Here is a 112,471-nt window from a genome sequence, read left to right as displayed (position 1 = left end):
CGACGGTCGCACGGTCTGCCGTTCAACGGTGGTCATGGTTGCTCCCTCCCAGGTCCGGCGCAGGTTCGCCGCCCGGCGCACACAATCGGGCGTCAGCCTACGACGTGCCGCACCGCCCTACGATGATTAGGTCGGTATGGGCGGCGGCAATATAGTCATGCGCGAGCATTCCACTTCAGAGAAGAAGGTGACATGACTTCGGCGGCCGCGATCCCCACGGTGACTCTCAACGACGGCCACATGCTGCCGTTACTCGGCCTCGGAGTCGGTGAGTTGTCCGAAGCCGACGCCGAGCGTTCGGTCGCGTCTGCACTCGAAGCCGGCTACCGGCTGATCGACACCGCAGCCGCCTACGGCAACGAGGCGGCGGTCGGACGCGCCATCAAAGCGTCGGGCGTCCCGCGCGAGGAAGTTTTCGTCACCACCAAGCTCGCTCCTGAGGATCTGGGTTTCAAGTCGTCCCGCGACGCTCTGTCCGCCTCCCTCGAGCGGCTGGGTCTGGAGTACGTCGATCTCTACCTGATCCACTGGCCCGCCGGTGAGCAGGGCAAGTACGTCGACAGCTGGGGCGGGATGATGCGGGCCAAGGAGGACGGCGACACGCGTTCGATCGGGGTGTCGAACTTCCACGCCCATCATCTCGACGACATCATCAGCCTGTCGTTCTTCACCCCCGCGGTCAACCAGATCGAGCTGCACCCGCTGCTCAACCAGGCGGAGCTGCGCGCGGTCAACGCCGAGCACGGCATCGTCACCCAGGCCTACGGCCCGCTCGGCGTGGGTCGCCTGCTGGACCACCCCGCGGTCACCAGCGTCGCCGAAGCCCACGGAAAGACCCCCGCGCAGGTGCTGCTGCGGTGGAACCTGCAACTGGGCAACGCGGTCGTCACCCGCTCCTCGTCGGCGGAGCGCATCAAATCGAACCTCGAGGTCTTCGCCTTCGAACTCACCGACGAGCAGATGACCGCACTCAACGGTCTCGACGAGGGCACCCGGTTCCGTCCCGACCCGGACACCTACACCGGCAACTGATTCCGCTGTCGGGTACCCGCCGTCGCGCTGCTGCAGCGCTCCTCGGCGCCTGAGGTCGCTTGCCGATCTCCTCCACGGATCTGCTGTCCAGGGCTGTGCCGGCTGCGCCGCACCGCAGCCCGCGCGCCGACCGTTTTCTTGCCTTCCGAATCCGTTGCGCCGCACACGGTTCCCGTCGGCGGACGGGTAGGCGCGGTGCGGACGCGAGAAGCCAGGTGGTTACGGTGATCTTTCCGACCGGTCGATCGAACGGAGAGAGCGCGATGGACGAACGCACCTACGAGACGGGTCGCGCCATCCGCCGCGCGGTCCTGGGCGCCGAGTATGTCGACAAGGCCGCTGCGCAGGCCGACGACTTCTCGGCCCCGCTGCAGGATCTGGTCACCGAATACTGCTGGGGCGCGGTGTGGGGACGCGAAGGCCTGACACGGCAGACCCGCAGCATGCTCAACCTGGCCATGTTGGCGGTGCTCAACCGACCGCACGAGTTGCGCACCCATCTGCGCGGAGCGCTGACCAACGGGGTCACCCGCGAGGAGATCCGCGAGGTCCTCCTCCAGGTCGGCGTCTACGCCGGGATCCCGGCCGCCGTCGACAGTTTCCGTGTGGCACGCGAGGTCTTCGCAGAGCTGGACGAACAATGAGCACGGGGCCGCTCGGTTTCATCGGGTTGGGCAACATGGGCTTCCCGATGATGCGGCGCCTGCTTGCCGCAGGTCACCGGGTCGTCGTCCACGACATCAACCGCGACACGATGGATCGTGCCGTCGCGGCCGGCGCCGTGGCTGCGGACTCGGCGCGCGAGGTGGGCGAGCAGGCCGAGACAGTGCTGGCCAGCCTGCCCACTCCGCAGGTGTCGTCGCGGGTGGTCGCCGAAGTGGCTCCGGCACAACGAATTCGGCGTTTTGTGGACTTGTCGACGGTGGGTGGGCAAGCGGCGCAACGCAATCACGACGCGCTGACCGCGCAGGGCGTGTCAGCCCTGGACAGTCCGGTCAGCGGCGGGGTGCACGGCGCCGAGGCCGGCACGCTGGCCGTGATGGTCTCGGGGCCGCGTGCCGAGTTCGACGCACTGACCGACGTGTACGCGACGCTGGGCCGGGCGATCTTCGTCTCGGAGCAACCGGGCGCCGCGCAGACCATGAAGCTGATCAACAACATGATGGCGGCGACCACGCTGGCCGCGACCGCCGAGGCGATGGTGATGGGCGCCAAGGCCGGGCTGGACCCGCAGGTGATGGTCGACGTGCTCAACGCCGGGTCCGGCGGCACCCACGCCAGCCGCGACAAGTTCCCCCGCGCGGTACTGCCGCGGACGTTCGACTACGGGTTCGCGACGGGTCTGATGCACAAGGACGTCGCGCTCTACCTCGCCGAGGCCAGGGCGCTCGGCACGCCGGTGCAGGTCGCCGAGTTGATGGCCCGGATCTGGGAGACGACGGAACATCTGCACGGTCCGGACTCCGACTTCACGTGCGTGGTCAAGCCCATGGAGAAGGCCGCCGGTGTGGTCGTCGGTGACGCGGTCACCGAGACGGACACGTCTGCGCCGCGTCGGTGAGCACCGGCACCGAGGGCGCATCCACAGGTAATCCATACCCTCGCAACACCGCAACGAACTGCATCGCGTACTGACAGTGGAACGCCTCGTTGGGCGGCATCCACAGCGCGGGTTCCTTGTCGCCCTTGTCCTGATTGGCCGAACCGTCGACGGCCAGCAGGTTGGCCGGGTCGTTGGCGAAGCGGGCGCGCATCTCCTCCGTCCAGGCGCGTGCACCCATGTCCCACGCATACGCCAGCGGAACCAGGTGGTCGATCTGCACCGCCGCACCGGTCTGCGCGCCGCGCACGAACGGCACCGTCGCGCTGGTGTACGGGTCCAGCAGGGTGCCGGTGGCCACCGCGGTCGGACAGCGCGAGATCGCCGTGTACGTCTTGTCGATCAGGTCGCGCTCCAGGATGTCGTTACGCGTGTCGCAACCGTTGCGCCCGCCGGGCGCGCTGGTGTCGTCGGTCCAGGACTCGCCGAACGCGTCGCGGCGGTAATCGTGACTGCGCACCCGCGCGTCGATCTGCGCGACACCGGCCAGGACGTCGACACCGGGTGCGACCGTGGGAAGTTCGGCGTGCGCGATGTGCTCCGCCGGCCGTTGCGCGGCGGTCACCTGGTAGGCGACGACCACGGCGAGCACCGTGGCCACCGCGAGCCACAGCGCGTGCTTGCGGGTCACGACATGTCCAGGAACTGCACGCGGTCGGTATCGGTGAAGGGCGCCGACAGCGCGGCCATGCCCGCATGATCGGGATCGGACTCGTAGACGGACTCGCACAACTCGCGGGCGGCCAGGATGATCTCGAGATGGTGGGCCAGCGACAGGAACCGCAACGACATGGCTCTTCCGGACTGGTGATACCCGAGTACGTCGCCTTCGCTGCGCTCCTGCAGATCCAGGTCGGCCAGGGCGAAGCCGTCGAGCGTGCCGGCCACCGCGCGCAAGCGTTGCCCCGCTTTGGATGTCTCCGGCAGGTTGGTGGCCAGCAGGCACAGGCTGGGGTGCTGACCACGCCCGATGCGTCCGCGCAGCTGGTGCAACTGGCTGATGCCGAATCGGTCGGCATCCATCACCACCATCACGGTGGCGTTGGGAACGTCCACCCCGACCTCGATGACCGTGGTGCACACCAGCACGTCGATCTCCCCGCCCCGGAACGCGGCCATCACCGCGTCCTTCTCGTCGCTGGGCAGCCGGCCGTGCATGAGCCCGAGACGCAACCCTGCCAGGGGACCGCGCTGCAGCCGCGCGAACAACTCCACGACGGTCACCGGCGGTGGCCCTCCCGATTGTTCTTGCGCTTCAGCCTTTTTCGTGTTCTTCGCCTTGGGCTTGTCGGCTTCTTTGGTCGTGTCGGCCGCGCCGGGTTGATCGGCTTCGTCGATACGTGACGCGACGACGTACGCCTGACGACCGGCGCGTACCTCTTCGTTGATGCGGGCCCACGCGCGGTCCAGCCAGCTCGGCTTCTCCCGGACGAAAATGGTGTTGGTGGCGATGGGCTGCCGACCGCGAGGCAGTTCCCGCAGCGTCGAGGTCTCCAGGTCACCGTAGACGGTCAGTGCCACCGTGCGCGGGATCGGCGTGGCCGTCATCACCAACAGATGCGGGGTGACGCCCTCAGGGGCCTTGGCGCGCAGGCGATCTCGTTGCGCCACCCCGAAGCGGTGCTGTTCGTCGACGACGACCATGCCCAGTCGGTGGAACTCCACCGCATCCTGCAGCAGCGCGTGGGTGCCGATCACGATGCCGGCCTGTCCGGACGCGACCACCGCACGCACCTCGCGCTTCTGGGGCGCCGACATCGACCCCGTCAGCAGCGCGATCTGTGTCGCGTCGTCGGCGCCGCCGAGTTCGCCGGCCATGCCGAGCGGCCCGAGCATGGCGCGGATGGACTGGGCGTGTTGGGCGGCAAGCACTTCGGTGGGCGCCAGCAGCGCGCACTGGTAGCCGGCGTCGACCATCTGCAGCATGGCCAGCAGCGACACGATGGTCTTGCCGGACCCCACTTCTCCTTGCAGCATGCGGTTCATCGGTCGCGTGGCGGCCATCTCCCGCGACAGCACGTCGAGCACCTCGCGCTGCCCCGCGGTCAATTCGAACGGCAGTTGCGCGCCCATCGCGGCCGCCAGGCCGTCGTCGCGACGCGCAGCGACCGGGCCGGTGCCGTGCAGATCCCGATGGCGGCGCACGACCAGCCCCCACTGCAGGCCCACGGCTTCGTCGTAGGTCAACCGGTCGATCGCCCGGGCCCGATCGTGCTGGTTCTCGGCGAGATGGACGGCCCGCAGCGCGTCGTTCTCCGACATCAGATCGTGTTCGCGCACAAACCAGTCCGGCAACGGCTCGGCGACCGGGTCCAACACCGCGAGCAGTTGCCGCAGGCATGCGTAGATCTCCCAGGTCTGCACCTTCGCGCTGGCCGGGTAGATCGGGAAGAACTCACGCTCGAACTCGGCGAGCAGATCCTCACCGCTGGCACCGGCCGCCGAGGCGATGGCCGCCAGCGACTTGGTTCCCCCGGTGCGCCCCTCGGGCGAATCGAGGACCAGAAACGCCGGGTGGGTCAGCTGCAACACACCGCGGTAATAGCCGACCACCCCGGAGAGCATCACCTTCGCGCCCTCGACGAGTTGGCGTTTGAGGAACTTGGCGTTGAAGAACGTGGCGGTCACCTTCGGCCGCCGATGGCCCAACGTGACCACCAGGAACTCGCGTCTGGGGGTGCGGGTGGTGAATTTCGGCTCGGCCTTGGTGATGACATCGATGAACGTGACGTGCTCACCCTCTTCGAGGTCGAGTTCCTCTCCTTCGCCACGCACCGTCATCGCGTCGCTGTACTTGCGCGGAAAATAACGCAGCAGGTCTTCGACGGTGCGCAGGCCGAGGTGCTCCTCGAGCTGATCGGCGGCCTTGCGACCGATCACGAAGTCCAGGCGGTCACCCAGGGTCGCCATGTCACTCGACTCCGATCAGCAGCGCGTCGCCGCGGTGCCCGGTGTGGAACACCGACAGTTCGGTGCCCGGGTGCTGCCGGTGTACGTGTGCGGCGAGCGCGTCGCCGACGGTCCCGTCCACGCCGGCCCCGAGGAGCACGGTGACCAGTTCCCCGCCGGCGGCCAACAACAGATCCATCAGCCCGGCGGCGGCGGCGACAACGCCGTCTCCGACGATCACCACCTCGTCACCGGCGATGGCCAGCCCGTCGCCGGGCCGGCAGCTGCCCGCCCATGTCAACGCCTCCTCGGTGGCCACGCGCACAGAGCCGCAGCGGGCCGCACCTGCGGCGCGGGCCATCGTGTACCCGTCGTCGACCAGTGGACGGCCGGGGTCGTGCACCGCCAACGCGGCCAGTCCCTGCACCATCGATCCCGTCGGCACCGGGGCCATCACGATCCCCCAGTCCGAGGCGACCGTCCAGCCGGCCAGCAGTTCCTCGGCGGCCACGTAGCCGTTGGGCAGGACGACCACCTGCGCAGCGCCGGTGTTGACCAGCGCGTGCAACAGCTGATGCGCGCTGATCGGGACTTCCGGGTCGAGGTGAAGCACCTGCGCGCCCTCGGCACCGAACAATCGCTCGGCGCCGTCGCCGTCGACGATCGCGAGCACCGCACGCTCCCGAGTCCAGGCGCCGGCGCCCTGGCGGCCGCCGTGCAAGGAGGTGATCTGGATGTTGCTGGGTGTCCCGAACCGCAGCGCGGCCTCCACGGCGGCGCCGGCGTCGTCGGCGTGGACGTGCACCGAGTACCGGCCGGGACTGCCGTCACCGGAGCCCGACGCCGCGATCGCGACGGACTCCCCGAGCTCGTCGAGACGGGCGCGCAGCGCGTCCACGCCGCCGTCATCGCAGCCGGTCAGCTGGTACATGACCTCGAACGCAAGTGTCCCCTCCGGCGGAGACGCAGACCCCGTGCCGCGGGTGGCGGGCTCGTAGGTGCGCCGCCGCGCCACCTGCCCGGTCAGCGTCGCGGTCAGCGCATCGAGCAGGACGAGCAGACCGCGACCGCCCGCGTCGACCACGCCGGCCTCGGCCAGCACGTCGAGTTGGGCGGGTGTGCGGTCGAGCGCGTCGGCGGCGGCCTGACCGACCGCGGCCACCACCTCACCCAGCACGGCACGCTCGCCGACGGCCTGCTCGGCGGCGGTCGCGGCGGCCTGCAGCACCGACACGATGGTCCCGTCGACCGCTTCCCCCATCGAGGTCACCACCAGGTCCACGGCGTGCCGCAGCGCCGCGGCCAGCAGTGCGCCGTCGACCTCGACCAGCACGCCGCCGCGGGCGGCGGCCGCAGCGGCCGCCACGTCGGCCAGGGCTCGCAGGATCTGCGACAGGATGACCCCGGAATTGCCGCGCGCGCCGCGCAGTGCACCGTCGGCCATCGCAGCGATCAGCGCGGCCACGTCGTCGGTGCTCTCGACGCTGTCGGCCTGGGCCCACGCGGCGCGCATGGTGAACAGCATGTTGGTGCCGGTATCGGCGTCGGCGACCGGAAACACGTTGAGCCGGTTGATCTCGTCGGTGTGGGTGATCAGGTCGGCGACCGCGGAATGCGCCCACCGGCGCAGCGCGGGGGCGTCGAGCCGCCGAGCCGACATCGCACCTCCCACAACATCCGCGGACCGCTGCCGCCGTGGGCGTCAGCCTAGTCAGTGGCGGCGACACCGCCGAAGACCCGACCTCAGCGCTGTGGACGCAGGACGCGGACGATTTTGGTCATTCTCGGTCAGCCGGTATTCTGATCGGGTTGTCGGGTCGCGCCGCCTCGCTGCGGCGCCGAAGACCCGGACCCCAAGTACTGATTCGAGGAGTTTCACATATGGCTGCCGTGTGCGAGATCTGCGGGAAGGGCCCCGGCTTCGGCAAGTCGGTGTCGCACTCCCATCGCCGGACCAGCCGTCGGTGGGACCCGAACATCCAGTCCGTGCGCGCCGTGACGCGCCCGGGCGGCAACAAGCAGCGTGTCAACGTCTGCACCTCCTGCCTCAAGGCCGGCAAGGTCTCGCGCGGCTGAGCGCCCCACACCGTCTGCTCAGGGCAGCCGCCAGTCCACCGGTGCGGCGCCCATCTCCTCGAGCAGGCGATTGGTCCGGCTGAACGGCCGGGACCCGAAGAATCCGCGTGACGCCGACAGCGGCGACGGATGCACCGACTCGATCGTGCGGGTGTCGCCCAGCATCGGCTTCAACGTCGCGGCGTCACGTCCCCACAGGACCGCCACCAATGGCCGCCGGCGCGCCACCAACGCGCGGATCGCACATTCGGTGACCGCTTCCCATCCTCTCCCGCGGTGCGACGCCGGCGTTCCCGGCCGCACCGTGAGCACCCGGTTGAGCAGCATCACACCCTGCTGCGCCCACGGGGTCAGATCGCCGTTGCCGGGCTTGGGCAGGCCGAGGTCCTCGCAGTACTCCTTGAAGATGTTGTCCAGGCTGCGCGGCAGCGGGCGGACATCCGGCGCCACTGAGAAGCTCAGTCCGACCGCATGTCCGGGGGTGGGATACGGATCCTGCCCGACGATCAGCACCCGCACGTCGTCGAACGGAAACGTGAACGCGCGCAGCACATTCGCCCCGACCGGCAGATAGCGGTGCCCGGCGGCCAGTTCGGCGCGCAGAAACTCCCCCATCTTGGCGACCTGCGCTTCGACAGGAGCGAGCTCACGGGCCCAGGCGGGATCGATCAGTTCGGTGAGAGGTCGAGCAGTCACGAGGAGCCAACTTAGCGGTCAGTACGACTGCCAGCCCGCAGCCCCGTCCCAGTCGGTGTCGTCAACGCTCACCCGCGCCGGCCCGTCGGCGGTCAGCACCCTTCCCACGACGCGCCACCCGGGGGGAGGCGAGTCCGGGAACGTCGCCACCAGAGCGTGATCCTCCCCGCCACCGAGCACCCAGTGCCGGGGATCGGTGCCCAGCGCAGCGGCAGCCCCGGCCACCGCGTCGATGTCCGCGTCGAACGCATCGACGGCCAGATCGATGTGCACCCCGGAGGCGGCTGCGACGTGGGCGAGGTCGGCGACCAGACCGTCGGACACGTCGATCATCGCGGTGGCGCCGTGTTGCGCGGCGATCCGGCCCTGGCCGTAGGGCGGTTCTGGTACGAGGTGGCGACGGCGCAACTCGGGGAAACTGTCGATCTCGTTGGCCCACAACGCATAACCAGCTGCGGACCGGCCCAGTTCGCCGCAGACCGCCACGGTGTCGCCGGGTCGGGCGCCGTTGCGCTGCACGGCGGCTCGCCCCTCGAGATCCCCCATCGCCGCCACCGAGATCACCCACAGCGGGGCCCGCACCATGTCACCGCCCACCACACCGGCGTCGGTCAGGTCGGCCTCGTGCCACATGCCGTCGGCCACTTCGACGGCATGGGCCGTGCTGGTCTCGGCCGGGGCGGCGAAGCCCACCACGAACGCGGTGGCACGCGCCCCCATCGCTTCGACGTCAGCGGCGTTCTGCGCGATGGCTTTTCGACCGACGTCGTACGGGGTGGACCAGTGCAGGCGGAAATGCCGGTCTTGGACCAGCATGTCGGTGCACAGCACGGCCCGCGCGTCCGGCGCGGCGACCACCGCGGCGTCGTCTCCCGGACCCACCACCACCGAAGGCGGCTGGCGGCGGCCACCGACGAGTCGCTCGATGACGGCGAACTCACCGGATTCGGCCAGCGTCGAGTCGGGCTCGTCGGCTGCCATGTCAGCTCCTCGGGTCGGCGTCCTGGCCTGAACGTCAGGCCGACCTGCGGTAGGTTTGGGCCCTGCGGCGTGGAGTCTATGCAGGCGGACGGAGGGGTGACGGCGTGGTCGAGGCTTTCGTTCTGATCCAGACCGAAGTCGGCCGCGCCGAGGTCGTCGCCAAAGCACTCGCCGGTCTGACGGGGGTGCTCTCGGCGGAGTACGTGACCGGTCCGTATGACGTCGTCGTGCGCGTCGGTGCGAATACCCTCGAGGACCTGAAATCGACCGTGGTGCCCGCCGTCGCCCAGGTGTCCGGTATCACGCGGACATTGACCTGCCCGATCGCCACCGGAGCGCAGCTCTGAGGTTGGCACGTGGATAGCCGGTCCGGGGACGGACCCCCGCCCAAGGTACTGATTGCCGCGCTGGTCGTGGCGGTCGCCGCCGTCGTGGGCGTGCTCGTCGTCGCTGCCGTGATGCAGCGCCCGGCCGGGCCGGTGCCGGTGTCGGTCGCGGCACTACCGGCCCCGGAGTCGGACAGCGCATCCTGCCGGGACCTGCTCGACGCGCTACCCGACCGGCTCGGCGACTACGCGCGCGCCGAACTGGTGCAGCCGGCCCCGACCGGCGCCGCGGCGTGGCAACGCGATGACGGCAGCGAAGCGGTGATCCTGCGGTGCGGTCTGGACCGACCGGCCGAGTTCGTCGTCGGTGCACCACTTCAGGTGGTCGACGAGGTGTCCTGGCTGCGGATCGCCGAAGACGGCACCGCCGACGCGCGCACGACGTGGTTCGCGGTGGACCGTCCGGTCTACGTCGCGCTGACGCTGCCGGCCGGGTCGGGTCCCGCCCCGATCCAGGCGGTCTCCGATGCCCTCACCGAGGCGCTGCCCCAACGCCCGATCGACCCGGCGCCGGCGCGCTGAGGCGCGCTCAGCGCAGCCCGGTGCCTCGAGCGAGTGCGGTGTCGACCATGGTCGCCAGCAAGGTCGGATAGTCCACGCCGCTGGCCGCCCACATCCGCGGATACATCGAGATGGTGGTGAACCCCGGCATGGTGTTGATCTCGTTGATGACCGGTCCGTGGGGCGTCAGGAAGAAATCGACGCGCGCCAGGCCCTGGCAGTCGATGGCGGCGAAGGCCTGGACCGACAGCGCGCGGATCTCCTCGGCGACCCGGTCGTCGACCTTGGCCGGGACGTCGAGTTCGGCGGCATCGGCCAGATACTTCGTCTGGAAGTCGTAGAACCCGTCCTCCCGGCCGCGCACCCCCGCCACCCGGATCTCGCCGACCGTGCTGGCCTCCACGCGTCCGTCGGGAAACTCCAGTACCCCGCACTCGAGCTCGCGTCCGGGAATGGCAGCTTCGACGATCACCTTCGGGTCGTGACGACGGGCCAGCTCGACGGCAGGGCGCAGGTCATCCCAGGACGTGACGCGGCTGACCCCGATGGACGATCCACCGCGGGCAGGTTTGACGAATACGGGCAGGCCCAGCCGCTCCTGTTCCTCGAACGCCAGCTCGGTGCGACCGTGCCGCAGCACCACGTGGTCACCGACAGGCAGGCCCGCGGCCACCAACAGCTTCTTGGTGAACTCCTTGTCCATGCCCACCGCGCTGGCCAGCACACCCGCCCCGACGTATGGGACACCGGCCAGTTCCAGCAGCCCCTGTATCGTGCCGTCCTCGCCGTACGGACCGTGCAGCACCGGGAACACGACGTCGACGGATGCCAGCATCTGTCCGGCGCCCTCGCCCAGAGACACCAGCTGGCCCTGCCGCTGCGGGTCGGCGGCGAACGTCAGCTCGGTACCGGCGGACGGGTTGACCGCCGGCAGCCTGCCGTCGGTGATGGCCAGGGTCTCGGGCCGGGCGTCGGTCAGCACCCAGGCACCCTCGGTGGAAATGCCCACCGCGATCACCTCGAATCGCTGCGGATCGAGGTTGCGCAGGATGCTGCCTGCCGAAACACACGAGATCGCGTGTTCAGAACTACGTCCGCCGTAGACGACGGCGACGCGGGTGCGGGCACTCACAACCTAGAGAGGCTACCGTCCGTCCCGCAGGACGTTGCCGCGCCGCGACCGGACGGGTCAGCTGCGGGGCAGCGCCTCGTCGAGGTCGGCGAGGATGTCGTCGGTGTCCTCGATGCCCAATGAGATCCGGGCAAAACCGGCGGGCACGGCGTCGCCCCAGCGGGCGCGGCGGTCGACGGAACTGTGGATACCGCCGAAACTGGTCGACGCGACGAGCAGTGCACTGCGCTCGACCAGTGCGTGCACGGTCTGCGCATCGGCGAGTTCGACCGCCACGATGCCGCCGAAGCGGCGCATCTGCACCGTGGCCACCGCATGCGAGCGGTCCTCCGGCAACCCCGGGTAGCGCACCGCGCGCACCGCCGGGTGGGTGCGCAGCATCACCGCGACCGCGGCAGCGTTCTGGCACTGCCGGTCGAACCTCAACCCGAACGTTCCGAGACTGCGCAGCAGCAGCCACGCCTCGAACGCGCCGAGAACCGGGCCGGTGTAGAGCCGTTCGGCCCGCAGCAGGTCCATCAGCTCAGGGTGGTTGCCCGCGGCGTACCCGGCCAGCAGGTCGTGGTGACCTGCCAGGGCCTTGGTGGCACTGGCGACCACGAGGTCGGCGCCCAGCGCCAACGGCTGCTGACCCAGCGGTGTGGCGGTGGTGTTGTCGACGATCAGCGTCGCGCCGCGCGCCCGGCACGTCATCGCCACGCGGTGCAGGTCGACCACGTCCAGGTTCGGGTTCGACGGCGTTTCGGCCAGCACCACATCGGCGTATTCGGCGGCCTCGCCGATCTGGTCCCACCCCGCTTCGACGACCGTGATCCCGCGCGCCCCGAAGTATTCGTGGGCGTAGGCACGGATCTGGTAGTAGCCGTCGGCAGGGACCACCAGGGTGTGTCCTGGTTGCACCGCGACCCGCAGTGCCGCGCTGACCGCCGCCATACCGGAGCCGAAAGACACTGCGTCAGAAGCGCCTTCGAGTTGAGCCAGCGCTGCTTCGAGTTGCCGCCAGGTGGGATTGGAACGTCGCCCGTAGGTGTCCAGCGAGTCGTCCTCGGCGGCGTCGAGATGATAGGCGGCGGCCGGCACGGGATACGGAGCCACCGGCGCGCCCGGAAAGCGTTCGTTGTCGGTCGCTTTCACGCTTCGGGTGGAATCGCCGTAGTGCGCGGTCACCGTGCTACTCCGGTTTGGTGCTGCGCCCCAACAACAGCGCAACAGCCTCGTCGACCGACAGTCCCTTGTGGCACACGCGGTGCACCGCCTCGGTCAAGGGCATCTCGACGTCGTAACTCGAGGCCAGCGCGAGCACCGAGACACAGGACGTGACACCCTCGGCGACATGACCTCCGGTCGCGGCCAGTGCGGCTTCCATCGTGCCTCCGCTGCCCAACCGCTCCCCGAAGGAACGGTTGCGCGAGTGCGGCGACATGCAGGTGGCCACCAGATCACCGATACCCGCCAGGCCCGCCAAGGTCGCCGGCTTGGCCCCCAACGCGATTCCCAGACGCATGATCTCGGCCAGGCCGCGGGTGATGATCGCCGCTGCGGTGTTCTCTCCCAGACCCACGCCGGCGGCCATGCCGCACGCCAGCGCGATGATGTTCTTGCACGCGCCGCCGATCTCGGCTCCGGTGACGTCGGCGTTGGTGTACGGCCGCAGGTATCTGGTGGACAGCGCCCGCTGCAGTGCGACGGCGCGACCGGAATCGGTGCACGCCACCACCGTGGCGGCGGGCTGCTCATGGGCGATCTCGCTGGCCAGGTTCGGTCCACTGACCACCGCCACCCGTCCGGGGTCGGCGCCGGTCACCTGCACGATCACCTGGCTCATCCGCATCAGCGTGTCGAGCTCGATGCCTTTGGCGAGGCTGACCAGAGTCGCGTCGCCCTCGATGAAGCCGGTCCAGCAACCGAGGTTGTCGCGCAGCGTCTGCGACGGCACCGCCAGCAGCACGGTGCACGCTCCGGCGAGCGCATCGGCGGGGTCGCTGGTGGCGCGAATGGATTCGGGCAGAGCGACGTCGAGGTAGTCGTCGTTGCGGTGCGTGCGATTGATCTCGTCGGCCAGCTCGGGACTGCGCGCCCACAGCGTGACGTTGTTCCCGGCATCTGCCAACACCTTCGCCAGAGCGCTCCCCCACGCCCCGGCACCCATCACCGCCGCATCGACCACCGCTTCAGCGTAACGGGCTGGGCGGGGCTGGCAGGATGGCATTCGTGAGCGCGACCGACCCCACTGCGCCCGCCCGACCGCCGGCCCACCAGGCCGACGTCGGTGTGGTCATCGCGGTCAAGTGGCTCCCGGCGGCCAAGACGCGGCTGGCGCCGATGCTTTCGGCGACGGACCGCGAAGGCCTCGTGCTCGCCATGCTCGTCGACACCATCGCCGCCGCCATGGCCGTCCCGGAGGTGCGTTCGGTGCTGGTGGTCACTCCCGACCGCATCGCAGCTGAGGCCGCCGAGCAGGCCGGCGCCCGCGTACTGGCCGACCCCACGCCCGACGGGCACCCCGACCCCCTCAACAACGCGTTGGCTTCGGCGGCCGCACTCGTCAGTCGTGAGGTTCCCAATGTTGTTGCGTTGCAAGGAGATCTGCCTGCACTGCACCCCTACGAGCTCGCCGAGGCGATCACCGCGGCCCGCGCCTGCGGCCGCGGTTTCGTCGCAGACCGGCACGGAGACGGCACGTCGGCGCTCCTGGCGTTCGCCGTGCCGTTGGATCCGCGCTTCGGAGCCGATTCGGCGCACCGGCACCGCTGTTCAGGCGCCGTCGAACTCGACGGTCGGTGGCCCGGTCTGCGCTGTGACATCGACACCCCCGAAGACCTTGCCGCCGCGCACGCGGTCGGGGTGGGCCCAGCCACCGCCAAGGCCATCGCGGCGCAACGGTGAACGTCTGACGGACAACAGCGGCTGCGCTGGCCCGACCGTGTCCGGATAGGGAATCATCGATACCATGACCGAAGCGCAGACCCGGACACAGGACTCGGAGGCCCAGGCCGACCCGATGCCCCCCGCTCCGGCCACCGCGGATTCGACGCCGGTCGCCCCGCCCGCGGCGACCGCGCCGACCGTCGAGAACCCCCTGCCCGACGACCGGTACCTCAACCGCGAACTGAGCTGGCTGGACTTCAACTCCCGCGTCCTGGCGCTGGCGGCCGACCCGTCGCTGCCGCTGCTGGAGCGCGCGAAGTTCCTGGCCATCTTCGCGTCCAACCTCGACGAGTTCTACATGGTCCGAGTCGCAGGTCTGAAGCGTCGCGACGAGATGGGCCTGTCGGTCCGTTCGGCCGACGGCCTCTCCCCCCGCGAGCAGCTGCGGCGGATCAGCGAACGCACCCAGCAGATCGCCAGCCGGCACGCGCAGGTGTTCCTCGACGCGGTGCGTCCCGCACTGGCCGAACACGGCATCGTGATCGTCACGTGGTCCGAACTCGACGACACCGAGCGCGCCCAGCTGTCGACCTACTTCCACGAACAGGTCTTCCCGGTCTTGACGCCGTTGGCCGTCGACCCGGCGCACCCCTTCCCGTTCGTCAGCGGTCTGAGCCTGAACCTGGCCATCACGGTCAAGCATCCCGACGACGGCGGACAGCACTTCGCTCGGATCAAAGTGCCCGACAACGTCGATCGGTTCGTCGAACTGCCGGGTCGGCCGGGAGCCGGCAACGAGGTGCGCTTCCTGCCGATGGAGGAACTGATCGCAGCCTTCCTGCCCGTGTTGTTCCCCGGCCTGGAAGTGGTCGAGCACCATGCATTTCGGATCACCCGCAACGCGGACTTCGAGGTCGAGGAAGACCGCGACGAAGACCTGCTGCAGGCACTCGAGCGCGAGCTCGCGCGACGCCGATTCGGGTCGCCGGTGCGCCTGGAGGTCTCCGACGACATGACCGAGGGCATGCTCGAGCTGCTGCTGCGTGAACTGGACGTGGCGCCCGGCGACGTCGTCGAAGTGCCTGGACTGCTGGATCTCTCGTCCCTGTGGCAGATCTACAGCGTGGACCGGCCGGCGCTGAAGGACCCGCCGTTCGTGCCGGCTACCCCGCCGGCGTTCGGCGAACGCGAGACTCCGAAGAGCATTTTCGCTGCGCTGCGCGACGGCGACGTACTGGTGCACCATCCCTACGATTCGTTCTCCACGACGGTGCAACGGTTCATCGAGCAGGCCGCGGCCGACCCGAATGTGTTGGCGATCAAGCAGACGCTGTACCGCACGTCGGGTGATTCGCCCATCGTCAACGCGCTGATCGACGCCGCCGAGGCCGGCAAGCAGGTCGTCGCTCTGGTGGAGATCAAGGCCAGGTTCGACGAGCAGGCCAACATCAAGTGGGCGCGGACCCTGGAACAGGCAGGCGTGCATGTGGTTTACGGCCTGATCGGGTTGAAGACACATTGCAAGACTTGTCTGGTGGTTCGGCGCGAAGGCTCGATGATCCGCCGCTACTGCCATGTCGGTACCGGTAACTACAACCCCAAGACCGCACGGCTCTACGAGGACATCGGCTTGCTGACCGCCGCCCCGGACATCGGCGCCGACCTCACCGATCTGTTCAACTCCCTGACCGGATACTCGCGCAAGGACTCCTACCGCAATCTGCTCGTCGCCCCGTACGGGGTCCGCAAGGGCATCATCGAGCGCATCGAGCGAGAGATCGCCGCCACTCGGGACGGCGCCGACGGCCGGATCCGCCTGAAGGCCAACGCATTGGTCGACGAGCAGGTCATCGATGCGCTCTACCGGGCCTCCCAGGCAGGAGTGCGCGTGGAGGTCGTGGTACGCGGTATCTGCGCCCTGCGCCCCGGTGTCTCGGACTATTCGGACAACATCACGGTGCGCTCGATCCTGGGTCGGTTCCTCGAGCACTCCCGGATCATCCACTTCCGCGCCATCGACGAATACTGGATCGGCAGCGCCGACATGATGCATCGCAACCTGGACCGTCGCGTGGAAGTCATGGCCCAGGTGAAGGATCGGCGGCTCGGTGCCCAGCTCGACGACATCTTCGAATCCGCCCTGGATCCCAGCACCCGCTGCTGGGAACTGGGTCCCGACGGGCACTGGACCGCCTCGCCGCAGGAGGGCCATACCGTGCGAGACCACCAGGTGTCGATGATGAAGCGGCACCGGCAGCCGTGAGCGCTGCGTGCGGCGTGACGAGATGTGAGGGTTGAGGTGTCCAAGAATCCTGGCGCAGGCGCGAAAACCGTACTCGCCGCAGGAGCAGTGCTCTGGCGTCCAGCGCAAGGCAGTGCTCCGCAGGGCGACGGGGAACTCGAGGTCGCGGTAATCCACCGCCCTCGCTATGACGACTGGTCCCTTCCCAAGGGAAAGGTCGATCCGGGTGAGACCGAACCGGTGACCGCAGTGCGCGAGATCGCCGAGGAGACCGGGGTTCACGCACGCCTGGGCCGACGGCTGACTTCGGTGAGCTACCCGGTCGAAGAGGGGGTGAAGAAAGTTCGGTACTGGGCGGCGAAGGCGGTCGGCGGGAACTTCACCGTCAACGACGAGGTCGACGAGCTCAAGTGGCTGCCGGTCCGCCAGGCCATGGACCAGCTCGAGTATCCGCAGGACCGCAAGGTGCTGCGGCGTTTCGCGAAGGTACCCGCCGACACCAAGACGGTGCTCGTCGTGCGCCACGCCACCGCGGGCAGCAAGTCCAGGTGGCACGGCGACGACCAAAAGCGCCCATTGGACAAACACGGTCGCGCCCAGTCCGAGGGACTGGTGTCACTGCTGTCGGCGTTCGGAGCGCACGACCTGTTCGCGGCCAGCCGGGTCCGCTGCCATCAGACGCTGGCGCCACTGGCCGAAGAACTCGACGCGACGATCCACGACGAGCCGACCTTCACCGAGGAGGCGTACGCCGACAAGCCCAAGGCGGCCCGTCACCGTCTGCTCGAGATCGCCGGCTCCGCCGAGACACCGGTCATCTGCACGCAGGGCAAAGTGATCCCCGATCTCATCGCGTGGTGGTGCGAGCGCGACGGTGTCCGACCGGATAAGTCACGAAACCGTAAGGGCAGCACCTGGGTGCTGTCGCTCGTCGACGGTCACCTGGTGGCCGCCGACCACCTCGAGAGTCCGTTGGCGCGCAAGTCCTGAAGCGCCGCGCTTCGGCCCGAAAACACCAAACACGCCGCAGGTCGTATGACCGGCGGCGTGTTCGGTGGAACTGAATTTACTTGCGACCGCGCTTGGCAGGAGCCTTCTTGGCGGCGGTCTTCTTGGCCGGAGCCTTCTTGGCTGCGGTCTTGGTGGCTGCCTTCTTGGCCGGAGCCTTCTTGGCTGCGGTCTTGGTCGCGGCCTTCTTGGCCGGAGCCTTCTTGGCTGCGGTCTTGGTCGCGGCCTTCTTCGCCGGAGCCTTCTTGGCCGGTGCAGCCTTCTTGGCGGCAGTCTTCTTGGCCGGTGCGGCCTTCTTGGCTGCGGTCTTCTTGGCGGCGGCCTTCTTGGCCGGAGACTTCTTGGCCGCCTTGCGCGCAGTGCTGCCGGCGGTGACGCCGCGCTTGACCGCGGGGCCCTCGGCCGGAAGCTTCTGGGCGCCGGACACAACAGCCTTGAACTGAGCGCCGGGTCGGAACGCCGGAACGGATGTCGGCTTCACCTTCACCGTCTCGCCGGTGCGCGGGTTGCGCGCGACACGGGCGGCACGACGACGCTGCTCGAAAACACCGAAGCCGGTGATGGTCACGCTGTCGCCCTTGTGCACAGCGCGCACGATGGTGTCGACGACGTTCTCCACCGCGGCAGTCGCCTGCCGACGATCCGAGCCCAATTTCTCCGTGAGTACGTCGATGAGCTCTGCTTTATTCATGCAAAACCTCCGGATAACAGTGGTCCTCCCTGGACCGACTAGTGGACACGGTAAACCCAATGGCTGTTGATTTCCAAGAGCCACGCGCAATTTCAAGCCACGTCAGCGAATCTTTTTCAATCCGCTTGCCGCGCAAACTGTCCTACCGGAGCCTGCCATAACGGGATCGCCGCCGGGCGATTTCGGTTCGCCCTACCCGTCCGGAGCCCTTTTCAGGCCGGGAGAGTGTGCGGTTTCCACGCCGGACGACGGGTCTCGAACTCTTCGATTTCAGCGGCTTTCCGCAGCGTAAGGCCTATATCGTCGAGACCTTCGAGCAATCGCCAGGCGGTGTAGTCGTCAATGTTGAACCGCACCATGATGGTTCCGGCCACAATTGTTCGATCTTGAAGATTCACAGTGATTTCCGCACCGGGGTGCTGCTCGATGTGCTTCCACAGGATTTCCACATCGTCTTGGCTGACTTCGGCGGCCAGCAGCCCCGCCTTGCCGGCGTTCCCCCGGAAGATGTCGGCGAACCGCGACGAGATGACGACCCGGAATCCGAAGTCCATGAGTGCCCAGACCGCGTGCTCGCGCGACGACCCGGTGCCGAAGTCAGGACCGGCCACCAACACCGAACCCCTGTCGAACGGCGGCTGATTCAGCACGAACTCCGGATCGTTGCGCCAAGCTGCGAACAGCCCGTCCTCGAATCCCGTTCGGGTCACCCGCTTCAGGTACACCGCGGGAATGATCTGGTCGGTGTCGACGTTGGACCGGCGCAGTGGTACGCCGATGCCGGTGTGAGTTGTGAAGGCTTCCATCGAATTCTCCTTGTCTGAGCGCTCAGCGGGTGGTCGCGGGCGCGAGATCGGCCGGGGAGGACAGCGTCCCCCGCACCGCGGTGGCCGCGGCAACTGCCGGCGATACCAGGTGAGTTCGGCCGCCTTTACCTTGGCGTCCCTCGAAATTGCGGTTCGACGTCGACGCGCAGCGTTCGCCCGGCGCCAGTTGGTCCGGGTTCATGCCCAGGCACATCGAACATCCGGCCTGACGCCATTCGGCTCCGGCGGCGACGAAGATCTCATCGAGTCCCTCGTCCTGCGCCTGCGCACGCACCCGCATCGAACCGGGCACGATCAGCATGCGGACGCCGTCGGCCACCTTGCGTCCGCGCAACACGTCGGCCACCACGCGCAGATCCTCGATCCGGCCGTTGGTGCACGACCCCACGAACACCGCGTCGACGGAGACATCGCGCATCGGGGTACCCGCGCGAAGCCCCATGTATGCCAATGCCTTTTCCGCGGCCTGCCGGTCGGCGTCATCCATCATTTCGGGGTCGGGGACCGCGTCCGCCAACGGCACGCCCTGGCCCGGGTTGGTCCCCCAGGTCACGAACGGGCTCAGTGTCGCCGCGTCGATGTAGACCTCGGCGTCGAATTCGGCGCCCTCGTCGGTGCGCAGCTTTCGCCACGCGGCGACGGCGTCGTCCCAGTCGGCGCCCTGCGGCGCGTGTGGGCGACCGCGCAGGAACTCGAAGGTGGTGTCGTCGGGGGCCACCATGCCGGCGCGGGCGCCGGCCTCGATGCTCATGTTGCAGATCGTCATCCGGCCCTCCATCGACAGCGCTTCGATGGCGCTGCCGCGGTATTCGATGACGTAGCCCTGTCCGCCGCCGGTGCCGATCTTGGCAATGACGGCCAGGATGATGTCCTTGGCGCTGACGCCCGGCGGCAGTTGACCGTCGACGTTGACCGCCATGGTCTTGAACGGCCGCAACGGAAGTGTCTGCGTGGCAAGCACATGCTCGACCTCGGACGTGCCGATGCCCATTGCCAACGCGCCGAATGCGCCGTGCGTGGAGGTGTGGCTGTCACCGCACACCACCGTCATGCCCGGCTGCGTGAGACCCAGTTGGGGACCGATGATGTGCACGATCCCCTGCTCGGCATCACCCATCGGATGAAGTCGGATGCCGAATTCTTCACAGTTTCGGCGAAGTGTCTCCACCTGGGTGCGCGAGACCGGGTCGGCGATCGGCTTGTCGATGTCGACGGTCGGGACGTTGTGGTCCTCGGTGGCGATGGTCAGATCCGGTCGGCGCACGGGCCGGCCCGCGAGTCGCAGTCCGTCGAACGCCTGCGGACTGGTGACCTCGTGCACGAGATGGAGATCGATGTAGATCAGATCCGGTTGGCGTGCGGCGCCTTCGCCCGTGCCGGGAACGACGACGTGATCGCTCCACACCTTTTCGGCCAGGGTGCGGGGCGTGGCTGCAGTAGTCATCTTGACGATCTCACAATCTGGGACGCTAGTATCTCTCTATGAGACAGGATAGCGGCATCGGCGTTCTGGACAAAGCCGTCGGCGTACTGCATGCAGTGGCCGAGTCTCCCTGCGGGTTGGCCGATCTCTGCGAACGCACCGATCTCCCCCGTGCAACCGCCCACCGACTGGCGGTGGGACTGGAAGTGCACCGGTTGCTCGCCCGCGACGCCGACGGCCAGTGGCGCCTCGGCCCCGCGGTCACCGAGTTGGCCGCCCATGTCCGCGATCCCCTCCTGGCCGCCGGCGCCGTCGTCCTCCCGCGGCTGCGTGAATTGACCGGAGAGAGCGTGCAGCTGTATCGCCGGGAGGGCACCTCGCGCGTCTGCGTCGCCGCGCTGGAACCGCCTGCCGGGCTGCGCGATACGGTGCCGGTCGGCACCCGGCTGCCCATGACGGCGGGCTCGGGCGCCAAGGTCCTGCTCGCGTACGCCGACAGCGTCACTCAGCAGGCGGTGCTTCCGACGGCCATGTTCACCGATCGGACGCTCGCCGAAGTCCGCAAGCGCGGGTGGGCACAGAGCGCGGCCGAGCGCGAGCCCGGGGTGGCCAGCGTGTCGGCTCCGGTGCGCGACGCCCGCGGCGCGGTGATCGCCGCCGTGTCGGTGTCCGGTCCCATCGACCGCATGGGCCGCCGACCGGGCGCACGATGGGCGGCCGACCTGGTGGCTGCCGCCGACGCGTTGACCCGCCGGCTGTGACCGATCGGCCCCCGCAAGAAAAGAGGCTCTGGACCTTGCGGTCCAGAGCCGATGCGTACCCCCGATGGGATTCGAACCCACGCTACCGCCGTGAGAGGGCGGCGTCCTAGGCCGCTAGACGACGGGGGCCAGAACTGTTCTTCGGTGGGTCAGCATAGCTCAGGTGTGAGTGCTGACCTAATCACCTCAGTCGCTGGGGTACCAGGACTCGAACCTAGAATGGCTGAACCAGAATCAGCTGTGTTGCCAATTACACCATACCCCAATAAGCACCTGTCACCGCTGGTCACAGGCCCTTTTTGGCCCGACGCCCCGCGGCTTGGCCGTGGTGCGCCCTTTTCTCGGGCCGACGAGCAGACTACCAAAGATTTCGGAGCGGTTTTTCACGCCTCCCCCGGCGCGGACGCCGCCGCATGGTCCCGGCCTGCTCGCAGTCGCTTCATGCTGCGCTCCCGACCGAGCAGCTCCATCGACTCGAACAGCGGCGGACTCACCGAGGATCCCGTCACGGCCACCCGGACCGGCCCGAACGCCTTGCGTGGTTTGAGCTCGAGACCGTCCACCAGCGCGGCTTTCAGAGCCTCCTCGAGATGTGCGGCATCCCACAGCTCGAGAGCCTCCACGGCGTCCAGCGCGGCCGTCAACACCGGCACCGCCGCGGCGCGCAGCTCCTTGCCCGCCGACTTCTCGTCGAGGGCGAATGCGTCGTCGTCAAGGAACTTGAGGAGATCCCATGCGTCACCGAGAACGACGATGCGGGTCTGCACCAGCCGGCAGGCCTCGGCGAATCCGGCCTCGTCGAGGCCGGTGTCGTGGCCGTGCGCGGCGAAGTAGCGGGACAGCCGGCGGCAGAACTCGTCCTCGCTGAGCAACCGGATGTGCTCGGCGTTGAGCGCATCGGCCTTCTTCTGGTCGAAACGCGCCGGATTGGAGTTGACGTCGGAGACATCGAACGCGGCGACCATCTCCTCGACGCTGAACACGTCACGGTCGTCGGCGATGGACCAGCCCAGCAGCGCGAGATAGTTCAGCAGCCCTTCGGGAAGGAAGCCGCGGTCGCGGTGCAGGAACAGGTTGGACTGCGGATCCCGTTTCGACAGCTTCTTGTTGCCGTCCCCGAGCACCGACGGCAGGTGCGCGAACCGAGGGGTGGCCTCGGCGACACCGATGCGGGTCAGCGCGGCGTACAACGCCAACTGGCGTGGCGTGGAAGGCAAGAGGTCTTCGCCACGCAACACGTGTGTGATCTTCATCATCGCGTCGTCGACCGGATTGACCAGCGTGTAGAGCGGCTCCCCCGTCCCGCGGGTCAGCGCGAAGTCCGGGATCGAGCCGGCCGGGAAGGTCGTGGTGCCGCGGACGAGGTCGTCCCATGTCATCTCCGTGTCCGGCATCCGCAGCCGCACCACCGGTGCACGCCCCTGCGCACGGAACTCAGCACGCTGCTCGTCGGTCAGGTCGCGGTCGAAATTGTCGTAGCCCAGCTTGGGATTACGGCCGGCCGCCAGGTGTCGGGCCTCGACCTCCTCGGCCGTCGAGAACGCCTCGTAGGCCTCTCCGGCCTCCAGCAGACGGTTGATCACGTCGGTGTAGAGGTCGCGACGTTGCGACTGGCGGTAGGGACCGTAGGGGCCGCCGACCTCGGGTCCCTCGTCCCAGTCCAGACCGAGCCACCGAAGTGCGTCCAGCAGCGCCAGATAGCTCTCCTCGCTGTCGCGCTGGGCGTCGGTGTCCTCGATCCGGAACACGAAGGCACCACCGGTGTGCCGCGCGTAGGCCCAGTTGAACAGCGCGGTCCGGATCAGCCCGACATGCGGGACGCCGGTCGGCGATGGACAGAATCTCACCCGTACGGTCACGATTTTCCTTTGCGTACAACAGGATTGGTCAGGGTTCCGATGCCCTCGACAGTGATGCTGACTTCATCTCCGTGTTCGAGTGGCCCGACCCCTTCGGGCGTTCCGGTCAGGATCAGATCACCCGGCAGCAGCGTCATCACCGCCGACACCCACTCGATGATCGCGCCGATGTCGTGGATCATCAACGACGTTCGACTGCGTTGCTTGACCTCGCCGTTGACCTCGGTGCGGATCTCCAGGTCGTCGGGGTCGATGTCGGTGACGATCCAGGGACCGACCGGGCAGAACGTGTCGTGTCCCTTCGCACGCATCCACTGCCCGTCCTTGCGCTGCTGGTCACGCGCGGACACGTCGTTGGCGATCGTGTAGCCGAGGATGTTCTCGGCCGCCCGCGCGGCCGGTACGTCCTTGCACGGCCGCCCGATCACGGCCGCCAGTTCACCCTCGAAGTGCACCGGGTCGGCGTCGGCGGGCAGTTGGATCGCGGTGTTGGGCCCGATGATCGCGGTGTTGGGTTTGAGGAAGATGATCGGATCCTCGAAGGTGCCACCGCCCATCTCCTCGATGTGCGCCGCGTAGTTCTTGCCCATGCACACGACCTTGCTGGCCAGAATCGGCGCGAGCAGCCGAACGTCGGCCAACGGCCACTGGCGGCCGGTGAACGTCGGCGTGCCGAAGGGATGTTCGGCGATCTCCCGCGCGATCGCCTGGGTGGGATCGTCGGGCGGACCCTCGATGGAGACGAAGGCGACCCCGTCGGGGCTGGCTATTCGACCGAGACGCATGCATTCAGCCTAATGCTCGCGTCACCGCTGCCCGCGCGCGTGGCAGCCCCGCTGCCCATGTCTCGAATGTTGAGATCGATATTCAGCATTCTGAGACGGCTGTGAAACGATGGCCAGATGTCCACCCAGTCCATCAGTTCGTTGCGGCGGTGGTCGATGCTGGTGGTGGGACTCTTGGCGACGCTGTGCGCCAACGTGTTCATCAACGGTGTGGCATTCCTGATCCCGACGCTGCACGACGAACGCGGACTGGATCTCGCGGCGGCGGGTCTGGTGTCGTCGCTGCCGAGTCTCGGCATGGTCGTGACGTTGATCGCGTGGGGTTACGTCGTGGACCTGGTCGGGGAACGCATCGTGCTGACCGTGGGATCGAGCCTGACCGCCGCGGCCGGATTCGGTGCGGCCGCGGCCGATTCGTTGCTCACGATCGGTGTGTTCCTGTTTCTCGGCGGCATGGCCGCGGCCAGCAGCAACACCGCCAGCGCACGACTGGTGGTGGGGTGGTTCGACGCGCAGCGACGCGGACTGGTGATGGGTATCCGTCAGACCGCGCAGCCGCTGGGCGTGGGCGTCGGCGCGCTCGTGATCCCCCGCCTGGCCGAGCACTCCGGAGTCGGTGCGGCACTGCTGTTTCCTGCCGTGGTGTGTGCGGTCGCGGCGGTGCTGTGCGCGGTCCTGGTGATCGACCCGCCCAGGCCGCCGCGCGCCGAGGCCGCCCGGGACGACCTGGCCAACCCCTACCGCGGCTCCTCGCTGCTGTGGCGGGTCCACGTCACCTCGGTCCTGCTGGTCGTCCCGCAGGTGTTGATCTGGACGTTCACGCTGGTGTGGTTGATCGCCGACCGCGGATGGTCGCCGGAGTCGGCCGGCGTGCTGGTGATGGTTGCCCAGTTCCTCGGCGCGGGCGGCCGGATCGCCGCGGGCCGGTGGTCCGACGCGGTGCTGCGCCGGTCCGGTGACGTGCTGGATTCCCGGCTGCGACCGATCCGGCTCATCGCGGCCGCTGCTGCGGTGTCGATGGCCTTACTGGCGCTGACCGACTGGCTGAACTCACCGGTGAGCGTGGCGGTGATGATGGTCGCCTCGGTGGTCACCGTGTCCGACAACGGTTTGGCGTTCACCGCGATCGCCGAGTTCGCCGGACCGTTCTGGAGCGGCCGCGCCCTGGGCACCCAGAACACCAGCCAGCTGCTCACCCAGGGGATCGCGCCGCCATTGTTCGGCGGGCTGATCGGAATCGCCGGATTCCCGGTGACTTTCGCGGTGTGCGCACTGTTCCCGTTGCTCGCGATCCCGGCGGTGCCGGTGCGGCGACGCTGAGCCGTCTACAGCCTGCTCAGGATCCGCTCGCCGATCTGCACGGTGGTCATCTTCTCCTCGCCGCGGGTGGCCAGGTGCTCGGCGACGGCCGCGTCGACGCGGTTGGCCTTGTCGATCTCACCGAGGTGGGACAACAACAGCGACACCGACATCACCGCGGCGGTCGGGTCGGCGATGCCCTGTCCGGCGATGTCGGGCGCGCTGCCGTGCACCGGTTCGAACATCGACGGATTGGTCAGAGTGGCATCGATGTTGCCGCTCGCGGCCAGCCCGATCCCGCCGCAGACGGCAGCGGCCAGGTCGGTGATGATGTCGCCGAACAGGTTGTCGGTGACGATGACGTCGAACCGGCCCGGGTCGGTGACCATGTGGATGGTCGCGGCATCGACGTGCTGGTAGGCGATCTCGACGTCGGGGTATTCCGCGGCGACCGACTGCACCGTGCGCCACCACAGCGACCCGGCGTAGGTCAGCACGTTGTTCTTGTGCACCAGCGTCAGGTGCTTGCGTCGCTGCATCGCACGGCCGAACGCGTCCTGGACGACGCGACGCACCCCGTATGCGGTGTTGACGCTGACCTCGGTGGCGACCTCGTGCGGAGTGTCGATGCGGATGGCGCCGCCGTTGCCGGTGTACGGCCCCTCGGTGCCCTCACGCACCACCACGAAGTCGATCTCGGGGTTGCCCGCCAACGGGCTGGCCACGCCGGGATAGAGCCGGCCGGGCCGCAGGTTGACGTGGTGGTCCAGTTCGAACCGGATGCGCAGCAGCAGACCGCGTTCCAGCACGCCGCTGGGCACCGAGGGGTCACCGATCGCGCCGAGCAGGATCGCGTTGTGGCCCTTCAGTTCCTCGAGAACCGACTCGGGCAGCACCTCGCCGGTGCGGTGGTACTGCCGGGCGCCCAGTTCGTATTCGGTCTTCTCCACCCCGGGCAGCACGGCGTCGAGCACCTTGAGTGCCTCACCGATGACCTCGGGACCGATGCCGTCTCCGGCGATGACCGCCAGCTTCAGGTTCTGCGTCATGACAGATCAACCACTTCCAGCGTCACGGCGTCGACATCGCGGCCGATGGTGGCCAGCACGTCGGCGGGTACCTCACGGTCGATGCGCAACATGATGGTCGCACCCTGGCCGTCGGCGTCCTGACTCAACTGCGCGGCAAGGATGTTCACACCGGCGCCCCCGAGCAGCGTGCCGATCTTGCCCAGCGCACCCGGCTGGTCTTCGTAATTGATGATCAGGTTCACCCCCTCGGCACGCAGGTCGAAGTTGCGGCCGTTGATCTGGACCACCTTCTCGACCAGCTGCGGACCCGAGAGGGTCCCGGCGACGTTGACCGCGCTGCCGTCGGCCCCGACCGCGCGCACGTCGACCACGCTGCGGTGGTTCGGGCTTTCCGTGGCCGTGGTGATCGACGCCTCCACGCCCCGTTCCGCGGCGATCGCCGGCGCGTTGACGAACGTGACCGGGTTCTCGATGACCGCGGAGAACAGTCCACGCAACGCCGAGAGCTTCAGGATCTCGACGTCCTCGGAGGCCAGTTCGCCACACACGCGCACCGACAGGGACACCGGCGCCTCGTTGGCCAGCACACCGGCCAGCAGGCCCAGCTTGCGGACCAGGTCCAGCCACGGCGCGACCTCCTCGCCGACGACGCCGCCGCCGACGTTGACCGCATCCGGCACGAACTCACCGGCCAGCGCGAGTTTGACGCTGGCCGCGACGTCGGTGCCCGCACGGTCCTGCGCTTCGGCGGTCGAGGCGCCCAGGTGCGGGGTCACCACGACCTGCGGAAGGTCGAACAGCGGGCTGTCGGTGCACGGCTCGGTCGCGAACACGTCAAGGCCGGCGCCGCGGACGTGCCCGCTGTTGATCGCGTCGGCCAGCGCCTGCTCGTCGATCAGCCCGCCGCGCGCGGCGTTGACGATGATCACGCCGGGTTTGGTCTTGGCCAGCGCGTCCTTGCCGATGAGGCCGGCGGTCTCCTTGGTCTTCGGCAGGTGCACCGAGATGAAGTCCGCACGGGCCAGCAGGTCGTCCAGGGAGAGCAGCTCGATGCCCAGTTGCGCGGCGCGGGCGTGGGACACATACGGGTCGTAGGCGGTGACGTGGGCGCCGAAGGCGGCCAGGCGCTGGGCTACCAGCTGGCCGATGCGGCCCAGCCCGACCACCCCGACGGTCTTGCCGAAGATCTCGGTGCCCGAGAACGAGGACCGCTTCCAGGTGCGCTCACGCAGCGTCGCGTCGGCGGCAGGGATCTGTCGCGCCGCGGCCAACAACAACGCGAGCGCATGCTCGGCGGCGCTGTGGATGTTCGAGGTGGGCGCATTGACCACCAGGACGCCACGTTCGGTGGCGGCGTCCACGTCGACGTTGTCGAGGCCGACGCCGGCGCGCGCGACGATCTTGAGTTTCGGTGCCGCGGCCAGGACCTCGGCGTCCACCGTGGTGGCCGAACGCACCAGCAGCGCGTCGGCGTCGGCTACCGCGGCCAGCAGCTTCTCCCGGTCGGGGCCGTCAACCCAGCGGACTTCGACCTGGTCCCCCAGGGCCTCGACCGTGGATTGGGCCAGCTTGTCGGCGATCAATACAACAGGCAGACTCACCCGCCCAGCCTAAAGGGCGGTACTTTCGACGGTGAGCGGGCGGTACGACCTTTGCAACCGAGGGCAGGGAGACCAACCAACCATGGATGTCGACGTCACCGTCGTCGGGAGCGGTCCCAACGGTTTGGCCGCCGCGGTGGTCTGTGCACGAGCAGGTCTTTCGGTGCGTGTGCTGGAGGCGCAGCCCACCCTCGGTGGGGGCGCCCGCACTCTGCCCGACCCGGAATTCGACGGGGTGGCCCACGACGTCTGTTCGGCAGTGCATCCGCTCGGTCTGGCCTCGCCGTTCTTCGCCGCCTTCGATCTGCAGGCGCGCGGGGTGACGCTGCACGTGCCCGAGGTGTCCTACGCCAATCCGCTGGCGGGCCGTCCGGCGGCCGTCGCCTACCGGGATCTGGGCCGCACGTGCGCCGAACTCGACGACGGCGCCTCGTGGCGCCGGCTGCTCGGGCCGCTGAGCGAAAACGCCGACGGTGTCGTCGGATTGATCCTCGGCGACAAGCGGTCGATCCCGCCGAGCATCACCGCGGCGCTGCAATTCGGGCCCCGGTTGCTGATCCAGGGCAGCCCGGCGTGGAACACGCTGGCCGGTGAAGACGCCCGCGCACTGTTCAGTGGCGTTGCAGCGCATGCCATTTCACGTATGCCGTCGCTGGTGACCGCCGGCGCCGGGCTCATGCTGGCCTCCTTGGCCCATGCCGCGGGGTGGCCGATACCGGCGGGCGGTTCGCAAGCCATCCCCGAAGCGTTGGCCGCCGATCTGCGCGCCCACGGCGGCGAGGTCGTCGTCGGCGAGGAGGTCACCAGCCCTCCGGGGGGAGTGGTGCTCTACGACACCGCGCCCACCGCGCTGCTGCGCATCTACGGCGACGACGTCCCGGCGGGGTACGCGAAAACGCTGCGCCGCTACCGCTACGGACCCGGCGTCGCCAAGGTCGACTTCGTGCTGTCCGGCGAAATTCCTTGGCGTGACCCACGATTGGCGCAGGCGCCGACCCTGCACCTGGGTGGGGACCGGGCCAACATGGCCGTCGCGGAACGCGAGATCGACAGCGGCCGCCACGCTGAGTGGCCGATGATCCTGGCCGCGCTGCCACACCTGGTCGACCCCACCCGGATCGACGCGCAGGGGCGTCGGCCGTTGTGGACCTACGCGCACGTGCCCGCCGGGTCCACCGTCGATGCAGCCGAGACCATCACCGGTGTGATCGAGCGGTTCGCCCCGGGGTTCCGCGACCTGGTGGTGGCGGTGCGCAGCGTGCCCGCAGCCGACTTGTCCGACCACAACGCCAATCTGGTGGGCGGCGACATCGGGGTGGGCGGCGCGAACATGTTCAGCGCGTTCACCGGCCCGGCGCTGCGGTGGAATCCGTGGTCGACGCCCATCGACAAGGCGTACCTGTGTTCGTCAGCGGTGCCGCCCGGCAGCGGAGTGCACGGCATGGCCGGCTATTTCGCGGCGCGCACGGTGCTGCACCGCGAGTTCGGCATCAAACAGATGCCTGCTCTCGCTCCCTGACGGTCCCCCGGAATCGGAGGTACCGCCCGCGTGCGGGCGGCACCTCGATTCCGCGACTGGGGGTCAGGCGGTTTCGGTGATCGGGCGATCCACCCAGCTCATCAGGTCGCGCAGCTTCTTGCCAGTGACCTCGATCGGGTGCTCGGCGTTGCGCTTACGCAGATCCTCGAGCTCCTTGTTGCCACCCTCGACGTTGGCGACCAGCCGCTTGACGAAGGTGCCGTCCTGGATGTCCTTGAGGATGGCGCGCATCCGGTCCTTGGTGCCCTCGTCGATGACGCGCGGGCCCGACAGGTAACCGCCGAACTCCGCGGTGTCGGACACCGAGTAGTTCATCCGCGCGATGCCGCCCTCGTACATCAGGTCGACGATGAGCTTGAGCTCGTGCAGCACCTCGAAGTACGCCATCTCGGGCGCGTAGCCGGCCTCGACCATGATGTCGAATCCCGCCTTGACCAGTTCCTCGGTGCCGCCGCACAACACGGCCTGCTCACCGAACAGGTCGGTCTCGGTCTCTTCCTTGAAGTCGGTCTTGATGACGCCGGCACGCGCGCCACCGATGGCGGCGGCGTAGGACAGCGCCAGGGCCTGACCCTCACCCTTGGGGTCCTGGTGCACGGCGATCAGGCAGGGCACGCCCTTGCCGTCGACGAACTGACGGCGCACGAGATGGCCCGGGCCCTTGGGGGCGACCATGCCGACAGTCACGTTGGCCGGCGGCTTGATGAGCCCGAAGTGGATGTTCAGGCCGTGGCCGAAGAACAGCGCGTTGCCGTCGGTGAGGTTGGGCTCGATGTCGTTGGTGAAGATCTCGGCCTGCGCGGTGTCGGGCGCCAGCAGCATGATGACGTCGGCCCACTTGGCCACCTCGGCCGGGGTGTCGACCTCCAGACCCTGCTCGGTGACCTTCTCGCGGGACTTGGAGCCCTCCTTGAGACCGACCTTCACCTGCACACCGGAGTCGCGCAGGCTCAGCGAGTGCGCGTGGCCCTGGCTGCCGTAGCCGATGACGGCGACCTTGCGACCCTGGATGATCGACAGGTCCGCGTCGTCGTCATAGAACATCTCTACTGCCATATTCGTGAATCTTCTTTCTTGTCTTGTGATTTCACTTGGTGGTGATCCCGCGCGGGCCGCGCGAGAGCGACACCACACCGGATTGGACGATCTCGCGGACCCCGTAGGGTTCGAGCACCCTCAGCAGCGCCTCGAGCTTGCCCGGGGTCCCGGTGGCCTCGATGGTCAGCGACTCGTTGGACACGTCGACCACCTTGGCGCGGAACAGGTTCACCGCTTCGATGACCTGACCGCGTGTGACGGCGTCGGTACGCACCTTGATGAGCGCCAGTTCGCGGGAGACGGCGTTGTCGTCTTCCTGCTCGACGATCTTGATGACGTTGACGAGCTTGTTGAGCTGTTTGGTGATCTGCTCCAGCGGCGACTCTTCGACGTCGACGACGATCGTCATCCGGGACAGGTTCTTCTGCTCGGTGGCGCCCACGGCCAGCGACTGAATGTTGTAGCCGCGCCGGGAGAACAGGGAAGCCACGCGGGCGAGCACGCCGGGCTTGTCCTCGACGAGCACCGACAGGGTATGGGTGCGCCGAGATTCGTTGGTGCTCACGCGTGGCCCTCTTCCGGGTCGTCGAACAGCGGCCGGATACCTCGTGCCGCTTGGATCTCGTCGTTGCTGGTGCCGGCAGCAACCATAGGCCACACCTGCGCGTCAGCTCCGACGACGAATTCCACCACCACCGGCCGGTCGTTGATCGCGCGGGCCTGCTTGATGACGTCGACGACGTCTTCGGCACGCTCGCACCGCAACCCGACGCAGCCCAGCGCTTCGGCCAGCTTGACGAAGTCGGGGATGCGCCGGCTGTGGGTGGCCAGGTCGGTCTGGCTGTAGCGCTCCTCGTAGAACAAGGTCTGCCACTGACGCACCATGCCGAGGTTGCCGTTGTTGATCAGCGCCACCTTGATCGGCACACCCTCGATGGCACAGGTGGCCAGTTCCTGGTTGGTCATCTGGAAGCAGCCGTCACCGTCGATGGCCCACACCTCGGCCTCCGGGCAACCCATCTTCGCCCCCATGGCCGCCGGGACGGCGTAACCCATGGTGCCCAGCCCGCCCGAGTTGAGCCACGTCTTGGGCTTCTCGTAGGAGATGAACTGCGCGGCCCACATCTGGTGCTGACCCACGCCGGACACGTAGATCGCGTCGGGTCCGGCCATCTTGCCCAGCGTCTCGATGACGTACTCCGGGCTGAGGCTGCCGTCGCTCTGCGGTCCGTAGCTCAGCGGATATGTGGCCTGAATGCCCTTGAGCTGCTCCATCCACGGCGCGATATCGGTCGATCCCAGTGCGCCGTCGCGGCGCAGGGCCTCGATCAGATCGGTGATCACGGCCTTGACGTCGCCGACGATCGGCACGTCGGCGTGCTTGTTCTTGCCGATCTCGGCCGGGTCGATGTCGGCGTGGATCACCTTGGCCTCGGGCGCGAACGAATCGAGTTTGCCCGTGACGCGGTCGTCGAACCGGGTGCCCAGCGCGATCAGCAGGTCGGCACGCTGCAACGCCGCGACGGCGGCCACCGTGCCGTGCATACCCGGCATCCCGAGGTTCTGCGGGTGGCTGTCCGGGAAGGCGCCGCGCGCCATCAGCGTGGTGACCACCGGGATTCCGGTCAGCTCGGCCAGGTCGAGCAGCTCCTCGGAGGCCTCGCCGCGGATCACGCCGCCGCCGACGTAGAGCACCGGCTTGCGGGCCGCGGCGATCAGCTTGGCGGCTTCACGCACCTGCCGGTTGTGCGGCTTGGTGTTGGGCTTGTAGCCGGGCAGCTCGAACTGCGGCGGCCAGCTGAAGGTGCACTCCCCCTGCAGCACGTCTTTGGGGATGTCGACGAGCACCGGACCGGGACGACCGCTGGCGGCGATGTGGAAGGCCTCGGCGATCACCCGGGCGATGTCGTCACCGTCACGCACCAGGAAGTTGTGCTTGGTGACCGGCATGGTGATGCCCGAGATGTCGGCTTCCTGGAACGCGTCGGTGCCGATCAGTCCCCGGCCGACCTGCCCCGTGATGGCCACCACGGGAATGGAATCCATGTAGGCGTCGGCCAGCGGGGTCACCAGGTTGGTCGCGCCGGGACCGGAAGTGGCCATGCAGACCCCGACCCGGCCGGTGGCGTGGGCGTACCCGCTGGCGGCGTGGCCACCGCCCTGTTCGTGGCGCACCAGCACGTGGCGCACCTTCTGGGAGTCGAACAGCGGGTCGTACACCGGCAGCACCGCGCCGCCCGGGATGCCGAAGATGACGTCGACGTCCAGCTCCTCCAAGGCCCGGACGACCGCCTGGGCGCCGGTGAGCTGTTGCGGGGCAACCTTTTTGGGGTGCCCGGATCCGGGGTTCACCTTGTGGGTGCCCGGGTTGGGAGTCCCGTTGGCCGGGGTCGCCGACTGTTCGGGGGGCCGTGTCGTGGGTGCGCTCACGATGTCCTCTTGATCCTTCTGGCCACCTCTGGCCTGCTCGTGCGAATCGTGCGGTACTGGGCAACAAAAAACCCCCGTCAGCCCGGCGGCTGTACGAGGGTTGCGCGTCGATCCGGTTGTGCTATGCCCGACTTGGGGCTAGCGCGGAATCAACGCGCAACCCAATTACTACGAGCATGCCCGGGGTCTGCATAGCAGACGACGGTAGCCGCCGACCTGCCTTGAGGTCAAATCGCTGTAGCGCCGGGGCGGGCACGGCGCTACAGCAACTGATCGGTGGAACTCGGAGGTGCGCACTCACCTCATAGCGTGTCCGGACACAAGTACCGTTGCGCCGCATCAACCATGGCGTACACCTGGCTGGGCGTGATCGGGTTCTGGTCCATGGCACGGCGGGTGTGGGAGTTGGTCAGCAGCAGACGTCGTGCATCGACCACCGAGTAGCCGTTCCGAAGGTTCCTGCAGATGTTCTGGCCAGACACCAGGGTGCTCCGGTCCTCGCGCACATGGTCACCGATATGTCCGTGATACGAACTGATGCCCAGCTCGGACATCGCGTTGAGGAATTCCTGATCGTCGGCAGACGCGGGGGCAGCGAGAAACAAGGCCGCGGCTCCCAGCGCTGCAGCTGTCAACGTCCTCACCAGAAGATCTGCTCGGGCGGAGGTGTCGGAGCGACCGAGTTGTCGGGCCACCGCCATTTGCAGTTGCCGCTGTTGAAGGTGCGTCCTTCGAACCACTCACACTTGTAGTGCATCCCTGCCAGCACCGGCGGATAGTTGCAGAACTGGACGCTGTAGTCACCGAGCCCGAAGCCACCCGAGGTACCCGGATAGTTGCAAACGCCGGGCCCTGGCAACGTGAATGCCGGACCGGCCGACGCGATCGGCGCGGCCCATCCCCCCGCGCCGATCATGGTGGCCACTGCGCCGGCCACCAGTAGTGATCGCATTTTTCTCACGACAGCCCCCCGATTTTGCTGCGATTGGTCGTGTCCCCCATGAACAGACGCAACTAGTCCTAGCAACCGGCACACCACAACTTCTGCGAATCCGTCAAATTTGCTGAAAGGTCATCCGTTCGGAGGACGCCCGCTCAGACGGAGCATGGTTGGTGTCCGCGGTGTCCTCGGCAACGGAGAACCCTCGGCGCCCCGGGCTACGTGGCGGCACCGATCAGAGCCGGTGGGATGATGGCGGCATGGCTGAACCGACGGTGGACGCCCCGATCGTCATCAAGATCTCCCAGATGGCCCACTTGATGCCCTTGTTCCTGGCGCTGGCTCTGATGTCGGTGGTGATGGCCACCGCGTCGTGGACCGCGGTGTTGCTGGTGGTACCGGTGCTGCTGTCGGTGGCGATCGTGCGTTACCGCACCGTCGCCGACCGCGAAACCATCACCGCTCGCACGATGTTGGGCAGCCAGACGCTGCGTTGGGAAGACATCGACGGACTACGGTTCGGCAAGCCCCTGTGGGCGATGGCGCGTCGCCGCGACGGCAGCGAGGTCATGCTTCCGGCGGTGACATTCAACACGCTGCCGTCGTTGACCCTGGCCTCCGGCGGCCGGGTGCCCAATCCGTACGTGTGAGCCGACCCTGACGGTCAGGCCAGCGGGTTGGCTCCGTTGAGCAGCACCCAGATCGCGATGCCTGCGCCGAGACCCAGCACCAGCGCGGCGAACGAGCCGACGAAGGGCCGTCGCGCCCATCCGCGCCCGCGGTCGACGCAGTAGCGGCCCGGACCGACGAGCACCAGCGCGGCGACCACCAACAGCAACAGGACCTCGTACTCGTGACCGTCGGTCAAGAACGCCGACAGCCGTGCGTCATTGTGGGCGTCCATCGCATCGGCGAGGATCGCCGTGACCAGGTAAGCCAGCGCACCCGCCGCGGCGACCGGGGTGAACAGCCCGATCACCAACAGGACGCCCGCGACGATCTGGCCGCCGGCGGCCACGTAGCTCAGGATGTCAGCGTGCCGGAACCCCACCTCGGTGAGGTATTCGCGGAAACCGCCGATGCCCTCGCCACCCCACCAGCCGAACATCTTCTGCAGGCCGTGGGCGACGAGCAGCACCCCCACCGCGACGCGGAGCAGCAGCAGGCCCAGGTTCTGGGTGCCTCTGCGGTCGCCGTCCCGGCGGCTTTCGTCGACGACCACCTCGGTGGGGGTGGCCGGTGTGCCGTACGCCCCAGCGGCCAGCCCGGCTCCCGGCTGCACGTACGGCAGCGGTTCCGGGTCGGCGCTCAAGCTGAAGGGCTGATCGGCGGGCTTGGGGACGTCGTAGCGCGGAATGGCCGTCGTCTCGAAATCGCCGCCGTAGTGCGGGCCCGACAGGTCGTCTTCGGGGTCGACCAGGCGAGCGGACGCAGGGCGACCGCTGGTGTCGTCGGGTCGCTGCCAGAGTCCGGAATCGTGGGGACTGGTCACGAGTGCCAGGGTAAGGGCAACTTGACCCGCGGCCGGGAATTGACTCGGCGCGTTGAGCACCTGTTTTCCGGTGGTGACGCGGGTCGTGACGGGGCGTGCGTGGCGGGTGGTGCGGCGCGATCCGTAACCTGGCTCCCATGAGTCAGCGCCGGTCGTTGCGGGCATTCGCCGTTGTGTTGAGTGCTGCGGTGCTCGCCGGTGCCGGATGTGCGCGCTTCGATTCCGCGCAGTCGCAGCCGTTCACCACCGAGCCCGAGTTGGCACCCGGCCCGACGTCGTCGCCGCCGCCCCCGCCGCCGCTACCGGCCACCCCGTTCCCGAAGGAGTGCCCTGCGCCCGGCGTCATGCAGGGCTGTCTGGAGAGCACCAGCGGGTTGATCATGCTCCCGGACAGCCAGTCGGCGCTCGTGGCCGAGCGCACCACCGGGGCGGTCAAGGAGATCTCGGTGCGCGCGGAACCCAAGGTCAAGACCGTCCTGCCGGTGGACCCCGGCGGGGACGGCGGCCTGATGGACATCGTGCTGTCGCCGACCTATGCGCAGGACCGCCTGATGTACGCCTACATCAGCACGCCCAGCGACAACCAGGTGATCCGCATCGCCGACGGTGACATCCCCAAGCCGATCCTGACCGGCATCCCGAAGGGTGCGACCGGCAACGCCGGGTCGTTGATCTTCACCAGCCCCACGACGCTGCTGGTGCAGACCGGCGACGCCGGCAACCCGGCGCTTGCTGCCGATCCGGGGTCGATGGCGGGCAAGCTGCTGCGCATCGAGCAGCCCACCACCGTCAACCAGGCGCCGACCACCACCGCGCTGTCCGGGCTGGGCGCCGGCGGAGGGGTCTGCAAGGACCCGTCGGATGATTCGCTGTACGTGACCGACCGGACACCGACCGCGGACCGCCTGCAACGCATCACCAAGGACTCGAAGGTGTCGACGGTGTGGACCTGGCCCGATCGTCCCGGGGTGGCCGGATGCGCGGCGATGGACGGGACGGTCCTGGTCAACCTGATCAACACCAAGCAGACGGTGGCGGTGCGGATGGCGCCGGACACCGGCGCGGTGACCGGAGAACCCGAGGTGGTCCGTCAGGATCAGCGCGGCCACGTGTGGGCGCTGCAGGTCTCCCCCGACGGCAACGTGTGGGGCGCGACGGTCAACAAGACCGCCGGGGATGCGGAGAAACTCGACGACGTGGTCTTCCCGCTGTTCCCGCAGGGCGGCTTCCCGCGCACCGAGGACGAACTGACCTAGTCGGTCGTCTGCTCAGGCGCTGTGAGCGTCCTCGCGCCATTCGGCGCTCTCGGGTTGCACACCGAAACTGTTGAGCCCCATGGCCAAGGCCAGGTATCCGCCGACGGTGAACACCAGGTCCATCATCTGGCGTCGTTCGAGGTGGTCGGCCAGCCCCTGCCACGTCGGCTCGGAAATCGTTGTGCGGTCGTACAAGTCGTCGACCGCTGCGATGACGAGGCGGTGCAGTTCGTCGGCGGTCTGCCCGCCGCGCGCCACCTCGATGTCGTCGTCGGTCAGCCCGGCGCTATGGCCCATCGGGACGTGATGGGTCCACTCGTAGGCACAGTCGGCGCGGTGGGCCACCCTCAGGATGGCCAGTTCGCGCAGCGCGGGCGGCAGCGTCGAGCCGGTCAGCAGGTACGCCGAGAACGGTAGATACGCCCCCGCCAGGTCGGGATGCTGGACGAGCGTCGCGATGGCATTTCCGGACGCTCCGGGCGCTCGCCGATCCGGCGAACACGCGGTGGTGATGACCGCCTGGACCTTGTCGTCGTCCCACTGGTCGGCCGGCAACGGAGGTATCCGCATCGCGCGTCAGCCCTGGCCGCAGGCGGCCATGACCAGTTCGCGCACCCGCGCCGCGTCGGCCTGACCCTTGGTCGCCTTCATCACCGCGCCGACGATCGCGCCGGCCGCCTGGACCTTGCCGCCGCGGATCTTGTCGACGATGTCGGGATGAGCTTCGAGAGCTTCATCGACGGCGGCCTGGATCAGCGAGTCGTCACGTACCACAGCCAGCCCGCGGTCGGTCATCACCTGCTCGGGCTCCCCTTCGCCGGCCAGCACTCCCTCGACGACCTGACGGGCCAGCTTGTTGGACAGCTTGCCGTCGTCGACGAGCTTGACCACCGCGGCGACCTGGGCCGGCGTGATCGGCAGCGCGTCGAGCTCGACGTTGGCCTCATTGGCCTTCTGCACCAGGAAGTTGCCCCACCACGCGCGCGCTGCGTCGCTGGAAGCGCCGTGCTCGACGGTCGCGGCGATCAGGTCGAGCGCCCCGATGTTGACGAGGTCGCGCATCACTTCGTCGGAGACCCCCCACTCCTCCTGAATTCGTTTGCGCGACAACCACGGCAGCTCGGGGATGGTCTGCCGGAGCTGCTCGACCCAGTCGCGGCCGGGCGCCACCGGTTCGAGGTCGGGTTCCGGGAAGTAGCGGTAATCCTGCGCCTCTTCCTTGCTGCGACCGGGTGAGGTGTAGCCGTCCTCGTGGAAGTGCCGCGTCTCCTGCACCACCTGCCCGCCGGACTGCAACACCGCGGCCTGGCGGCGCATCTCGTAGCGCACCGCCACCTCGACGCTCTTGAGCGAGTTGACGTTCTTGGTCTCGGTCCGGGTGCCGAACTCGGTCTGTCCGACGGGCCGCAGCGACACGTTGGAGTCGCAGCGCATCGAGCCCTGATCCATGCGCACATCGGATACACCCAGTGCCCGCAACAGGTCTCGCAAGGCCGTGACATAGGCGCGGGCGATCTCCGGTGCGCGTTCGCCGGCGCCCACGATCGGCTTGGTGACGATCTCGATCAGCGGTACGCCGGCACGGTTGTAGTCGGCCAGTGAGGTGGTCGCACCGGCGATGCGACCGGTGTCGCTGCCCAGGTGGGTCAGCTTGCCGGTGTCTTCTTCCATGTGGGCACGTTCGATCTCCACGCGCCAGGTGCTGCCGTCGTCCAGCGGCACGTCGAGGTAGCCGTTGAAGGCAATCGGCTCGTCGTACTGGCTGATCTGGTAGTTCTTCGGCTGGTCGGGATAGAAGTAGTTCTTCCGCGCAAACCGGCACCACGACGCGATCTCGCAGTTCAGCGCCAGGCCGATGCGGATGGCCGACTCCACCGCCGCCTCGTTGAGCACCGGCAACGAGCCGGGCAGACCCAGACACACGGGGCAGACCTGGGTGTTGGGTTCGGCGCCGAACTGGTTGGCGCAACCGCAGAACATCTTGGTCGCGGTGGAGAGCTCGACGTGCACCTCCATGCCCATGACGGGCTCGTAGGTGGCGACGACCTCGTCATAGTCGAGCAGGTCAGCGGTGGCGACAGACATGCCCCGATCCTAGTGGGTCGCCTTTTCCCGGCGAGCAGACACAAACTCGCACGGTTCGGCGCTCCAGAGTGCGAGTTTGTGTCTTCTCGCGAAGGCGACTCAGCCGAAGAACTCGGCGGCGTCGTCGTAACGGCTCTGCGGCACCAGCTTGAGCTGGCGCACGGCGTCGGCCAGCGGCACCCGGCCGATCTCCTGCCCGCGCAGGGCCACCATCGTCCCGTACTCGCCGGCGTGTGCGGCATCGGCGGCGTTGACCCCGAACCGGGTGGCCAGCACCCGGTCGTAGGCGGTCGGGGTGCCGCCACGCTGAACGTGCCCGAGGACCGTGACGCGGACGTCCTTGTTGATCCGCTTTTCGACCTCGATCGCCAACTGCTGGGCGACGCCGGTGAAACGTTCGTGACCGAACTCGTCGACCCCGCCCTGCCGCAGCTGCATCGAGCCCTCGGCCGGCTTCGCGCCTTCGGCCACGACGCAGATGAAATGCGAATCTCCGCGCACGAACCGAGCTTTGACGAGTCGGCACACCTCTTCGACGTCGAACGGCTGCTCAGGGATCAGCGTCATGTGCGCCCCGGACGCCAACCCGGCATTCAGCGCGATCCAACCGGCATGGCGGCCCATCACCTCCACGAGCATCACGCGCTGGTGCGACTCGGCGGTGCTGTGCAGCCGGTCGATGGCCTCGGTCGCGACAGTCAGCGCCGTGTCGTGACCGAAAGTGACATCGGTGCAGTCGATGTCGTTGTCGATGGTCTTGGGCACACCGACGACCGGCACGTTCTCCTCGGACAGCCAGTGCGCCGCGGTCAGCGTGCCCTCGCCGCCGATCGGGATCAGCACATCGATGCCGTTGTCGTCGAGGGTCTGCTTGATCTGGTCCAGGCCGGCGCGCAGCTTGTCGGGATTGACCCGGGCCGTACCCAGGACGGTGCCACCCTTGGCCAGCAGCCGGTCGTTGCGATCGTCGTTCTTGAGCTGGATGCGGCGGTTCTCCAACAGGCCCCGCCAGCCGTCCTCGAAACCCACCACCGAGGAGCCGTAGCGCGCATCGCAGGTGCGGACCACCGCCCGGATCACCGCATTGAGGCCAGGACAGTCGCCGCCGCCGGTCAGAACTCCGATACGCATGGGTCCATCCTTCCCCTTCAGAGCGCGTTCGGCAGCGGACCCCGGGCAGACTCGTAGGCGGCACCCACGCGGTAGAGCCGATCGTCGGCCAACGCCGGCGCCATGATCTGCAGACCGACCGGCAGCCCGTCGTCGTCACTGAGACCGGACGGAACCGACATCCCGCAGTGCCCGGCCAGGTTCAGCGGCAGCGTGCACAGATCGAACAGGTACATCGACAGCGGGTCGTCGACCTTCTCCCCCAACCGGAACGCGGTGGTCGGGGTGGCCGGGGACACCAGCACGTCGACCTGTTGGTACGCCTTGTCGAGGTCGCCGGCGATCAGCGTGCGCACCTTCTGCGCCTGGTTGTAGTAGGCGTCGTAGTAGCCGGCGGACAACGCATACGCGCCGATCATGATGCGGCGCTTGACTTCCGGGCCGAAGCCGGCGGCACGGGTCAGTGCCATCACCTCTTCGGCGCTGCGGGTGCCGTCGTCGGCTTCCCGCAGCCCGTAGCGCATCCCGTCGAACTTCGCCAGGTTCGACGACACCTCCGACGGCAGGATCAGGTAGTAGGCCGGCAGCGAATAGTCGAAGTGCGGGCAGTCGACTTCCGTGACCTCGGCGCCCAGTGCGGTCAGCTGCTCCACCGCGGCGTTGAACGACGCGAGCACGCCCGGCTGGAAACCCTCACCGGCGCGCAGCTGCTTGACCACGCCGACCCGCACGCCGGAGAGGTCCCCGGCGGCACCGGCGCGGGCGGCGGCGACCACGTCGGGCACCGCCGCCTTCACCGAGGTCGAGTCGCGCGGGTCGTGGCCGGCGATCACGGCGTGCAGCAGCGCGGTGTCGAGCACTGTCCGCGCACACGGTCCGCCCTGATCCAGAGATGAGGCACAGGCGATGAGGCCGTAGCGCGACACCGTGCCGTAGGTCGGCTTGACCCCGACGGTCGCGGTCAGCGCCGCGGGTTGGCGGATGGAGCCGCCGGTGTCCGAGCCGATCGCCAGCGGCGCCTGGAACGCGGCCAGCGCCGCGGCGCTGCCGCCGCCGGACCCGCCGGGCACGCGGTCGACGTCCCACGGGTTGCGGGTGGGCCCGTACGCCGAGTTCTCCGTGGAGCTGCCCATGGCGAACTCGTCCATGTTGGTCTTGCCCAGGATGGGGATGCCGGCCGCGCGCAGCCGCGCGGTGACGGTCGCGTCGTACGGCGACGTCCACCCTTCGAGGATCTTCGAACCACACGTGGTCGGCATGTCGGTGGTGGTGAAGACGTCTTTGAGTGCCAGCGGCACCCCGGCCAGCGGCGACGGCAGCTGCTCCCCGGCGGCGACGGCCTTGTCGACCTCGGCTGCGGCCTGCAGCGCCTGCTCACCGGCGACGTGCAGGAACGCGTTGTACTGACCGTCGGTCGCGGCGATCTGATCCAGGCACGCCTGGGTCACCTCGGTCGAGGACAGCTCTTTGGCCGCGATCCGGGCCGCCAGGGTGGCGGCATCCTGCCTGATCACGTCGCTCATTCGGCCTCTCCCAGAATCCGCGGCACGGCGAAGCGGCCGTCCTCGGCGCGCGGCGCCTGCGCCAGCGCCCCGTCCTGGTCCAGCCCGGGGATCACCTCATCGGTGCGGAACACGTTGACGTCCTTCAGCGGGTTGTCGGTGGCGTCGACGCCGGTGACGTCGACGGCCGCGATCTTGCTGACATGGCCGATGATGGCGTCGAGCTGCCCGGCGAAGCTGTCGAGTTCACTGTCGGTCAGCGCGAGCCGAGCGAGCCGCGCCAGGTGGGCAACCTCGTCTCGAGAGATCTGGGACACGACCACGAAGCCTAGTTGAACCTGGTCGGCCGTCCGGCGGCCGAGTCGCCCACCAGCGCCGGTCCGTGAAACAGTGTTCGCCGTGCCCACGTATCTGCTGCGCGTCGAGCTCGAGGACAGGCCGGGAAGCCTGGGCTCGCTGGCGGTGGCGCTCGGCACGGCGGGCGCGGACATCCTGTCGCTGGACGTCGTCGAGCGGACCGCCGGGTACGCCGTCGACGACCTGGTCGTCGAACTGCCGGCCGGAGCGATGCCCGACATGTTGATCACCGCCGCCGAACAGCTCAACGGCGTGTACGTCGACTCGATCCGTCCGCACACCGGACTGCTCGAAGCCCACCGGGAACTCGAGCTGATCGACCACGTCGCCGCCGCCGACGGCCGGCAGGCCAGGTTGCAGGTGCTGGCCGACGAGGCACCCCGGGTGCTTCGGGTCGGCTGGTGCACGGTGACGGTACTGACCGACACCGGTCCGCAGCGCATTGCCGGCAGTGCGGGCGCGCCGGAGACGGTGGCCGCCGACACCCCGTGGCTGCCCATCGAGCGGGCCCAGGCGCTGGACGCGACGGCGCCGTGGGTGCCGCAGGTGTGGCGCGACATGGACACCACGCTGGCCGCCGCTCCCCTCGGCGACTCGCACACCGCTGTCGTGCTGGGCCGCCCCGGTGGCCCGGCATTCCGCCCCAGTGAGGTCGCGCGGCTGGGCTATCTGGCCGGGATCGTCGCCACGATCCTGCGTTAGTTCGACTGCTAGCGTCGAAACGAACGGAAGGGTTCGCGTGGAAACGCTGTTGATCTTGCTCGCGATCGGGTTGCTCATCGCCGCGGTCGTCGTCTTCCTCAAAGCCATGCGACGGGCGAAGGAAGCCAAGCAGCCCGCCCAGCGCCAGGACCCGCTGAAGGTCGGCCACATGCCGACGTTCGGACCCCGCCAGCTCGGACCCGGCGCCGTCGTCAGTCACGGCGGCATCGACTACGTGGTGCGCGGGTCGGTGACACTGCGCGAAGGCCCGTTCGTCTGGTGGGAACACCTCTTGGAGGGCGGTTCAGAACCGGTCTGGTTCGGCGTCGAAGAGGACGAAGGGCGGCTCGAACTGACCTGGTGGGTGCGCCGCAAGGATCTCGCGCTGCAGCCCGGCGGCACGCACACCGTCGACGGCGTCACGTTCACCGAGACCGCACGCGGCCACGCGTCCTACACGACCGAGGGCACGACCGGGCTGCCCGCGGGCGGGGACATGGAGTACGTCGACTACGCCGCCGCCGACGGGTCGACGTTCCTCGGGTTCGAACGGTGGGGCGCCGGAATGCAGTGGGAGATCTCGCACGGCAGGTCGATGTCGCCCGGTGAACTGACGGTGTACCCCGCGCCTTCCCCGGACGCCTAGGACCGCTGTTGCCGCTGCACGAACTCGCCGTGTCGCCGACCGACGTCAGCGGAGCGGGTCTGGGCCTGGCGCTCAACGCCCCCGCCCCGCACCCGCTCGCGACCCTGCGCCTGCCCCACCCCGAGGGCGGTGCGCTCCTGCTGGGCGTTCTGGGCGCATCGCACGTGATCACCGTGGAGAATCCCACGGCTGAATTCTCCGAGCAGATCTCGTGCGCGGTCCGCGCCGCGGGTGGGCGCCTTCCCGAACGGGCCGACGCACCTGGCTACCGGCTGCAGTCCCGCATGACCACCCATGACGAACCGGAGTTTCGCCGGCTTGCGCGCCGACTCCGCGACCTGTGCGCCGCCGACCCCGCGTGGCTGGGCGGCGCGTTCCCCGGTGACGACGCCGCCCTGACCGCGCTGACCGCCGAACCCGACGGCGCGGGCTGGCGGTGGCAGACCTGGCACCTGTACCCGGAAACCGCAGGCGGGACCGTGGTGTACACCGACAGCCGGTGGCATCCGTGAGCAGCACCCGACTTTTTCTGTTGTCCGGAGCGCTGGCGCTCGGCGGTGTCCTGTGCCTGCTGCTCGGGGTTTCGTTGATCGACAGAGACATTCGGACCCACGTCGCCGAGAACTACCCCGCCTACTCACACGGCTCCGAGGCGTCGAGCTACGAATGCACGGGGTCCCCGGCGCAGGTGGCCGAGCAGCTCGCGAACTACCAGCAGCCGGAGGCACGCGCCTCCGACCGCGGCGCCGAGTACCTGCGCTACAGCGACGACATCGTGATCGTGGGCCCCGACGGTGACCGGCCGTGCACCATCCGGGTCGAGGACGTCCGCGGTAGCAGGTACAGCGGCGGCGCATTCATCTTCCTGGGCCCCGGCTTCTTCCCCGGCGCTCCGTCGGGCGGCTCCGGCGGTAGTACCGGCGGCCCGGGCGGGGGGAAGTGACCTCCGCACTCGACCACCCATCCAAAGGAGATCCGCATGTACCAGGCCGCCATCGAGTTCGGAACCATCAGCGGTGAGGGCCTCGCCCAGAACGTGGTCGCCGCGCTGCTGTACTTCGTGGTCGGCATCGTCGTGCTGGCCGCCGGATTCGTGATGGTGGACCTACTGACGCCGGGCAACCTGCGCCGGTTGGTCTTCGTCGAACGCCGACCCAACGCGGTGGCTGTCGCGTCGGGGATGTACCTGGCGCTGGCCGCGGTGGTCGCCACCGCCATCGTCGCGAGTTCGGCCGACCTGGGCCAGGGCCTGCTCGACGCCGCGGTCTACGGGCTGGTGGGCGTCGCGCTGCAAGGTGTCGCGCTGGTCGTGCTGGAAATGGTGGTCCCGGGACGTTTCCGCGACCTCATCGCCGACGAGCGGCTGCACCCGGCGGCGATCGCGACCGCCGTGGCGCTGTTGGCCGTGGGAGCGGTCAACGCCGCCGCGCTGTCATGACCGCAGGCTCTCCGGTGCGGCCCGAACCGGCTACAGAAGAGCCGGAGTGCGCACAGCCCAGTAGGCGCTGGCGGGCACTGCTGCTGGCCGCGGTGGCGGCGTGCGCGGCGTGCGGCCTGATCTACGAGCTCGCGTTGTTGACGCTGTCGGCGAGCATCCACGGCGGTGGAATCGTCGCGACCTCGCTGATCGTCGCGGGCTACGTCGCGGCGCTGGGCGTGGGCGCGCTGCTCGTCAAGCCGCTGCTCGGCCGCGCGGCCATCACGTTCATCGCGGTGGAGACGCTGCTCGGCGTCATCGGCGGTCTTTCTGCTGCAGCCCTGTACATCGCTTTCGTGTTCGTCGGCGGCTCGGTGTGGGTGCTGGTCGTCGGCACCGCCGTCATCGGTTGCCTGGTCGGCGCCGAGGTGCCCCTGCTGATGACGCTGCTGCAGCGCGGCCGCACCGCGGGCGCCACCGACAGCGGCCGGGTGCTGGCCAACCTCAACGCCGCCGACTATCTCGGCGCCCTGCTCGGCGGGCTCACCTGGCCGTTTCTGTTGTTGCCGCATCTGGGAATGATCCGCGGGGCTGCGGTCACCGGCATGATCAACCTCGTCGCCGCGGCCGTGGTCGCCGTCTTCCTGTTGCGGCACATCATCAGTGGACGGGAATTGGCCGCGGCGCTGGCGGTGCTGGCCGCGGCGCTTGGTCTGCTGACCACGCTGATGGTGCGCTCCGACGGCATCGAGACCAGCACCCGCCAACGGCTTTACGCCGACCCGATCATCGCCTACCAGCGCTCGGCGTACCAGGAAATCGTGGTGACCCGGCGCGGAGACGACATGCGGCTGTATCTCGATGGCGGACTGCAGTTTTCGACGCGTGACGAGCACCGTTACACCGAAAGCCTGGTGTATCCGGCGCTCGACGCGGCGACCCGCTCTGCGCTCGTGTTGGGCGGCGGCGACGGACTGGCGGCCCGCGAACTGCTGCGCCTGCCCCAGATCGACACGATCGTGCAGGTGGAGCTCGACCCGACGGTCGTCGAGCTCGGGCGCAGCACGCTGCGCGCCGTCAACAACAACGCGTTGGACGACCCGCGCGTGCACGTCGTCATCGACGATGCGATGACGTGGCTGCGCGAACCCACCACCGGTGGGCGACCACCCGGCGGGTTCGACGCGGTGATCGTCGACCTGCCCGACCCGGATACGCCGGCGCTCGGCCGGTTGTATTCGACCGAGTTCTACGCGATGGTCACGCGGGTGCTCGCACCGGACGGCCGGATGGTCGTACAGGCGGGCAGCCCCTACTCGACGCCGACGGCGTTCTGGCGCACCGTGTCGACGATCTCGTCGGTAGGCTATGCGGTGACGCCCTACCACGTGCACGTGCCCACGTTCGGCGACTGGGGTTTCGTGCTCGCCGATCGCGGTCAGCACCCGCCGAAGCCGGCCGTGCCGGCCACCGCTCCTGCGCTGCGCTTCCTCGACCAACGGGTACTCGAGGCGGCCACGGTGTTCCCCGACGACCGGCCGCCCCTGTCGCTGGAGCCCTCGACTCTGGAGCATCCGCGGATCGTCGAGGACATCCGGCTCGGCTACAGCTGAGATCGTCTCAGACGGCGTCCGGTCCGCCGTCGAGCAGCCGGCGGAAACCGTCCTCGTCGAGCACGGGTACGCCGAGCTCGACGGCCTTGTCGTACTTCGATCCCGGGGCATCACCGGCCACCACGTACGCGGTCTTCTTCGACACCGAGCCGGCCGCTTTGCCGCCGCGGGCGATGATCGCCTCCTTGGCGTCGTCCCGACTGAACCCGGCCAGCGAACCGGTCACGACGATCGACAAGCCCTCGAGGGTACGAGCGATGCTGGCGTCGCGTTCGTCGGCCATCCGCACCCCGGCAGCCCGCCACTTCTCGACGATCGCGCGGTGCCAGTCGACGGTGAACCAGTCGATCACCGCTGCCGCGATGGTCGGACCGACCCCTTCCACGGCGGCCAGTTGTTCCTCGGAGGCCTCGACGATCGCGTCGAGACTGCCGAACTCGGTGGCCAGCGCACGCGCGGCGGTGGGACCGACGTGGCGGATGGACAGCGCCACCAGCACGCGCCACAGCGGCTGGCTCTTGGCCTTACCGAGGTTGTTCAGCAGACGGCGGCCGTTGGCCGACAGTTCGCCCTTCTGCGTGGTGAACAGGTCGGTGCGCAGCAGGTCGTCCTCGGTGAGGTCGAACAGATCGCCCTCGTCGGTGATGACCTGTGCCTGCAGCAGCGCGATGCCGGCCTCGTAGCCGAGCCCTTCGATGTCGAAGGCGCCGCGGCCGGCGACGTGGAACACCCGTTCGCGCAACTGCGCGGGACAGGTGCGTGAGTTGGGGCAGCGGATGTCGGCGTCGCCCTCCTTGGCCGGGGCCAGCGCGGTGCCGCATTCCGGACAGTGGGTGGGCATCTCGAATTCGCGCTCCGAGCCGTCGCGCAGGTCGACCACGGGGCCGAGCACCTCGGGGATGACGTCGCCGGCCTTGCGGATGACGACGGTGTCGCCGATCAGCACACCTTTGCGCTGGACTTCCGAGGCGTTGTGCAGGGTGGCCAACCCGACGGTGGAACCGGCGACTTTCACCGGTTCCATGTACGCGAACGGCGTGACGCGTCCGGTCCGGCCGACGTTGACGCGGATGTCGAGCAGCTTGGTGGTCGCCTCTTCCGGCGGATACTTGTAGGCCACCGCCCAGCGCGGCGCGCGCGACGTCGCGCCGAGGCGTCGCTGCAGTGCCACTTCGTCGACTTTGACCACCAGGCCGTCGATTTCGTGTTCGACGTCGTGGCGGTGCTCACCCCAATAGGCGATGCGTTCGGTGACCGCTTCGAGGCCCTGCACGCGGGCGGTGTGGTCCGACACCGGCAGCCCCCAGGCTTTGAGCGCGCGGTACGCATCGTGCAGGCTGGCGAACGGGAAGCCCGCCGTGCCGCCCTTGACTTCGATGCGGCCCAGGCCGTGGCAGATCATTCGCAGCCGGCGCCGCGCGGTGACCGCGGGGTTCTTCTGCCGCAGGGACCCGGCGGCAGAATTGCGGGGGTTGGCGAACGGCGGTTTGCCCTCGGCGACCAGGCCGGCGTTGAGGTCCTCGAAATCGCTGACCCGGAAGAACACCTCGCCTCGGACTTCGAGCACCCGCGGAACCGGGAATTCGTCGGTGGGCGTGAGCTTTTCGGGGATGTCGTCGATGGTACGGGCGTTGAGCGTGACGTCTTCGCCGGTGCGCCCGTCGCCGCGGGTCGCGGCGCGTTCCAGCCGTCCGTCGCGGTAGACCAGCGACAGCGCCACCCCGTCGATCTTCAGCTCGCACAGATAATGCGCGTCGGCACCGATCTCGGTCTTGATGCGCGCCGCCCACGCCGCGAGCTCGTCGGGTGCGAAGACGTTGTCCAGACTCAACATTCGCTCGAGGTGCTCGGCGGCGGTGAAGTCGGTGGAAAACCCCGCTCCCCCGACGAGCTGCGTCGGCGAATCAGGGGTCCGCAGCTCCGGGTGCTCGTCCTCGAGCGTCTGCAGCTGCCGCAGCAGCGCGTCGAACTCCGCGTCGGAGATGATCGGGGCGTCCCGCACGTAATAGCGGAACTGATGGTCACGGACCTCGTCGGCGAGCTCCTGCCACCGGCGGCGCAGGTCAGCGTCGGGGCCGTCGTCGGCCTGTTCGGCCAGCAATGCCTCCGGATCCGGGGTCGCCTCGGGACTCACCCTCGCAGGCTATCGAAGTACCCCGACAGCGTTCTGCGGCCGCACGGTGAAACGACGCCCTAGGCTGCTGGTATGCCGCACCCGATCATGTTCGGTGACGATGACATGGGCCTGGCGCAGCTGCGTGAGATCGCGCTGGGGTTCCCGGGAGCCACCGAGAAGATCTCCTGGGGCAGGCCCGTGTTCTGCGCGCCGAAGATGTTCGCCGTCTTCGGCGGCACCTGCAAGATCGACGGTTCGCGCGAGCATCGCCAATTCCCGCACGCCGTCCTGGTCAAGGTCGACGACAGCGATCGGCGTGCCCTCGAACAGGACCGGCGCTTCTTCTTCCCCGCCTATCTCGGACCGTTCGGCTGGCTGGGCCTGGACCTGACCGCCGCCGCGGTGGACTGGACGGAGGTCACCGAGCTCCTCGATGCGTCCTACCGGATGGTGGCGTCGAAAAAAATGATCGAACAGCTCGACCAACGTTGACCCCGGCGCGCACCGAACGTGCTTCGATCGGACCATCATGAGTTTCTCCAGCCCATTCCCCGAAGTCGACATCCCGACGGCCAGCGTCTTCGACTACCTGTTCGCCGGCATCGACGATGCCACCCTCGACCGGGTCGCGCTGATCGACGCCAAGACGCGGCGCCAGACCACCTACCGCGAGATGATCAGCCGGATCGACGGCTTCGCCGGAGCGCTCGCGGCGCGCGGTTTCGGTGTGGGCGACGTCATCGGGCTGCTCGCACCGAACAGTGCGGCCTTCGCCGTCGCATTCCACGGCATCCTGCGCTCGGGGGCCACCGCCACCACGATCAATGTGTTGTTCACCGCGGGTGACATCGCCAAGCAGCTGCGCGACGCGAAGGCCGCGATGCTGATCACCGTCAGCCCGTTGAGGGCGGCCGCCGCAGAGGCCGCGCAGGCGGCCGGGATCCCCGCCGACAACGTGGTGGTGCTCGACGGCGCGGGCCGCGACGTCGACGGTTACCCCAACGCCGAGGAGCTGCTCGCCGGGGCGCCTGCCGCTCCGCACGTGGACTTCGCGCCCTCGACGCATCTGGCGGTGCTGCCGTACAGCTCGGGCACCACCGGAAATCCCAAGGGGGTCATGCTGACCCACCGCAACCTGGTCGCCAATGTGGCCCAGATACGACCCCTGCACGGCATGCAGCCCGACGATGTGGTGCTGGCCGTGCTGCCGTTCTTCCACATCTACGGGATGACGGTGCTGCTCAACGCCGCGGTGCATGCGCGCGCCCGCCTGGTGATCATGCCGGGCTTCGACCTCGCCGAGTTCCTGGGCAACATCGCCGAACACAAGTGCACCATCGCGTTCATCGCCCCGCCGGTGGCCGTCGCACTGGCCAAGCACCCGTTGATCGACGACTACGACCTGTCCTCGCTGAAGGTGGTGATGTCCGGCGCCGCGCCGCTGGATGCCGACCTGGGACACGCGGTCGCCGAGCGGTTGGGCTGCAAGGTGGTCCAGGGCTACGGGATGAGCGAGCTCAGCCCGGTCAGCCACATCACCCCGTTCGACAGCGGCCGGCTCAACATGCACATGGAGGCCCCGCTGAGCTCGGTCGGCTGGACCGTTTCCAACGCCGCCTCCAAGATCGTCGATCCGGAGACGGGCGACGAGATCAACCCTCCCGCCGAGGGTTTGAGCAAGACCGGCGAACTGTGGTTCAAAGGTCCCAACGTGATGGCCGGTTACCTCAACAACGAGTCGGCCACCAGCGAGACCATCGATCCGCAGGGGTGGCTACACACCGGCGACCTCGCCCAGGTCGATGCGAACGGCTGCGTCTACATCGTCGACCGGCTCAAAGAGCTGATCAAGTACAAGGGCTACCAGGTGCCGCCGGCCGAGCTGGAGGCGGTACTGCTGACGCACCCGCAGGTCGCCGACGCCGCAGTGGTCGGCGTCCCCGACGACGACGGCGAAGAGGTCCCGAAAGCGTTCGTGGTGACCCAACCGGGCAGCGACCTGACCGCCGAGGAGATCATCGAGTTCGTCGCCGGGCAGGTGGCACCGTACAAGAAGGTGCGGCGCGTCGCTTTCATCGATGCGATCCCGAAATCGGCGTCCGGGAAGATCTTGCGCAAGGATCTGCGCTCACAGGTGTGAGAGTTTGTTGCGCCCTTGGCGTTTGGCTTGGTAGAGCGCGGTGTCGGCACGAATCACGGTGTCTGTCAACGGTTCACTGCCGTCGTGCGCGGTGTAGCCGATCGAGCAGGTCTGCCCGGACGGCACACACCGCTTGACGCGCTGCAGCACCGCTTCGGCCTGGGCAGGTGTGGTCGACGGCATCGCGATGATGAATTCCTCGCCGCCCCACCGTGCCAGCACGTCGTCTCGGCGCAGCGTGCTCTCGGCTTGGGCGGCGAACCGCTGCAACAGCGCGTCGCCGGCGGTGTGACCACGTGTGTCGTTGTAGTACTTGAAGTTGTCGAGGTCGATCACAGCGATCGTCAGCGGCTTCCCCGCGTTGGCCGGGTCGGCGAGGATCGCCGACACCTGTTGGTCCCACGCCTGCCGGTTCCACAGTCCGGTCAACGCGTCGGTGGCGGCGGACTGCTTCAGCGCGGCGTGCGCGGCGGCGAGGTGGGAGATGTCGCGCACCTCGAGCTGGACGCTCCGCACGCCTGCGTGGTTGACCGCGGCGGCGTTGAATTCGACCGTGAGTTCCGTTCCGTCGCGGCGACGCAGCGTGCCCCGCTGCCCACGGGGCACCGGGCCACCGGAGACGATGTCGGCGAGCATCGCCCGGGCGGCCTCCCGCATCTGCGGGTGCACGAGCTCCAGTCCTTGGCTGGACTCGATCCGCGCCCCGCACAATGCATCCGCCGCCGGATTGGCATAGAGGATGATCCCGCTCGGGTCGACGACGACCACGGCGACCGGTGACTGCTCGATCAGTGCCCGCCAACGCTGTTCGGCTTGGGCGTGTGCGGCGCGCGCGGCGGCGAGTTCGGTGACGTCGGTCGACATGCCGCCGACGCCGATCACTTCGCCGGTATCGCCGATCAGCGGGAACTTCGTCGTCCGATAGGTGTGCACCGTGCCGTCGGGGTGGACGATGTCTTCGCTGAACACCTGCCACCGCTGGGTGGTCATGATCTCGACGTCGCTGCGGCGGAACCGGTCGGCCTCGGCGCGGTCGTAGATGTCGTAATCGGTGCGACCGATCAGATTGGCGCTCTGGGCGACGTGCTCGACGGCGGGGTTCGCCATCATGATCCGGCCCTCGATGTCCTTGGCGTAGATCAGCACGTCGGCGTGTTTGAGCACGCCGTCGAGCAGCCGCAGTTGTCGGCGCAGCGCCGCGGCCGCGGACCGGCGTGACTCGGCCTCCACAGAGGCCTGCTGGTTGCGGCGGCGCAGTTCGAGCATGGTCATCACCTGCTCGGCCAAGGTCTGCAGGTGTCGCTCGGCACCGGCGAGCACCGGCCGCGGCACCCGGTCCAGCACCGTCAGCGCCCCGATGACGAGCCCGGTGGCGGTCAGGATCGGCGCTGCGGCGAAGAACCGCAACGGCGGGTCACCGTTGACCAGCGGCGAGTGCGCGAAGCGGGCGTCGGCGTGCACGTCGGTGACCCATATCGGAGCTGTCGAGCCGATCAGGTGAGCGCCCAGCGAATGTTCTCGAGGGATCTCGGTGAGCGCGATGCCGTGGCAGGCCTTGATCCACTCGCGGTCGGCGTCGAGGAAGCCGAGCGTCGCCATCGGCGCTTCGCAGACATACGCGGCCAGTGCCGTCAGGTCGTCGAAGCCGGTCTCGGCAGGCGTGTCGAGGATGTCGTACGCGCGCAGCGCTACGAGACGGTCATGCTCGGCGTCGGAAGGACGCGCATGCCCAACGCTCGACGACATCGACTGCCAGTTCTCCTTCCCGTGCCGCGCAGCATGGCTGCAGCCGGGCGGTGGGGGCGCAGTCGGCTCAGCTGTCTTCGAGAATAAAGGAGTATCCGGTGACGCCAGACACAATCTCGGTGCGAACCGACGCTCACAGACCGTCCGGGTCGGCGTACAACGCGTCGGCGGTTCGCTGTGCCAGCTCGACCGCCGTACGCGCCCACCGTGGCGTCGCGGTAGCCAGGCCGCACGCCGGTGTGACGCCGATGCGGTCCACCAACACCGAGCGGGGGAATCCGAGACGGTCGGTGACCGTCACCACCGAGGTGGCGACCTGCTCGACGGACGGCCGGGGCACGGTGTCGGCGGTTGCGACGGCCCCGAGCAGGACTGTGCGACCCGACTCGACGAACTCGCCGATTCCGTCGAGATCCTCGGCGGTCAGCGTGTGCACGTCGACCGCGATCGCGTCGATGACACTGTCGCGGAGGGCCTTCCACGGCAGGCCGGGTGCGCAGCAGTGCACCGCGATGTCGGGGCCCACCACCGCGGCACATTCGTCGAACAACGAGGTGACCGTCGGCTCTTCGAGGGCGGCGACCGGACTGAACCTCGTCACACCCGCGAGTCGTCCGGCAACAGCGGCCGGCAGCGACGGCTCGTCGAACTGGACGACGACCGTCGCTTCGAGCCGACGCGCCACGGCCGCGCGGTGCTGGGCCACCCCCTCGGCCAGCGACATCGCCAGGTCGCGGAACGCGCCGGCGTCGGTGATGGCCCGGTGACCGTTGGCCAGCTCGAGCTGCGCGGCCAACGTCACCGGTCCCGGGGCCTGCACCTTGATCGCGCGGCCGCTCCCGCGCAGGCCCGCCTTCTCCCACGCTTCTTCGATGGCGTCGAGATCCTCGTCGAGCAGACTCAGTGCCCGCCGCATCGCCGAGCTGCGCCCGGCGGCGATGCGGTAACCGCGCGGCACGGTGTCGATCCCGATGTCGACGAGCAGTGCGCCGGCGCGGCCGATCATGTCGGCGCCCACCCCGCGGGCCGGCAACTCGACCAGGTGCGGTAACCGGTGCAGTTCGCCGACCACCACCTCGGCGGCCTCTGACGGGGATGCACCGGGCCACGACCCGATGCCGGTCGCGGTGGCGAAGACACTCACCCGCCAGACGATATTCGACCCTTTAGAGTCGAGCCATGACGCCCCGCGGATGCGCGTCGGCCCGCCGCATGTGGCGGTATGGCCGGCTGCTCGCGGTCGTGGCGGTGGTGGCGGTGGGTTGCACGCACGCCGTCGGCGGCATGGCGGTGCGGTCCGCGCCGCTTCCGGACGAGAACTCCCAGTCACCCGTCGACGTCGATGCCGTTCTGCTCGACCGTCGGCAGATGCAGGCTCTCACCGGCGCGGGGGAAGATCTGACGCCGATACCCGGGATGGAGAGCAAAGCGCCGGTCGATATCGACCATCTCCGGAAAAGTGTTCCCGCGCAATGCACGTGGCTGGTCGCCGAGACGGAGGTGTTCGGCGGCGACGTCGAGGAGTTCCACAAGACGACTTTCCAGAACCCGCCCGACGGCGCCCTGATCTCGCAGGCGGCCGCCGGTTACCGCAGCGCTGATGTGGCTCGCGAGGCGTTCGGCGGGCTCGTCGGGTCGATTCAGAGGTGCCGGGACAGCGATGCCGGGCCGGCGATGGTCGGACCGGTGACCACCACCGTGGAGTCGGTGCGGACGCGGCCGGGTGGTTGCGGGCGGGACTACCGACTGAAATCGGCGGTGCTGATCGAGGTGACGTTCTGCGCGTTTTCCGATGCGGTGTCCGAGGTCGTGATGGCCAACATCGTGGCCAACGTGCCGGGCTAGCGCGCCGAGCGGATGGTCGCCGAGCCGAGCACCTCGTCGCCGTCGGCGTCGGGCCGGTACAGCACCAGTGTCTGGCCGGGCGCTACGCCGCGCAACGGCGTCCGCAGGTCGACGGTGACGTGGTCCTGCCCGATGTGGGCGACCGCGTCGACGACTCCCCCGTGGGCGCGCACCTGTACCTGGCATTCCAGCGGCCCGCTCGGGGCCACTCCGGAGGTGATGACCGGCCTGTCTCCGACCAGTGCGGTGACGTCGAGGTCGGCGAGATCGCCGACACGGACAGTACCGGTGTCGGCGTCGATCCCGGTCACATAGCGGGGACGTCCGTCGGGACCGGGCCCGGCGATGCCGAGCCCCTTGCGTTGGCCCACGGTGAACCCGTGCACGCCGTCGTGTTCGGCGAGCACGGTGCCGGCGGCGTCGACCACGTTGCCCCGTCTGACGCCGATGCGTGCACCCAGGAATGCGCGGGTGTCCCCCGACGGGATGAAGCAGATGTCGTGGCTGTCGGCCTTGTCGGCCACCGCGAGCCCGCGCTGGGCCGCTTCGGCGCGGATCTGCGCCTTCGGGGTATCGCCGATCGGGAACGCCGCGTGCCGCAGCTGCTCGGCGGTCAGCACCGCGAGCACGTAGGACTGGTCCTTGTCGTGGTCGACGGCACGACGGAGCCGACCGTCGGCCAGCCGCGCGTAGTGGCCGGTGGCCAGCGCGTCGAACCCCAGCGCCAGCGCGCGAGCGGCCAACGCCGAGAACTTGATTCGCTCGTTGCACCGCACGCACGGGTTCGGCGTCTCGCCGCGGGCGTAGGACGCCACGAAGTCGTCGATCACGTCGTCTTTGAAGCGGTCGGCGAAATCCCAGACGTAGAAAGGGATTCCGAGCACATCGGCGACTCGGCGGGCGTCACCGGCGTCTTCCTTCGAGCAGCAGCCGCGGGAGCCGGTGCGCAGCGTCCCGGGTGCCGAGGACAATGCCAGGTGCACGCCGGTGACGTCGTGGCCGGCGTCGACCATCCGGGCGGCAGCCACCGAGGAGTCGACACCACCGCTCATTGCGACGAGGACCTTCATGGCCGCCCCACCGAGCGCTCGCCGGCGCTGGCCAGCGCGGCCTGGCGGGCGCGTTCGACCGCGGCCGGCAGTACCGCCAGCACGGCGTCGACGTCGCTGTCGGTGCTGGTGTGCCCCAGTGACAACCGCAGCGAGCCCCGCGCGCTGGCCGACTCTGCGCCCATGGCGGTCAATACGTGTGAGGGTTGCGCCACTCCCGCCGTGCACGCCGAACCGGTGGAGCATTCGACACCTTTGGCGTCCAGCAGCATCAGCAGCGAGTCCCCCTCGCACCCACGGAAGGTGAAGTGCGCGTTGCCCGGTAGCCGGTCGAGTCCGCGGGCTCCGTTGAGGTACACGTCGTCGACGGCGCGCAGGACCCCGTCGATCAGGCGCTCGCGCAACGCCCGCATCCGGGAGGTGGTCGCCTCCATCGTCGCCACGGCATCGCGGGCAGCCGCTGCCATCGCCGCCGCACCGGCGACGTCCTGGGTGCCTGACCGGACGTCGCGTTCCTGGCCGCCGCCGTGCAGTTGGGGAACGCATTCGACGTCGCGGCGCAGCAGCAGCGCACCGACTCCGGTCGGGCCGCCGAACTTGTGTGCGGTCACGCTCATCGCCGACAGGTCGCTGGCGGCGAAGTCCACCGGCAGCTGGCCCACCGCCTGCACCGCATCACTGTGCATCGGGATACCGAATTCTCTTGCCACTGCTGCCAATTCAGGGATCGGCATCACGGTGCCGACTTCGTTGTTGGCCCACATGACCGAGATCAGGGCGACGTCGGCGGAGTCGTCGAGCGCCGCGCGCAACGTTGCCGGGTTCACCGCACCGAACTCGTCGACGGGCAGCCACGTCACTTCGGCGCCTTCGTGTTCGACGAGCCACTCCACGGCGTCGAGGACCGCGTGGTGTTCCACCGGGGTGGTGATGATCCGGTGGCGACGCGGGTCGGCGTCGCGGCGCGCCCAGTAGATGCCCTTGATCGCCAGGTTGTCGCTCTCGGTCCCGCCTGCGGTGAAGATCACTTCCGACGGACGCGCTCCGAGCAGGTGCGCCAGCGCTTCGCGGGACTCCTCGAGGCGTCGTCGCGCCGACCGCCCGGAGCTGTGCAGCGAGGACGCGTTGCCGACCGTGGCCAGCACAGCGGTCATCGCCTCGATAGCGGCGGGGCGCATCGGCGTGGTGGCGGCGTGGTCGAGATAGACCGGCGCGTGCGAAGACATAACCGTTCCAGAATAGCCGTCGCGCCCCTGCCCACCGCAGTCGCCGCAGCTCGGCGACGGTCAGGCGACGAGTGAGCGGTGTCCGACCGTTCGCGCGAGCTCGGTGTCGGTGCCGCGCACCGCCCGCTGACAGCGCGCCGCCAGCTCACGGCGGTCGCTTCCGGGCAGCTGCAACGACTCCACGCCGATGTGGCAGACGGTGCGGCGCGCGGTGAGCACTCGCCGTATCGAGGCCAGCAGCGAATCGTCACCCACGAATGCGGGAAGGGTGGACAACCGTCCGTCCCGATGGCGGTACGTCATGCGCAGCGGCTGCACCGGACGGCCCGCATCGATCGCGGCTTGGAACATCGCAGGACGGAAGCGCCCGTAGCCGAGCCCGCACCACGTGGTGCCCTCGGGGAACGCGACGACGGTGTGTCCGGCCCGCAGCCGGTCGGTGACCGCGGTGACCACCGCGGGTAGCCGACGCAGGCTGCCCCGGTCGATGGGGATGACCTTCATCAGCCGTACGACGGGACCCAGCGCGGGCCAGTCGACCAGGTCGGCGCGCGCGACGAACGATCCGGGCAGGACCGCGCCGATAGCGAAGATGTCCAGCCACGACACGTGGCCGCTGACCACCATCACTCCGCGTAGGTTGCGGATCGGCCCGCCGGACACCGCGATCCGCACGCCGAAGCTGCGCAGCATCAACCGGCAGTACGCTCGCTGCACATGCCACCGCCCGGGCAGCGGCAGTGCCAGCAGCCACACGAACGCGAACAGCACCGCGGCGGCGCAGATCCGCGTTCCGGTGCGCACCGCGACCCACCACCGTCGTCCCGGCCGGTCGGCACCCGCGGATACGCAGCTGGCGTCACAGGTGGCTCGCTGCAGCCAGGCGTGGTCGCTCTGCAATGTCATGACGCCGGCCCGTCCTCGCTGGTCGCGGCCGCCGCCCCGGCCGACCGCAGGCGACGCAGGTAGCGGACATCGGCGCGGCGCTTGTCGAGCAGCGCGGGGAAATCTCCGACACCGAAGACTGGATCGTGGGCCGGGTCGCCGCAGACCTGTGCCCCCAGACGCAGGTACCCCCGCAGTAGTGGCGGCACCGTCACGCGGGGCGGTGGGCTGATGTCGTCGAGCCCGTGCCCGTCGAGGACGACCGGATGGTGCGGCACGACGGTGTGGCAGGTCGGCGCGGCGTGCCGGCGGCGAACGAAGTCGCGGACGCCGCGCAGCTGGCTGCCTGGGGCCAGGGCGCCGGCCGGGTCGTGGACGGGGACCGAGACACACCCGGCGACGTAGTCGTAGCCGCAGCGGTCCAGGTACGCGAGGATCCCGGACCACATCAGCAGGACCACGGCGCCGTTGCGGTGCCCTGCGCGCACCACCGCGCGACCCATCTCCACCAGACCCGGTCGCAGCGGGTCGAGGCCGGAGACGTCGAACTCGGTGGCCATGTAGAGGCCGCCCGCGGCGATCGCGCCCGGCGGCGGCAGCATCCGGTAGCAGCCGACCAGCTCGCCGGTCGCGTCGTCGCGGACCAGCAGGTGATCGCAGAATTCGTCGAAGCGGTCCACGTCGCTGACGGTGTCCGGGGGCAGCGCGTACCCAGGCTCGGTGGAGAAGACGTCGTGACGCAGGCGCTGGGCCGCCTCGATGTCGTCGGGGTCGGCGCTCAGCAGCAGCGAGTAGCGTGGCGCGGCGGTCGGTGGCGCGGAACTGTCGGAGCGGATGAGGACAGAAGCGGTGCTCACGTCCAGCACGGTCGCGCAGCGGAGTCACGACGTGCTGTCGGCGCAGTGACGTGTCTGTGAGCGTCAGGTGACGAGTTGGTCGCCGCGTCCTGCCGAGCAGACGCAAAATCGCCCAATTCCCGGAGGAAAAGGGCGACTTTGCGTCTGGTGACGAGAGGAGTCGATCAGCCCTTGCGAGCCTTGACCGCCTCGGTCAGCTGCGGGGTGACCTTGAACAGGTCGCCCACGATGCCCAGGTCGGCGATCTCGAAGATCGGCGCCTCTTCGTCCTTGTTGACCGCGATGATGGTCTTGCTGGTCTGCATGCCGGCGCGGTGCTGGATCGCCCCGGAGATACCCAGCGCGATGTACAGCTGCGGCGACACGGTCTTACCGGTCTGGCCGACCTGGAACTGGCCCGGGTAGTAGCCGGAGTCGACCGCAGCACGGGACGCACCGACCGCGCCACCGAGCGAGTCGGCCAGCTCCTCGACGATCTTGAAGTTCTCCTCGCTGCCGACACCACGACCACCGGCGACGACGACAGTGGCTTCGGTCAGCTCGGGACGGTCACCGGCCACCGCGGGCTCCCGCGAAGTGATCTTCGTGGCGTTCTCGGCCTGCGCGGGCACCTCGACGGAAACGACCTCACCCGCACCGTCGGCCGGCTCGGCGTCGATGGCGCCGGCACGCACGGTGATGATCGGGGTGTCACCGACGGCCTCGGCCTCGACGGTGAAGGCACCGCCGAAGATCGAGTGGATGCCCTTGCCGCCCTCCTTGACCTCGATGACGTCGGAGAGCAGGCCGGAGCCGATGCGAGCAGCCAGCCGGCCCGCGATCTCCTTGCCGTCGGCGTTGGCAGCCAACAGCACCGCGGCCGGGGTGGCCGACTCGGCCAGCGAGGCCAACACGTCGACATACGGGGTGATCAGGTAGTTCTCCACGTCGTCGGACTCGGCGACGTAGATCTTGGCCGCACCGGCGGACTTCAGCCCGTCGGTGAGACCCTCGGCGGTGCCGGGCTTGCCGACCACGACGGCCGACGGCTCGCCCAGGACACGGGCGGCGGTGATCAGTTCTTGCGTGACTTTCTTCAGCGCACCTTCAGCGTGCTCGACGAGCACGAGTACTTCAGCCATGGGAATGTCTCTCGTTTCTCAGATAACGGGGAAGGAATGATCTGCTAGATGATCTTTTGACCGACCAGGTACTCGGCGATCTTGGTGCCGCCGTCGCCTTCGTCGGTGACCTTCTCGCCCGCGGTCTTGGGCGGCTTCGGGGTCGAGGCCAGCACCTTCGACCCGGCGTTGGCGACGCCGACCTCGTCGGCCTCGACGCCGATCTCGGCGAGCGTGAGCTTGGTGACTTCCTTCTTCTTGGCGGCCATGATGCCCTTGAAGGACGGGAAGCGCGGCTCGTTGATCTTCTCGTTGACGCTGACCACTGCCGGCAGCGACGCCTCGAGGGTGAACACACCGTCGTCGGTCTCGCGCTCGGCGACGACCTTGCCGTTCTCCACGGTCAGCTTGCGCACGTGGGTGAGCTGAGGCAGGCCCAGGTACTCGGCGATGATGGCCGGAACCGCACCGCCGGTGCCGTCGGTGGCCTCGTTACCGGCGATGACGAGTTCGGTGCCCTCGATGGTGCCCAGGGCGCGGGCCAGCGCCCAGCCGGTCTGGACCATGTCCGAGCCGTGCATGCCCTCGTCGACCAGGTGCACAGCCTTGTCCGCACCCATCGACAGCGCCTTGCGGATCGCCTCGGTGGCGCGCTCCGGTCCGGCCGTCAACACGGTGACCGTGCTGTCGCCGCCCTCGCGCTCCTTGATCAGCAGCGCTTCCTCAACGGCGCGCTCGTTGATCTCGTCGAGCACCGCGTCGGCGGCTTCCCGATCCAACGTGAAATCACCGTCGGACAGCTTGCGCTCGGACCAGGTGTCAGGGACCTGTTTGATCAGGACCACGATGTTCGTCATAGCTCTGGTTCGTCCTCCTCGAAGGGGCCGTTGTGCGGCCTGCCATACCACGCTTGAAGCAATCACCACCATGTTACCCGCTGGTAACTTGCGGCGGTTCGCCAGAACACCATAACTGGTCGGGTTCAGGTTTCCGTCAGCCCGTAGATGTGCGAACTATTCGTCATCGGACGGTTACGGGTTAGCCTGCCTTCCGATGAGCGCATCTGTTGCCAATGGCTCCCGCGGAGAACAGCCTGCCGAGGCCCCCATGGCCCTGACCGGCGAGCGGACCGTGCCCGGCATCGCCGAGGAGAACTACTGGTTCCGTCGCCACGAAGTGGTGTACCTGCGTCTGCTCGACCACTGCCGCGATCGCGACGTCCTGGAAGCCGGCTGCGGCGAAGGCTACGGAGCGGACCTGATCGCCGGCGTCGCGCGCACGGTGATCGGGTTGGACTACGACGAGTCGGCGGTCGCGCACGTGCGCGCCCGGTACCCCCGCGTGGACATGCGGCACGGCAACCTGGTGCAACTGCCGCTCGACGACGCCTCGGTCGACGTGGTGGTCAACTTCCAGGTGATCGAACACCTGTGGGATCAAGCGCAGTTCGTCGCCGAGTGCCGGCGCGTGCTGCGCCCGGGCGGCCTGCTGCTGATGTCGACCCCGAACCGCATCACCTTCTCCCCCGGCCGGGACACCCCGGTCAACCCGTTCCACACCCGAGAGCTCAACGCCGCGGAATTGAGCGAGCTGCTCGAATCTGCGGGCCTGACGGTGCAGTCGATGCTGGGGGTGTTCCACGGTCCAGGTCTGGCGGAACTCGACGCGCGCCATGGCGGTTCGATCATCGACGCCCAGATCGCCCGCGCTCTGGCCGATGCACCATGGCCTGCCGACCTGCTCGCCGATATCGCTGCGGTGAGCGTGGATGACTTCGATCTGGTGCCGGGTGGCCCCGACCGGAACATCGATGACAGCCTCGATCTGGTCGCGATCGCGGTGCGGCCGTGACGACGGCCGGCGACGCCCCGGTCCCGGGACTGTTCACGCTTGTCCTGCACACCCATCTGCCCTGGCTGGCGCATCACGGCCGGTGGCCGGTCGGCGAGGAATGGCTCTACCAGTCCTGGGCGGCGTGCTATCTGCCGCTGGTGCGGGTGCTGCGTTCGCTGGCCGCCGAGGACCGTACCCACCTGGTCAGCTTGGGTATCACCCCGGTCGTCGCCGCCCAGCTCGACGACCCGTACTGCCTGCAGGGCATGCACCACTGGCTGGCCAACTGGCAGCTGCGCGCGCTCGAGGCAGCCACCAGCCGCACCTCGACGGGAACCTCACCCGCCTCGGCTCCAGAAGCATTGCGACGCTTCGGAATTCGGGAACAGGCAGAGGCCGAGCGGGAACTGGCCGAGTTCGACGCGTGGTGGCGTCACGGCGGCAGCCCGGTGCTGCGGGAACTGATCGACGGCGAGGTCATCGAGTTGCTCGGCGGGCCGCTGGCCCATCCGTTCCAGCCCCTGTTGAACCCGCGACTGCGCGAATTCGCGCTGCGTGAAGGGCTGGCCGATGCAGGGCAACGCTTCGCCCATACGCCGCGCGGTATCTGGGCGCCCGAATGTGCCTACGCGCCGGGTATGGAGACCGACTACGCGGCGGCCGGCGTCGGCCACTTCATGGTCGATGGCCCGTCGCTGCACGGCGATACCGCCTTGGGCCGCCCGGTGGGCGATTCCGACGTCATCGCGTTCGGGCGCGACCTGCAGGTCAGTTACCGCGTGTGGTCCCCGAAGTCGGGTTACCCCGGCCATGCGGCCTACCGGGATTTCCACACCTACGACCACGCCACCGGACTGAAACCCGCACGGGTGACGGGTCGCAATGTCCCCTCCGAGGAGAAGGCGCCGTACGACCCGCAGCGCGCCGACGCGGCCATCGACGGTCACGTCGCCGACTTCGTCGACACGGTGCGCAACCGCCTGCGATCCGAAAGTGAGCGCATCGGCCGTCCCGCGCACGTGGTCGCTGCATTCGACACCGAGTTGTTCGGCCACTGGTGGCATGAGGGCCCGGAATGGCTGGGGCGAGTACTGCGGGCGTTGCCCGCCGCCGGAGTGCGCGTCGGCACACTGGCCGACGCAGTGGACGGGGGCTACCTCGGCGGACCGGTGGACCTGCCGCCGAGCTCGTGGGGGTCGGGCAAGGACTGGCAGGTGTGGGCCGGTGAGAAGGTCGCCGACCTCGTGCAGCTGAACAACGAAGTCGTCGATACCGCATTGACATCGGTGGACAAGGCACTCGCCCAGGCGGTTTCGGGGGGCGCGCCGGCACCCAGGAACTTCGTGGCCGACCAGATCCTGCGCGAGACACTGCTGACGGTCTCCAGCGATTGGCCGTTCATGGTCAGCAAGGACTCCGCGGCCGAGTACGCGCGCTACCGCGCGCACCTGCACGCCCACGCGACCCGGGAGATCGCCGACGCGGCCGCCGCCGGTCGCCATGACCATGCGCAGCGGCTCGCGGCGGCGTGGAACCGGGCCGACGGGTTGTTCGGGGCCCTCGATGCACGCAGGCTGCCACCCGCATGAGACTCAAGATCCTGCTGGTCTCCTGGGAATATCCGCCGGTCGTGATCGGCGGTCTGGGTCGCCACGTGCATCACCTGGCCACCGAGCTGGCTGCGGCCGGGCACGATGTCGTGGTCCTGAGCCGCCGCCCCACGGGCACCGACCCGATGTCACACCCCACCGCCGACGACGTGAACGACGGCGTCCGTGTGATCGCCGCCGCCGAGGACCCGCACGAGTTCACGTTCGGCACCGACATGATGGCCTGGACGCTGGCGATGGGCCACGCCATGGTCCGCGCCGGTCTCGGACTGCGCGATTGGCGGCCCGACGTGGTGCACGCCCATGACTGGCTGGTCGCCCACCCGGCCGTCACGCTGGCCGAATTCTTCGATGTGCCACTGGTTTCCACCATCCATGCCACCGAAGCCGGGCGGCATTCGGGCTGGGTGTCCGGTCCGGTGAGCCGACAGGTGCACGCACTGGAATCCTGGCTGGTCCGCGACTCCGACTCGTTGATCACCTGCTCGGCGTCCATGCGCGATGAGATCACCGCGCTGTTCGGGCCCGAGCTGTCCGAGATCGCGGTCATCCGCAACGGAATCGACGTCCACGGTTGGCCGTTCGCGCCGCGACGCGCACGCACCGGACCGGCCGAACTGCTGTACTTCGGCCGCCTCGAGTACGAGAAGGGTGTGCACGACGCGATCGCCGCGCTGCCCCGCATCCGGCGTACCCATCCCGGCACCACGTTGACCGTCGCCGGCGACGGCACCCAACTCAAATTCCTGCAGGAGCAGGCCCGCAAGCACCGCGTTCTCAAGGCGACGACGTTCATCGGCCGCCTGGAACATTCCGAACTGCTCGATCTGCTGCACCGTGCCGACGCCGCGGTGTTGCCCTCGCTGTACGAACCGTTCGGCATCGTCGCGCTGGAAGCCGCGGCCTCCGGACTGCCGCTGGTCACCTCGTCGGCCGGTGGGCTCGGCGAAGCCGTCATCGACGGGGTGACCGGACTGTCTCATGCGCCCGGCGACGTGGCGGGACTGACCGACGCGGTACGCGCGGTGCTCGACGCGCCCGAAGCCGCCCAGCTGCGCGCCGTCGCCGCCAGGGAGCGGCTCACCGCCGAATTCGCCTGGCACACCGTCGCGGCCGAGACAGCCCAGGTCTACCTGGCCGCCAAGCGCGCAGAACGCCGCCCGCAGCCTCGCCGGCCCATCGCCGAGCGCCCGCTGCCCGGACGGTGACGCGCGGGGCCGATCGCCTCGCGCAGGCCCCACAGGCTCCGAGAGAATCTCGGCCGCAGCGACGCGGACTGGGCTACCATCCGCGAAATGGAATCCACGGAGCAGCGCTCCATCGGACTCCTGCCGACGTCGCGAGTAGGCAAGTTCATCCCCCTGTCGCTACTGCTCGGTTGTGCACTCGCACTTCGCATGTGGAGAATCAGCGACAAGAACCTCGGGCTCGACGAATCGACGTCCTGGTTCCTCGCAACCGGCTCCGTACCGCATCTGCTGGCATGGACCGCAAACGATGTCCATCCACCGCTCTACTACTTGTTGCTCAAGGTGTGGCTATGGTGTTTCGGTGACTCGCTGACTGCACTGCGGACTCTGTCGGTGACCGGCAGCGTGGTCGCGCTCTACTTGCTGTACCGGCTGATCGACGACGCCATGCCGCGCCCCGTCTGTTACGCGGTTCTGCTGTGGTCGGCGTTGTCGCCGTTGGCGCTGGACCAGGCGCAGGAAACGCGGATGTACCCGTGGGCGACGGCAGCCGTACTCGCAGCGTGTGTCTCATACCGACGATGGGTCGATACCGGCGGCGTCCGCCCCTCGGCGCTGTTGCTGTACGGCGTCTCGGTGACGACCGCGCTTTACCTCCACTACTACACCGCCCTGGCGATCACCGCGATCTGGCTGCATTTCATCATCGCCGGCGCACGGCAAACGAGGCCGGAGCGGACGTCCGCAGCGTGGAAGGCCTGGATCGTCGCGCACGTCGGCGTGGCACTCGCCTACGCACCGTGGATTCCCACCGCCATAGCTCAGGTCGGGCGCGGACAGGCTGCCCGGCCACCGGTCACCATCGGCGAAGTGCCCGACCATGCGCGACTCCTGATCAAAGGACTCATGTTCGGTGACCGGTCGATGCCCGACTTGCTTTCGTGGCAAGGAGTGTTCGCTGTCGGCTTGCTCACTGCAGGCGCAGTATGCCTGCTATGGGTGATCGTCCGCCTGCGTGATGAGCAGGACATGTTCTTCGCATGCGTCGCCTACCTGCCTCCGTTACCCGCAATCCTGCTGCTGCCGCTGTCGGGCGCATTGGAGCTGTGGTGGTACCTGCCCGGCTCCAGCCTGTTGATGGTCGCCGCGGCCGCCCGGGGCCTGAGCAGGATCGGCGTCGGCCCCAGCGCGGTTGTCGGCCTGCTCTGTGCGGGCACACTGGCTTTGCTGCCCTCGGTGTTCGCCTACTACTCGGCGGCCGACAGAGACTCCGATGTCGGACCCGTCGTCGCGTACCTGCTCGCCCACGCTCGCTCTGGCGTCGAAGGTGCGTCCGACCCCGTGTACGTCAAACCGATCTACCTCGAAACCAAGATCAACTACTACGCCCGAGACGCTTTGTCGTTGATGGCCGTGCCTCGCGACGCGGACCTCGCCTCGCTCGGCCTCGACCGATCATCCGGACGAGATGGAGCCTGGCTGATCGTGGACATGCACTCGCAGTCGCCGAAGTTGGCCGAGGTTGCCGAAGACGCGCGGCTTCATCCAGTCGAAGTACCGGGCAACAATCCCAAAAGAGTGCAGCTCTTCCGATTACCGACTGATTGAACGCACCATCTCGGACGGATCGTCAGCGCTGGATTGGACGGATCGTCAGCGCTCGGCCTTCTTCCGTTCGATGTCCGCCAACGCCGCCGCCAGTTCGGCCCGCTGGGCCGCCGACGTCTCCCACGACAGCTTGCGGTTCTTGACCACCTTGGCCGGCGCGCCGACGGCGATCGAGTAGTCCGGGATCTCACCGCGCACCACGGCGTGCGAGCCCAGCACGCAGCCGCGGCCGATCGAGGTGTTGCGCAGCACACTGACCTTCACCCCGACCCAGGTGTCCGGCCCGATGCGCACCGGTCCCTTGACGATGCCCTGGTCTTTGATCGGCAGCTCGATGCTGTCCATCTTGTGGTCGAAGTCGCAGATGTAGCACCAGTCGGCCATCAGCACCGAGTCACCGAGCTCGATGTCGAGGTAGGTGTTGATGACGTTGTCCCGACCCAACACCACCTTGTCGCCGATCCGCAGCGACCCTTCGTGGCAGCGGATGGTGTTCTTGTCGCCGATGTGCACCCACCGGCCGATCTCCATCTGCGACAGCTCCGGGGTGGCCTGGATCTCGACGTCCTTGCCGAGGAACACCATGCCGCGGGTGATGATGTGCGGGTTGGCCAGCTTGAACTTCAGCAGCCGCCAGTAGCGAACCAGGTACCACGGCGTGTAGGCACGGTTGCTGATCACCCATCTCAGCGAGTCCCGGGTGAGGAATTTCGCCTGCCGCGGATCCCGGAGACGCGAGCCCCGCCAACGCTTGTGCAGCGGCGCTCCCCACATCGTCGTCATGGCCGCAAAGCCTACGCGAGAGCAGGCACCCCGAACGGTTACCCTCACGTGGGCTCGAAAACGACGCGGGACGCCGCGTCGAGGACGTGAGAAGGGATCCCGTGCTCCGGCGAATCATCGTGGTGGCTGCGGCGGTGCTGGTCGCCGGAACCGTCGCCAGCTGCGGTAGCACCGATTCCTGGGTCGAGGCCAAGGCCGCTGACGGCTGGGCCGCGCAGTATGCCGACGCCGCCAACAGCAGCCACTCCCCCGTCGACGGGGCCGACCGGCTACGGCTGGAATGGATGCGCTCGGTCAAAGGCGAACTGGGAGCCCAGATCGCGCTCGGGTCCGGCAACCAGCTGGCGGTCAACGCCCAGAGTGCGGCCGGCTGCTCACTGATGGTCTGGGAGGTCGACAACCGTGCCCGTCAGCGCTGGTGCACCCGCCTCGTGCAGGGCGGTGCGACGTCCAGCCCGCTGCTCGACGGCGTCGACAACCTCTACATCGGCCAGCCGGGCGCGGTGCTGTCGTTTCCGACGACACAGTGGATCCGGTGGCGCCGGCCGGTGATCGGGATGCCGACCACCATCCGTGTGCTCGACCCGGGCCGGCTGCTGGTGGTCACCCACCTGGGCCAGGTCCTGGTGTTCGACGCGCACCGCGGCACTGTGGTCGGCACCGCCCTGGATCTGGTCGCCGGGGTGGACCCGACCGATTCCGAACGTGGTCTCGCCGACTGCCTACCGGCCCGAAGCGGTTGCCCGGTCGCCGCGGCACCCGCGTTCTCCGAGGCGTCGCGCATGGTGGTGCTCTCGCTGTGGGAGCCGGGCGCCGACGCGCCGGTGCTCGTCGGACTGCGGTACCGGCCCGGGCAGAGTCCGCTGCTGGCACGGGAATGGACGAGCGACGCGGTGGGTGGAGGTCCGTTGGGCAGCCCGGTGATGTCCGCCGACGGCGACACGGTCTACGTCAACGGCCGCGACAACCGTCTGTGGGCGCTCAACAGCGACAACGGCAGCGCGAAGTGGTCGGTCCCGCTGAACTACCTGGCCCAGACGCCGCCCTCGGTGGGCCCCGACGGACTGATCGTCGCCGGTGGCGGGCCGGGCGCCCGATTGACCGCCGTGCGCGACAACGGCGACGAGGCCGAGATCGTCTGGAACCGCGACGACGTGGAGCCACTGACCACCACCAGCATCGCCGGTGTCGGCTATGTCGTGGTTCGCGACGGTGACGGCATGGGCCTGGCTACCGTCGACCTCGGTGACGGCCGCACCGTCGACACCTACCCGCTGCCCAACGCCGGCGGTTGGCCCGTCGGCGTCTCGATAGCTCACGACCGGCGCGTCGTCACCGCCACCAGCGACGGCCGGGTTTACGGATTCGCGCCGGCGTGACCGCCGGAACACAGACGAGGGGACGCACGTGACGGAATTCCTCAGCGCGGTCAACGACCTCGTGTGGCACGAGACCCTGGTCTACCTCTGTTTGGCTGCGGGCGTCTATTTCTCCATCAGATCGCGATTCGTACAAGTTCGGCAGATCCCCGAGATGGTGCGCTTGATGCTCAAAGGTGAGAAATCGCCGTCGGGCGTCTCGAGCTTCCAGGCCCTGACCATGTCACTGGCCGGCCGGGTCGGCACCGGCAACATCGCCGGCGTGGCGACCGCGATCGCGTTCGGCGGCCCCGGTGCGCTGTTCTGGATGTGGACGGTCGCGTTCCTCGGTGCGTCGACCTCGTTCGTGGAGTGCACGCTCGGCCAGATCTACAAGGACCGCGACAAGCTCACCGGCGAGTACCGCGGCGGGCCGGCCTACTACTTCAGCACCGCGCTGTCCCACACGGCGGCAGCCGGCGCGATGAAGGTGTACGGCTACGTCTTCGCGGCAGTCACGCTGGTCGCGATGGGTCTGCTGTTACCCGGTGTGCAGTCCAATTCGATGGCGTCATCGATGAATTCGGCGTGGGGCGTCTCGAAGTGGTGGGTCGCGATCGGCATCGTAATCCTGTTGGCGTTCGTCATCATCGGGGGTGTCAAGCGGATCGCGACGTTCGCGTCGATCGTGGTGCCGTTCATGGCGGTCGCCTACATCGTCCTCGCGCTCGTCGTCGTGCTGATGAACGCCGAGGAGATCCCGGCGATTCTCTCGCTGATCTTCTCCAGCGCGTTCGGCCTCGACGCCGCGTTCGGCGCGATCATCGGGGCGGCGGTGATGTGGGGCGTCAAACGTGGCATCTACTCCAATGAGGCCGGCCAGGGCACCGGTCCTCACCCCGCGGCCGCCGCCGAGGTGTCCCACCCTGCCAAGCAGGGCCTGGTGCAGGCATTCGCCGTCTACGTCGACACGCTGTTCGTCTGCTCGGCCACCGGCTTCCTGATCCTGTCGACCGGCGCCTACCGGGTGTTCGAGGGTGAGAGCGCCGACGGCGCGGTGATCTACGAAGGCGGCGACATCCTGGCCGCCGACGCCGAAGTCGGTCCGGAGTTCGCCCAGGTGGGTTTCGACACTCTGTGGAGTGGCGCGGGTTCCAGTTTCATCGCGATCTCGCTGGCGTTCTTCTGTCTGACCACGATCATCGCCTACTACTACATGGCCGAGACGAATCTGCGGTTCCTGCTGGGCAGGGCGGCCACTGTCGAAATCCCCGGTATCAGGAGCAGTGTCGGCTCCGCCGCCACGATGGTGCTGCAGACACTGATCCTGGTGGCGGTCACGGTCGGCGCTGTGTCGACCGCCTCGGAGGCGTGGACGCTCGGGGACATCGGGGTCGGACTGATGGCCTGGCTGAACATCATCGGCATCCTGATCCTGCAGGGGCCTGCCTACAAGGCGCTGTGGGATTACGAGCGGCAGAAGAAGCAGGGGCTCGACCCGGTGTTCGACCCGTTCGCCCTCGGCATCAGGAACGCCACCTTCTGGGAGAACTACGATCCCGCCGGGGCAGGGACGGGGCGTCGACCGCTACGGGCTGACGGCCGGTTCGACGACGAGTAGGTCGGCGATCTCCGAGCGCGGTACACGGGCCTGCAACGCCCCGCCGGCGCCCGCCATCACCTCGCCCTGACCGAAGAAGAAGATCACCTCGTCGTCGGTCAGCGCGAACTCCTGGTATTTGGCGGGGTCGAGGCCGTCGGCCGGGGTGATCGGCGAGTCGACGCCCAGCTGACGCGACACCTCGGACTGCACGATCGGGAAGATCTCTTCCAGCGGCTCGGTGCCCGGCTTGAACAGGGTGTCGAACGTGATCGGCGCCTCTTTGGCGACGTCCCAGTTGAACGATTTGTACCAGGTCTGCGGATGCGCGCCGCCGACGTTCTCGTACACCTCGAACACGACGCTTCGGGTGCCTGCGTCCTCGGGGCCGCTGCGGTAACCGGTGCCCCTGCCGTCGAGCACGTACGGCAGGTTCCACGCTGTGGGCACACCGGCGACGTTGACGAATCCGTCCCGGGTCTGGGTCAGGTAGGCGGCCAGGGCCTGCTGATCGGGATAGTCGACGGGGAACGTGAAGTCCACCCGGTACGTGGGTGCCTCCATGTGCACCCGGCAGATCTGGTCGGCGTCCACGACACCGCCCAGCTCCGGGCACGCCGGCTGGGCCGCGGCGGCCGGAGCGGCCACCCACCCCGTTGCGATACCGGCGGCCACCAAAGCAGTGGCGACAATGCGCATTGACGTCCTCACGATCGGCGCCGCACGGACTTCGGCGCACTTGTGGTCAGGGTACGGCAGGGCTCAACGTGACGGACGGCATATGAATGCTGTTGCCCGGCTTGCCGCTTTCGCGCCCAGCCGGGTGATCACCACCGACGCCCGCTCCGGGCCGCGCAACCGAAGTCGCGGACGCAGCGCGTCGGGGTCGATGTCGACGCCGCGAACCAAGATCTCCACGACGCCCACGCGCCGCGCCGCAAGGGCTTGCCGGAGTCGCCGTTCGTGCAGCGGAAGCTGCTCGAGCACCTCGAAACCGCGCACTCCGTCGGGCAGTTCATCGCCGGACAGGTATGCGATCTCCGGGTCGATCTGCCACAGGCCGTGGCGAGCCCCGTAGTGGCGCACCAGCCCGGCGCGCACCACCGCTCCGTCGGGGTCGACGAGCCATCGGCCGGCCGGCGCCACGCCGCAGTCGTCGGGTTCGGTGTCGGTGAGCTGTTCGCCGGTGTCGAGCAGTGTTGCTCGCCGCCGTACCCCTGCCCCGGCGAGGCCACGCGACCACAGGCAGGCTTCCCGGACACTGCCGCCGAGCGAGGTCACCTCGACCTCCCCGTCGAAGCCCATGGCCTCCACCGCGGCGAAATCGATTCCGGGAGCGCACTTGACCACGTGGTCGCGCCCGTTCAACACCGCGAGCAGGTCGTCGAGCGGCGGTGCGTAGGCGCGTGGATCGAAGCGACGTCCCGCCGCGTCGCGACGTGCCGGGTCGACCACCATGACGGCGTCGGCGGTGACAGGCCGCAGCGCGTCGGCGCGGCATAAGCCGACATCTGGCCCCAGATTGTGGCGGGCCATCGCCAGCCGGACCGCATCGAGGTCGGATCCCACCACATGGGCGGCGCAATCCCGCAGCGCGGCAAGCTCAGTGCCGATCGAGCAGGTGGCGTCGTGGACGGTCCGGCCGGCCAGACGACGGGCACGGTGCGCCGCGACCGCGGCCGCGGTCGCCTGTTGCAGGGCAGTGTCGGTGAACAGCCACTCCGCCGAGCCCGGCAGCTTGGCCATCGCTTTGCGGCGCAGCCGCACGGTCTCGACCAGGACGGTCACTCGGTCACCGAAAGCCCTTCGCAGCGAAGCGATGTCAGCGATCAGAGTGGAACTGGTCAGGGCATGACCGGCGACCTGGGCCAGCGCCGCGCGGCCCTCGTCGCTGCCGAGGTAGCGCACATCGTCGAGGGTGAACTCTACGACGGCTTGACCCCGGTGATCATGACGTTGTAGAACCAGCCCTTCGGAACCACCCGGCGCCAGACGTTGGCGTCCACCCACGACAGCGTGGTCCAGCTGTTGAACGCGAACTTCGCCCAGCCCCAACCCAATCGGCCCGGGGGTACCGCGGCCTCGAAGGTACGGACCGGCCAACCGAGCATCGCGGCGGTGAATTCCTCACTGGCCGTGCGCACCTCGACCGCACCGGCGTTGGTCGCCATCCGCTCGAGGTCGGCAGGATCGAAGGTGTGCAGGTCCACGACGGCTTCCAAGGCGGCGGCGCGCGAGGATTCGTCGAGTTCGGCCTGCGGTCGGCGCCAGTCGGAGAACATCGGCAGCTTGGTGACGTTGGTCGCGATGTGCCACGTCAAAGTCGACAGCTCACGGGCGTACCGGTTGCCCACTGTGGTCGGCTCGCCGGCGAACACGAACCGTCCGCCCGGCTTGAGCACGCGGACCACTTCCCGCAGCGACAACTCGACGTCGGGGATGTGGTGCAGCACCGCGTGTCCGACCACCAGGTCGAAGGTGTTGTCCTCGTAGGGGATGCCCTCGGCGTCGGCGACCCGGCCGTCGACGTCCAGACCCAGTGACTGCCCGTTGCGGGTGGCGACCTTGACCATGCCCGGGGACAGGTCGGTCACCGAGCCGCGCCGCGCGACACCGGCTTGAATCAGGTTGAGCAGGAAGAACCCGGTGCCGCAGCCGAGCTCGAGGGCCCGGTCGTAGGGCAGTTCACGTTGTACGGCCTCGGGCACCGCGGCGTCGAACCGTCCGCGGGCATAGTCCACACATCGCTGGTCGTAGGAGATCGACCACTTGTCGTCGTAGGTCTCGGCTTCCCAATCGTGGTACAGCACCTGGGCCAGCTTCGAGTCGTGCATCGCGGCCTCGACCTGTTCCTGGGTGGCGTGCGGGTTCGGAGCCGGGACGGCGACATCAGGGTAGGCGCCGGTTTCCTTCGTTTCCGTCATGAAGGGCAGCCTAACGTCCGCTGCCGGATCGGCCGTCGGCGAGCAGGTCCTCGGAGGTGAAGGCGGCCTTGGCGGTCGCCAGTACCGGCGACGGATACTCCAGGAGGCGGGCCGCCCAGGCCACCGCGGCGTCGTACACGGTGTCCGGGGCCACCAGCTCGTCGACCAGTCCGAGCGCGAGCGCTTCTCGGGCGTCGACGAACCGCCCGCTGAACACCAGGTCCTTGGCCTTGCTGCGTCCGATGGTCTCGGCCAGCCGCCGGCTGCCCGCTGCGGCGGGGGCCAGGCCGGCCAGGATCTCGGTGGCGCCGAACCGTGCGTTGTCGCCGCTGACGCGCCAGTCCGCGGCCAGGGCGAGTGCAAGCCCGGCCCCGAGGGCGTAGCCGGTGATGGCCGCCACCGTCGGCTTGGCCAGCGCGGTGAGCGCGTCGACGGCCCGCTGGCGCACCTGGGCGGCGGTCGCGGCCTCCTCGGCGTTCAAGGTTTGCAGCTCGGGCATGTCGTCGCCGGCGGAGAAGATCTCGTGGCCGCCGAACACGACGACGGCGCGGACGTCGTCGCGCTCCTGGAGTTCGGCCACCGCGTCGGTGATCTCCCGGTACACCTGCCGGGTGAGCGCATTGGTGGGTGGCCGGGACAGCAGCAGCGTGGCCAGGCCGGCGGGCAGGTCACCCGAGGCGGGCACCACACTGACGAACTCGGTCACGCGAGCGGAGCCCCGTCGGTGTAGCCCTGCGGCGCACGACGGTTGCGGGCCTGGTTGTAGCGCTCGCTGTTGAAGAACTCGATCTCCCAGTTACCGTTCTTCTCCGCGGCCAGGGACGGCTCGATCGCGACGATCTGCCGTTCGACGGCGAGCACCTCGGCGACGGTGCGACCGTTGAGAGCATCCAGCTGGGTCCAGGTCGGCGGCAGCAGGAAGCTGCGCCCGTCGGCGAAGTCGTCCAGCGCGGCCTGTGGGGTGACCCAGCCGGCCTCGTCGGTTTCGGTGTTGTCGCCGTCGGCGCGCTGCCCCCGAGGTAGTGCACCGACGAAGAAGTAGGTGTCGTAGCGACGGGTGCGCTCCTCCTTGGGGGTCACCCAGTTGGCCCACGGCCGCAGCAGGTCGGCGCGCAGGACCAGCTTCTCGGAGCGCAGGAATTCGCCGAAGGACAGCGACTTGTTCTCCAGCGCCGCACGCTGGTCGCGGTAGACCGACGCGTCGTCGACCAGCAGATCGGGATCGTCGGCCGACCCGGCGAACAGCACCCCGGACTCCTCGAACGTCTCCCGCGCGGCCGCGCACACCAGCGCTTCGGCCAGCTCGGCGTCGATGCCGAACCGCTGGGCCCACCAGTTCCGGTCCGGCCCGTGCCAGGCGACGTCCGCGTTGCGGTCCCGGTCGTCGACGCCGCCGCCGGGGAACACCATCACCCCGGCAACGAAGTCCATTGCCGAGTGGCGGCGCATCAGGAACACCTCGAGGCCGTCGGGGGAGCCGGTGGTTTCGTCGCGAATGAGCATCACGGTCGCGGCGGGCCGCGGGACAAGCGGGGCGGCGGGCCGCGGGACAAGCGGGGCGGCGGGCCGCGGGACAAGCGGGGCTTCGGATGGGTCGGTCATGTGGCTCCTTCGGCCCTCAGGCCCGTCGTCTGTGCGCTGCGCGCGTGCGGGTACGGCGCGCGAAATAACGGCCGTCGATGAAATCCAGGGAGATGGACTGCCCGAAGGCCTGGGACAGGTTTTCGGCAGTCAGTACGTCACTGAGCAGGCCCGCGGCCACCACACCGCCTTCGGACAGGATCAGGCAGTGCGAGAAGCCGGGCGGGATCTCTTCGACGTGGTGGGTGACCAGCACCATCGCGGGTGCGTCGGGATCGTCGGCCAGGTCTGACAGCCGGGCCACCAGTTCCTCGCGGCCGCCCAGATCCAGGCCGGCGGCGGGCTCGTCGAGCAGTAGCAATTCCGGGTCGGTCATCAACGCGCGGGCGATCACGACGCGTTTGCGTTCGCCCTCCGACAGCGTGCCGTAGGTGCGTTCGGCAAGGTGTTCGGCGCCGACGCTCTCGAGCATGTCGAGCGCGCGGTGGTAGTCCATCTCCTCGTACTGTTCGCGCCAACGGCCCAGGACGGAATAACCCGCCGAGACCACGAGATCTCGTACCACCTCGTCGTCGGGCACGCGTTGCGCGAGCGCGGCGCTGCTCAGCCCGATGCGGGCGCGCAGCTCCGACATGTCGACGCGGCCGAGCCGCTCCCCCAGCACCCAGGCACTACCGGATGACGGGTGTTCCATCGCCGCGGCGATGCGCAGCAGCGACGTCTTGCCTGCGCCGTTCGGACCGAGGACGACCCAGCGCTCGTCGAGTTCCACCGACCACGTCACGGGACCGACCAGGAGCCTGCCGTTACGGCGCAGCGTGACCTCGGCGAAGTCGATCAGCAGGTCGGGGTCGGTGGTCTCTACCTCTTCTTCAGACTCCTCGACTGCCATTCGGCCATCGTAGCCAGCGGGTCGGGCCGCGGCGGTCGCGCCGTCGGCGGCGTCGGTGCGCACGAACAGAGAGGTTGGGACTGCGCACTTTTCATCGCGTCATACCGACGGCGACCAGGCAGCGACCCCGTTGACGATCACGCGGTCGGCCGCCGCGGCGGTGAGTCGGACCTGTTCGGCGTTCGGGTCGTCGACCGCGGCCACCCAGTCCCGCGCCTGCTGGGGTGTCTTTCCGAACTCGACGTGCCGGGCGATCAGCCGTTGCCGGCGCGTCTGGTCATCGACGGTGACGAACCACACGCTGTCCAGCGACAGCCGCGCGTCCGGCCATGGCGGGTCGGGATGCAACAGGTAGTTGCCCTCGGTGACCACCAGCCGCGCCGTGGGCGGAACGACGACGGCCGCGGCCAGCGGCTGTTCGAGACTGCGGTCGAATCCTGGTGCGTAGACATCGTTTTCGACATCGTGGCGAATACGGTTGAGCAGGTGCGCATAGCCGCGCGCATCGAAGGTCTCCGGCGCTCCCTTGCGATCGAGCAGTCCGAGCCGGCGCAACTGCGTGTCGGCGAGATGGAAGCCGTCCATCGGCACCAGAGCCACCGCGTCGGCGCCCCAATGCTGAGCGATGTGTCGACACAGCAGCGCGGCCAGCGTCGACTTCCCCGCACCCGGATTTCCGGTGATGCCGAGGATGGCCCGTCGCCCGCCACACAGCGCCATGGCGTCAGCTGCCAGTGCAGCCACCGTCGCCGGACTGGTCTGCCCGCCCCCGCTTTGTCGGCTCATCGTGGACCCCATCATCGGCGTCGGGACGCCGGGAATCCACCGAGGGCTCAGGAGTGGTCGGGGAAGTGCATGCGGATGGCGTCGAGTTCACTGCGGACGCGACGGGCGTCCGGGTCGTACTCGTGGCTCGTACCGTCCATCGACGGTAGGTAATACAAGTCGGCCAGGCGCTGGCCCAGCCGTGACATCCAGTTCCTCATGTGGCCATGTTCTGCGGCAACTGGCTTGCTATTCAATAGCCAGTTGAAGCACACTGGCTCTCAATGACTACTGCAACGTCCAACCGCTTGCTCGATGTGGACCTCGTTGTACGCGAACTGGGCAACTGGCGGACATCCAGTCGTACCGGTCCGGCGTATCACGGGCTGGCCGATGCCATCCGTCTGCTGATCATCGACGGCCGGCTCCCGGTCGGTGCGCAGGTGCCCAGCGAGCGCGTCCTGGCCGAGGCGCTGCGCGTATCCCGAACCACGGTCACCGCGGCTTACACCCAGTTGCGCGAGGACGGCTACCTCAACGCACGCCGCGGCGCGCGCAGCACCACGGCGCTGCCGGTGACTCTGGGCAGCGTTCCCCCGCTGCCCGCGCCTCCCACCGCTGGACTGTCCGCCGCAGCACTGGCCGCACCGGCTCCCGCGGTGCTGAGGGCCTACGCCGAAGCCGCCCCCGAGATCACCCCGTACCTGCGCAGCATGGGCCACGAACTGATCGGCGTCGCACCGCTGCGCGAGGCGATCGCGGAGAAATACTGTCAACGCGGGCTGGCCACCGAACCCGACCAGGTGATGGTGACCACCGGCGCGTTGCACGCCATCGGCCTGATTCTGAAGACCTACACCCAACCCGGCGACCGGGTGCTCGTCGAACAGCCCACCTACCATGGCGCGCTGACGGCGATCGCCGCGTCCGGAACGCAGGCCGTCCCGGTGGCGATGACCGACGACGGTTGGGATCTGGACGCGATGCAGAACGTCATCGCCCAACTGGCCCCTCAACTGGCCTACCTGGTTCCCGACAACCACAATCCGACCGGCCATACCCTCGCCGGCGAGGACCGGCCCCGGCTGGCGAAGCTGATCGCCGATTCTCGGACGCGCACCATCGTCGACGAGACCATCGCCGACATCTGGCTCGACCGGCCCGTCCCCCGCCCGCTGGCCGCCGAGCTGACCGCGCACCGAGACCTGGTGCTGACCATCGGTTCGATGTCGAAGTCGTTCTGGGGTGGGCTGCGCATCGGCTGGATCCGCGCCGAGCGCAACACGATCGCGACGGTGGCTGCGTTGCGTCCGACCGTCGACATGGGTACCGCAATCCTCGAACAGCTCGCCGCGGCAAAGCTTTTGGCCATGACCGACGATGTCCTGCCGGAGCGGCGGGAGATGTTGCGGGCGCGGCGGCACTTCCTGCGCACGCTGCTGGCCGAACGGTTGCCCGAATGGCAGCCCGGCTCGGGCGCCGGCGGACTGTCGTTGTGGGTCCGTCTGCCGGCACCGATGAGCACGGCGTTGTCGGCGGCTGCGTCGCGTATCGGACTCGAATTGCCGGCGGGGCCCCGCTTCGGTGTGAACGGGGCGCTGGAGCGGTTCGTGCGGGTGCCCTACGCCCTGCCCGAGGAACAACTCGACGAGGCCGTCGCACTCCTGGCCACCGCCTGGCACAGCATCACCGGCGCGTCGCCGCCGGAGCCGGTCACCGTGGTGGTGTGACCGCGATTCGTCAGTCGGGGATCTCGACCCGACGCACCACGCCATCCGCCGCGTCGGCGGCCTCGATCTCCCCGCGCGTCACGCCCAGGATGAACAGCACCGTGTCCAGGTAGGGATGGCTCAGAGACGCGTTGGCGACTTCCCGCAGCGCCGGTTTGGCGTTGAACGCCACTCCCAGGCCCGCGGCGGACAACATGTCGATGTCGTTGGCGCCGTCGCCGACCGCCACGGTCTGCTCCATCGGCACGCCGGCCTGTTGGGCGAAATCGCGCAGCGCTTTGGCCTTGCCCGGCCGGTCGATGATCTCACCGATCACCCGGCCGGTCAGCTTGCCGTCGACCACTTCGAGCTCATTGGCGGCGACGAAGTCCATCATCAACTCGTGCGCGAGCGGCTCGATGACTTGCCGGAATCCTCCGGAGACGATGCCGCAGTGATAGCCGAGGCGGCGCAGCGTGCGCAGCGTCGTGCGCGCGCCCGGGGTCAGTTGGATCTGGTCGGCGACACGGTCGAGGACGTCGGCGGGCAGTCCGGCCAACGTGGCGACCCGCCGGTGCAGGGACTCGGCGAAGTCCAACTCGCCGCGCATGGCGGCCTCGGTGACCTCGGCAACGGCGGCTTCGGCGCCGGCGTGCGCAGCCAGCATCTCGATCACCTCGCCCTGGATCAGGGTGGAGTCCACGTCGAAGACGATGAGACGCTTGGCGCGCCGGGTCAGGCTGTAGTCCTCGATCGCGATGTCGACGCTTTCCTCAACGGCTACCCGGGCCATCACGCGCTGCAAGTCGGCGAACGCACCGGGAGGAACCGAAACCCGCAACTCCAGCCCGGTGACGGGGTAGTCGGACACACCGCGGATGAAGTCGATGTTGACGTCGAGTGCCGCGGCTTCTCGCGCCACGACGCCGAACGCGCCCGCGGTGATCGGACGGCCCAGCACCACGATCGTGTGCGTGGACGGGTCCTGCATCACGGGCAGCCCGTCGCTGCCCTCGATGCTGACCTCCAGGCCGGCACCGTGGATGGCGTCGCGAACCTCGTCCTGCAGCGCCGGTCCCGCGGCGACATCAGCCGGGGCGGCCACGAGCACGCCGAGCGTCAGCCGACCGCGGATGACGACCTGTTCGACGTTGAGCAGTTCGACCCGGTGCCGTGACAGCACCTCGAAGAGGGCCGACGTGACGCCCGGCTGATCACGGCCGGTGACCGTGATCAGCAGGGAGGAGCGGTTGCGCGCGGAGTTGCTGTCAGCCGACGCTTCGGATGCGCTCACCGTCGACGGGTCAGGTGCGGACGTTCTCGTCGTCGAGCCGCGTCACGTCGCCGTCCTCGGGGCCGTGGGCGCGACCGACGTGGGCTTCACGGCGCATCCGGTCGATCATGTGCGGATAGTGCAGCTCGAACGCCGGACGCTCCGAACGGATCCGCGGCAGCTCGTAGAAGTTGTGCCGCGGCGGCGGGCAGCTGGTCGCCCACTCCAGGGAGTTGCCGTAGCCCCAGGGATCGTCCACGGTGACCGGCTCGCCGTAGCGCCAGCTCTTGAACACGTTCCACACGAACGGCAGCGTCGACAGGCCCAGGATGAACGCACCGATGGTGGACACGATGTTCAGGGTGGTGAACCCGTCGGTGGGCAGGTAGTCGGCGTAACGGCGCGGCATGCCCTCGTCACCGAGCCAGTGCTGCACCAGGAAGGTCGCATGGAACCCGATGAAGGTCAGCCAGAAGTGCAGCTTGCCCATGCGCTCGTCGAGCATCCGGCCGGTCATCTTCGGGAACCAGAAGTAGATCCCGGCGTAGGTGGCGAACACGATGGTGCCGAACAGCACGTAGTGGAAGTGCGCGATGACGAAGTAGCTGTCGGTGACGTGGAAGTCCAGCGGCGGGCTGGCCAGCAGCACGCCCGACAGGCCACCGAGCAGGAAGGTCGCCAGGAAGCCGACCGAGAACAGCATCGGTGTCTCGAAGGTCAGCTGCCCCTTCCACATCGTGCCGATCCAGTTGAAGAACTTGATACCGGTGGGCACCGCGATCAGGAACGTCATGAAGCTGAAGAACGGCAACAGCACCGCGCCGGTGGCGTACATGTGGTGCGCCCACACCGCGATGGACAGCGCGGCGATGCCGAGCGTGGCGTAGATCAGCGTAGTGTACCCGAAGATCGGCTTGCGGGAGAACACCGGGAAGATCTCGCTGACGATCCCGAAGAACGGCAGCGCGATGATGTACACCTCGGGGTGACCGAAGAACCAGAACAGGTGCTGCCACAGCAGCACACCGCCGTTGGCCGGGTCGTAGACGTGCGCCCCCAACTGGCGGTCGGCGGCCAGGCCGAGCAGCGCGGCGGTCAGGATCGGGAAGGCGATCAGCACCAGGATCGACGTCACCAGGATGTTCCAGGTGAAGATCGGCATCCGGAACATCGTCATACCGGGCGCGCGCATGCACACGCAGGTGGTGATCATGTTGACCGCGCCCAGGATGGTGCCCAGGCCGGCGACGGCCAGGCCCATGATCCACAGGTCGCCGCCCGCACCCGGGGAGTGCACCGCGTTGCTCAGGGGCGCGTAACCGGTCCAGCCGAAGTCCGCGGCGCCGCCGGGGGTGATGAAGCCGGCCATGGTGATCAGGGCGCCGAACAGGAACAGCCAGTAGGAGAACGCGTTCAGCCGCGGGAACGCCACGTCCGGGGCGCCGATCTGCAGCGGCAACACCAGGTTGGCGAAACCGAACACGACCGGGGTGGCGTAGAACAGCAGCATCACCGTGCCGTGCATGGTGAACAGCTGGTTGTACTGCTCGTTGGACAGGAACTGCAGGCCCGGCACCGCGAGTTCGGTGCGGATGAACAGCGCCATCAGGCCGCCGATGAAGAAGAACACGAAGCACGTGACGACGTACATGATGCCGATCAACTTGTGATCGGTGGTCGTGATCATCTTGTAGATCAGATTGCCCTTGGGGCCGAGTCGCGTCGGGAACGGACGCCGTGCCTCGAGTTCACCGATTGGGGGCGCTTCGGCTACCAACAGGTCCTCCAACCTTTCGTGCGCTCCGCCTTCGCGGAGCACGTCGCCGGGAGTCCCGGCCTCCTACATCGCCTACGAATCCTAGCCGTTGTTTCTACGCCTCGATTGGGCGGTCCTACAAACCGTCGTACACACCGGGCGGAAGGCGGTGCGAGGCGAGCTGACCAGCAGCTACGGGCTGATGTTACCGTCGGCGACGTGTTCGGGACCGCATCGCCCACCAGCTGTAAGCACGCCCGGCCTGCGCGGTCATGGGCGCTTGCCGCGGCGGTGGCGATCGCCGTGACGAGTGGTTGCGGAACCGGTGAGGATCCGGTCACCGCCGGGCCGGACGGTTCAATAGTGACGAGCACCACACGCATCGCCGACGCCGGCGTGCTCGGCAACGAGCGCCGGCCCGACGAGTCGTGCGCGGCCGACCCCGCCCCGCTCGACGACGGTCCACCGGAGCGGGAGGTCCGCAACGCCGCGGTGCACGGCGTCTCCCCTCCCCTACCGGAGACGACGCGGGTCGCCGCGGATCCGCAGCGCATCGTCGCGCTGTCCGGTGACCAACTCGACGCGCTGTGCGCGCTCGGGCTGCAGTCCCGCATTGTCGCGGCGGCGTTGCCGGACGGGTCCGACGAGCAACCGTCATATCTGGGAACGGTTGTTCATCAAGTCGCCCCGGCCGGACACCGCGACCAACCGGACCTCGACGCCATCCGCGCCGCCAACCCCGACCTGATTCTGGGCGCCGGGTCGCTGACGGCGCGCCAGTTCCCCGACCTTTCCGACATCGCTCCGACCGTTCTGGGCGGCCCGCCCGGGGCGGCGTGGAAAGACAACCTGCGCACCGTCGGCGCCGCGGTCGGCCGGCAAGGTGCCGCCAACCGTCTCATCGAGGACTTCGAACGCGACGCGGCCCGGACCGGCACCGACAACGACGGGACGCATTTCCAGGCGTCTGTGGTGCAATTCACCGACACCACCTTGCGGGTGTTCGGGATCGACAACTTCCCGGGTACCGTGCTTGCCGACGTCGGCGTGGATCGTCCTGTGACACAACGGTTCCGCGACAAGCCCTTCATCGAGGTCAACCTGGACGACGGATCGGATCTGTCGATAGCCGACGGCGACATCATCTATGTGTCGTTCGCCACTGCCGAGGCCAAGGACCGCGCCACTGAGGTGATGCGCGGCGACGCGTGGAAACGCTTGTCCGCCAACCGGGATGACCGCGTTTTCGCCGTCAACAACGAGGTGTGGCAGACCGGCGCCGGTATCGTGGCCGCGCGCGGCATGCTGGCCGACCTACGGTGGATCAACGCTCCCATCAACTGAATTCCTGCTCTGCCCAACGGTATTGCGACGGCATCGACTCGGCCCCGGCGGAACGAAAACGTCAGGCGCGGACATCGCCGGTGGTGCGTAGGCTGATGGCAGCAAATGACCGCCAGTCGACTCGTGGGGATCGCACCCGTGGCGCGGCGGCCTTCTGACCTCGCTGCCAGACACCACAGGAGGATGCACTGATGAGCACCGTTTCGGCTATCGCGGCCACCTCGCCCACCGACCCGTTGACTCGCACGACGATCACGCGCCGTTCGGTGGGTCCGCACGATGTTCGGCTCGACATCCACTACTCCGGGATCTGCCACTCCGACATACACACGGTGCACGGCGAATGGGGTCAGATCGCGTACCCGCTGGTGCCCGGCCATGAGATCGCGGGTGTGGTGACCGAAATCGGTTCGGGGGTCACCAGATTCGCGGTCGGTGACCGCGTGGGTGTCGGATGCTTCGTCGATTCGTGCCGCGAGTGCGCTCAGTGCCGTGCCGGTCAAGAGCAGTACTGCAGCGTCGGGATGGTGGGCACTTACAACGCGGTCGACCGTGACGGGACGACCACCCAGGGCGGCTACAGCGGGGCCATCGTCGTGGACGAGAACTACGTGTTGCGGATCCCCGACGCCATTGCGCTGGACAAGGCGGCCCCGTTGCTGTGCGCCGGGATCACCACGTACTCACCGTTGCGGCATTGGAAGGCCGGGCCGGGCACCCGCGTCGCCGTCATCGGCCTGGGCGGGCTGGGCCATCTCGCGGTGAAGCTCGCCGCCGCCATGGGCGCCCAGGTCACGGTGCTCAGCCAATCGCTGAAGAAGATGGAAGACGGTCTGCGTCTGGGCGCCCACGACTACCGCGCAACCAGTGATGGCGACACGTTCAAAGCGCTGCGCGGCAGCTTCGACCTGATCCTCAACACCGTCTCGGCCAACCTGGACCTCGACCGCTACCTGAGCCTGCTCGACGTCGAGGGCACCCTCGTCGAACTCGGCATGCCCGAGAATCCGATGAGCGTCGGGGCCGGTGCGCTCATCCGTGGCCGTCGCAGCCTGTCAGGGTCACTGATCGGCGGGATCGCCGAAACTCAGGAGATGCTCGACTTCTGCGCCGAGCACGGCGTCACGCCGGAGATCGAAGTGATCGAACCCGAGTACATCAACGAGGCGTACGACCGCGTCCTGGCCAGCGATGTGCGCTACCGCTTCGTCATCGACACGGCAGCGCTGCGCTGACCGTCACCCGGCGGTCGGGTGTCCCTCGCGATCGGGTGCGGCGTCGACCAGGTCGTGGGTCATGCCGTACCGCGCCCGCTGCTCGGCGATCATCCGTGAATAGCCCGCCACAGCGCGCCGGGTCCGCCACTCGTTGACACCGGGCAGAACACCGAGCACCCGGTTGGCGCCACCGATCACCGGTCCGATGACGGACGGCAGATGCTTCCACACGGTGTCCGGGACACCGAGTTTGGTGGCGTCGTCGTCGCCGCGGAAAGCTCGGTTCAGGCCGTTGATCACCGCGACGCCGACGGCGTGGCCGCCGGCGAACGGCAGCAGGTTGGCGATCTCGACTGCGAGGTAGTCGTGGGTGAGCGCGCGGACGAAGGCGCGGTCCCCGTCGTCGGGGTCGACCGCGGTCAGCGCGTAGAGCTTCTCGATGCGGATCTGGTCGGCTTCGTCGACGGGGTTCAGTTCGGGACTCACCCCGTTGAGCAGTCCGACATACCGCCAGAAGTGGTAGATGTCGGACAGTTCTGCAGCGGTGTACCGCACGCCCAGGCGACGCATGGCTTCCAGCGCGATGTGGCCGAACTCGACGATCGTGAACGCCATGAAGCTCTGCGGGATGGGCGCGCCCCAGGCTCTGGTGTCCCAGGTGCCGCTCTCCCACAGATGGCGGCGCACGAACGCGTGAATCATCCGCACGCGCAACGTGGTTGCGAAGCCGGCACCGTCACGGCGCAAACCTCCCGGGGTCAGGATCGTCTCCAGCCACGAACCCACCTCCAGTGAGCGCACCGCGGCCTGCTCGATGTAGCGGCCGGTGAGCACCAGCGGCATCCCGGCCGCAGAATTCATGGCACCGGCAGTCAGCGACGCCGCGCCCAGCACGATGCCGTACGTCGACACGTGGCGCAGCAGGTGGCCGGCCGCACGGTCAAGTCGGTCATGGTTGACCCAGTCGGGTTCGTTGTCGACCTCGGCGAAGAACGCCTTCATGGCCGGCGGCGCATCGGCCACAGCCTCGATGCCCTGTTCGAGGGCGGTGCGGAACATGGCCATGCCCGCGCCGGGCGGCAGGTCGGCGAAGGCGGCCGCCACCGCATCGGCGAGCGGGTCGGTGGCCAGCACGCCGTCGACCCATTGCCGGCCACGCCGACCGTAGCGGCGGATCGCAGCGGCCGCGTTGGGGACTCCGGCCGACGCGTCAGGTACCGAGATGTTGGCTGCGGTCATACTTCCATGCAAACATGAGAAATCCTCACTTAATACTCACTTCTGCGCGGGGGTCACATGGCGACCAGAACACGCTCGCGGCCGCAGCAGCAGCGGGCGCGCGAGATGCGTCGCCGACTGCTCGATGCCACGCTGGCGCTGATCGCCAAACGCGGCGCTGACGCGGTGAGCACACAGGCCATCGCCGACGCCGCGCACGTCAGCATCGGCACTGTGTATCGCTACTTTCCGGACCGTGCCGCCATCCTGGCGGAGCTGGTGGACGAAGCCGTCCGCGACATCACATTCGAGCTCGTCCGCGGGGTCAGCACGGCCATGGACCGGGAGGTCGGCGAGGCCGCCCTGGTGGTCGTCGAGACGCTGACGTCCGCGTTCGAGAAACACGCGGCCATCTTGCAGGCTGCGCTGATGTCCTCATCTTCGGAGACGCGCTCCTACCTCAACCAGACCGCGATGGACGAAATCGAACGGACTTTGCTGCCGCTGGCAAGCACCATCCCTGGGCGCGCCCGCACCGATCTGTCGCCGCGGGAACTCCAAGACCTGGTGTTCCTGACGATGGGCTTGACCTCCAGCGCGTGCCAGCGCATCGCGTTGCAGCGCCCACCCGGGTCCGATCGCGACGCGATGGTCGCGTTGGCCGCGAAAATGCTCGCGGCCGCGCTGACCCCGGAGCAGGACTGACGTTCGAGGCCCTAGAAGTCCCAGTCCTCGTCTTCGGTGTTGACGGCCTTGCCGATCACGTAGCTCGATCCCGAGCCGGAGAAGAAGTCGTGATTCTCGTCGGCATTGGGCGCCAGCGCCGACAGGATCGCCGGGTTGACGTCGGTCTCGTCGCGCGGGAACAACGCTTCGTAGCCCAGGTTCATCAGCGCCTTGTTGGCGTTGTAGCGCAGGAACTTCTTCACGTCCTCGGTGAGACCCACGCTGTCGTAGAGGTCCTGGGTGTACTCGACCTCGTTGTCGTAGAGCTCGAAGAGCAACTCGTAGGTGTAGTCCTTGAGCTCCTGCTTCTTGGCCTCGTCGACCAGGGCCAGCCCGCGCTGGTACTTGTAGCCGATGTAGTAGCCGTGCACGGCCTCGTCACGGATGATCAGGCGGATCATGTCGGCGGTGTTGGTCAGCTTGGCGCGGCTGCTCCAGTACATCGGCAGGTAGAAGCCCGAGTAGAACAGGAAGCTCTCCAGCAGCGTGGAGGCCACCTTGCGCTTGAGCGGTTCGTCCCCCTTGTAATACTGCATGACGATCGAGGCCTTGCGCTGCAGGTTGGGGTTCTCCTCCGACCAGCGGAAGGCATCGTCGATCTCGGCTGTGGAGCACAGCGTCGAGAAGATGTTGCTGTAGCTCTTGGCGTGGACGGACTCCATGAACGCGATGTTGGTCAGCACCGCCTCCTCGTGCGGGGTCACCGCATCGGGGATCAGGCTGACCGCGCCGACGGTCCCCTGGATGGTGTCGAGCAACGTCAGGCCGGTGAAGACCCGCATCGTGAGCTGCTTCTCGTGATCGTTGAGGGTGTTCCAGGACTGGATGTCGTTGGACACCGGCACCTTCTCGGGCAGCCAGAAGTTCCCGGTGAGTCGGTGCCAGACCTCTGCGTCCTTGTCGTCCTGGAGGCGGTTCCAGTTGATCGCAGAAACGCGGTCGATCAGCTTGATTCCTTCGGACACCACAACCCCATTTCGCCGATTGCCGTACTGCTTGTCCAGCGGCTTTGTTGCCGTCTGACGCAGTTGTACTCGCCGGCTCCGACACTACAACTTATGGGGGCGACAAAGGTGCGACGACGCAACATCTTGTGTGCGCGTGTCGCGAAACCGGACCTTGGTCAGGCGACCTCTTCGGAGCGCCGCACCCCTTTGTGCAGGGGCAGGTCCGGGTCGATCCGGACACCGAGCACCTCACAGGTGCCGTTGATCGAACCGACCATGATCGTGGTCAGGTAGTCGACGAACTTCTCCGAGGGCAGCCGCCTCGGGCTGTCCGGTTCCGATCCCAGCCACCAGTCGGTGGCCGAGGCCGCCGCACCGAACGTCGCGAACCCGGCCAGCTCGAACGCCGCGTAGTCGAGTTCCATGTCGCTGAGCTCTTTGTTGAACATGTCCGCGATCGCCAGGGTGATGTCGCGGCCTTCGTTCAACGCACGCATCGCCGACTCGCTCTGTTCGGCGAAACGGCCCTGCATCAGGAAGCGGATCACGTTGGGGTGCTCGTCGACCAGCCGTACGTACTGCTCGACGGCGCGGTGCACCACGGCGCGCGCGGGGTCCTTCGAGATGTCGATGGACGGGAAGATCGCGGCCCACAGCATGTCGCGCATGCGCTGCCCGATCGCCTGGAACAGGTCGGACTTGTCGGTGAAGTGCCGGTAGATCTTGGGTTTGGCCGTGCCCGCTTCTTCGGCGATCTCGCGCAGGGACACATCCGGGCCCTGTCGGTCGATGGCCCGGAACGCCGCATCGACGATCTCGGCGCGCACCTTTTTGCGGTGTTCGCGCCAGCGCTCGCTTCGGGCGTCGACTTTGACACCCGATTCTTCCGTTGAGCGCGCCCTCGACCCTCGTCGCACCCGCATCACTGTACCCGCATCACCAGCGCTGACCTGCCACAACCGTCGGCGACGGAGCGTCGGGCCGCGAGCGAGAGCCGTGATTGCTCCAGCGGGATGTATCGGCGGTGTTTCGGTACTATCTCGTGCGACAACCGCGTAAAGAGACGAGATTTATGACGCAGCGATACGACCTTGTCATCGCCGGTGGAGGCCCCTCGGGTTCCGCCGCGGCATGGCAGGCCGCGCAGACCGGCGCCAAGGTAGTCGTGCTGGACAAAGCCCAGTTCCCGCGCGACAAGCCCTGCGGCGACGGACTGACCGCCCGCGCGGTCAGCTACCTGCAGAAGATGGGTTTGGCCGACGAGGTCGCCACCTACCACCGGGTGAACCGCGTGACGGTGTTCAGCCCCAGCCGCTGGGAACTGTCGTTTCCCAAACGCCCGGGCATGCCCGACCACGGCCACACCGTCAGCCGCACCCACCTCGACACCGTGCTGCTCAAGCACGCCGAGTCCGCGGGCGCCGAGATCCGCCAAGGTGCGGAAGTTGCCGGCCCCGAGCTGGACGCCAGCGGCCGCGTGGTCGGCGTCGTGCTCAAGAGCGGCGAGAAGGTGTTGGGTGACGCGGTGATCGCCGCCGACGGCGCCTACTCCCCCCTCAAGCGGGCGTTGAAGATCGACTCCGAGTACAACGGCTACTCGGCGATCGCGATCCGTTCCGAGATGCACGCGAACCGGCCGGATTCGGACTCGCTGGACATCTACCTCAAGCTGGTGTTCGAGGGCGACCAGCTTCCTGGTTACGGCTGGGTGTTCCCGATGGGCAACGGCATGTTCAACATCGGTCTGGGCTACGTCAACAGCTACAAGAACTGGCAGTCCATCAACGCCACGAAGTTCCTCGGCGACTTCTTGCGCACATTGCCCGCGGACTGGGAATTGCCACCCATCGAAGAGCTCAAGAAGAACAAGAGCGTGCGCGCGTGGCGACTGCCGATGGGCTTCACGGCCTGGCCGCCGTGGCGTCCGGGCGTGCTGTTCACCGGCGACTCACTCGGCGCCGGCAAGCCCGCATCGGGCGCCGGGATCTCCAAGGCGCTCGAATCCGGTTTGGCCGCGGGGGAATGCGCGATCGCCGCATTGACCAACGGTGGGCCGGACGACTTCACCAACTACGCGCAGCGGATGGAGGCCGCGTGGGGCCGGGAGTACCGGCGCGGCCGCTACATGCACAAGCTGATCGGTCAGCCCAAGCTGGCCAACGCCGGGGTGAAGTTGATCGACAACGCGGCATTCCGCGACCGGATGCTCAAGGCGCTGTACAAGAAAGCCCAAGGCCCTCAGCACAGCTACTAGGAGATTCCGCCCCGCCGAGGTATCGGCGCACCGCCGGGTGTGTGACCGTTCGAGGTCGCACACCCGGCGTTCTCCGATGGCACGGCTGTTTGTGCCGCACGCCGCTCTCGGGGACTGCATGCGCGGATGCCGTCGCGCATCGACCACACGCTAGGTTCCACCCCATGGATTCATCCCCCTCGGCTCGTCACGTCAGCGCGCACCCGTGACCCGCGCCGACGGCGCACAAATCGGCGCTGAGGCCGCCGCCCGCCTGGCTGCGGTCGGCACAGTCACCATCGATCCCGGCTTACGTGATCACGAGTTCCACCGTCTGGCAACAGAATTCGGTGTCGAGTTCGCCGATGACCACCGCGCGTTCCTCGCGGCCGGATTGCCGGTCGGACCGTCATGGCCCGACTGGCGCGGCGAAGGCCGCCGGAGTCTGGGCAAGCGGATGCAGATGCCGGCTGAGGGCGTGCTGTACGCCGTGGAATGGCAACAGTTCTGGCCCGAGGGATGGGGCCGTCAGCCGGCCCGGATGAAGGACGCGCTGCGCAGCGCGCGATATCACCTGGCGCGTGTCCCCCAACTGATTCCGGTGTGTTCGCATCACTATCTGCCGGCCGGGCGCGGCTCCTTCGGCCACCCGGTGCTGTCGGTGGTGCAGATCGACGTCGGGGTCCGTGGCGCGGACCTGTTGGACTACATCGAGGCCGAATTCGGTGCGAGCGAGCGACGCGCCGCCGCTACGCCTCCCAGCGTTTCGTTCTGGTCGGAGCTCGTGTCGTGACTCAGGCGCCGAAGAGCCGACCGGCTTTCAGCAGGAGTTCGTAGAGGCCGTAGGCGAACGGGATGCCCACCCATACCCAGGCCAGCACGATGTAGACCTTGGGCACGGTCGGGGTGTACTCGTGGAGTTCGGTCTCAGGGTGCGGGGTGGTCATCGAAGGGCATCCTTCCGGTCGGACGGTGTCGACTTCTCCGGCTCATGCCACCTGGAGTTCACCGGTCTGATCAGTTCGTTGGCGACGAATCCGATCACCAGCAGGGCGATCATGATCGAGAAGGACATGGTGTAGAGAGCCGGTCCGTCCTTGCCGGCTTCGGCCTGCCGGTCGGCCACGTAGTTCACGATGATCGGCCCGAGCACACCTGCGGCCGACCACGCCGTCAGCAACCGGCCGTGAATCGCCCCGACCTGGAACGTGCCGAACAGATCACGCAGGTACGCGGGAACCGTCGCGAACCCCGCGCCGTAGAACGACAGGATCAGGATCGTCGCGATTAGGAAGACCACCTTGTTGGAGTTCTCCATCAGGGTGATCGTCAGGTACAGGAGTGCGCCGACGCCGAGGTAGAGCCGGTAGGCGTTCTTGCGACCGATTTTGTCGGAAAGACTCGACCAGCCGATGCGGCCGAGCATGTTTCCCAGCGAGAGCATCGCGACATATCCGGCCGCGGCGGCCGCGAGGCCGGCGGCGGCACCACCTGCGGATGGGAAGTAGTCCTGGTAGATCGGTGACGCCTTTTCCAGGATGCCGATCCCGGCGGTCACGTTGAAACACAATACGATCCACAGCAACCAGAACTGCGGGGTCCGCAGCGCATTGTTGGCCGACACCTGTCCGCCGGTGACGATCGAATCCTCTTCCAAGGGTGGCGGTGTCCAGTTCGCCGGTTTCCAGTCGGGCCGCGGCACGCGGACCAGTAGCCAGCCCAGTGACATGAATACGGCATACGCCGCGCCGTGCACCGCGAAGGTCTTGGCAATGCCGATGTTGTCGGTGCCGAAGACTTCGAGCATGTTCGTCGACCAGGGCGACGCGATCAGCGCGCCTCCGCCGAAGCCCATGATCGCCAGGCCGGTCGCCATCCCGGGTCGGTCCGGAAACCATTTGATGAGCGTCGACACCGGCGAGATGTAGCCGATGCCCCAGCCGATACCGCCGAGGAGGCCGTAGCCGAGCAGCACGAGCCAGAACTGTCCGATCAGCAGGCCGGCCGAACCGACGAACCAGCCACCGCAGAAGCAGCAGGTTGCCGCGAACATCGCGGCCCGCGGGCCGGCGCGATCCACCCACGTGCCGAAGATGGCCGCCGACAGACCGAGGACGACGATGCCGACGGTGAACGGCAGCGCGCTCAGCGTGCCTGAGATACCGAGAGAGTCCTCGAGAGGCAGCTTGAACACGCTCCACGAGTAGGCCGCGCCGACCGACAGGTGAATGGACAACGCCGCAGGTGGAACGAGCCAACGGCTCCATCCCGGCGAGGCGACGATGCGTTCCCGACTGAAAAACGGCGCGGTCATGGCACGTGACATACCCAGATCAGGACAAAGTGTGACCTGTGTCATGAGGTTGACGGCGGCATGTCCGACCTCTGCAGTAACTTCACGCCATGGAGCAGAGAATCAGTTTGATCACGCTCGGTGTCGACGATCTGGCTCGAGCCCGCAGGTTCTACGAGCAGGGTCTGGGCTGGCGCGCCCACGACTCACCCGAGGGCGTGGTGTTCTACCAGCTTCCGGGCATCGCCCTCGCATTGTTCGGCCGCGGCGATCTCGCCGAGGACGCCCACCATCCGATCGACGGGCGCTTCAGCGGCATCACGATCGCGATCAATCAGCGCACCGAAGCCGACGTCGACGCGGTGCTGGCACAGGCTGAGGCCGCGGGTGCGACCATTCTCAAGGCCGCCGAAAGAGTTTTCTGGGGCGGCTATTCCGGCTACTTCGCCGACCCTGACGGCCATGTGTGGGAGGTCGCGTTCAACCCGCAGTGGACCATCAACGAGGATGGCACGCTTTCCATGTGAGGCGTCAGCGCCGGGTCGTCTCAGCGCGGGCGCGGTGTCAGCCCGTACTTCGTGGGGCACCACTCGATGACGTCGGTCGTGGACGCCGGAGCGGGCGCAGTTCCTGGTGCGTTCCATCGAGGCACCCCGTTGACGACCCAGCAATTCGTGTCGGCCAGATCGCCCTGCTGGGGCGGCGGCTGCTGCTGAGCCGGAGTCGGAGTCGGTTGCGAAGCAACATCGTTCGGGTTTCTCGGCAGTTGCGGCTCGGGCAGACCGGGCGGCTGTTGTTCGCACCGTTGTCCGGTCTCGGCAGCCTGTTCTTGAGTGCACTCGGGATCCGGGGGCTGTGCACCAGCCGCCGGTGCCCCGGCCAGTACCGCGGCTGCAAGCGTCGCCACGATCCCTCCCCCGGCAACAACCCGTCGTTTCATCACGACCTCCCCTCGCTGATGAAACACCAGTAGACACCTTTCATGGCAAATGGTCAGGCTTTCGGTCGATGTTCTTCCGCTGAGCAGACGCCCACACCCCTGGAACCGTCCCGGTTCGAGGATCGGCGCGTCTGCTCGCGCGTCGTCTGCGCGCCGGCCGTCTGGTCAGCGCCGCCCGCGCCTGGCCCCGCCCGGCCTACGGGTGCCCTTGCCCGCCGCGGCCCGGGCGGCCTGCTTGGCCAGCGCCTTCTCGCGGGCGGTGCGTTTCGGTGCCGGTTCCGACTGGCCCCGAGACGACCCTGGCTTGCGGCCGCGCACGATGCCGATGAACTCCTCGACGAGCTGCGACTGTGGCCCCTCCATGACAGCCAGCGCCACCGCACAGGTGGGCGCATCGCTGATCGGTCGATAGGTGAGGTCTTTGCGGTGATGAAGGCGCGCCAGCGATTGCGGGACGATCAGAGCACCCATTCCGGTGGCGACGAGTTCGATTGCCTCAGAGGTGGTTTCAGGACGGTGGACGACAGGGACACCCGGAGCGTCAGCCCAGTCGACAACGTGATCGAGAGCAACCAGCGTCGGCTCGCCGTCGAGGTCGGCAGCAGCGACAGCGTCAGCGGCGGTGAGTAGGTGATCGGTCGGCACGACCACCACCGTGGTCTCCTCGTAGAGCGGGATGACGGCCAGTCCGGACGTATCGGTCGGCAGCCGGAGTACCGCCACATCGACGGCACCGCTGCGCACCGCATTCGCCGCTTCAGCCGCGGCGACGGTGTTCAACTGCAAGGGCACATCTGGATGGCGCTGCGCCCACGTCCGCGCCCACTTCGCCGGCGTCGCCCCCGGGACATAGCCGAGGGTCAGCGAGCGCGCAGTCATCGGATCAGGCTACCGATAGGCTGGGGCGCATGAGCAGGCCTGATGCACAGTCCATGAAACCCGCAACCGCGGCGAAGAAGCTGGACGTGTACCTGCCTGCCACTCCCCCGGAGTTCCAGGAGAACCCGATCACCCGCAGCGAGCTCGCCGCGTTGCAGGCCGATCCGCCGCAGTGGCTCAAAGACCTTCGCAAGAACGGCCCACATCCGAAGAATCTCGTCGCCGCCAAACTCGGTGTGTCGATCGCCGGTCTCGCGCGCGGTGGGGTCACCGAGGCGCTGACCAGCGAACAGATCGCAGCGCTCCTGGACGAGAAGCCGGACTGGCTGGTCGCCGAACGCGAGAGCTACCAGAACGTGCTGCGCGAAGAACGACGCTTGAAAGGGCTGCGGTCAGAGCAGGCCCGCTGAACCTTCACAACGGCGACTGATCTGCTTCCGGTCGTGCAGTTTCGTACGCGACGCGCCGTTGCACCTGTATGAGACGGCACACTCGGGGCCAGGAGCTACCGAGGTCACGCAACGCCCACTCTGTTCGAGCCCGGATCACCGGAAGAACCTGTCGCTGACCCGATCGAAGAAATCATCGAGGCGCCGTTCCAGCACGCTGCCTCTGATCCACTTCTCCCACACCAAGATCAGGCTGAACAGCGCGCCGACGATCCCGAGTACCAACGCGGTGATGAGGAAGACCTCGAGTGTGGTCGACATGGGCGTTCAGTCGACACCGCTGAGATCTTCGGCGGTCCACCGCACTGCGCTGACGGGCGGCGCGGTGACGACAGCGGCCAGCGCGGACTCGACGGCCCGGTCGTTGCGGTCCGCGGTCACGACCATCGCGACGATGCGAATCTCGTCGGTACTCACCAAGTCCTCGGTCGCAACGGAGCGGATGGTGAACTCCGGACCGATGATGGCGTCCATTACCAGTGCCCGCACTTCGCTTTCCGCATCGGCACGGCAGCGCACCTCGAACCGGTACTCGGTCGCCCCCGATTCGGAGCCCAAGGTGCGGTTGCGGTCCAGAAGCCGGCTGAGTGGACGCAGCAGGACGTTGGCCGCGATGACGGCGACCGTGCCTGCCCCTGCCGCGGCGAACATGCCGGCACCGGCCAGCGAGCCGACGGCCGCCGAGGCCCACAGGGTGGCGGCGGTGTTGAGCCCGGAAATGCTGGTGCCCTGCTTGAGAATGACGCCTGCGCCGAGAAACCCGATGCCCGAAGCGACCTGCGCGGCGACTCGCGTCGGGTCACCCGCCGCGAACGCGTAGGCGCCCATCACCACGAACAGTGCCGAGCCGAGACTGACCAACGCGTTGGTGCGCAGGCCCGCCATCTTCGAGCGCCACTGCCGCTCGATACCGATCGCGGCGCCCAGGCCGACGCCCGCGCAGACGCGCAGAGCCAGTTCTAACGTGTCGATCATCCCGCCCCACTTACCGGGTCTAGATGAACACCAGGTGTCTGGGCGCCGCCGCGTTGTCCGCCCCTACAGCATGCAGCTGACGCAGCCCTCGACTTCGGTACCTTCCAAAGCCATCTGGCGCAGCCGGATGTAGTAGAGCGTCTTGATGCCCTTGCGCCACGCGTAGATCTGCGCCTTGTTCACATCGCGGGTGGTGGCGGTGTCCTTGAAGAACAGCGTCAGACTCAGCCCCTGATCCACGTGCTGGGTGGCCGCGGCGTAGGTGTCGATGATCTTCTCGTAGCCGATCTCGTACGCGTCCTGGTAGTACTCCAGGTTGTCGTTGGTCAGGTACGGCGCCGGGTAGTAGACGCGACCGATCTTGCCTTCCTTGCGGATCTCGATCTTGCTCGCCACGGGGTGGATCGAGCTGGTCGAGTGGTTGATGTAGGAGATCGATCCCGTCGGCGGCACGGCCTGCAGGTTCTGGTTGTAGATGCCGTGCTTTTGCACCGACTCCTTGAGCCGCTTCCAATCGTCCTGATTCGGAATGCGGATCCCGGCATCGGCGAACAGCTGGCGAACCTTCGCGGTCTTGGGCTCCCACACCTGGTCGGTGTACTTGTCGAAGAACTCACCCGATGCGTACTTGGACCGCTCGAACCCGCCGAATGCCCTACCGCGTTCGATCGCAATGCGATTCGAGGCGCGCAAGGCGTGGTAGAGCACGGTGTAGAAGTAGATGTTGGTGAAGTCGATACCCTCTTCGGAGCCGTAGAAGATCCGCTCCCGAGCCAGGTAGCCGTGCAGGTTCATCTGCCCCAGGCCGATGGCGTGAGAGTCGTTGTTGCCCTGCTCGATCGACGGCACCGACGCGATCGACGTCTGGTCGCTCACCGCGGTCAGCGCGCGGATCGACACCTCGATCGTCTGCGCGAAGTCCGGTGAATCCATGGCCTTGGCGATGTTGAGCGAGCCGAGGTTGCAGGAGATGTCCTTGCCGATCTTCTTGTAGGACAGATCCTCGTTGAACTCCGACGGTGTCGAGACCTGCAGGATCTCCGAGCACAGGTTGGAGTGCGTGATCTTGCCATCAATGGGATTGGCTCGGTTCACCGTATCCTCGTACATGATGTACGGGTAGCCGGACTCGAACTGCAGCTCAGCCAGTGTCTGGAAGAACTCCCGCGCCTTGATCTTCGTCTTGCGGATCCGGCTGTCGTCGACCATCTCGTAGTACTTCTCGGTGACGGAGATGTCGGCGAACGGGACGCCGTAGACCCGCTCGACGTCGTACGGCGAGAACAGGTACATGTCCTCGTTCTTCTTCGCCAGCTCGAAGGTGATGTCCGGGATCACCACGCCCAGGCTCAGCGTCTTGATGCGGATCTTCTCGTCGGCGTTCTCGCGTTTGGTGTCGAGGAACCGGTAGATGTCGGGGTGGTGGGCGTGCAGGTACACCGCACCCGCACCTTGGCGCGCGCCGAGCTGATTGGCATACGAGAAGGAGTCCTCGAGCAGCTTCATGATGGGGATGACGCCCGAGCTCTGGTTCTCGATGTTCTTGATCGGGGCTCCGTGCTCACGAATGTTGGTGAGCAGCAAGGCAACTCCACCGCCGCGCTTGGACAGCTGCAGTGCCGAGTTGATGGAGCGGCCGATGGACTCCATGTTGTCTTCGATGCGCAGCAGGAAGCAGCTGACCGGCTCGCCGCGCTGCTTCTTACCCGAGTTCAGGAATGTCGGGGTGGCCGGCTGGAACCGGCCGTCGATGATCTCGTCGACGAGCTTCTCGGCCAGCGTGGTGTCACCGGAGGCCAGCGTCAGCGCGACCATGACGACGCGATCCTCGAACCGCTCCAGGTATCGCTTTCCGTCGAAGGTCTTCAACGTGTAGGAGGTGTAGTACTTGAACGCGCCGAGGAAGGTCGGGAACCGGAACTTCTTGGCGTAGGCGCGATCCAGCAGCGTCTTGACGAAGTTGCGCGAGTACTGGTCGAGCACCTCGCGCTCGTAGTAGTTCTTCTCGATCAGGTAGTCGAGCTTCTCGTCCTGGCTGTGGAAGAACACCGTGTTCTGGTTGACGTGCTGCAGGAAGAACTCCCGCGCCGCGAGCACGTCTTTGTCGAACTGAATCTTGCCGTCGGCGTCGTACAGATTCAGCATCGCGTTCAACGCGTGGTAATCGGTCTCCCCCGGCAGCGCGTGCGTGCCCGTGGTTACTGGTTCTGCAGCTGTGACGGTTGGTGGCACGTCTGTTCCTTCCAGAAGTCTTGCAATCCCGCCCGGACGGCGTCGACGTCGTCCGGGGTTCCCATCAGTTCGAATCGGTACAGGTAGGGCACGCCACACTTACGTGAGACGACGTTGCCCGCGTAGGCGAACTCCGCGCCGAAGTTGTTGTTGCCCGCCGCGATGACGCCGCGGATCAACGACCGGTTGTGCTCGTCGTTGAGAAACGCGATCACCTGCTTGGGGACGTAACCGCCGTCGTTGATGTCCGGCGTTGCGCGCCCGCCGCCGTACGTCGGCAGCACGAGGACGTAGGGGTCTTCGACCCGGATACGCCCATGAAGGGGAATGCGGGTGGCGGGCATCCCGAGCTTCTGGACGAAGCGGTGGGTGTTTTCGGACACGCTGGAGAAGTACACGAGGTTGGTCATGGTCACTCCTGCACTTCTCTGGCTTGTCCGTCGTCCGCTGGCACCCGCCGGGCTCAGGCGGTGGCCGCAGCTGCCGCCAGCGCCTTGATCCGGTCCGGGCGGAAGCCCGACCAGTGCTCACCGCCGGCCACCACGACGGGGGCCTGCAGGTACCCCAGCGCCATCACGTAGTCACGCGCCTCGTCGTCAACGGAGATGTCGATGACGTCGTAGGCGATGTCCAGCTTGTCCAGCGCCTTGTAGGTGGCGTTGCACTGCACGCAGGCCGGCTTCGTGTACACGGTGACGGGTGCTGGCTGAGTCATCTGTGATCGGCTCCTGTCGTGAGGCTGGGCGGGAAGAGAAGAAAGGCTGGCAACATCTCGATTACTACGTCTCGCTGTAGTTCAGCGACCCTGGGACCGCCAAAATTCCAGGCCGTCGGGACCTCGCTCCGGCTCGCGCTGAGGGCGACTGCGCCGGATTCCTCGGTTCCGCTCGGACACCATATCTTGGGGTTCCTTCGGTGCTCGAAACACTACACCTAGTGTCCGACATTCAGAAGAGATACAAGATGTTCTGAATGACAATCTTGAAATTCCCAGGTCGTAAGCCTTTCGCCGCCCGTCGTCCCGGCGTGTCGCACGTCACAACCGACCGTGTCGCACGCCGTCGCACAGGTTTATCAGCACCCACCGACAAGTCACCTCCCGGTCGCCTCGCCGCCTACCCGGGCCAGCAAACAGAACGGCGGCTGCGTCACAGGTCGGGCAAAGGTCCCTCAGCGCGTCGCGAGGCCGCACGCTGCACACCGTCTCCGACGGGCATCGAGCCGGCGCAGTACGACCCGCCCATCCCGGCTACCGCCACGAGGAAGAATTGCCCCGGCTGGGTGTCAGGCGATCTCGCTGACCAGCTTTCCGATGATGTCGCGCAAGCGCTCGGCGACCTCGGCGTTTTCCCGCGGATGCTTGCCGTCGAGGGTCTTGGTCGGGATCGACAGCGCCAGATCCTCGAGGACGCGCGGGCCGGCGATCCCGAAGGATTTTCGGGTCTCGTCGTGCGCCCACTGGCCTCCGTAACGCCCGAGTGCCGCGCCCACCACGGCGAGCGGCTTGTCCTTGAGCGCGCTGTTGCCCCAGGGCCGCGACAGCCAGTCGATCGCGTTCTTCAAGACGCCCGGGATGGTGCCGTTGTACTCGGGGGTGATGACCAGCGCCGCCCCGGCGCGGGCGGCCGCTTCCCGAAGTGCCGCCACGGGCTCGGCCACCGAGTCGTTGTCGATGTCCTCGTTGTAGAAGGGCAGCTCCCCCAGTCGGTCGAACCACTCGAGGGTGGTTCCGGCGGGCGCGCTGGCGACCGCGAGTTCGGCCAGCTGGCGATTGACCGACGCTGCTCGCAGACTGCCCACCAAGACCAAGACGACGTTCTCCGACATTTCCGCCCCTTCCTCGACCGATGAATCCTTGCACGCACCAACCGGACTACGGTCCGATTTATTTCGTCTGAGTTAAAGTGGCCAGGGTGAGCGCGTCTGACCGTCCCGGAACGCTGCCGGTGAGCGAGGCCGTCCCGTCCGAACGTGGCGACGCGGCACGCAACCGGGTCCTGCTTCTCGACGCCGCACGCCGCCTCGTTGCCGAACGCGGCGCCGAGGCGGTCAGTACCGACGACATCGCCGCGGCTGCGGGCGTCGGCAAGGGCACACTGTTTCGCAGGTTCGGCAGCCGGGCGGGGTTGATGAACGTGCTGCTCGACGAGGACGAGAAGGCCCATCAGCACGCGATGCTGTTCGGGCCTCCCCCGTTGGGCCCCGGCGCGCCGCCGTTGGATCGGCTGCTGGCCTACGGACGCGAGCGGCTCGAGTTCGTCGAAAAGCACCACGCATTGCTCTCCGACGTCGGCCGCGATGCACAGATGCGGTTCAGCGCGCCGATGACGTTGCACCACAGCCATATTCGGGTCCTTCTCCAGTCTGCGGGCACCACCGGCGATCTCGACGCACAGGCCTCCGCGCTGATGGCCCTGCTCGACGCCGACTACGTGCACTACCAGACGACCGCGCGCGGACGCACCCTCGACGAACTCGCAGACGCATGGGACAGCGTGGCGCGCAAGCTGTGCGGGACATGACCGAACACCCGGGGTGGATCCTGCACGTCGACCTGGACCAGTTCCTGGCCGCGGTCGAACTGCAGCGCCACCCCGAACTCGTCGGAACGCCCGTGATCGTCGGCGGCAACGGCGACCCCACCGAGGCGCGCAAGGTCGTCACGTGCGCCTCCTACGAAGCTCGCGCATATGGCGTGCGCGCCGGGATGCCGCTGCGCGCTGCGGTGCGGCGCTGCCCTGAAGCGACCTTCCTGCCCTCGGACTCCGAGGCCTACGATGCCGCATCCGAACAGGTCATGGTGTTGCTGCGCGACCTCGGTCACCCCGTCGAGGTATGGGGATGGGACGAGGCGTATGTCGGCGCGCAGGTGGGCGGCCTGCGCGACGCGATCGAGCTGGCAGAGCAGATCCGCGCCCTGATCGGCGCCCAGACCGGGTTGTCGTGCTCGGTCGGCATCAGTGACAACAAGCAGCGCGCCAAAGTCGCCACCGGCTTCGCCAAACCAGCCGGAATCCACGTCCTCACCGACGACAACTGGATGACCACCATGGGCGAGCGTCCCGTCGACGAATTGTGGGGCGTCGGACCGAAGACCGCGAAAAAGCTTGCCGCGATGGGCGTCACCACAGTGGCCGAACTGGCCGCAACCGATGCCGAGGTGCTCACCACCGCCTTCGGGCCGACGACCGGGCTGTGGATCCTGCTGCTGGCCAAAGGCGGCGGCGACAGCACCGTCAGCGCAGAGCCCTGGGTGCCGCGATCGCGCAGCCATGTCGTCACGTTCCCGCAGGACCTCACCGATGCGCGCGAAATGGCCGACGCCGTAGCCGATCTGGCGCGCCGCACGCTCGCTGAAGTCGTCGAACAACAGCGCATCGTCACCCGCGTCGCCGTCACGGTACGCACCAAGACGTTCTACACGCGCACCAAGATCCGCAAGCTCGCTGCACCGGGCACCGATGTCGAGACCATCGTGGCCACCGCTGCGGACCTGCTGAACCTGTTCGAGTTGGACCGTCCGGTCCGGCTGCTCGGTGTCCGTCTGGAGCTCGCTGCGCCCGACGCCACCAGTGTCGGTACCGGCCGATAACGTCGGGTCATGCTGGAGACGGTCGCCATCCGCGGATACCGCTCGCTGCGCGACGTGGTGGTACCGCTGCGCCGGCTGACGGTGATCACCGGCGCCAACGGTGCCGGGAAGTCCTCGTTCTACCGGGCGTTGAGGCTCCTGGCAGACTGCGGGCGCGGCGAGGTGATCGGCTCGTTCGCCAGGGAAGGTGGGGTGGAGTCCGCGTTGTGGGCCGGTCCGGAGACCCTGACCGCGGCACGCCGCACCGGTGTCACCGAAGGCGGCCGGCGCTCCCGCCACGTCTCGATCGAACTGGGTTACGCGTCTGACGATTTCGGCTATCTGATCGACCTCGGCCTACCCCAGGACGGGAACACCGCCTTTCACCGCGATCCCGAGATCAAACGCGAGCTGGTGTTCGCCGGACCGGTACCCCGACCGGCGGCGACCCTCGTGCGCCGGGTCCGCGCCCATGTGGAGATCGCCGGCGACACCACCGGCCGCTTCGACGAACTGGCCCGAAACCTGGCTCCGCACCGCAGCGTCCTCAGCGACTGGGCCGGTGCGGTTCCCGAGCTGGCCATGGTCCGAGACCGCCTGCGCGACTGGCGCTTCTACGACGGTTTCCGCACCGACCGCGATGCCCCGGCTCGCCGGCCGCAGGTGGGTACGCGGACTCCGGTGTTGGCCGACGACGGCGCCGATCTGGCCTCGGCGGTCCAGACGATTCTCGAAACCGGCACCGAGGATCTCCCGCGCACGGTGGCCACCGCATTCGACGGGGCGACGCTTTCGGTGTCGGCCAACGACGGACTGTTCGATCTGCAACTGCGTCAGCGCGGCATGCTGCGGCCGCTGCGCAGTGCCGAACTGTCCGACGGGACACTGAGATTCCTGCTGTGGGCGGCGGCGTTGCTCAGTCCGCAGCCGCCGTCGTTGATGGTGCTCAACGAGCCCGAGACGTCCCTGCACCCCGAGTTGGTCACTCCGTTGGCCCAGTTGATCTCCGCGGCCGCGGCGCGTGCCCAGGTCGTCGTGGTCACGCACTCGGTGGCGCTGCGCCGGGCACTCGACGCCGAGGCCGGGGAGATCGAACTGGTCAAGGACTGGGGCGAAACCACGATCGCCGGACAGGATCTGCTCAGCACCCCGAGCTGGAACTGGGGTTCCCGGTAACCCTCAGCGCTGCTTTCGGTTCGGTCGCAGAGCCCGGGTGAACAGCACATTGGCCTGCTTCATCGCCACGCTGTAGGGCAGCCACATCGTGCGCTTGAACAGGTACAGCGCCCGGATGTCGCCGGAGGTGTAGATCAGGTAGCGGTTGCGCGCCACCCCGCGCAGGATCTTATGTGCGGCGACTTCCGGGGAGACCGCGTGTCCGCCGAACCGACGCGTCCAGAACTGCACGCGCGGGTCCTCGCGGTCCACACCGACGATGGCCACGGTTTCCACCAGCGGCGTTTTCACCGCGCCGGGCACCACCACCGACACCCCGATGCGGTGCCGCGCCAGGTCGAACCGCAGCACCTCCGAGAGTCCGCGCAACCCGTACTTGCTGGCCGAGTAGGCCGAATGCCACGGCAGCGCCACCAGTCCCGCGGCCGAGGACACGTTGACCAATTGACCGCCGCGGCGCGCCGCGATCATCGGCGGCACGAACGTCTCGATGACGTGGATGGGCCCCATCAGGTTGATGTCGATCAGCGACTTCCAGTGCTGGTGGGTCAACTCGTCCACGGTGCCCCACGCCGAGATGCCGGCGATGTTCATCACGACGTCCATCGCGGGATGGTTCGCGTGGATATCGTCGGCGAATGCGACGACGGCGTCGTGGTCACTGATGTCGAGCGCGCGATGTTCGGCGACGGTGGCGCCGAGCGCGCGCGCATCGGCCACGGTGACGGCCAGCCCGTCGGCGTCGCGATCGGTCAGATACAGCTCGGCCCCCTGAGCGGCCAGCTGCAGAGCGGTGGCGCGACCGATCCCGCTGGCCGCGCCGGTGACGAAGCACCGTTTGCCGGCGTAACCGTTTCGGAAGGGTCTGCGTCGTCCGCTGCGCTGCGCCATGTGTGCCGACCTTACCGGCGGTCAGCCCCGGCGAAATCGCATACGGTCAACCGCGAAGATCGCTGCCACCCCACAGTGCATACAGCCACAACCGCTCGACGATCTCGACGGCACGGGCCACGTCCTGGTCGGCGCCGATGAACGCGCTGTCGTGGGTCAGCGTCATCATCGTCGTCCCGGCCAGGGTGCGGATCAGGGCGGGCAGATCGGAGCTGATCGGCCGCGCCCCGGCATCCTGGCGGACCAGTGCGACGATCCTGGCCACGACGGCTTCGGCGAAGTCGTCCATCATGGCGCGAATCTGGGCGTCGGTGTTGCGGGCCGCCGAGCAGGCCCGCATCACGGGGTTGTTCGTGGCGTAGACCTTGGCGGCGCTGCCGACCATGCGCTTGGCGAATTCCGAGGGCGTCTCCCCCGGTTCACGCGGCGCGAAGTCGTGGGTCAGTTCGGTGAGTTCTTCGCGGGCGTCGTCGAGGATCACCGCGAGAACGGCGTACTTGGACTCGAAGTAGAAGTAGAAGCCGGAACGGGCCACGCCGGCGCGCTCGCTGATCGCGCTGACCGACAGGTCGGCGAACGAGCGCTCCTCGAGCAGTTCGCGCACCGCGGCGACGATGGCCTCGCGCTGCCGATCGCCTCGGCTGCGACGGTCCTCCGCGGACGGTGGCGGTTCAACAGTCATGACTCAAGACCTTTTCATCGGAACTCGGCGCACTTCAAACTTGACATGCGTCAAGTCTCCCTATCAGGATGGGGTAAGGGTGACATCCACCACAAGTGTTCTGTACAGGAGCGTTCAATGGCGACGATCAGCACCAGAGACTACTTGATTGACCAGGCAAAACGACGGCTCAAGCCGACGCCGGTGACGATCCCGGGCATGGGACTGCTCGAGAAGAAACTCCTCGAGACAGAATTCAAGGAGATCACCCTCGCCGAGCCGCCCGCCGGCAGCGGCCTCAAGGCGGTCAAGGGCGACAAGGGTCTGCCCGTGATCGCGCACATGATCGAGATGTTCCGCGGCGGTCCGGACTTCATCCTGCACCAGTACCGCAGGTACGGTCCCATCTACTTCTCCGGTTCGCAGGTGCTGCCGGCGGTGGCCGCGCTGGGGCCGGACGCGACGCAGGCGGTGTTCACCAACCGCAACAAGGACTTCTCGCAGCGAGCCTGGGACCCGGTGATCGGGCCGTTCTTCGAGGGCGGTCTGATGCTGCGCGACTTCGATGACCACCTCTACCACCGGCGCATCATGCAGGAGGCGTTCACCCGCACCCGCCTGGCCGGCTACGTCGAGCACATCGACTCGGTGGCCTCGAAGGTCGTCGCCAACGACTGGGTGGCCAACGACCCCCGCTTCCTGTTCCATCCCGCGGTCAAGGAGCTGACGCTCGACATCGCGTCGGTGGTGTTCATGGGCCACAAGGCCGGCACCGACACCGAGTTGGTCACCACGGTCAACGAGGCGTTCACCACCACCACGCGGGCCGGCAACGCGATCGTGCGTAAGCCGGTACCGCCGCTGACCTGGTGGCGCGGCATCCAGGCCCGTAAGACTCTCGAGGATTATTTCAACGCGCGCATCGCCGAGAAGCGGGCCTCGGAGAGCACCGACATGTTCAGCGTGCTGTGCCACGCGCGGGACGAAGACGGCGGCAGCTTCACCGACGAGGATGTCGTCAGCCACATGATCTTCCTGATGATGGCGGCCCACGACACGTCGACCTCGACGATGACCACCATGGCCTACCACCTGGCGGCCAACCCCGAATGGCAGGACCGCTGCCGCGACGAGTCGACACGGATCGGCGACGGCCCGCTGGACATCGAGGCTCTCGAGAAGCTGGAGACCTACGACCTGGTGATCAACGAGGCATTGCGGATGATGACGCCGTTGCCGTTCAACTTCCGCCAGGCGGTCCGCGACACCGAGTTGCTCGGCTACTACATCCCGGCGGGCACCAACATCATGACCTGGCCCGCGCTCAACCACCGTCTGCCCGAGCTGTGGACCGACCCGGAGAAGTTCGACCCGTCGCGCTTCGCCGAGCCGCGCAACGAACACAAGAAGCACCGGTACGCGTTCGCGCCGTTCGGCGGCGGCGCACACAAGTGCATCGGCATGGTCTTCGGCCAGCTCGAGATCAAGACGGTCATGCACCGGTTGCTGCGCAAGTACCGGCTGGAGTTGGTGGAACCGAACTACAAGCCGCTCTACGACCACGGCGGAATGTCGGTGCCGGTCGACGGCATGCCGATCGTGCTGCGCCCGCTGCACTGAGTACCGCCTGATCGACGCGACAAGGGGCCTGCCGGAAGCGATTCCGGCAGGCCCTTACGCGTCGGCGAGAAGCCTGTTGGCGCAGGCGATCACGGCCCGCAGCGCCGAGGTGGTCGGGTCTTCCGACCATCCCAGCGCCCACTGCGCGCGGCCGTCGCGGCTGCCCTCGATGAACGTCGCGGTATGCGCCCCGGCGGGCAGCTGGTGAAACGCGGTCATCTCGACGGCCACGCCGCAGTCGTGCAGCATCTCGGTCAGTGCGGCCACGGGCCCGCAGGCCGCCGCGCGCGCGGTGCTGATGCGGTCTCCGACGGCCAGGGTGGCTTGGTAGTTCCGTGCCTGTGGCCCCAGCCGACGGGCGGGCCGCTCGTCGTCGATGCACGTCCACTGTCCGAGCTTCACCGGCCCCGTCGACGGCGCGTACTCATCCAGGAAGTCGGTGAAGGAGCGTCGCGCGGCTTGTTCGCGCAGCGGCCGCGGCATCGGGACGCTGATATGGGCGGCGAAAGACACCGGAGAGGAAGCGAGTTGAGAAGTCATGTGCCGGCCTTGCAGATCGAGAAGAGGTGACCGACGAAGTAGCGACGACCCACAGCGAGGGGTCGGTCAGAATCAAACCCCGCTGCGGGTTGCTACTACGAGTCGTCTCGGCACGTTCGCGATGCTAGCCCCGCCCGCGCGGATCACGCAAATGTGATCCCCGCCGGTCGTCTCCACCGGGCCCCGCGGACTTCGGGTGGCCCTGCACAATGTCGGGGGTGTCATGGTCACATGCGTTGCTGCTGGTCGCCGCGGGAGTGCTGGGTGGGCTGACCGGCAGCATCGCCGGCCTGGCTTCGGTGGCGACCTATCCGGCGCTGCTGCTGGTGGGATTGCCGCCGGTGAGCGCCAATGTCACCAACACGACCGCGCTGGTGTTCAACGGGATCGGTTCGATCGCAGGCTCGCGGCCGGAGTTGGCCGGCCAGCGCGCTCAGTTGCGGCGACTGGTTCCGGTGGCCGTGGCCGGTGGCGTGGCCGGCGCGGCCCTGCTGCTGTCGACGCCCGCGGAGGGATTCGAGAAGCTCGTGCCGGTCCTGCTCGGTGGTGCCTCGATGGCGATTCTGGTGCCGGTGAGGCCACGACCGGCGGCTCAGGTGAGCGCCCGGCGGCGGCGGACGACGGTGCTGGCCACGGCGGTCGCGATCTTCGCCGTCTGCATCTACGGCGGCTACTTCGGCGCTGCCGCCGGGGTTCTGCTGCTCGCCGTTCTGCTGCGGGTGCATGACGGCACGCTGGCAGAGGCCAACGCCGGCAAGAACGTCGTCCTCGGCATCGCCAACGCGGTCGCCGCGGTGATCTTCGCGATCGTCGCCCCGGTGCGCTGGGACGCGGTGCTGGTGTTGGGTTTGGGCTGCCTGGCGGGCTCCCGCTTGGGTCCGGTCATCGTGCGGCACGCACCGGCGGGACCGATGCGGGTGGCGATCGGTGTGGCCGGTCTGGCGCTGGCCGTGCGGCTCGGCTGGGACGCCTACCGCTGACCGGTCCTACACGAACGGATTGTCGCCGCGCGCGACGCGGGTGCCGAGTTCGACGAGGTTCTGCGCCGAGTTGTGCAACCGCTCACCGGCTTCCGAGCTGGCTTGGCCGGCGAGGTAGCGCGACCAGGTGCCTTCGATGACGATCGCGAGCTTGAAGCAGGCCATCGCCACGTACCAGTCGACGTGCTCGGAGGGCCGGCCCCCGGCATCCCGGTAGGCGGCCAGCAGTTCGCTGCGGGTGGCCAGCCCGCCGAGCGCACCCAGCGCGGAACCGGCGTCGATGGGGTTGGGACCTTCCGGCCAGCAGATCAACATCCATCCCAGGTCCAGCAGCGGATCGCCGACGGTGCACATCTCCCAGTCGATGAAGGCCGCCAGTTCGGGGACGTCGCGGCGCAGCAGCACGTTGTTCAGGTGCGCGTCACCGTGCATGATGCCCGGCTCGGTGTCAGCAGGGCGGTGCTCCTCGAGCCATTCGGCCAGAGCGTGGACCGACGGGAAGGACTCCGGGGCGTACCGCTCGTGGCGGTAACTCTCCAGCAGCCGCATGAACTGCGGCACCTGGCGCGCCAGGAAGGATCCCGGCCGTTTGATCGCGGCCAGCGGGCTGCCCTCCCACGCGACGTTGCCCAGCCGGCCCAGGGCGGCGGCATAGGACAGGCCCACGCGGTGACGCATCTCTGCGCTGGCGACGTACGCGTCGTCGACCTCCGTTCCCGGGTTGAACCCGTCGACGGACTGCATCAGGTAGAACACCACGCCGAGCACGTCGAGGTCTTCGCAACCGGCGATCAACTCCGGGTGCGGAATCGTGGTGCCCTTCAACGTCGTCAGCACCGCGATCTCGCGGCGCATGGTGTTGTCGCTCGTGGGCCGCGGATGTTCGGGCGGACGGCGCAGCACCATCGGATGCCCGTCGACCAGCAGCCGCACGACGATGTTCTGCGACCCCCCGGTCAGCGGTTCAACGTCGGATACCGTGGCGCCCAGGCCGATGCGGCGGATCCAGTCCTGCAGGGCGTGCTGCTCGGATGCGGTGAGTGTCTGGTCGACAGGCATGCCGCCATGGTGTCAGGTCACCACCGCGGCGGGACGCGGAAACGCCTGTCTGACAGGAAAATCGGCCGACTTCGGCGCGCTGACGCACACGTTGTGTGCCTCAGCGCGCCGAAGGAGTCGCTACTTGGGGGCGAACCGCTGGCCGGCGTCCAGACGCAGGCACTGGCCGTTGAGCATCGGGTTCTCGACGATCGCGGCGACCAGCTTGGCGTACTCCTCGGGCTTGCCCAGTCGCTTCGGGAACGCCGCATCCTTGGTCAGCGCCTTGGCGAACTCGTCGGGGATGCCTTCGGTCAGGCCGGTGGCGAACAGGCTCGGCGCGATGGCCAGCGCACGGATGCCCAGGCTGCCCATGTCGCGCGCCATGGTCAGGCACATACCGGCGATGGCGGCCTTCGACGCGGTGTAGGCGACCTGACCGATCTGCCCCTCGAACGCCGCGATCGAGGCGGTGTTGATGATGACGCCGCGCTCTTCCTGCTCGTCGTCGACCAGGTCCTGCTGGCTCATCTGCCAACCGGCCAACCGGCTGATGTTGAAGGTGCCGATCAGGTTGAGGTCGACGCTCTTGCGGAAGGTGTCCAGGCTGTGCGGGCCGTCCTTCTTGACGGTGCGCTCGGCGGCGCCGCCGCCGGCCGTGGTGACGATGATGTGCAGCGCCCCGAGCTTGTCGATGGCCTGCTGCAGCACCTTCTCGGTGCCCTCGAAGTCGGTGACGTCGACCTCGAAGAAGGAACCACCGATCGCGTCGGCCACTTCCTTGCCCTTCGACTGCGGACGGTCCAACACCGCGACATCGGCGCCACGCTGTGCCAACAGTTCGGCCGTGGCCTTGCCGAAGCCGGAGGCTCCGCCGACGACGATGGCTTTCTTGCCCGAGATTTCCACGCAGGTTCCCCTTTCCAAAAAGTGCTCGAATCGTAAAGCAACCTAGCTGATGACATCGTTCTGTAAGGCTTTCGGGTTCCTTCCGGCGGTACTTTGGCGCCATGACCACGCTCAGCGTCAAGGCCCTCGGCGGTGTCGCCGCGGCCGCGACAGCGGTGGGCGTGGCCCAGCTGACCGGCGCGCTGTTCGGTCCGCGCGCCGATGTGCGCACCGCGGTCGGCTCGTCGGTGATCGACCTGACCCCCGGTGGGGTCAAGGAGTGGGCGATCCAGACGTTCGGGACCGCCGACAAGGCCGTGCTCACGGTCTCGGTCCTGGTGGTGATCGCCGCGCTGGCCGCGGTGGCCGGCGTCGTCGAGGCGCGGCGCCGTCCGGTCGGCAGCGCGATGATCCTCGCCGCCGCGGCGGTGGGCTGCGCGGCGGTGTGGTCCCGCAACGGATCCCGCCCGGTCGATGTCGTTCCGACGCTGATCGGCGCGCTGTGCGGGGTGCTGGTGCTGCGCTACCTGACCGTGCGCGCACGCGACGACACCGCGCCCGCCGGGCCCGAGGTCGATACCGCCCGTCGAGCATCGCTGATGGGTTTGGGCTTTCTCGCCGCAGGTACGGCCAGCGGTGTCCTCGGCGTCGTCATCAGCAGGCTCACGACGTCGGTTTCGGGTGACCGCCAGAGTTTCGCGCTGCCCGCGGTGGACGTGCCCGCGCCGCCGATACCCTCGGCGGTGCAGCCGAAAGATGTTGCGCTGCCGTCGTTTGTGACACCGAACGCCGACTTCTACCGCATCGACACCGCACTGAGTGTTCCGCAGCTCAGCCGCGCCGATTGGCGGCTGCGCATCCACGGCATGGTGGACCGTGAGACGACCTTCCGCTTCGAGGATCTCGACGGATTCGATGTGGTCGAGAAGGCGGTGACGCTGACGTGTGTGTCCAACCCGGTTGGCGGCGAGCTGATCTCGACCGCAGTGTGGGTCGGTTACCGCGTGCGGGACCTGCTGGCACAGGCCGGGGTACAGGCGGGCGCCGACATGGTGCTGTCGACCTCGGTGGACGGCTGGACTGCGGGCACGCCGGTCGAGGCGCTCACCGACGGCGACGCGCTGCTGGCCGTCGGGATGAACGGCGAAGCGCTCCCGGTCGAGCACGGGTATCCGGCCCGGCTGGTGGTACCGGGTCTGTACGGCTATGTGTCGGCGACGAAATGGGTGGTCGATCTGGAAGTCACCCGATTCGATCGCGCGCAGGCGTACTGGACGCGGCTGGGTTGGGCCGAACGCGGTCCGATCAAGACGGCGTCGCGGATCGACGTCCCGCGCAGTGGGGCCGACGTGGCGCTCGGCCCGGCGGTTTTCGGCGGTGTGGCGTGGGCCCAGGACCGCGGGGTCCGGGCGGTCGAGGTGCAGATCGACGACGGGCCGTGGGAGCAGGCGACGCTCGGGCAGGCCTACTCCGCCGACACGTGGCGCCTGTGGAGCTTCCCGTGGGACGCGAGCGAACCCGGGTTTCACACGATCACGGTGCGCGCCACCGATGAGACCGGCTACACCCAGACCTCCGACCGGGCCGATCCGGTTCCCGACGGCGCCACCGGCCGGCACTCGATCACGTTCGCCGTCCGCTGACTCGCGGCCCCAACTCGCCGAAATTGCATTCCACGCGCGTCAAATCGCGAAATCAGCACGTGGAATGCAATTTCGGCGGGAAAGAATGACTCGTGCTGTTGATTGAGGTGGCCCGTGCATCGTCGGAGATCGGCGCGTCCTCGTCGCGGCTGGCCAAGATCGCCAGGATCGCAGAGTTGCTGGGCCGCGCCCGTGACGAGGGCGATGCGAAGCGGGTCGTGGTGCTGGTGTCGTGGCTGTCCGGCGAGCTGACCCAGCGCCAGATCGGGGTCGGTTGGGCCTCGCTGCGTTCGCTTCCTGGCCCCGCGACCTCACCCACCCTGACCGTGGATGAGGTCGACGCGCGCTTCGGCGAGATCGGGGCGGTGGCCGGCAGAGGCTCCCAGGCCCGCCGCGGGGCCCTGCTCTCCGAGCTGTTCGCCGCGGCCACCGAGGTCGAGCAGACCTTTCTGCGCCGCCTGCTCACCGGCGAGTTGCGTCAGGGCGCCCTGGTGGGCGTGATGGCCGACGCTGTCGCGAAGGCCGCGGGCCTGCCGGCGGCGACGGTACGCCGCGCCGCGATGCTGGGTGGCGCCCTGCCGACGGTGGCCGCGGCCGCGCTCACCGGCGGTGCAAGCGCGCTCGCACAGTTCACTCTGCAGGTCGGCCGTCCTGTCGGTCCTATGCTGGCCCAGACGGCCGCCGACGTCGGCGAGGCACTCGAACGTGTCGGCGGCACCGCACTGTTCGAGGCCAAGCTCGACGGTGCGCGCGTGCAGATCCACCGCAGCGGCGACGAGGTCGCGATCTTCACCCGCAGCCTCGACAACGTCACCGAACGGCTGCCCGAAGTCGTCGACGCCGCGCTGGCGCTGCCGGTCACCGACCTGATCGCCGACGCCGAAGCCATCGCGCTGCGCCCCGACGGCCGCCCCCACCGCTTTCAGGTGACGGGGTCGCGCTTCGGCCGGCGCGGCAGCTCGACCGGCGTCCACACCCAGCTGCTGTCGGTGTTCTTCTTCGACGTGCTGTACGTCGACGGCGTGGACGTGCTCGACCGACCCACCGCCGAGCGCATCGCCGCGCTCGACAGGTTCGTACCCGCCGACCAGCGCGTCGACCGCTTGGTCACCGACGACGCGGATGCGGCGCAACAGTTCCTGGACGCGACGCTCGCCGCCGGTCACGAGGGCGTCATGGCCAAATCACCGAGCGCACCGTACGAGGCCGGGCGGCGCGGCGCGGGCTGGTTGAAGGTCAAACCGGTGCACACCCTGGATCTGGTGGTGCTGGCCGTCGAGTGGGGATCCGGGCGGCGGTCGGGCAAGTTGTCGAACATCCACCTCGGCGCCCGCGATCCGCACACCGGCGGCTTCGTGATGCTCGGCAAGACATTCAAGGGCATGACCGACGACATGCTGCGCTGGCAGACCGAGCGGTTCCTCGAGCTCGCCACCGGGCCGACCGACGGTTACGTCGTGCACGTGCGTCCCGAGCAGGTGGTCGAGATCGCCTTCGACGGCCTGCAGACGTCGTCGCGTTATCCCGGCGGGATGGCGTTACGGTTCGCCCGCGTCGTGCGGTATCGGGACGACAAGGACGCCACCGACGCGGACACCATCGACACCGTGCGCGCCCTCTACGACCGACACTGACCGAAACTGGATTTCTGCCCCACCTCGCCTGCCCCGGTGCGAGGATCGGACCGAGGCAAGGACCGGGCATCCACATTGTCGAGCCGACGAGGAGAAACGTGGCCACTCCGACCGCCGAATCACCCGACCGGATTGAAGAGCAGCACGGCGACATCACCTATGTCCGCACGGACAAGGACCTGCCGCCGGTGGCGATCATCGACCGCTCCCCCATCACGACCAAACACAAGCTGATCTTCGCGGCCATCGCACTGGTGGGCGCCGTCGCCTGGGCCGTGATCGCGTTCTTCCGCGGGGAGACCGTCAATGCGGTCTGGTTCGTCATCGCGGCGATCTGCACCTATGTGATCGGATTCCGCTTCTACGCCCGGCTGATCGAGATGAAGGTGGTCCGTCCGCGCGACGACATCGCCACGCCGGCTGAGGTTTTCGAGAACGGCACCGACTACATGCCGACCGATCGCCGGGTGCTCTACGGGCACCACTTCGCCGCGATCGCCGGCGCCGGACCGCTGGTCGGGCCGGTGTTGGCCATGCAGATGGGCTACCTGCCGGGAACCATCTGGATCATCATCGGCGCGGTGGTGGCCGGCTGTGTGCAGGACTACCTGGTGCTGTCCATATCCGTGCGGCGACGGGGCCGGTCGCTGGGACAGATGGCGCGCGACGAGTTGGGCGCCGTCGGCGGCGTGGCCGCGATCGTCGGCGTACTGGTCATCATGGTGATCCTGCTGGCCGTGCTGGCGCTGGTGGTCGTCAACGCGTTGGGCGAAAGCCCTTGGGGCGTCTTCTCGATCGCGATGACGATCCCCATCGCGATCTTCATGGGCCTGTATCTGCGTTTCCTGCGCCCCGGGCGGGTTTCGGAGGTGTCGCTGATCGGGATGGCGCTGCTTCTTCTGGCCGTCGCGTCCGGCGGCTGGGTCGCCGAGACCGACTGGGGCGCCGAGTGGTTCACCCTGTCGAAGGTCACGCTGTCCTGGTGCCTGATCATCTACGGCCTGGCCGCGTCGATCCTGCCGGTGTGGTTCCTGCTCGCGCCGCGCGACTACCTGTCGACGTTCATGAAGGTCGGCACGATCGCGCTGCTGGCCGTCGGCATCCTGATCGCGCGTCCGGTGATGGAGGCTCCGGCGATCTCGCAGTTCGCCGCCAGCGGCACCGGCCCGGTGTTCGCCGGATCGCTGTTCCCGTTCCTGTTCATCACCATCGCCTGCGGTGCGCTGTCGGGCTTTCACGCGCTGATCTCGTCGGGCACCACCCCGAAGCTGCTGGAGAAAGAAAGCCAGATGCGGCTCATCGGGTACGGCGGCATGCTCACCGAATCCTTCGTCGCGATCATGGCCCTGATCACCGCGGCCATCCTCAACCAGCACCTCTACTTCGTCATGAACGCCCCGTCGGCCTCGACCGGCGCCACCGCCCAGACCGCCGCGGATTACGTCAACGGCCTCGGCCTGTCCGGTGCGGCGATCAGCCCGGAGGAGATCGACGAGGCGGCCCGCAGCGTCGGTGAGGAGTCGATCATCTCCCGCACGGGTGGCGCACCGACGCTGGCTTTCGGGATGTCCGAGGTGCTGCACCAGGTCTTCGGCGGCGAGACGCTCAAGGCGTTCTGGTACCACTTCGCGATCATGTTCGAGGCGCTGTTCATCCTGACCACGGTCGACGCCGGTACCCGCGTCGCACGCTTCATGCTCTCGGACGGACTCGGCAATCTCGGCGGGCCGATGAAGAAGCTGCGCGACCCGAGCTGGCGCATCGGCGCATGGACCTGCAGCGTCGTGGTGGTCGCGGCCTGGGGCAGCATCCTGCTCATGGGCGTCACCGATCCGCTGGGCGGCATCAACACGCTCTTCCCGCTGTTCGGTATCGCCAACCAGCTGCTGGCCGCCATCGCGCTGACGGTGGTCACCGTCGTGATCATCAAGCGCGGCCTGCTGAAATGGGCGTGGATTCCCGGGATTCCGCTGGTGTGGGACCTCATCGTGACGATGACCGCGTCCTGGCAGAAGATCTTCTCCGGCGATCCGAAGGTCGGCTACTGGACGCAGCATTTCCAGTACCGCAACGCGCGCGACGGCGGGGCCACCAGTTTCGGGGCCGCCAAGGACGCCGGCGAACTCGACGCCGTCATCCGCAACACGTTCATCCAGGGCACGTTGTCGATCGTGTTCGCCGTGCTGGTGCTCATCGTGTTCACCGCCGGAGTGCTGGTGGCACTCAAAGCGATTCGCGGCCGAGCCCAACCGTTGACCGAAGAGAAACCGATACCGTCGCGGATCTTCGCACCGGCCGGAATGCTCATGACCGCTCCCGAGAAGGAGGTGCAGAAGCAGTGGGACGCCTTGCCGAAACAATCCATCCCGGCGCGGTCCGCGCCGTCCGAGCGCTGAGCTGGTACTGGAAAACGCTGATGGGCGACAACCACTATCAGCGTTACGTCGAGCACCACGAGCGGGTTCACCCTGGCGCGCCGGTGATGTCCGAGCGCGCGTACTGGCGGCACCGGCACGCCGAGGCCGACGCGAATCCGTCAGCGCGCTGCTGTTGACCTACCCGATAAACTGTCGGCCATACGGTAAGTAACTACAGAACGGGCGATCATGCACAAAGACGACATGATTTTGATCAGCGTGGACGATCACATCGTCGAGCCGCCGGATATGTTCAAGAATCATCTGCCGAAGAAGTATTTGGATGAGGCGCCGCGG

General features: G+C 68.0%; 110 protein-coding genes and 2 tRNA genes (1 of these 112 cut by a window edge). 46 read left to right on the top strand and 66 right to left on the bottom strand.

The features are described 5' to 3' along the window. A protein-coding gene (locus ACQI46_RS16970; protein ID WP_427095188.1) for an alpha/beta hydrolase crosses the window boundary here: on the bottom strand, positions 1 to 36 show its start. It extends 1,071 nt beyond the left edge of the window; the window shows 36 of its 1,107 coding nt (coding positions 1-36); it begins with the start codon at positions 34 to 36; its stop codon lies off the left edge, out of view. 156 nt (positions 37 to 192) lie between these two features. On the opposite strand from ACQI46_RS16970, the gene ACQI46_RS16965 reads away from it, so the two are divergent. The 3 genes from ACQI46_RS16965 to ACQI46_RS16955 all read left to right on the top strand — a co-directional run bounded on the left by ACQI46_RS16965 (position 193) and on the right by ACQI46_RS16955 (position 2,593). Beyond that, the gene (locus tag ACQI46_RS16965; protein WP_427095187.1) at positions 193 to 1,032 is read left to right on the top strand and encodes an aldo/keto reductase; all 840 of its coding nucleotides are present in this window, start codon (positions 193 to 195) and stop codon (positions 1,030 to 1,032) included. Between the two features lie 263 nt (positions 1,033 to 1,295). Further along, positions 1,296 to 1,676 (top strand): carboxymuconolactone decarboxylase family protein, encoded by a 381-nt coding sequence (locus tag ACQI46_RS16960; RefSeq protein ID WP_427095186.1) that lies wholly within the window; start codon positions 1,296 to 1,298, stop codon positions 1,674 to 1,676. Then, complete coding sequence (locus ACQI46_RS16955; RefSeq protein ID WP_427095185.1) at positions 1,673 to 2,593, top strand: NAD(P)-dependent oxidoreductase; 921 nt, start codon at positions 1,673 to 1,675, stop codon at positions 2,591 to 2,593. Before ACQI46_RS16960 ends, ACQI46_RS16955 begins: the two co-directional genes overlap by 4 nt. On the opposite strand, the gene ACQI46_RS16950 is transcribed toward ACQI46_RS16955, so the two are convergent. From ACQI46_RS16950 to ACQI46_RS16940, 3 genes are read right to left on the bottom strand one after another with little or no spacing between them, the layout of a single operon-like run. Next, positions 2,559 to 3,263, bottom strand: a complete 705-nt coding sequence (locus tag ACQI46_RS16950; protein WP_427095184.1) for an HNH endonuclease family protein — start codon at positions 3,261 to 3,263, stop codon at positions 2,559 to 2,561. The genes ACQI46_RS16955 and ACQI46_RS16950 overlap by 35 nt on opposite strands. After that, the gene (gene recG, locus ACQI46_RS16945) at positions 3,260 to 5,542 is read right to left on the bottom strand and encodes an ATP-dependent DNA helicase RecG (RefSeq protein ID WP_427095183.1); all 2,283 of its coding nucleotides are present in this window, start codon (positions 5,540 to 5,542) and stop codon (positions 3,260 to 3,262) included. The genes ACQI46_RS16950 and recG overlap by 4 nt, the downstream gene beginning before the upstream one ends. A 1-nt stretch (position 5,543) precedes the next feature. Further along, on the bottom strand, positions 5,544 to 7,181 hold the full coding sequence (locus tag ACQI46_RS16940) for a DAK2 domain-containing protein (protein WP_427095182.1): 1,638 nt from the start codon (positions 7,179 to 7,181) through the stop codon (positions 5,544 to 5,546). Between the two features lie 221 nt (positions 7,182 to 7,402). Here ACQI46_RS16940 and rpmB point away from each other — a divergent pair, with 221 nt between their 5' ends. Beyond that, entirely contained in the window at positions 7,403 to 7,597 is a 195-nt protein-coding gene (gene rpmB / locus ACQI46_RS16935; protein WP_152516595.1) for a 50S ribosomal protein L28, read from the top strand. A gap of 18 nt (positions 7,598 to 7,615) precedes the next feature. Here the strand turns inward: rpmB and ACQI46_RS16930 are convergent, their stop codons facing one another. Beyond that, on the bottom strand, positions 7,616 to 8,293 hold the full coding sequence (locus ACQI46_RS16930) for a uracil-DNA glycosylase (RefSeq protein WP_427095181.1): 678 nt from the start codon (positions 8,291 to 8,293) through the stop codon (positions 7,616 to 7,618). 18 nt (positions 8,294 to 8,311) lie between these two features. Beyond that, the gene (locus tag ACQI46_RS16925) at positions 8,312 to 9,274 is read right to left on the bottom strand and encodes a thiamine-phosphate kinase (RefSeq protein WP_427095180.1); all 963 of its coding nucleotides are present in this window, start codon (positions 9,272 to 9,274) and stop codon (positions 8,312 to 8,314) included. A gap of 104 nt (positions 9,275 to 9,378) precedes the next feature. Here ACQI46_RS16925 and ACQI46_RS16920 point away from each other — a divergent pair, with 104 nt between their 5' ends. Further along, the gene (locus ACQI46_RS16920; RefSeq protein WP_427095179.1) at positions 9,379 to 9,621 is read left to right on the top strand and encodes an Lrp/AsnC ligand binding domain-containing protein; all 243 of its coding nucleotides are present in this window, start codon (positions 9,379 to 9,381) and stop codon (positions 9,619 to 9,621) included. A gap of 9 nt (positions 9,622 to 9,630) precedes the next feature. After that, entirely contained in the window at positions 9,631 to 10,182 is a 552-nt protein-coding gene (locus tag ACQI46_RS16915; protein ID WP_427095178.1) for a DUF3515 domain-containing protein, read from the top strand. A gap of 7 nt (positions 10,183 to 10,189) precedes the next feature. On the opposite strand, the gene ACQI46_RS16910 is transcribed toward ACQI46_RS16915, so the two are convergent. From ACQI46_RS16910 to ACQI46_RS16900, 3 genes are read right to left on the bottom strand one after another with little or no spacing between them, the layout of a single operon-like run. Then, positions 10,190 to 11,293 (bottom strand): D-alanine--D-alanine ligase family protein, encoded by a 1,104-nt coding sequence (locus ACQI46_RS16910; RefSeq protein ID WP_427095177.1) that lies wholly within the window; start codon positions 11,291 to 11,293, stop codon positions 10,190 to 10,192. A gap of 57 nt (positions 11,294 to 11,350) precedes the next feature. Beyond that, positions 11,351 to 12,460 carry a cystathionine gamma-lyase gene (locus ACQI46_RS16905; RefSeq protein ID WP_427095176.1) on the bottom strand — a complete coding sequence of 370 codons (1,110 nt, stop codon included), beginning with the start codon at positions 12,458 to 12,460 and terminating at the stop codon, positions 11,351 to 11,353. A gap of 4 nt (positions 12,461 to 12,464) precedes the next feature. Continuing rightward, positions 12,465 to 13,502: an NAD(P)H-dependent glycerol-3-phosphate dehydrogenase gene (locus ACQI46_RS16900; RefSeq protein ID WP_427095175.1), complete on the bottom strand. Its 1,038-nt coding sequence runs from the start codon at positions 13,500 to 13,502 to the stop codon at positions 12,465 to 12,467. Here ACQI46_RS16900 and cofC point away from each other — a divergent pair. From cofC to ACQI46_RS16885, 3 genes are all read left to right on the top strand, one after another. Next, entirely contained in the window at positions 13,496 to 14,179 is a 684-nt protein-coding gene (gene cofC / locus ACQI46_RS16895; RefSeq protein WP_427095174.1) for a 2-phospho-L-lactate guanylyltransferase, read from the top strand. The genes ACQI46_RS16900 and cofC overlap by 7 nt on opposite strands. A 64-nt stretch (positions 14,180 to 14,243) precedes the next feature. After that, positions 14,244 to 16,424, top strand: coding sequence for an RNA degradosome polyphosphate kinase (locus ACQI46_RS16890; RefSeq protein ID WP_427095173.1), 2,181 nt, complete (start codon positions 14,244 to 14,246; stop codon positions 16,422 to 16,424). 24 nt (positions 16,425 to 16,448) lie between these two features. Further along, the gene (locus ACQI46_RS16885; protein WP_427095172.1) at positions 16,449 to 17,393 is read left to right on the top strand and encodes an NUDIX hydrolase; all 945 of its coding nucleotides are present in this window, start codon (positions 16,449 to 16,451) and stop codon (positions 17,391 to 17,393) included. A 76-nt stretch (positions 17,394 to 17,469) separates the two neighbouring features. On the opposite strand, the gene ACQI46_RS16880 is transcribed toward ACQI46_RS16885, so the two are convergent. The 3 genes from ACQI46_RS16880 to leuC all read right to left on the bottom strand — a co-directional run bounded on the left by ACQI46_RS16880 (position 17,470) and on the right by leuC (position 20,373). Then, positions 17,470 to 18,102: an HU family DNA-binding protein gene (locus ACQI46_RS16880; protein ID WP_427095171.1), complete on the bottom strand. Its 633-nt coding sequence runs from the start codon at positions 18,100 to 18,102 to the stop codon at positions 17,470 to 17,472. A gap of 212 nt (positions 18,103 to 18,314) precedes the next feature. Further along, positions 18,315 to 18,908 carry a 3-isopropylmalate dehydratase small subunit gene (leuD, locus tag ACQI46_RS16875; RefSeq protein ID WP_427095170.1) on the bottom strand — a complete coding sequence of 198 codons (594 nt, stop codon included), beginning with the start codon at positions 18,906 to 18,908 and terminating at the stop codon, positions 18,315 to 18,317. A 22-nt stretch (positions 18,909 to 18,930) separates the two neighbouring features. Then, positions 18,931 to 20,373, bottom strand: a complete 1,443-nt coding sequence (gene leuC / locus ACQI46_RS16870; protein WP_427095169.1) for a 3-isopropylmalate dehydratase large subunit — start codon at positions 20,371 to 20,373, stop codon at positions 18,931 to 18,933. A gap of 38 nt (positions 20,374 to 20,411) precedes the next feature. On the opposite strand from leuC, the gene ACQI46_RS16865 reads away from it, so the two are divergent. Continuing rightward, positions 20,412 to 21,113 (top strand): IclR family transcriptional regulator, encoded by a 702-nt coding sequence (locus ACQI46_RS16865; RefSeq protein ID WP_427095168.1) that lies wholly within the window; start codon positions 20,412 to 20,414, stop codon positions 21,111 to 21,113. A 56-nt stretch (positions 21,114 to 21,169) separates the two neighbouring features. Here the strand turns inward: ACQI46_RS16865 and ACQI46_RS16860 are convergent. The 4 genes from ACQI46_RS16860 to ACQI46_RS16845 form a co-directional block, all read right to left on the bottom strand. After that, positions 21,170 to 21,242 (bottom strand) — tRNA-Glu (locus tag ACQI46_RS16860). Between the two features lie 64 nt (positions 21,243 to 21,306). Beyond that, positions 21,307 to 21,378: transfer RNA gene (locus ACQI46_RS16855), tRNA-Gln, on the bottom strand. A 118-nt stretch (positions 21,379 to 21,496) separates the two neighbouring features. Next, a complete protein-coding gene (gltX, locus tag ACQI46_RS16850) occupies positions 21,497 to 22,972 on the bottom strand; it encodes a glutamate--tRNA ligase (protein WP_427095167.1) in 1,476 nt (491 codons plus the stop codon). Further along, the gene (locus tag ACQI46_RS16845; RefSeq protein ID WP_427095166.1) at positions 22,969 to 23,757 is read right to left on the bottom strand and encodes a fumarylacetoacetate hydrolase family protein; all 789 of its coding nucleotides are present in this window, start codon (positions 23,755 to 23,757) and stop codon (positions 22,969 to 22,971) included. The genes gltX and ACQI46_RS16845 overlap by 4 nt, the downstream gene beginning before the upstream one ends. A 117-nt stretch (positions 23,758 to 23,874) precedes the next feature. Here ACQI46_RS16845 and ACQI46_RS16840 point away from each other — a divergent pair, with 117 nt between their 5' ends. Further along, positions 23,875 to 25,077, top strand: coding sequence for an MFS transporter (locus ACQI46_RS16840; protein WP_427095165.1), 1,203 nt, complete (start codon positions 23,875 to 23,877; stop codon positions 25,075 to 25,077). Between the two features lie 5 nt (positions 25,078 to 25,082). On the opposite strand, the gene ACQI46_RS16835 is transcribed toward ACQI46_RS16840, so the two are convergent. Beyond that, positions 25,083 to 26,093 carry a 3-isopropylmalate dehydrogenase gene (locus tag ACQI46_RS16835; protein WP_427095333.1) on the bottom strand — a complete coding sequence of 337 codons (1,011 nt, stop codon included), beginning with the start codon at positions 26,091 to 26,093 and terminating at the stop codon, positions 25,083 to 25,085. Between the two features lie 8 nt (positions 26,094 to 26,101). Then, positions 26,102 to 27,688, bottom strand: coding sequence for a phosphoglycerate dehydrogenase (serA, locus tag ACQI46_RS16830; RefSeq protein WP_427095164.1), 1,587 nt, complete (start codon positions 27,686 to 27,688; stop codon positions 26,102 to 26,104). Between the two features lie 82 nt (positions 27,689 to 27,770). Between serA and ACQI46_RS16825 the strand changes: the two genes are divergently transcribed. Continuing rightward, positions 27,771 to 29,207, top strand: coding sequence for a phytoene desaturase family protein (locus tag ACQI46_RS16825; RefSeq protein ID WP_427095163.1), 1,437 nt, complete (start codon positions 27,771 to 27,773; stop codon positions 29,205 to 29,207). A 63-nt stretch (positions 29,208 to 29,270) separates the two neighbouring features. Here the strand turns inward: ACQI46_RS16825 and ilvC are convergent, their stop codons facing one another. The 5 genes from ilvC to ACQI46_RS16800 all read right to left on the bottom strand — a co-directional run bounded on the left by ilvC (position 29,271) and on the right by ACQI46_RS16800 (position 33,648). Next, on the bottom strand, positions 29,271 to 30,272 hold the full coding sequence (gene ilvC, locus ACQI46_RS16820) for a ketol-acid reductoisomerase (RefSeq protein WP_427095332.1): 1,002 nt from the start codon (positions 30,270 to 30,272) through the stop codon (positions 29,271 to 29,273). Positions 30,273 to 30,315: 43 nt separating this feature from the next. After that, positions 30,316 to 30,831 carry an acetolactate synthase small subunit gene (ilvN, locus tag ACQI46_RS16815; protein WP_427095162.1) on the bottom strand — a complete coding sequence of 172 codons (516 nt, stop codon included), beginning with the start codon at positions 30,829 to 30,831 and terminating at the stop codon, positions 30,316 to 30,318. Then, entirely contained in the window at positions 30,828 to 32,696 is a 1,869-nt protein-coding gene (locus tag ACQI46_RS16810; protein WP_427095161.1) for an acetolactate synthase large subunit, read from the bottom strand. The genes ilvN and ACQI46_RS16810 overlap by 4 nt, the downstream gene beginning before the upstream one ends. A gap of 302 nt (positions 32,697 to 32,998) precedes the next feature. Beyond that, positions 32,999 to 33,331, bottom strand: coding sequence for a DUF732 domain-containing protein (locus tag ACQI46_RS16805; protein WP_427095160.1), 333 nt, complete (start codon positions 33,329 to 33,331; stop codon positions 32,999 to 33,001). A gap of 5 nt (positions 33,332 to 33,336) precedes the next feature. After that, positions 33,337 to 33,648, bottom strand: a complete 312-nt coding sequence (locus tag ACQI46_RS16800; RefSeq protein ID WP_427095159.1) for a hypothetical protein — start codon at positions 33,646 to 33,648, stop codon at positions 33,337 to 33,339. Positions 33,649 to 33,896: 248 nt separating this feature from the next. On the opposite strand from ACQI46_RS16800, the gene ACQI46_RS16795 reads away from it, so the two are divergent. Next, on the top strand, positions 33,897 to 34,286 hold the full coding sequence (locus tag ACQI46_RS16795) for a PH domain-containing protein (protein ID WP_427095158.1): 390 nt from the start codon (positions 33,897 to 33,899) through the stop codon (positions 34,284 to 34,286). 14 nt (positions 34,287 to 34,300) lie between these two features. Here the strand turns inward: ACQI46_RS16795 and ACQI46_RS16790 are convergent, their stop codons facing one another. Further along, positions 34,301 to 35,128 (bottom strand): DoxX family protein, encoded by an 828-nt coding sequence (locus ACQI46_RS16790; RefSeq protein ID WP_427095157.1) that lies wholly within the window; start codon positions 35,126 to 35,128, stop codon positions 34,301 to 34,303. Positions 35,129 to 35,265: 137 nt separating this feature from the next. Here ACQI46_RS16790 and ACQI46_RS16785 point away from each other — a divergent pair, with 137 nt between their 5' ends. Beyond that, positions 35,266 to 36,384 (top strand): PQQ-dependent sugar dehydrogenase, encoded by a 1,119-nt coding sequence (locus tag ACQI46_RS16785; RefSeq protein ID WP_427095156.1) that lies wholly within the window; start codon positions 35,266 to 35,268, stop codon positions 36,382 to 36,384. A gap of 12 nt (positions 36,385 to 36,396) precedes the next feature. On the opposite strand, the gene ACQI46_RS16780 is transcribed toward ACQI46_RS16785, so the two are convergent. The 5 genes from ACQI46_RS16780 to gatC form a co-directional block, all read right to left on the bottom strand. Beyond that, on the bottom strand, positions 36,397 to 36,954 hold the full coding sequence (locus ACQI46_RS16780; RefSeq protein WP_427095155.1) for a carboxymuconolactone decarboxylase family protein: 558 nt from the start codon (positions 36,952 to 36,954) through the stop codon (positions 36,397 to 36,399). 6 nt (positions 36,955 to 36,960) lie between these two features. Next, a complete protein-coding gene (gene gatB / locus ACQI46_RS16775) occupies positions 36,961 to 38,469 on the bottom strand; it encodes an Asp-tRNA(Asn)/Glu-tRNA(Gln) amidotransferase subunit GatB (protein ID WP_427095154.1) in 1,509 nt (502 codons plus the stop codon). A gap of 99 nt (positions 38,470 to 38,568) precedes the next feature. Next, entirely contained in the window at positions 38,569 to 39,600 is a 1,032-nt protein-coding gene (locus ACQI46_RS16770) for an ATP-dependent 6-phosphofructokinase (RefSeq protein WP_427095153.1), read from the bottom strand. A gap of 17 nt (positions 39,601 to 39,617) precedes the next feature. Beyond that, on the bottom strand, positions 39,618 to 41,102 hold the full coding sequence (gene gatA, locus ACQI46_RS16765; protein ID WP_427095152.1) for an Asp-tRNA(Asn)/Glu-tRNA(Gln) amidotransferase subunit GatA: 1,485 nt from the start codon (positions 41,100 to 41,102) through the stop codon (positions 39,618 to 39,620). Then, positions 41,099 to 41,398 carry an Asp-tRNA(Asn)/Glu-tRNA(Gln) amidotransferase subunit GatC gene (gene gatC / locus ACQI46_RS16760; RefSeq protein WP_427095151.1) on the bottom strand — a complete coding sequence of 100 codons (300 nt, stop codon included), beginning with the start codon at positions 41,396 to 41,398 and terminating at the stop codon, positions 41,099 to 41,101. The genes gatA and gatC overlap by 4 nt, the downstream gene beginning before the upstream one ends. An 82-nt stretch (positions 41,399 to 41,480) precedes the next feature. Between gatC and ACQI46_RS16755 the strand changes: the two genes are divergently transcribed. From ACQI46_RS16755 to ACQI46_RS16730, 6 genes are read left to right on the top strand one after another with little or no spacing between them, the layout of a single operon-like run. Then, entirely contained in the window at positions 41,481 to 42,140 is a 660-nt protein-coding gene (locus ACQI46_RS16755; protein ID WP_427095150.1) for an amino acid-binding protein, read from the top strand. Positions 42,141 to 42,177: 37 nt separating this feature from the next. After that, positions 42,178 to 42,786 (top strand): DUF4178 domain-containing protein, encoded by a 609-nt coding sequence (locus ACQI46_RS16750; RefSeq protein WP_427095149.1) that lies wholly within the window; start codon positions 42,178 to 42,180, stop codon positions 42,784 to 42,786. Positions 42,787 to 42,794: 8 nt separating this feature from the next. Beyond that, entirely contained in the window at positions 42,795 to 43,298 is a 504-nt protein-coding gene (locus ACQI46_RS16745) for a DUF2617 family protein (protein WP_427095148.1), read from the top strand. Beyond that, positions 43,295 to 43,729, top strand: a complete 435-nt coding sequence (locus ACQI46_RS16740; protein WP_427095147.1) for a DUF4247 domain-containing protein — start codon at positions 43,295 to 43,297, stop codon at positions 43,727 to 43,729. The genes ACQI46_RS16745 and ACQI46_RS16740 overlap by 4 nt, the downstream gene beginning before the upstream one ends. A 36-nt stretch (positions 43,730 to 43,765) precedes the next feature. Beyond that, positions 43,766 to 44,224, top strand: coding sequence for a DUF350 domain-containing protein (locus ACQI46_RS16735; protein ID WP_427095146.1), 459 nt, complete (start codon positions 43,766 to 43,768; stop codon positions 44,222 to 44,224). Continuing rightward, positions 44,221 to 45,816, top strand: coding sequence for a polyamine aminopropyltransferase (locus ACQI46_RS16730; protein WP_427095145.1), 1,596 nt, complete (start codon positions 44,221 to 44,223; stop codon positions 45,814 to 45,816). Before ACQI46_RS16735 ends, ACQI46_RS16730 begins: the two co-directional genes overlap by 4 nt. A 7-nt stretch (positions 45,817 to 45,823) precedes the next feature. Here the strand turns inward: ACQI46_RS16730 and ligA are convergent, their stop codons facing one another. Further along, positions 45,824 to 47,917 (bottom strand): NAD-dependent DNA ligase LigA, encoded by a 2,094-nt coding sequence (gene ligA, locus ACQI46_RS16725; protein WP_427095331.1) that lies wholly within the window; start codon positions 47,915 to 47,917, stop codon positions 45,824 to 45,826. 105 nt (positions 47,918 to 48,022) lie between these two features. Between ligA and ACQI46_RS16720 the strand changes: the two genes are divergently transcribed. Beyond that, on the top strand, positions 48,023 to 48,424 hold the full coding sequence (locus ACQI46_RS16720) for an MmcQ/YjbR family DNA-binding protein (protein WP_427095144.1): 402 nt from the start codon (positions 48,023 to 48,025) through the stop codon (positions 48,422 to 48,424). Between the two features lie 37 nt (positions 48,425 to 48,461). Further along, positions 48,462 to 50,072, top strand: coding sequence for a 4-coumarate--CoA ligase family protein (locus ACQI46_RS16715; protein ID WP_427095143.1), 1,611 nt, complete (start codon positions 48,462 to 48,464; stop codon positions 50,070 to 50,072). Here ACQI46_RS16715 and ACQI46_RS16710 read toward each other — a convergent pair. Together ACQI46_RS16710 and ACQI46_RS16705 are read right to left on the bottom strand one after the other, a co-directional pair. Beyond that, on the bottom strand, positions 50,061 to 51,818 hold the full coding sequence (locus ACQI46_RS16710) for a diguanylate cyclase domain-containing protein (protein ID WP_427095142.1): 1,758 nt from the start codon (positions 51,816 to 51,818) through the stop codon (positions 50,061 to 50,063). The genes ACQI46_RS16715 and ACQI46_RS16710 overlap by 12 nt on opposite strands. 133 nt (positions 51,819 to 51,951) lie before the next feature. After that, complete coding sequence (locus tag ACQI46_RS16705; protein ID WP_427095141.1) at positions 51,952 to 52,962, bottom strand: methionine synthase; 1,011 nt, start codon at positions 52,960 to 52,962, stop codon at positions 51,952 to 51,954. Positions 52,963 to 52,997: 35 nt separating this feature from the next. On the opposite strand from ACQI46_RS16705, the gene ACQI46_RS16700 reads away from it, so the two are divergent. Then, a complete protein-coding gene (locus ACQI46_RS16700; protein ID WP_427095140.1) occupies positions 52,998 to 53,663 on the top strand; it encodes a sensor domain-containing protein in 666 nt (221 codons plus the stop codon). Here the strand turns inward: ACQI46_RS16700 and mnmA are convergent. The 6 genes from mnmA to ACQI46_RS16670 all read right to left on the bottom strand — a co-directional run bounded on the left by mnmA (position 53,660) and on the right by ACQI46_RS16670 (position 59,637). Then, on the bottom strand, positions 53,660 to 54,733 hold the full coding sequence (mnmA, locus tag ACQI46_RS16695; RefSeq protein WP_427095139.1) for a tRNA 2-thiouridine(34) synthase MnmA: 1,074 nt from the start codon (positions 54,731 to 54,733) through the stop codon (positions 53,660 to 53,662). The two genes, ACQI46_RS16700 and mnmA, sit on opposite strands and share 4 nt — an antisense overlap. Then, positions 54,730 to 55,938 (bottom strand): cysteine desulfurase family protein, encoded by a 1,209-nt coding sequence (locus ACQI46_RS16690; RefSeq protein ID WP_427095138.1) that lies wholly within the window; start codon positions 55,936 to 55,938, stop codon positions 54,730 to 54,732. Before ACQI46_RS16690 ends, mnmA begins: the two co-directional genes overlap by 4 nt. A gap of 60 nt (positions 55,939 to 55,998) precedes the next feature. Beyond that, positions 55,999 to 56,844, bottom strand: coding sequence for a lysophospholipid acyltransferase family protein (locus ACQI46_RS16685; protein ID WP_427095137.1), 846 nt, complete (start codon positions 56,842 to 56,844; stop codon positions 55,999 to 56,001). Then, positions 56,841 to 57,680: a GNAT family N-acetyltransferase gene (locus ACQI46_RS16680; RefSeq protein ID WP_427095136.1), complete on the bottom strand. Its 840-nt coding sequence runs from the start codon at positions 57,678 to 57,680 to the stop codon at positions 56,841 to 56,843. The genes ACQI46_RS16685 and ACQI46_RS16680 overlap by 4 nt, the downstream gene beginning before the upstream one ends. Before the next feature lie 164 nt (positions 57,681 to 57,844). Further along, a complete protein-coding gene (locus ACQI46_RS16675) occupies positions 57,845 to 58,801 on the bottom strand; it encodes an electron transfer flavoprotein subunit alpha/FixB family protein (RefSeq protein ID WP_427095135.1) in 957 nt (318 codons plus the stop codon). A gap of 44 nt (positions 58,802 to 58,845) precedes the next feature. Next, positions 58,846 to 59,637 (bottom strand): electron transfer flavoprotein subunit beta/FixA family protein, encoded by a 792-nt coding sequence (locus tag ACQI46_RS16670; RefSeq protein WP_427095134.1) that lies wholly within the window; start codon positions 59,635 to 59,637, stop codon positions 58,846 to 58,848. A gap of 196 nt (positions 59,638 to 59,833) precedes the next feature. On the opposite strand from ACQI46_RS16670, the gene ACQI46_RS16665 reads away from it, so the two are divergent. The 4 genes from ACQI46_RS16665 (at position 59,834) to ACQI46_RS16650 (ending at position 65,021) form a co-directional block, all read left to right on the top strand. After that, positions 59,834 to 60,631: a class I SAM-dependent methyltransferase gene (locus ACQI46_RS16665; RefSeq protein WP_427095133.1), complete on the top strand. Its 798-nt coding sequence runs from the start codon at positions 59,834 to 59,836 to the stop codon at positions 60,629 to 60,631. Further along, positions 60,628 to 62,202, top strand: coding sequence for a 1,4-alpha-glucan branching protein domain-containing protein (locus ACQI46_RS16660; RefSeq protein ID WP_427095132.1), 1,575 nt, complete (start codon positions 60,628 to 60,630; stop codon positions 62,200 to 62,202). The genes ACQI46_RS16665 and ACQI46_RS16660 overlap by 4 nt, the downstream gene beginning before the upstream one ends. Beyond that, positions 62,199 to 63,431: a glycosyltransferase family 4 protein gene (locus ACQI46_RS16655; RefSeq protein WP_427095131.1), complete on the top strand. Its 1,233-nt coding sequence runs from the start codon at positions 62,199 to 62,201 to the stop codon at positions 63,429 to 63,431. The genes ACQI46_RS16660 and ACQI46_RS16655 overlap by 4 nt, the downstream gene beginning before the upstream one ends. 87 nt (positions 63,432 to 63,518) lie before the next feature. Then, a complete protein-coding gene (locus ACQI46_RS16650; protein ID WP_427095130.1) occupies positions 63,519 to 65,021 on the top strand; it encodes a glycosyltransferase family 39 protein in 1,503 nt (500 codons plus the stop codon). A 45-nt stretch (positions 65,022 to 65,066) separates the two neighbouring features. Here ACQI46_RS16650 and ACQI46_RS16645 read toward each other — a convergent pair whose 3' ends face one another. Next, positions 65,067 to 65,804, bottom strand: a complete 738-nt coding sequence (locus ACQI46_RS16645; RefSeq protein WP_427095129.1) for an acyltransferase — start codon at positions 65,802 to 65,804, stop codon at positions 65,067 to 65,069. A 101-nt stretch (positions 65,805 to 65,905) separates the two neighbouring features. On the opposite strand from ACQI46_RS16645, the gene ACQI46_RS16640 reads away from it, so the two are divergent. Further along, positions 65,906 to 67,183, top strand: coding sequence for a PQQ-binding-like beta-propeller repeat protein (locus ACQI46_RS16640; RefSeq protein WP_427095128.1), 1,278 nt, complete (start codon positions 65,906 to 65,908; stop codon positions 67,181 to 67,183). Positions 67,184 to 67,211: 28 nt separating this feature from the next. After that, the gene (locus ACQI46_RS16635) at positions 67,212 to 68,783 is read left to right on the top strand and encodes an alanine/glycine:cation symporter family protein (protein WP_427095127.1); all 1,572 of its coding nucleotides are present in this window, start codon (positions 67,212 to 67,214) and stop codon (positions 68,781 to 68,783) included. Here ACQI46_RS16635 and ACQI46_RS16630 read toward each other — a convergent pair. The 8 genes from ACQI46_RS16630 to ACQI46_RS16595 form a co-directional block, all read right to left on the bottom strand. Then, the gene (locus ACQI46_RS16630) at positions 68,751 to 69,461 is read right to left on the bottom strand and encodes an esterase (protein ID WP_427095126.1); all 711 of its coding nucleotides are present in this window, start codon (positions 69,459 to 69,461) and stop codon (positions 68,751 to 68,753) included. The two genes, ACQI46_RS16635 and ACQI46_RS16630, sit on opposite strands and share 33 nt — an antisense overlap. 63 nt (positions 69,462 to 69,524) lie before the next feature. Continuing rightward, positions 69,525 to 70,730 carry a THUMP-like domain-containing protein gene (locus ACQI46_RS16625; protein WP_427095330.1) on the bottom strand — a complete coding sequence of 402 codons (1,206 nt, stop codon included), beginning with the start codon at positions 70,728 to 70,730 and terminating at the stop codon, positions 69,525 to 69,527. Next, the gene (locus ACQI46_RS16620) at positions 70,688 to 71,686 is read right to left on the bottom strand and encodes a class I SAM-dependent methyltransferase (RefSeq protein WP_427095125.1); all 999 of its coding nucleotides are present in this window, start codon (positions 71,684 to 71,686) and stop codon (positions 70,688 to 70,690) included. Before ACQI46_RS16620 ends, ACQI46_RS16625 begins: the two co-directional genes overlap by 43 nt. A 10-nt stretch (positions 71,687 to 71,696) precedes the next feature. Further along, positions 71,697 to 72,392 (bottom strand): enoyl-CoA hydratase, encoded by a 696-nt coding sequence (locus ACQI46_RS16615; RefSeq protein WP_427095124.1) that lies wholly within the window; start codon positions 72,390 to 72,392, stop codon positions 71,697 to 71,699. After that, positions 72,389 to 73,189, bottom strand: a complete 801-nt coding sequence (locus tag ACQI46_RS16610; RefSeq protein ID WP_427095329.1) for an NUDIX hydrolase — start codon at positions 73,187 to 73,189, stop codon at positions 72,389 to 72,391. Before ACQI46_RS16610 ends, ACQI46_RS16615 begins: the two co-directional genes overlap by 4 nt. A 115-nt stretch (positions 73,190 to 73,304) precedes the next feature. Further along, positions 73,305 to 74,159, bottom strand: coding sequence for an ABC transporter ATP-binding protein (locus ACQI46_RS16605; protein WP_427095123.1), 855 nt, complete (start codon positions 74,157 to 74,159; stop codon positions 73,305 to 73,307). Between the two features lie 99 nt (positions 74,160 to 74,258). Next, on the bottom strand, positions 74,259 to 74,945 hold the full coding sequence (locus ACQI46_RS16600) for a nucleoside/nucleotide kinase family protein (RefSeq protein ID WP_427095122.1): 687 nt from the start codon (positions 74,943 to 74,945) through the stop codon (positions 74,259 to 74,261). A gap of 47 nt (positions 74,946 to 74,992) precedes the next feature. Next, on the bottom strand, positions 74,993 to 75,145 hold the full coding sequence (locus ACQI46_RS16595; protein WP_427095121.1) for a hypothetical protein: 153 nt from the start codon (positions 75,143 to 75,145) through the stop codon (positions 74,993 to 74,995). Positions 75,146 to 75,208: 63 nt separating this feature from the next. Between ACQI46_RS16595 and ACQI46_RS16590 the strand changes: the two genes are divergently transcribed. Further along, a complete protein-coding gene (locus ACQI46_RS16590) occupies positions 75,209 to 76,654 on the top strand; it encodes a PLP-dependent aminotransferase family protein (protein WP_427095120.1) in 1,446 nt (481 codons plus the stop codon). 10 nt (positions 76,655 to 76,664) lie between these two features. Here ACQI46_RS16590 and serB read toward each other — a convergent pair whose 3' ends face one another. Beyond that, entirely contained in the window at positions 76,665 to 77,927 is a 1,263-nt protein-coding gene (serB, locus tag ACQI46_RS16585) for a phosphoserine phosphatase SerB (protein ID WP_427095119.1), read from the bottom strand. Between the two features lie 10 nt (positions 77,928 to 77,937). After that, entirely contained in the window at positions 77,938 to 79,683 is a 1,746-nt protein-coding gene (gene ctaD, locus ACQI46_RS16580; RefSeq protein WP_427095328.1) for a cytochrome c oxidase subunit I, read from the bottom strand. 198 nt (positions 79,684 to 79,881) lie between these two features. On the opposite strand from ctaD, the gene ACQI46_RS16575 reads away from it, so the two are divergent. Both ACQI46_RS16575 and ACQI46_RS16570 read left to right on the top strand, forming a co-directional pair. After that, the gene (locus tag ACQI46_RS16575) at positions 79,882 to 81,006 is read left to right on the top strand and encodes an iron-siderophore ABC transporter substrate-binding protein (protein WP_427095118.1); all 1,125 of its coding nucleotides are present in this window, start codon (positions 79,882 to 79,884) and stop codon (positions 81,004 to 81,006) included. A 191-nt stretch (positions 81,007 to 81,197) separates the two neighbouring features. Then, positions 81,198 to 82,241 carry an NAD(P)-dependent alcohol dehydrogenase gene (locus tag ACQI46_RS16570; RefSeq protein ID WP_427095117.1) on the top strand — a complete coding sequence of 348 codons (1,044 nt, stop codon included), beginning with the start codon at positions 81,198 to 81,200 and terminating at the stop codon, positions 82,239 to 82,241. A 3-nt stretch (positions 82,242 to 82,244) separates the two neighbouring features. On the opposite strand, the gene ACQI46_RS16565 is transcribed toward ACQI46_RS16570, so the two are convergent. Then, positions 82,245 to 83,462 (bottom strand): oxygenase MpaB family protein, encoded by a 1,218-nt coding sequence (locus tag ACQI46_RS16565; protein WP_427095116.1) that lies wholly within the window; start codon positions 83,460 to 83,462, stop codon positions 82,245 to 82,247. 57 nt (positions 83,463 to 83,519) lie between these two features. On the opposite strand from ACQI46_RS16565, the gene ACQI46_RS16560 reads away from it, so the two are divergent. Continuing rightward, entirely contained in the window at positions 83,520 to 84,146 is a 627-nt protein-coding gene (locus ACQI46_RS16560; protein WP_427095115.1) for a TetR/AcrR family transcriptional regulator, read from the top strand. An 11-nt stretch (positions 84,147 to 84,157) separates the two neighbouring features. Here ACQI46_RS16560 and nrdF read toward each other — a convergent pair whose 3' ends face one another. Together nrdF and ACQI46_RS16550 are read right to left on the bottom strand one after the other, a co-directional pair. Further along, the gene (gene nrdF, locus ACQI46_RS16555; RefSeq protein ID WP_427095114.1) at positions 84,158 to 85,132 is read right to left on the bottom strand and encodes a class 1b ribonucleoside-diphosphate reductase subunit beta; all 975 of its coding nucleotides are present in this window, start codon (positions 85,130 to 85,132) and stop codon (positions 84,158 to 84,160) included. A gap of 158 nt (positions 85,133 to 85,290) precedes the next feature. Further along, the gene (locus tag ACQI46_RS16550; protein ID WP_427095113.1) at positions 85,291 to 86,031 is read right to left on the bottom strand and encodes a TetR/AcrR family transcriptional regulator; all 741 of its coding nucleotides are present in this window, start codon (positions 86,029 to 86,031) and stop codon (positions 85,291 to 85,293) included. Between the two features lie 155 nt (positions 86,032 to 86,186). On the opposite strand from ACQI46_RS16550, the gene ACQI46_RS16545 reads away from it, so the two are divergent. Continuing rightward, the gene (locus ACQI46_RS16545; RefSeq protein WP_427095112.1) at positions 86,187 to 87,368 is read left to right on the top strand and encodes an NAD(P)/FAD-dependent oxidoreductase; all 1,182 of its coding nucleotides are present in this window, start codon (positions 86,187 to 86,189) and stop codon (positions 87,366 to 87,368) included. A 205-nt stretch (positions 87,369 to 87,573) separates the two neighbouring features. After that, positions 87,574 to 88,140 carry a hypothetical protein gene (locus ACQI46_RS16540; RefSeq protein ID WP_427095111.1) on the top strand — a complete coding sequence of 189 codons (567 nt, stop codon included), beginning with the start codon at positions 87,574 to 87,576 and terminating at the stop codon, positions 88,138 to 88,140. A gap of 1 nt (position 88,141) precedes the next feature. Here the strand turns inward: ACQI46_RS16540 and ACQI46_RS16535 are convergent, their stop codons facing one another. Both ACQI46_RS16535 and ACQI46_RS16530 read right to left on the bottom strand, forming a co-directional pair. After that, positions 88,142 to 88,294 carry an MFS transporter small subunit gene (locus tag ACQI46_RS16535; RefSeq protein WP_427095110.1) on the bottom strand — a complete coding sequence of 51 codons (153 nt, stop codon included), beginning with the start codon at positions 88,292 to 88,294 and terminating at the stop codon, positions 88,142 to 88,144. Beyond that, on the bottom strand, positions 88,291 to 89,661 hold the full coding sequence (locus ACQI46_RS16530) for an L-lactate MFS transporter (RefSeq protein ID WP_427095109.1): 1,371 nt from the start codon (positions 89,659 to 89,661) through the stop codon (positions 88,291 to 88,293). The genes ACQI46_RS16535 and ACQI46_RS16530 overlap by 4 nt, the downstream gene beginning before the upstream one ends. 89 nt (positions 89,662 to 89,750) lie before the next feature. On the opposite strand from ACQI46_RS16530, the gene ACQI46_RS16525 reads away from it, so the two are divergent. Continuing rightward, positions 89,751 to 90,167, top strand: coding sequence for a VOC family protein (locus ACQI46_RS16525; protein WP_427095108.1), 417 nt, complete (start codon positions 89,751 to 89,753; stop codon positions 90,165 to 90,167). Between the two features lie 578 nt (positions 90,168 to 90,745). On the opposite strand, the gene ACQI46_RS16520 is transcribed toward ACQI46_RS16525, so the two are convergent. Then, positions 90,746 to 91,459, bottom strand: coding sequence for a LysR family transcriptional regulator substrate-binding protein (locus tag ACQI46_RS16520; RefSeq protein ID WP_427095107.1), 714 nt, complete (start codon positions 91,457 to 91,459; stop codon positions 90,746 to 90,748). A 29-nt stretch (positions 91,460 to 91,488) separates the two neighbouring features. Between ACQI46_RS16520 and ACQI46_RS16515 the strand changes: the two genes are divergently transcribed. After that, positions 91,489 to 91,869 carry a DUF5997 family protein gene (locus ACQI46_RS16515; RefSeq protein WP_427095106.1) on the top strand — a complete coding sequence of 127 codons (381 nt, stop codon included), beginning with the start codon at positions 91,489 to 91,491 and terminating at the stop codon, positions 91,867 to 91,869. Between the two features lie 135 nt (positions 91,870 to 92,004). Here ACQI46_RS16515 and ACQI46_RS16510 read toward each other — a convergent pair whose 3' ends face one another. From ACQI46_RS16510 to ACQI46_RS16485, 6 genes are all read right to left on the bottom strand, one after another. Continuing rightward, a complete protein-coding gene (locus ACQI46_RS16510) occupies positions 92,005 to 92,169 on the bottom strand; it encodes a hypothetical protein (protein ID WP_427095105.1) in 165 nt (54 codons plus the stop codon). 6 nt (positions 92,170 to 92,175) lie between these two features. After that, a complete protein-coding gene (locus ACQI46_RS16505) occupies positions 92,176 to 92,880 on the bottom strand; it encodes an MgtC/SapB family protein (RefSeq protein ID WP_427095327.1) in 705 nt (234 codons plus the stop codon). A 66-nt stretch (positions 92,881 to 92,946) separates the two neighbouring features. Further along, complete coding sequence (gene nrdE, locus ACQI46_RS16500) at positions 92,947 to 95,115, bottom strand: class 1b ribonucleoside-diphosphate reductase subunit alpha (protein WP_427095104.1); 2,169 nt, start codon at positions 95,113 to 95,115, stop codon at positions 92,947 to 92,949. After that, the gene (gene nrdI, locus ACQI46_RS16495; RefSeq protein WP_427095103.1) at positions 95,082 to 95,525 is read right to left on the bottom strand and encodes a class Ib ribonucleoside-diphosphate reductase assembly flavoprotein NrdI; all 444 of its coding nucleotides are present in this window, start codon (positions 95,523 to 95,525) and stop codon (positions 95,082 to 95,084) included. The genes nrdE and nrdI overlap by 34 nt, the downstream gene beginning before the upstream one ends. A gap of 53 nt (positions 95,526 to 95,578) precedes the next feature. After that, on the bottom strand, positions 95,579 to 95,830 hold the full coding sequence (nrdH, locus tag ACQI46_RS16490) for a glutaredoxin-like protein NrdH (RefSeq protein ID WP_427095102.1): 252 nt from the start codon (positions 95,828 to 95,830) through the stop codon (positions 95,579 to 95,581). Between the two features lie 569 nt (positions 95,831 to 96,399). Next, positions 96,400 to 96,942, bottom strand: a complete 543-nt coding sequence (locus ACQI46_RS16485; protein ID WP_427095101.1) for an NAD(P)H-dependent oxidoreductase — start codon at positions 96,940 to 96,942, stop codon at positions 96,400 to 96,402. 86 nt (positions 96,943 to 97,028) lie between these two features. Between ACQI46_RS16485 and ACQI46_RS16480 the strand changes: the two genes are divergently transcribed. The 3 genes from ACQI46_RS16480 to ACQI46_RS16470 are packed head-to-tail and all read left to right on the top strand — an operon-like array spanning position 97,029 to position 99,862. Further along, positions 97,029 to 97,637, top strand: a complete 609-nt coding sequence (locus tag ACQI46_RS16480; protein WP_427095100.1) for a TetR/AcrR family transcriptional regulator — start codon at positions 97,029 to 97,031, stop codon at positions 97,635 to 97,637. Continuing rightward, positions 97,634 to 98,707, top strand: a complete 1,074-nt coding sequence (locus tag ACQI46_RS16475) for a DNA polymerase IV (RefSeq protein WP_427095099.1) — start codon at positions 97,634 to 97,636, stop codon at positions 98,705 to 98,707. The genes ACQI46_RS16480 and ACQI46_RS16475 overlap by 4 nt, the downstream gene beginning before the upstream one ends. Before the next feature lie 9 nt (positions 98,708 to 98,716). After that, entirely contained in the window at positions 98,717 to 99,862 is a 1,146-nt protein-coding gene (locus ACQI46_RS16470; RefSeq protein ID WP_427095098.1) for an AAA family ATPase, read from the top strand. Positions 99,863 to 99,865: 3 nt separating this feature from the next. On the opposite strand, the gene ACQI46_RS16465 is transcribed toward ACQI46_RS16470, so the two are convergent. After that, the gene (locus tag ACQI46_RS16465; RefSeq protein ID WP_427095097.1) at positions 99,866 to 100,753 is read right to left on the bottom strand and encodes an SDR family oxidoreductase; all 888 of its coding nucleotides are present in this window, start codon (positions 100,751 to 100,753) and stop codon (positions 99,866 to 99,868) included. A 46-nt stretch (positions 100,754 to 100,799) separates the two neighbouring features. After that, a complete protein-coding gene (locus ACQI46_RS16460; protein WP_427095096.1) occupies positions 100,800 to 101,435 on the bottom strand; it encodes a TetR/AcrR family transcriptional regulator in 636 nt (211 codons plus the stop codon). Between the two features lie 117 nt (positions 101,436 to 101,552). On the opposite strand from ACQI46_RS16460, the gene ACQI46_RS16455 reads away from it, so the two are divergent. Then, the gene (locus ACQI46_RS16455) at positions 101,553 to 103,034 is read left to right on the top strand and encodes a cytochrome P450 (protein ID WP_427095095.1); all 1,482 of its coding nucleotides are present in this window, start codon (positions 101,553 to 101,555) and stop codon (positions 103,032 to 103,034) included. A 54-nt stretch (positions 103,035 to 103,088) separates the two neighbouring features. Here ACQI46_RS16455 and ACQI46_RS16450 read toward each other — a convergent pair whose 3' ends face one another. Next, positions 103,089 to 103,574, bottom strand: a complete 486-nt coding sequence (locus ACQI46_RS16450) for a homocitrate synthase (protein WP_427095094.1) — start codon at positions 103,572 to 103,574, stop codon at positions 103,089 to 103,091. A 209-nt stretch (positions 103,575 to 103,783) separates the two neighbouring features. On the opposite strand from ACQI46_RS16450, the gene ACQI46_RS16445 reads away from it, so the two are divergent. Then, positions 103,784 to 104,554, top strand: a complete 771-nt coding sequence (locus tag ACQI46_RS16445) for a sulfite exporter TauE/SafE family protein (RefSeq protein ID WP_427095093.1) — start codon at positions 103,784 to 103,786, stop codon at positions 104,552 to 104,554. Between the two features lie 6 nt (positions 104,555 to 104,560). Here the strand turns inward: ACQI46_RS16445 and ACQI46_RS16440 are convergent, their stop codons facing one another. Further along, positions 104,561 to 105,613 (bottom strand): phosphotransferase family protein, encoded by a 1,053-nt coding sequence (locus ACQI46_RS16440; RefSeq protein WP_427095092.1) that lies wholly within the window; start codon positions 105,611 to 105,613, stop codon positions 104,561 to 104,563. A gap of 120 nt (positions 105,614 to 105,733) precedes the next feature. Then, a complete protein-coding gene (locus tag ACQI46_RS16435; RefSeq protein ID WP_427095091.1) occupies positions 105,734 to 106,501 on the bottom strand; it encodes an SDR family NAD(P)-dependent oxidoreductase in 768 nt (255 codons plus the stop codon). A 101-nt stretch (positions 106,502 to 106,602) separates the two neighbouring features. Between ACQI46_RS16435 and ACQI46_RS16430 the strand changes: the two genes are divergently transcribed. The 4 genes from ACQI46_RS16430 (at position 106,603) to ACQI46_RS16415 (ending at position 112,311) form a co-directional block, all read left to right on the top strand. After that, positions 106,603 to 108,123: a molybdopterin-dependent oxidoreductase gene (locus ACQI46_RS16430; RefSeq protein ID WP_427095090.1), complete on the top strand. Its 1,521-nt coding sequence runs from the start codon at positions 106,603 to 106,605 to the stop codon at positions 108,121 to 108,123. A gap of 92 nt (positions 108,124 to 108,215) precedes the next feature. Continuing rightward, the gene (locus ACQI46_RS16425; RefSeq protein WP_427095089.1) at positions 108,216 to 109,757 is read left to right on the top strand and encodes an ATP-dependent DNA ligase; all 1,542 of its coding nucleotides are present in this window, start codon (positions 108,216 to 108,218) and stop codon (positions 109,755 to 109,757) included. Between the two features lie 98 nt (positions 109,758 to 109,855). Further along, complete coding sequence (locus tag ACQI46_RS16420; protein WP_427095088.1) at positions 109,856 to 112,153, top strand: carbon starvation CstA family protein; 2,298 nt, start codon at positions 109,856 to 109,858, stop codon at positions 112,151 to 112,153. Next, entirely contained in the window at positions 112,150 to 112,311 is a 162-nt protein-coding gene (locus ACQI46_RS16415) for a YbdD/YjiX family protein (protein WP_427095326.1), read from the top strand. Before ACQI46_RS16420 ends, ACQI46_RS16415 begins: the two co-directional genes overlap by 4 nt. Positions 112,312 to 112,471: the final 160 nt, after the last annotated feature.

The sequence above is a fragment of the Mycobacterium sp. SMC-4 genome, assembly GCF_050205565.1.
Classification (GTDB): domain Bacteria; phylum Actinomycetota; class Actinomycetes; order Mycobacteriales; family Mycobacteriaceae; genus Mycobacterium.
This window is presented reverse-complemented; position numbering and strand designations above follow the sequence as displayed.

Bases quoted from the DNA above. Each gene is read 5' to 3' on its own strand.
- nrdH (WP_427095102.1), bottom strand. From the start codon at position 95,830: ATGACTCAGCCAGCACCCGTCACCGTGTACACGAAGCCGGCCTGCGTG.
- ACQI46_RS16485 (WP_427095101.1), bottom strand. From the start codon at position 96,942: ATGTCGGAGAACGTCGTCTTGGTCTTGGTGGGCAGTCTGCGAGCAGCG.
- ilvC (WP_427095332.1), bottom strand. From the start codon at position 30,272: ATGTTCTATGACGACGACGCGGACCTGTCGATCATCCAGGGTCGCAAG.
- ACQI46_RS16880 (WP_427095171.1), bottom strand. From the start codon at position 18,102: ATGAATAAAGCAGAGCTCATCGACGTACTCACGGAGAAATTGGGCTCG.
- ACQI46_RS16565 (WP_427095116.1), bottom strand. From the start codon at position 83,462: ATGACCGCAGCCAACATCTCGGTACCTGACGCGTCGGCCGGAGTCCCC.
- cofC (WP_427095174.1), top strand. From the start codon at position 13,496: ATGGCATTCGTGAGCGCGACCGACCCCACTGCGCCCGCCCGACCGCCG.
- ACQI46_RS16955 (WP_427095185.1), top strand. From the start codon at position 1,673: ATGAGCACGGGGCCGCTCGGTTTCATCGGGTTGGGCAACATGGGCTTC.
- ACQI46_RS16675 (WP_427095135.1), bottom strand. From the start codon at position 58,801: ATGGCTGAAGTACTCGTGCTCGTCGAGCACGCTGAAGGTGCGCTGAAG.
- ACQI46_RS16465 (WP_427095097.1), bottom strand. From the start codon at position 100,753: ATGGCGCAGCGCAGCGGACGACGCAGACCCTTCCGAAACGGTTACGCC.
- ACQI46_RS16665 (WP_427095133.1), top strand. From the start codon at position 59,834: ATGAGCGCATCTGTTGCCAATGGCTCCCGCGGAGAACAGCCTGCCGAG.
- mnmA (WP_427095139.1), bottom strand. From the start codon at position 54,733: ATGAAGGTCCTCGTCGCAATGAGCGGTGGTGTCGACTCCTCGGTGGCT.
- ACQI46_RS16700 (WP_427095140.1), top strand. From the start codon at position 52,998: ATGACGCCCCGCGGATGCGCGTCGGCCCGCCGCATGTGGCGGTATGGC.
- ACQI46_RS16450 (WP_427095094.1), bottom strand. From the start codon at position 103,574: ATGACTTCTCAACTCGCTTCCTCTCCGGTGTCTTTCGCCGCCCATATC.
- nrdI (WP_427095103.1), bottom strand. From the start codon at position 95,525: ATGACCAACCTCGTGTACTTCTCCAGCGTGTCCGAAAACACCCACCGC.
- ACQI46_RS16470 (WP_427095098.1), top strand. From the start codon at position 98,717: ATGCTGGAGACGGTCGCCATCCGCGGATACCGCTCGCTGCGCGACGTG.
- ACQI46_RS16900 (WP_427095175.1), bottom strand. From the start codon at position 13,502: ATGCCATCCTGCCAGCCCCGCCCAGCCCGTTACGCTGAAGCGGTGGTC.
- leuD (WP_427095170.1), bottom strand. From the start codon at position 18,908: ATGGAAGCCTTCACAACTCACACCGGCATCGGCGTACCACTGCGCCGG.
- ACQI46_RS16535 (WP_427095110.1), bottom strand. From the start codon at position 88,294: ATGACCACCCCGCACCCTGAGACCGAACTCCACGAGTACACCCCGACC.
- ACQI46_RS16545 (WP_427095112.1), top strand. From the start codon at position 86,187: ATGACGCAGCGATACGACCTTGTCATCGCCGGTGGAGGCCCCTCGGGT.
- ACQI46_RS16780 (WP_427095155.1), bottom strand. From the start codon at position 36,954: ATGCGGATACCTCCGTTGCCGGCCGACCAGTGGGACGACGACAAGGTC.
- ACQI46_RS16890 (WP_427095173.1), top strand. From the start codon at position 14,244: ATGACCGAAGCGCAGACCCGGACACAGGACTCGGAGGCCCAGGCCGAC.
- ACQI46_RS16800 (WP_427095159.1), bottom strand. From the start codon at position 33,648: ATGCGATCACTACTGGTGGCCGGCGCAGTGGCCACCATGATCGGCGCG.
- ACQI46_RS16610 (WP_427095329.1), bottom strand. From the start codon at position 73,189: ATGCTCATTCGCGACGAAACCACCGGCTCCCCCGACGGCCTCGAGGTG.
- ACQI46_RS16685 (WP_427095137.1), bottom strand. From the start codon at position 56,844: ATGACATTGCAGAGCGACCACGCCTGGCTGCAGCGAGCCACCTGTGAC.
- recG (WP_427095183.1), bottom strand. From the start codon at position 5,542: ATGGCGACCCTGGGTGACCGCCTGGACTTCGTGATCGGTCGCAAGGCC.
- ACQI46_RS16570 (WP_427095117.1), top strand. From the start codon at position 81,198: ATGAGCACCGTTTCGGCTATCGCGGCCACCTCGCCCACCGACCCGTTG.
- ACQI46_RS16445 (WP_427095093.1), top strand. From the start codon at position 103,784: ATGTCGGGGGTGTCATGGTCACATGCGTTGCTGCTGGTCGCCGCGGGA.
- ACQI46_RS16515 (WP_427095106.1), top strand. From the start codon at position 91,489: ATGAGCAGGCCTGATGCACAGTCCATGAAACCCGCAACCGCGGCGAAG.
- ACQI46_RS16845 (WP_427095166.1), bottom strand. From the start codon at position 23,757: ATGCGTCTCGGTCGAATAGCCAGCCCCGACGGGGTCGCCTTCGTCTCC.
- ACQI46_RS16840 (WP_427095165.1), top strand. From the start codon at position 23,875: ATGTCCACCCAGTCCATCAGTTCGTTGCGGCGGTGGTCGATGCTGGTG.
- ACQI46_RS16795 (WP_427095158.1), top strand. From the start codon at position 33,897: ATGGCTGAACCGACGGTGGACGCCCCGATCGTCATCAAGATCTCCCAG.
- ACQI46_RS16730 (WP_427095145.1), top strand. From the start codon at position 44,221: ATGACCGCAGGCTCTCCGGTGCGGCCCGAACCGGCTACAGAAGAGCCG.
- gatA (WP_427095152.1), bottom strand. From the start codon at position 41,102: ATGAGCGACGTGATCAGGCAGGATGCCGCCACCCTGGCGGCCCGGATC.
- ACQI46_RS16645 (WP_427095129.1), bottom strand. From the start codon at position 65,804: ATGACGACGATGTGGGGAGCGCCGCTGCACAAGCGTTGGCGGGGCTCG.
- ACQI46_RS16600 (WP_427095122.1), bottom strand. From the start codon at position 74,945: ATGAGCCGACAAAGCGGGGGCGGGCAGACCAGTCCGGCGACGGTGGCT.
- ACQI46_RS16960 (WP_427095186.1), top strand. From the start codon at position 1,296: ATGGACGAACGCACCTACGAGACGGGTCGCGCCATCCGCCGCGCGGTC.
- ACQI46_RS16670 (WP_427095134.1), bottom strand. From the start codon at position 59,637: ATGACGAACATCGTGGTCCTGATCAAACAGGTCCCTGACACCTGGTCC.
- ACQI46_RS16770 (WP_427095153.1), bottom strand. From the start codon at position 39,600: ATGCGTATCGGAGTTCTGACCGGCGGCGGCGACTGTCCTGGCCTCAAT.
- ACQI46_RS16965 (WP_427095187.1), top strand. From the start codon at position 193: ATGACTTCGGCGGCCGCGATCCCCACGGTGACTCTCAACGACGGCCAC.
- ACQI46_RS16440 (WP_427095092.1), bottom strand. From the start codon at position 105,613: ATGCCTGTCGACCAGACACTCACCGCATCCGAGCAGCACGCCCTGCAG.
- ACQI46_RS16510 (WP_427095105.1), bottom strand. From the start codon at position 92,169: ATGTCGACCACACTCGAGGTCTTCCTCATCACCGCGTTGGTACTCGGG.
- ACQI46_RS16655 (WP_427095131.1), top strand. From the start codon at position 62,199: ATGAGACTCAAGATCCTGCTGGTCTCCTGGGAATATCCGCCGGTCGTG.
- ACQI46_RS16590 (WP_427095120.1), top strand. From the start codon at position 75,209: ATGACTACTGCAACGTCCAACCGCTTGCTCGATGTGGACCTCGTTGTA.
- ACQI46_RS16720 (WP_427095144.1), top strand. From the start codon at position 48,023: ATGCCGCACCCGATCATGTTCGGTGACGATGACATGGGCCTGGCGCAG.
- ACQI46_RS16925 (WP_427095180.1), bottom strand. From the start codon at position 9,274: ATGGCAGCCGACGAGCCCGACTCGACGCTGGCCGAATCCGGTGAGTTC.
- ACQI46_RS16735 (WP_427095146.1), top strand. From the start codon at position 43,766: ATGTACCAGGCCGCCATCGAGTTCGGAACCATCAGCGGTGAGGGCCTC.
- ACQI46_RS16430 (WP_427095090.1), top strand. From the start codon at position 106,603: ATGACCACGCTCAGCGTCAAGGCCCTCGGCGGTGTCGCCGCGGCCGCG.
- ACQI46_RS16690 (WP_427095138.1), bottom strand. From the start codon at position 55,938: ATGTCTTCGCACGCGCCGGTCTATCTCGACCACGCCGCCACCACGCCG.
- ACQI46_RS16865 (WP_427095168.1), top strand. From the start codon at position 20,412: ATGAGACAGGATAGCGGCATCGGCGTTCTGGACAAAGCCGTCGGCGTA.
- ACQI46_RS16530 (WP_427095109.1), bottom strand. From the start codon at position 89,661: ATGACCGCGCCGTTTTTCAGTCGGGAACGCATCGTCGCCTCGCCGGGA.
- ACQI46_RS16560 (WP_427095115.1), top strand. From the start codon at position 83,520: ATGGCGACCAGAACACGCTCGCGGCCGCAGCAGCAGCGGGCGCGCGAG.
- leuC (WP_427095169.1), bottom strand. From the start codon at position 20,373: ATGACTACTGCAGCCACGCCCCGCACCCTGGCCGAAAAGGTGTGGAGC.
- ACQI46_RS16460 (WP_427095096.1), bottom strand. From the start codon at position 101,435: ATGACTGTTGAACCGCCACCGTCCGCGGAGGACCGTCGCAGCCGAGGC.
- ACQI46_RS16620 (WP_427095125.1), bottom strand. From the start codon at position 71,686: ATGACGGAAACGAAGGAAACCGGCGCCTACCCTGATGTCGCCGTCCCG.
- ACQI46_RS16475 (WP_427095099.1), top strand. From the start codon at position 97,634: ATGACCGAACACCCGGGGTGGATCCTGCACGTCGACCTGGACCAGTTC.
- ACQI46_RS16630 (WP_427095126.1), bottom strand. From the start codon at position 69,461: ATGCGCATTGTCGCCACTGCTTTGGTGGCCGCCGGTATCGCAACGGGG.
- rpmB (WP_152516595.1), top strand. From the start codon at position 7,403: ATGGCTGCCGTGTGCGAGATCTGCGGGAAGGGCCCCGGCTTCGGCAAG.
- ACQI46_RS16650 (WP_427095130.1), top strand. From the start codon at position 63,519: ATGGAATCCACGGAGCAGCGCTCCATCGGACTCCTGCCGACGTCGCGA.
- gatB (WP_427095154.1), bottom strand. From the start codon at position 38,469: ATGTCTGTCGCCACCGCTGACCTGCTCGACTATGACGAGGTCGTCGCC.
- ACQI46_RS16455 (WP_427095095.1), top strand. From the start codon at position 101,553: ATGGCGACGATCAGCACCAGAGACTACTTGATTGACCAGGCAAAACGA.
- ACQI46_RS16715 (WP_427095143.1), top strand. From the start codon at position 48,462: ATGAGTTTCTCCAGCCCATTCCCCGAAGTCGACATCCCGACGGCCAGC.
- ACQI46_RS16785 (WP_427095156.1), top strand. From the start codon at position 35,266: ATGAGTCAGCGCCGGTCGTTGCGGGCATTCGCCGTTGTGTTGAGTGCT.
- ACQI46_RS16525 (WP_427095108.1), top strand. From the start codon at position 89,751: ATGGAGCAGAGAATCAGTTTGATCACGCTCGGTGTCGACGATCTGGCT.
- ACQI46_RS16940 (WP_427095182.1), bottom strand. From the start codon at position 7,181: ATGTCGGCTCGGCGGCTCGACGCCCCCGCGCTGCGCCGGTGGGCGCAT.
- ACQI46_RS16710 (WP_427095142.1), bottom strand. From the start codon at position 51,818: ATGTCGTCGAGCGTTGGGCATGCGCGTCCTTCCGACGCCGAGCATGAC.
- ACQI46_RS16595 (WP_427095121.1), bottom strand. From the start codon at position 75,145: ATGAGGAACTGGATGTCACGGCTGGGCCAGCGCCTGGCCGACTTGTAT.
- ACQI46_RS16605 (WP_427095123.1), bottom strand. From the start codon at position 74,159: ATGGCAGTCGAGGAGTCTGAAGAAGAGGTAGAGACCACCGACCCCGAC.
- ACQI46_RS16520 (WP_427095107.1), bottom strand. From the start codon at position 91,459: ATGACTGCGCGCTCGCTGACCCTCGGCTATGTCCCGGGGGCGACGCCG.
- ACQI46_RS16825 (WP_427095163.1), top strand. From the start codon at position 27,771: ATGGATGTCGACGTCACCGTCGTCGGGAGCGGTCCCAACGGTTTGGCC.